Annotated in this window: 102 protein-coding genes and 1 pseudogene (2 of these 103 cut by a window edge); 53 read left to right on the top strand and 50 right to left on the bottom strand. The window is 71.0% G+C overall.

Translation table 11 applies throughout. The features are described from left to right. Window positions 1–290, bottom strand: partial view of a histidine kinase gene (locus tag AB0C16_RS03505; RefSeq protein ID WP_357678427.1) — the 5' portion only. Its footprint begins 853 nt before the window's first position; only the first 290 of its 1143 coding nucleotides appear in the window; the start codon lies at window positions 288–290; the stop codon falls past the left edge of the window. 152 nt (window positions 291–442) lie between these two features. Here AB0C16_RS03505 and AB0C16_RS03510 point away from each other — a divergent pair, with 152 nt between their 5' ends. Further along, window positions 443–640: a hypothetical protein gene (locus AB0C16_RS03510; RefSeq protein WP_357678429.1), complete on the top strand. Its 198-nt coding sequence runs from the start codon at window positions 443–445 to the stop codon at window positions 638–640. A gap of 160 nt (window positions 641–800) precedes the next feature. Next, window positions 801–1940, top strand: a complete 1140-nt coding sequence (locus tag AB0C16_RS03515; protein WP_357678431.1) for a cystathionine gamma-synthase — start codon at window positions 801–803, stop codon at window positions 1938–1940. On the opposite strand, the gene AB0C16_RS03520 is transcribed toward AB0C16_RS03515, so the two are convergent. Together AB0C16_RS03520 and AB0C16_RS03525 are read right to left on the bottom strand one after the other, a co-directional pair. Continuing rightward, entirely contained in the window at window positions 1937–2365 is a 429-nt protein-coding gene (locus AB0C16_RS03520; RefSeq protein WP_357678433.1) for a DUF2269 family protein, read from the bottom strand. The genes AB0C16_RS03515 and AB0C16_RS03520 overlap by 4 nt on opposite strands. A gap of 10 nt (window positions 2366–2375) precedes the next feature. Continuing rightward, complete coding sequence (locus AB0C16_RS03525; RefSeq protein ID WP_357678435.1) at window positions 2376–2501, bottom strand: hypothetical protein; 126 nt, start codon at window positions 2499–2501, stop codon at window positions 2376–2378. Between the two features lie 139 nt (window positions 2502–2640). Between AB0C16_RS03525 and AB0C16_RS03530 the strand changes: the two genes are divergently transcribed. Further along, entirely contained in the window at window positions 2641–3063 is a 423-nt protein-coding gene (locus AB0C16_RS03530) for a DUF6292 family protein (protein ID WP_357678437.1), read from the top strand. Between the two features lie 3 nt (window positions 3064–3066). Here the strand turns inward: AB0C16_RS03530 and AB0C16_RS03535 are convergent, their stop codons facing one another. Then, a complete protein-coding gene (locus AB0C16_RS03535) occupies window positions 3067–5034 on the bottom strand; it encodes a hypothetical protein (protein ID WP_357678793.1) in 1968 nt (655 codons plus the stop codon). A 52-nt stretch (window positions 5035–5086) separates the two neighbouring features. Next, window positions 5087–6478, bottom strand: a complete 1392-nt coding sequence (locus AB0C16_RS03540) for a sigma 54-interacting transcriptional regulator (protein WP_357678438.1) — start codon at window positions 6476–6478, stop codon at window positions 5087–5089. Window positions 6479–6649: 171 nt separating this feature from the next. Between AB0C16_RS03540 and AB0C16_RS03545 the strand changes: the two genes are divergently transcribed. Then, on the top strand, window positions 6650–7828 hold the full coding sequence (locus AB0C16_RS03545; protein WP_357678440.1) for an FIST N-terminal domain-containing protein: 1179 nt from the start codon (window positions 6650–6652) through the stop codon (window positions 7826–7828). Then, window positions 7825–8829 carry an ROK family protein gene (locus AB0C16_RS03550; protein ID WP_357678442.1) on the top strand — a complete coding sequence of 335 codons (1005 nt, stop codon included), beginning with the start codon at window positions 7825–7827 and terminating at the stop codon, window positions 8827–8829. The genes AB0C16_RS03545 and AB0C16_RS03550 overlap by 4 nt, the downstream gene beginning before the upstream one ends. Here the strand turns inward: AB0C16_RS03550 and AB0C16_RS03555 are convergent. The 3 genes from AB0C16_RS03555 to hppD form a co-directional block, all read right to left on the bottom strand. Beyond that, window positions 8766–9524 (bottom strand): hypothetical protein, encoded by a 759-nt coding sequence (locus tag AB0C16_RS03555; RefSeq protein WP_357678444.1) that lies wholly within the window; start codon window positions 9522–9524, stop codon window positions 8766–8768. The genes AB0C16_RS03550 and AB0C16_RS03555 overlap by 64 nt on opposite strands. A gap of 27 nt (window positions 9525–9551) precedes the next feature. Continuing rightward, window positions 9552–10958, bottom strand: coding sequence for a M1 family metallopeptidase (locus AB0C16_RS03560; protein WP_357678446.1), 1407 nt, complete (start codon window positions 10956–10958; stop codon window positions 9552–9554). 73 nt (window positions 10959–11031) lie between these two features. Then, a complete protein-coding gene (gene hppD, locus AB0C16_RS03565) occupies window positions 11032–12141 on the bottom strand; it encodes a 4-hydroxyphenylpyruvate dioxygenase (RefSeq protein ID WP_357678448.1) in 1110 nt (369 codons plus the stop codon). Window positions 12142–12244: 103 nt separating this feature from the next. On the opposite strand from hppD, the gene AB0C16_RS03570 reads away from it, so the two are divergent. Then, entirely contained in the window at window positions 12245–12730 is a 486-nt protein-coding gene (locus tag AB0C16_RS03570) for an Lrp/AsnC family transcriptional regulator (RefSeq protein WP_357678795.1), read from the top strand. 153 nt (window positions 12731–12883) lie between these two features. Beyond that, window positions 12884–14923: a transglycosylase domain-containing protein gene (locus AB0C16_RS03575; protein ID WP_357678450.1), complete on the top strand. Its 2040-nt coding sequence runs from the start codon at window positions 12884–12886 to the stop codon at window positions 14921–14923. Between the two features lie 79 nt (window positions 14924–15002). Here the strand turns inward: AB0C16_RS03575 and AB0C16_RS03580 are convergent, their stop codons facing one another. Further along, window positions 15003–16964, bottom strand: coding sequence for a thioredoxin domain-containing protein (locus AB0C16_RS03580; RefSeq protein ID WP_357678452.1), 1962 nt, complete (start codon window positions 16962–16964; stop codon window positions 15003–15005). A gap of 114 nt (window positions 16965–17078) precedes the next feature. Here AB0C16_RS03580 and AB0C16_RS03585 point away from each other — a divergent pair, with 114 nt between their 5' ends. Next, entirely contained in the window at window positions 17079–18230 is a 1152-nt protein-coding gene (locus AB0C16_RS03585; RefSeq protein ID WP_357678454.1) for a hypothetical protein, read from the top strand. Here the strand turns inward: AB0C16_RS03585 and AB0C16_RS03590 are convergent. The 3 genes from AB0C16_RS03590 to mca form a co-directional block, all read right to left on the bottom strand. Next, window positions 18216–18509 (bottom strand): GNAT family N-acetyltransferase, encoded by a 294-nt coding sequence (locus tag AB0C16_RS03590; RefSeq protein ID WP_357678456.1) that lies wholly within the window; start codon window positions 18507–18509, stop codon window positions 18216–18218. The two genes, AB0C16_RS03585 and AB0C16_RS03590, sit on opposite strands and share 15 nt — an antisense overlap. Beyond that, window positions 18510–18674, bottom strand: coding sequence for a hypothetical protein (locus AB0C16_RS03595; RefSeq protein WP_357678458.1), 165 nt, complete (start codon window positions 18672–18674; stop codon window positions 18510–18512). A 122-nt stretch (window positions 18675–18796) separates the two neighbouring features. Next, window positions 18797–19681, bottom strand: a complete 885-nt coding sequence (mca, locus tag AB0C16_RS03600; RefSeq protein ID WP_357678460.1) for a mycothiol conjugate amidase Mca — start codon at window positions 19679–19681, stop codon at window positions 18797–18799. Between the two features lie 135 nt (window positions 19682–19816). Between mca and AB0C16_RS03605 the strand changes: the two genes are divergently transcribed. From AB0C16_RS03605 to AB0C16_RS03645, 9 genes are all read left to right on the top strand, one after another. After that, window positions 19817–20236 (top strand): DUF4307 domain-containing protein, encoded by a 420-nt coding sequence (locus AB0C16_RS03605; RefSeq protein ID WP_357678462.1) that lies wholly within the window; start codon window positions 19817–19819, stop codon window positions 20234–20236. A gap of 106 nt (window positions 20237–20342) precedes the next feature. Then, window positions 20343–20843 carry a transcription elongation factor GreA gene (greA, locus tag AB0C16_RS03610; protein ID WP_357678464.1) on the top strand — a complete coding sequence of 167 codons (501 nt, stop codon included), beginning with the start codon at window positions 20343–20345 and terminating at the stop codon, window positions 20841–20843. 122 nt (window positions 20844–20965) lie between these two features. Further along, a complete protein-coding gene (locus AB0C16_RS03615) occupies window positions 20966–22090 on the top strand; it encodes a C40 family peptidase (protein WP_357678465.1) in 1125 nt (374 codons plus the stop codon). 69 nt (window positions 22091–22159) lie between these two features. Continuing rightward, window positions 22160–22681 (top strand): hypothetical protein, encoded by a 522-nt coding sequence (locus tag AB0C16_RS03620; protein ID WP_357678467.1) that lies wholly within the window; start codon window positions 22160–22162, stop codon window positions 22679–22681. Window positions 22682–22930: 249 nt separating this feature from the next. Next, window positions 22931–24796 (top strand): phosphoenolpyruvate carboxykinase (GTP), encoded by a 1866-nt coding sequence (locus tag AB0C16_RS03625; RefSeq protein ID WP_357678468.1) that lies wholly within the window; start codon window positions 22931–22933, stop codon window positions 24794–24796. A 125-nt stretch (window positions 24797–24921) separates the two neighbouring features. Next, complete coding sequence (locus tag AB0C16_RS03630) at window positions 24922–25809, top strand: hypothetical protein (RefSeq protein ID WP_357678470.1); 888 nt, start codon at window positions 24922–24924, stop codon at window positions 25807–25809. A 214-nt stretch (window positions 25810–26023) separates the two neighbouring features. Beyond that, window positions 26024–26605, top strand: a complete 582-nt coding sequence (locus AB0C16_RS03635) for a hypothetical protein (RefSeq protein WP_357678472.1) — start codon at window positions 26024–26026, stop codon at window positions 26603–26605. Window positions 26606–26659: 54 nt separating this feature from the next. Then, window positions 26660–27421: an isoprenyl transferase gene (locus AB0C16_RS03640; RefSeq protein ID WP_357678474.1), complete on the top strand. Its 762-nt coding sequence runs from the start codon at window positions 26660–26662 to the stop codon at window positions 27419–27421. 210 nt (window positions 27422–27631) lie between these two features. Further along, window positions 27632–28951, top strand: a complete 1320-nt coding sequence (locus tag AB0C16_RS03645) for a PhoH family protein (protein ID WP_357678476.1) — start codon at window positions 27632–27634, stop codon at window positions 28949–28951. A gap of 1 nt (window position 28952) precedes the next feature. Here the strand turns inward: AB0C16_RS03645 and AB0C16_RS03650 are convergent, their stop codons facing one another. From AB0C16_RS03650 to AB0C16_RS03660, 3 genes are read right to left on the bottom strand one after another with little or no spacing between them, the layout of a single operon-like run. Then, entirely contained in the window at window positions 28953–29456 is a 504-nt protein-coding gene (locus AB0C16_RS03650) for a hypothetical protein (protein WP_357678478.1), read from the bottom strand. After that, window positions 29453–30865 (bottom strand): ATP-binding protein, encoded by a 1413-nt coding sequence (locus AB0C16_RS03655; protein WP_357678480.1) that lies wholly within the window; start codon window positions 30863–30865, stop codon window positions 29453–29455. The genes AB0C16_RS03650 and AB0C16_RS03655 overlap by 4 nt, the downstream gene beginning before the upstream one ends. Next, on the bottom strand, window positions 30862–31536 hold the full coding sequence (locus tag AB0C16_RS03660; RefSeq protein WP_357678482.1) for a response regulator transcription factor: 675 nt from the start codon (window positions 31534–31536) through the stop codon (window positions 30862–30864). The genes AB0C16_RS03655 and AB0C16_RS03660 overlap by 4 nt, the downstream gene beginning before the upstream one ends. A gap of 283 nt (window positions 31537–31819) precedes the next feature. On the opposite strand from AB0C16_RS03660, the gene AB0C16_RS03665 reads away from it, so the two are divergent. Next, window positions 31820–32515 (top strand): lytic transglycosylase domain-containing protein, encoded by a 696-nt coding sequence (locus AB0C16_RS03665; protein ID WP_357678484.1) that lies wholly within the window; start codon window positions 31820–31822, stop codon window positions 32513–32515. 71 nt (window positions 32516–32586) lie between these two features. After that, window positions 32587–34584, top strand: a complete 1998-nt coding sequence (locus tag AB0C16_RS03670; RefSeq protein ID WP_357678486.1) for a glycosyltransferase family 2 protein — start codon at window positions 32587–32589, stop codon at window positions 34582–34584. Here AB0C16_RS03670 and AB0C16_RS03675 read toward each other — a convergent pair. From AB0C16_RS03675 to AB0C16_RS03690, 4 genes are all read right to left on the bottom strand, one after another. After that, window positions 34574–35740, bottom strand: a complete 1167-nt coding sequence (locus AB0C16_RS03675; RefSeq protein WP_357678488.1) for a tannase/feruloyl esterase family alpha/beta hydrolase — start codon at window positions 35738–35740, stop codon at window positions 34574–34576. The two genes, AB0C16_RS03670 and AB0C16_RS03675, sit on opposite strands and share 11 nt — an antisense overlap. Then, window positions 35740–36735: an alpha/beta hydrolase gene (locus AB0C16_RS03680; RefSeq protein WP_357678490.1), complete on the bottom strand. Its 996-nt coding sequence runs from the start codon at window positions 36733–36735 to the stop codon at window positions 35740–35742. The genes AB0C16_RS03675 and AB0C16_RS03680 overlap by 1 nt, the downstream gene beginning before the upstream one ends. A gap of 114 nt (window positions 36736–36849) precedes the next feature. Beyond that, a complete protein-coding gene (locus tag AB0C16_RS03685) occupies window positions 36850–38709 on the bottom strand; it encodes a GAF domain-containing protein (RefSeq protein WP_357678492.1) in 1860 nt (619 codons plus the stop codon). Continuing rightward, window positions 38709–39473 (bottom strand): 3-hydroxybutyrate dehydrogenase, encoded by a 765-nt coding sequence (locus tag AB0C16_RS03690; RefSeq protein ID WP_357678494.1) that lies wholly within the window; start codon window positions 39471–39473, stop codon window positions 38709–38711. Before AB0C16_RS03690 ends, AB0C16_RS03685 begins: the two co-directional genes overlap by 1 nt. Window positions 39474–39717: 244 nt before the next feature. Here AB0C16_RS03690 and trpD point away from each other — a divergent pair, with 244 nt between their 5' ends. Then, window positions 39718–40752 carry an anthranilate phosphoribosyltransferase gene (gene trpD / locus AB0C16_RS03695; protein WP_357678496.1) on the top strand — a complete coding sequence of 345 codons (1035 nt, stop codon included), beginning with the start codon at window positions 39718–39720 and terminating at the stop codon, window positions 40750–40752. 27 nt (window positions 40753–40779) lie between these two features. On the opposite strand, the gene AB0C16_RS03700 is transcribed toward trpD, so the two are convergent. From AB0C16_RS03700 to AB0C16_RS03710, 3 genes are read right to left on the bottom strand one after another with little or no spacing between them, the layout of a single operon-like run. Then, window positions 40780–42171 (bottom strand): class II fumarate hydratase, encoded by a 1392-nt coding sequence (locus tag AB0C16_RS03700; protein ID WP_357678498.1) that lies wholly within the window; start codon window positions 42169–42171, stop codon window positions 40780–40782. Window positions 42172–42199: 28 nt separating this feature from the next. Then, window positions 42200–44152 carry a protein kinase gene (locus AB0C16_RS03705; protein WP_357678500.1) on the bottom strand — a complete coding sequence of 651 codons (1953 nt, stop codon included), beginning with the start codon at window positions 44150–44152 and terminating at the stop codon, window positions 42200–42202. A 35-nt stretch (window positions 44153–44187) separates the two neighbouring features. Then, window positions 44188–45291: a serine/threonine-protein kinase gene (locus AB0C16_RS03710; RefSeq protein WP_357678501.1), complete on the bottom strand. Its 1104-nt coding sequence runs from the start codon at window positions 45289–45291 to the stop codon at window positions 44188–44190. Window positions 45292–46135: 844 nt separating this feature from the next. Here AB0C16_RS03710 and AB0C16_RS03715 point away from each other — a divergent pair. Continuing rightward, the gene (locus tag AB0C16_RS03715; RefSeq protein WP_357678503.1) at window positions 46136–46324 is read left to right on the top strand and encodes a DUF5999 family protein; all 189 of its coding nucleotides are present in this window, start codon (window positions 46136–46138) and stop codon (window positions 46322–46324) included. Between the two features lie 100 nt (window positions 46325–46424). On the opposite strand, the gene AB0C16_RS03720 is transcribed toward AB0C16_RS03715, so the two are convergent. Next, on the bottom strand, window positions 46425–48077 hold the full coding sequence (locus AB0C16_RS03720; protein ID WP_357678504.1) for a fumarate hydratase: 1653 nt from the start codon (window positions 48075–48077) through the stop codon (window positions 46425–46427). An 80-nt stretch (window positions 48078–48157) separates the two neighbouring features. Next, entirely contained in the window at window positions 48158–49033 is an 876-nt protein-coding gene (locus AB0C16_RS03725) for a DMT family transporter (RefSeq protein WP_357678506.1), read from the bottom strand. 68 nt (window positions 49034–49101) lie between these two features. Between AB0C16_RS03725 and AB0C16_RS03730 the strand changes: the two genes are divergently transcribed. The 3 genes from AB0C16_RS03730 to AB0C16_RS03740 are packed head-to-tail and all read left to right on the top strand — an operon-like array spanning window position 49102 to window position 52456. Further along, window positions 49102–50571 (top strand): PLP-dependent aminotransferase family protein, encoded by a 1470-nt coding sequence (locus AB0C16_RS03730; protein ID WP_357678508.1) that lies wholly within the window; start codon window positions 49102–49104, stop codon window positions 50569–50571. A 48-nt stretch (window positions 50572–50619) separates the two neighbouring features. Further along, window positions 50620–51603 carry a Gfo/Idh/MocA family oxidoreductase gene (locus tag AB0C16_RS03735; RefSeq protein WP_357678510.1) on the top strand — a complete coding sequence of 328 codons (984 nt, stop codon included), beginning with the start codon at window positions 50620–50622 and terminating at the stop codon, window positions 51601–51603. Beyond that, on the top strand, window positions 51596–52456 hold the full coding sequence (locus tag AB0C16_RS03740; RefSeq protein ID WP_357678512.1) for a deoxyribose-phosphate aldolase: 861 nt from the start codon (window positions 51596–51598) through the stop codon (window positions 52454–52456). The genes AB0C16_RS03735 and AB0C16_RS03740 overlap by 8 nt, the downstream gene beginning before the upstream one ends. On the opposite strand, the gene AB0C16_RS03745 is transcribed toward AB0C16_RS03740, so the two are convergent. Both AB0C16_RS03745 and AB0C16_RS03750 read right to left on the bottom strand, forming a co-directional pair. Next, on the bottom strand, window positions 52440–53594 hold the full coding sequence (locus AB0C16_RS03745; RefSeq protein ID WP_357678514.1) for an MFS transporter: 1155 nt from the start codon (window positions 53592–53594) through the stop codon (window positions 52440–52442). The genes AB0C16_RS03740 and AB0C16_RS03745 overlap by 17 nt on opposite strands. 22 nt (window positions 53595–53616) lie before the next feature. Beyond that, window positions 53617–54288 carry a DUF998 domain-containing protein gene (locus tag AB0C16_RS03750; RefSeq protein ID WP_357678516.1) on the bottom strand — a complete coding sequence of 224 codons (672 nt, stop codon included), beginning with the start codon at window positions 54286–54288 and terminating at the stop codon, window positions 53617–53619. A gap of 175 nt (window positions 54289–54463) precedes the next feature. Between AB0C16_RS03750 and AB0C16_RS03755 the strand changes: the two genes are divergently transcribed. Further along, entirely contained in the window at window positions 54464–55114 is a 651-nt protein-coding gene (locus tag AB0C16_RS03755; RefSeq protein ID WP_357678518.1) for a DUF1707 domain-containing protein, read from the top strand. Between the two features lie 91 nt (window positions 55115–55205). On the opposite strand, the gene glpX is transcribed toward AB0C16_RS03755, so the two are convergent. After that, window positions 55206–56240 carry a class II fructose-bisphosphatase gene (glpX, locus tag AB0C16_RS03760; protein WP_357678519.1) on the bottom strand — a complete coding sequence of 345 codons (1035 nt, stop codon included), beginning with the start codon at window positions 56238–56240 and terminating at the stop codon, window positions 55206–55208. 82 nt (window positions 56241–56322) lie between these two features. On the opposite strand from glpX, the gene AB0C16_RS03765 reads away from it, so the two are divergent. The 3 genes from AB0C16_RS03765 to AB0C16_RS03775 are packed head-to-tail and all read left to right on the top strand — an operon-like array spanning window position 56323 to window position 57749. Continuing rightward, complete coding sequence (locus AB0C16_RS03765) at window positions 56323–56934, top strand: TetR/AcrR family transcriptional regulator (protein WP_357678521.1); 612 nt, start codon at window positions 56323–56325, stop codon at window positions 56932–56934. A gap of 11 nt (window positions 56935–56945) precedes the next feature. After that, the gene (locus AB0C16_RS03770; RefSeq protein WP_357678523.1) at window positions 56946–57476 is read left to right on the top strand and encodes a DUF4245 domain-containing protein; all 531 of its coding nucleotides are present in this window, start codon (window positions 56946–56948) and stop codon (window positions 57474–57476) included. 36 nt (window positions 57477–57512) lie between these two features. Beyond that, window positions 57513–57749, top strand: a complete 237-nt coding sequence (locus AB0C16_RS03775) for an exodeoxyribonuclease VII small subunit (RefSeq protein ID WP_357678525.1) — start codon at window positions 57513–57515, stop codon at window positions 57747–57749. A 27-nt stretch (window positions 57750–57776) separates the two neighbouring features. On the opposite strand, the gene AB0C16_RS03780 is transcribed toward AB0C16_RS03775, so the two are convergent. Further along, window positions 57777–58190 carry a nitroreductase family deazaflavin-dependent oxidoreductase gene (locus AB0C16_RS03780; protein ID WP_357678527.1) on the bottom strand — a complete coding sequence of 138 codons (414 nt, stop codon included), beginning with the start codon at window positions 58188–58190 and terminating at the stop codon, window positions 57777–57779. An 89-nt stretch (window positions 58191–58279) separates the two neighbouring features. On the opposite strand from AB0C16_RS03780, the gene AB0C16_RS03785 reads away from it, so the two are divergent. Continuing rightward, window positions 58280–58891, top strand: a complete 612-nt coding sequence (locus tag AB0C16_RS03785) for a TetR/AcrR family transcriptional regulator (RefSeq protein ID WP_357678528.1) — start codon at window positions 58280–58282, stop codon at window positions 58889–58891. A gap of 358 nt (window positions 58892–59249) precedes the next feature. Here AB0C16_RS03785 and xseA read toward each other — a convergent pair whose 3' ends face one another. Beyond that, window positions 59250–60521: an exodeoxyribonuclease VII large subunit gene (gene xseA / locus AB0C16_RS03790; protein WP_357678530.1), complete on the bottom strand. Its 1272-nt coding sequence runs from the start codon at window positions 60519–60521 to the stop codon at window positions 59250–59252. A 26-nt stretch (window positions 60522–60547) separates the two neighbouring features. After that, the gene (locus AB0C16_RS03795) at window positions 60548–61606 is read right to left on the bottom strand and encodes a hypothetical protein (protein WP_357678532.1); all 1059 of its coding nucleotides are present in this window, start codon (window positions 61604–61606) and stop codon (window positions 60548–60550) included. A gap of 100 nt (window positions 61607–61706) precedes the next feature. Here AB0C16_RS03795 and AB0C16_RS03800 point away from each other — a divergent pair, with 100 nt between their 5' ends. Further along, the gene (locus AB0C16_RS03800) at window positions 61707–62672 is read left to right on the top strand and encodes a 4-hydroxy-3-methylbut-2-enyl diphosphate reductase (protein WP_357678534.1); all 966 of its coding nucleotides are present in this window, start codon (window positions 61707–61709) and stop codon (window positions 62670–62672) included. Here the strand turns inward: AB0C16_RS03800 and AB0C16_RS03805 are convergent. Both AB0C16_RS03805 and rmuC read right to left on the bottom strand, forming a co-directional pair. Next, complete coding sequence (locus AB0C16_RS03805) at window positions 62669–63151, bottom strand: DUF6542 domain-containing protein (RefSeq protein WP_357678536.1); 483 nt, start codon at window positions 63149–63151, stop codon at window positions 62669–62671. The two genes, AB0C16_RS03800 and AB0C16_RS03805, sit on opposite strands and share 4 nt — an antisense overlap. 41 nt (window positions 63152–63192) lie before the next feature. Continuing rightward, window positions 63193–64458, bottom strand: coding sequence for a DNA recombination protein RmuC (rmuC, locus tag AB0C16_RS03810; protein WP_357678797.1), 1266 nt, complete (start codon window positions 64456–64458; stop codon window positions 63193–63195). A 72-nt stretch (window positions 64459–64530) separates the two neighbouring features. On the opposite strand from rmuC, the gene AB0C16_RS03815 reads away from it, so the two are divergent. Together AB0C16_RS03815 and ychF are read left to right on the top strand one after the other, a co-directional pair. Beyond that, complete coding sequence (locus AB0C16_RS03815; protein WP_357678537.1) at window positions 64531–65277, top strand: hypothetical protein; 747 nt, start codon at window positions 64531–64533, stop codon at window positions 65275–65277. An 82-nt stretch (window positions 65278–65359) separates the two neighbouring features. Then, the gene (gene ychF, locus AB0C16_RS03820) at window positions 65360–66436 is read left to right on the top strand and encodes a redox-regulated ATPase YchF (protein ID WP_357678539.1); all 1077 of its coding nucleotides are present in this window, start codon (window positions 65360–65362) and stop codon (window positions 66434–66436) included. A 6-nt stretch (window positions 66437–66442) separates the two neighbouring features. On the opposite strand, the gene AB0C16_RS03825 is transcribed toward ychF, so the two are convergent. Both AB0C16_RS03825 and AB0C16_RS03830 read right to left on the bottom strand, forming a co-directional pair. Further along, a complete protein-coding gene (locus AB0C16_RS03825) occupies window positions 66443–66604 on the bottom strand; it encodes a hypothetical protein (protein ID WP_357678541.1) in 162 nt (53 codons plus the stop codon). Beyond that, window positions 66598–67341, bottom strand: a complete 744-nt coding sequence (locus AB0C16_RS03830) for a hypothetical protein (RefSeq protein ID WP_357678543.1) — start codon at window positions 67339–67341, stop codon at window positions 66598–66600. The genes AB0C16_RS03825 and AB0C16_RS03830 overlap by 7 nt, the downstream gene beginning before the upstream one ends. 62 nt (window positions 67342–67403) lie before the next feature. Here AB0C16_RS03830 and AB0C16_RS03835 point away from each other — a divergent pair, with 62 nt between their 5' ends. From AB0C16_RS03835 to AB0C16_RS03870, 8 genes are all read left to right on the top strand, one after another. Further along, window positions 67404–67718, top strand: coding sequence for a hypothetical protein (locus AB0C16_RS03835; protein WP_357678545.1), 315 nt, complete (start codon window positions 67404–67406; stop codon window positions 67716–67718). A 623-nt stretch (window positions 67719–68341) separates the two neighbouring features. Continuing rightward, window positions 68342–69103, top strand: coding sequence for a conjugal transfer protein (locus AB0C16_RS03840; RefSeq protein WP_357678546.1), 762 nt, complete (start codon window positions 68342–68344; stop codon window positions 69101–69103). An 81-nt stretch (window positions 69104–69184) separates the two neighbouring features. Then, window positions 69185–69430: a hypothetical protein gene (locus AB0C16_RS03845; protein WP_357678799.1), complete on the top strand. Its 246-nt coding sequence runs from the start codon at window positions 69185–69187 to the stop codon at window positions 69428–69430. Between the two features lie 55 nt (window positions 69431–69485). Then, complete coding sequence (locus tag AB0C16_RS03850; protein WP_357678548.1) at window positions 69486–73166, top strand: TcpE family conjugal transfer membrane protein; 3681 nt, start codon at window positions 69486–69488, stop codon at window positions 73164–73166. A gap of 47 nt (window positions 73167–73213) precedes the next feature. Further along, a complete protein-coding gene (locus AB0C16_RS03855; protein WP_357678550.1) occupies window positions 73214–75694 on the top strand; it encodes an ATP-binding protein in 2481 nt (826 codons plus the stop codon). Further along, complete coding sequence (locus AB0C16_RS03860; protein WP_357678552.1) at window positions 75691–78081, top strand: type IV secretion system protein; 2391 nt, start codon at window positions 75691–75693, stop codon at window positions 78079–78081. Before AB0C16_RS03855 ends, AB0C16_RS03860 begins: the two co-directional genes overlap by 4 nt. Window position 78082: 1 nt before the next feature. Beyond that, window positions 78083–78712, top strand: a complete 630-nt coding sequence (locus AB0C16_RS03865; protein ID WP_357678554.1) for a hypothetical protein — start codon at window positions 78083–78085, stop codon at window positions 78710–78712. Then, complete coding sequence (locus AB0C16_RS03870; RefSeq protein ID WP_357678556.1) at window positions 78709–79803, top strand: bifunctional lytic transglycosylase/C40 family peptidase; 1095 nt, start codon at window positions 78709–78711, stop codon at window positions 79801–79803. Before AB0C16_RS03865 ends, AB0C16_RS03870 begins: the two co-directional genes overlap by 4 nt. Window positions 79804–79810: 7 nt before the next feature. Here AB0C16_RS03870 and AB0C16_RS03875 read toward each other — a convergent pair. Next, window positions 79811–79933: pseudogene (locus tag AB0C16_RS03875) on the bottom strand (RNA-guided endonuclease TnpB family protein); the annotation flags it as partial. Window positions 79934–79985: 52 nt separating this feature from the next. Here AB0C16_RS03875 and AB0C16_RS03880 point away from each other — a divergent pair. The 3 genes from AB0C16_RS03880 (at window position 79986) to AB0C16_RS03890 (ending at window position 83511) form a co-directional block, all read left to right on the top strand. Beyond that, complete coding sequence (locus AB0C16_RS03880) at window positions 79986–80378, top strand: (deoxy)nucleoside triphosphate pyrophosphohydrolase (protein WP_357678558.1); 393 nt, start codon at window positions 79986–79988, stop codon at window positions 80376–80378. Between the two features lie 63 nt (window positions 80379–80441). Beyond that, a complete protein-coding gene (locus AB0C16_RS03885; protein WP_357678560.1) occupies window positions 80442–82100 on the top strand; it encodes a hypothetical protein in 1659 nt (552 codons plus the stop codon). Window positions 82101–82173: 73 nt separating this feature from the next. Next, complete coding sequence (locus AB0C16_RS03890) at window positions 82174–83511, top strand: hypothetical protein (protein WP_357678562.1); 1338 nt, start codon at window positions 82174–82176, stop codon at window positions 83509–83511. Between the two features lie 46 nt (window positions 83512–83557). Here AB0C16_RS03890 and AB0C16_RS03895 read toward each other — a convergent pair whose 3' ends face one another. From AB0C16_RS03895 to AB0C16_RS03925, 7 genes are all read right to left on the bottom strand, one after another. Beyond that, window positions 83558–84310 carry a succinate dehydrogenase/fumarate reductase iron-sulfur subunit gene (locus tag AB0C16_RS03895; RefSeq protein WP_357678563.1) on the bottom strand — a complete coding sequence of 251 codons (753 nt, stop codon included), beginning with the start codon at window positions 84308–84310 and terminating at the stop codon, window positions 83558–83560. Next, entirely contained in the window at window positions 84307–86208 is a 1902-nt protein-coding gene (locus AB0C16_RS03900; protein ID WP_357678565.1) for a fumarate reductase/succinate dehydrogenase flavoprotein subunit, read from the bottom strand. The genes AB0C16_RS03895 and AB0C16_RS03900 overlap by 4 nt, the downstream gene beginning before the upstream one ends. 12 nt (window positions 86209–86220) lie before the next feature. Further along, window positions 86221–87012: a hypothetical protein gene (locus AB0C16_RS03905; RefSeq protein ID WP_357678567.1), complete on the bottom strand. Its 792-nt coding sequence runs from the start codon at window positions 87010–87012 to the stop codon at window positions 86221–86223. A 193-nt stretch (window positions 87013–87205) separates the two neighbouring features. Then, window positions 87206–87655, bottom strand: coding sequence for a response regulator (locus AB0C16_RS03910; protein ID WP_357678569.1), 450 nt, complete (start codon window positions 87653–87655; stop codon window positions 87206–87208). Further along, entirely contained in the window at window positions 87652–88794 is a 1143-nt protein-coding gene (locus tag AB0C16_RS03915) for an ATP-binding protein (RefSeq protein WP_357678571.1), read from the bottom strand. Before AB0C16_RS03915 ends, AB0C16_RS03910 begins: the two co-directional genes overlap by 4 nt. Continuing rightward, window positions 88791–89927: a fused response regulator/phosphatase gene (locus tag AB0C16_RS03920; RefSeq protein ID WP_357678573.1), complete on the bottom strand. Its 1137-nt coding sequence runs from the start codon at window positions 89925–89927 to the stop codon at window positions 88791–88793. The genes AB0C16_RS03915 and AB0C16_RS03920 overlap by 4 nt, the downstream gene beginning before the upstream one ends. Window positions 89928–89961: 34 nt before the next feature. After that, the gene (locus AB0C16_RS03925) at window positions 89962–90891 is read right to left on the bottom strand and encodes a LysR substrate-binding domain-containing protein (RefSeq protein ID WP_357678575.1); all 930 of its coding nucleotides are present in this window, start codon (window positions 90889–90891) and stop codon (window positions 89962–89964) included. 135 nt (window positions 90892–91026) lie between these two features. On the opposite strand from AB0C16_RS03925, the gene AB0C16_RS03930 reads away from it, so the two are divergent. The 3 genes from AB0C16_RS03930 to AB0C16_RS03940 are packed head-to-tail and all read left to right on the top strand — an operon-like array spanning window position 91027 to window position 94453. Next, window positions 91027–91794, top strand: a complete 768-nt coding sequence (locus AB0C16_RS03930) for a succinate dehydrogenase cytochrome b subunit (RefSeq protein ID WP_357678577.1) — start codon at window positions 91027–91029, stop codon at window positions 91792–91794. Then, complete coding sequence (locus tag AB0C16_RS03935; RefSeq protein WP_357678579.1) at window positions 91791–93716, top strand: fumarate reductase/succinate dehydrogenase flavoprotein subunit; 1926 nt, start codon at window positions 91791–91793, stop codon at window positions 93714–93716. Before AB0C16_RS03930 ends, AB0C16_RS03935 begins: the two co-directional genes overlap by 4 nt. After that, window positions 93713–94453 (top strand): succinate dehydrogenase/fumarate reductase iron-sulfur subunit, encoded by a 741-nt coding sequence (locus AB0C16_RS03940; protein WP_357678581.1) that lies wholly within the window; start codon window positions 93713–93715, stop codon window positions 94451–94453. The genes AB0C16_RS03935 and AB0C16_RS03940 overlap by 4 nt, the downstream gene beginning before the upstream one ends. 57 nt (window positions 94454–94510) lie before the next feature. Here AB0C16_RS03940 and AB0C16_RS03945 read toward each other — a convergent pair whose 3' ends face one another. From AB0C16_RS03945 to AB0C16_RS03955, 3 genes are all read right to left on the bottom strand, one after another. Then, window positions 94511–95350, bottom strand: coding sequence for an alpha/beta hydrolase (locus AB0C16_RS03945; protein WP_357678800.1), 840 nt, complete (start codon window positions 95348–95350; stop codon window positions 94511–94513). A gap of 200 nt (window positions 95351–95550) precedes the next feature. Continuing rightward, on the bottom strand, window positions 95551–98268 hold the full coding sequence (locus AB0C16_RS03950; protein WP_357678582.1) for a LuxR C-terminal-related transcriptional regulator: 2718 nt from the start codon (window positions 98266–98268) through the stop codon (window positions 95551–95553). A 303-nt stretch (window positions 98269–98571) separates the two neighbouring features. After that, a complete protein-coding gene (locus AB0C16_RS03955; protein ID WP_357678584.1) occupies window positions 98572–99198 on the bottom strand; it encodes a phosphotransferase in 627 nt (208 codons plus the stop codon). Window positions 99199–99305: 107 nt separating this feature from the next. On the opposite strand from AB0C16_RS03955, the gene AB0C16_RS03960 reads away from it, so the two are divergent. From AB0C16_RS03960 to AB0C16_RS03970, 3 genes are read left to right on the top strand one after another with little or no spacing between them, the layout of a single operon-like run. Continuing rightward, on the top strand, window positions 99306–100478 hold the full coding sequence (locus tag AB0C16_RS03960) for an MFS transporter (RefSeq protein ID WP_357678586.1): 1173 nt from the start codon (window positions 99306–99308) through the stop codon (window positions 100476–100478). A 51-nt stretch (window positions 100479–100529) separates the two neighbouring features. Next, window positions 100530–102218, top strand: a complete 1689-nt coding sequence (locus AB0C16_RS03965; RefSeq protein ID WP_357678588.1) for an ABC transporter ATP-binding protein — start codon at window positions 100530–100532, stop codon at window positions 102216–102218. A 2-nt stretch (window positions 102219–102220) separates the two neighbouring features. Then, window positions 102221–103978, top strand: coding sequence for an ABC transporter ATP-binding protein (locus AB0C16_RS03970; RefSeq protein WP_357678590.1), 1758 nt, complete (start codon window positions 102221–102223; stop codon window positions 103976–103978). A gap of 39 nt (window positions 103979–104017) precedes the next feature. Here AB0C16_RS03970 and AB0C16_RS03975 read toward each other — a convergent pair whose 3' ends face one another. Beyond that, window positions 104018–106081, bottom strand: a complete 2064-nt coding sequence (locus AB0C16_RS03975; RefSeq protein ID WP_357678592.1) for a prolyl oligopeptidase family serine peptidase — start codon at window positions 106079–106081, stop codon at window positions 104018–104020. 43 nt (window positions 106082–106124) lie between these two features. Between AB0C16_RS03975 and mshB the strand changes: the two genes are divergently transcribed. Genes mshB through AB0C16_RS03990 form a run of 3 tightly spaced genes read left to right on the top strand, consistent with a single transcriptional unit; the run spans window position 106125 to window position 108023 of the window. Next, a complete protein-coding gene (gene mshB, locus AB0C16_RS03980; RefSeq protein ID WP_357678594.1) occupies window positions 106125–107081 on the top strand; it encodes an N-acetyl-1-D-myo-inositol-2-amino-2-deoxy-alpha-D-glucopyranoside deacetylase in 957 nt (318 codons plus the stop codon). Between the two features lie 11 nt (window positions 107082–107092). Further along, window positions 107093–107512 carry a DUF6113 family protein gene (locus AB0C16_RS03985; RefSeq protein ID WP_357678596.1) on the top strand — a complete coding sequence of 140 codons (420 nt, stop codon included), beginning with the start codon at window positions 107093–107095 and terminating at the stop codon, window positions 107510–107512. 10 nt (window positions 107513–107522) lie between these two features. Then, window positions 107523–108023 carry a flavin reductase family protein gene (locus AB0C16_RS03990; protein ID WP_357678598.1) on the top strand — a complete coding sequence of 167 codons (501 nt, stop codon included), beginning with the start codon at window positions 107523–107525 and terminating at the stop codon, window positions 108021–108023. 255 nt (window positions 108024–108278) lie between these two features. Here the strand turns inward: AB0C16_RS03990 and AB0C16_RS03995 are convergent, their stop codons facing one another. Next, entirely contained in the window at window positions 108279–109136 is an 858-nt protein-coding gene (locus AB0C16_RS03995) for a hypothetical protein (RefSeq protein WP_357678600.1), read from the bottom strand. A 76-nt stretch (window positions 109137–109212) separates the two neighbouring features. On the opposite strand from AB0C16_RS03995, the gene AB0C16_RS04000 reads away from it, so the two are divergent. Then, window positions 109213–109644: a hypothetical protein gene (locus AB0C16_RS04000; RefSeq protein ID WP_357678602.1), complete on the top strand. Its 432-nt coding sequence runs from the start codon at window positions 109213–109215 to the stop codon at window positions 109642–109644. A gap of 2 nt (window positions 109645–109646) precedes the next feature. Here the strand turns inward: AB0C16_RS04000 and AB0C16_RS04005 are convergent, their stop codons facing one another. From AB0C16_RS04005 to AB0C16_RS04015, 3 genes are all read right to left on the bottom strand, one after another. After that, complete coding sequence (locus AB0C16_RS04005; RefSeq protein ID WP_357678604.1) at window positions 109647–112178, bottom strand: penicillin acylase family protein; 2532 nt, start codon at window positions 112176–112178, stop codon at window positions 109647–109649. A 78-nt stretch (window positions 112179–112256) separates the two neighbouring features. Further along, window positions 112257–113627, bottom strand: a complete 1371-nt coding sequence (locus AB0C16_RS04010; RefSeq protein WP_357678606.1) for a cysteine--tRNA ligase — start codon at window positions 113625–113627, stop codon at window positions 112257–112259. Window positions 113628–113660: 33 nt separating this feature from the next. Then, a protein-coding gene (locus AB0C16_RS04015) for a sigma factor-like helix-turn-helix DNA-binding protein (protein WP_357678608.1) crosses the window boundary here: on the bottom strand, window positions 113661–114623 show its 3' portion. 876 nt of this gene lie beyond the right edge of the window; 963 of the gene's 1839 nt are visible here — the last part of the coding sequence; its start codon lies off the right edge, out of view — the gene reads right to left on this strand; it ends in the stop codon at window positions 113661–113663.

Genomic DNA, 114623 nt, shown 5'->3' on the forward strand with positions numbered 1-114623 from the left:
AGCGCGCCGCTCTCCGCGGAGCCGGGCACGCCGCCGAAGCCGATGACGCCCATGGTCAGGGAGACGCCGGAGGATAGGGCCAGCAGGACGGCGAGACTCGCCACGCGATGCCGTCGCCGCAGCGTCACGGCCGCGATGCCGGCCGCCCCGGTGATCGGGACGAGCCACTGGAGCCCGCCGACGCTGAACGCCAAGGCCAGGTCGATCAGCAGCATCAAGCCCAGCCAGCCGAGCATGGCGAGCTCGCTCAGCCGGCGGATCCAGTAGACGATGCGTTTGGAGTCCCCCACCCCACGCAGCCTAGGCCGGAGGTCGCAGAGGCCGTATCGGCCGTTCGGCCGAGCCGGGCGCGCGGGAACCGGCCCTTCAACGGAGGCACGGCCAGGCTGCCAGTGGCGATGCTGAATTCTGATGCTGGATTCCGACGAAGGGGGACGGAGACATGATGGTCATCGGATTCGCGTTACTGGGTGCCGGGCTGGTCATCGGGGTGCTGCTCGCTCTGGCCGATCCCGTGCTGCTCTCGCGCGTCAACGGGGAGCACGCGGAGGGCGGCAGCGGCCGCCACCTCGACCGGGCCACGGTGGTGCGGCTGGCCGAGCGCGGCGGCGACGACAGGCGCGAGCCTGCCGCCGCCTGAGTGCCCGCTCACGCGAGCCTGCTCCGCCTGCGGCCCGGCCTGCCCGGATCGTCCGCTCGCGCGGGCCTGGCGCGGGCCTCCGGCGCCGTGGGGGACGGCGTCTCCCGGCCCGCGATCCGGCGGGGGACGGACCGCGGGCCGCTTCCGTTACGGTGGCCATATGACCAACGGTTTCGAAACTCTGGCGATCCACGCAGGTCAGGAGCCCGACCCGCTGACCGGCGCGGTCGTGCCTCCGATCTATGCGACGTCCACCTACAAGCAGGACGGTGTGGGCGGCCTGCGTTCCGGATACGAATACAGCCGCTCGGCCAACCCCACCAGGACGGCGCTCGAAGAGGCGCTGGCCGCGGTGGAGGGTGGAGCGCGAGGGCTGGCGTTCGCCTCCGGCCTGGCGGCCGAGGACACCCTGCTGCGTGCGCTGTGCAAACCGCAGGACCACGTGATCATCCCGAATGACGCCTACGGCGGCACCTACCGCCTGTTCGCCAAGGTGCACTCGCGCTGGGACCTGCACTTCGACCCGGTGCCGCTCGGCGACCTCGACGCCGTGGCCGGCGCCATGACGCAGAAGACCAAGATCGTGTGGGTGGAGACGCCGACCAACCCGCTGCTCGGCATCGCCGACCTCGCGGCCCTGGCCCACCTGGCGCACGAGAACGGAGCGCTGCTGGTCGTCGACAACACCTTCGCCTCGCCGTATCTTCAGCAGCCGCTGGCGCTGGGCGCCGACGTCGTCGTGCACTCCACGACCAAGTACATCGGCGGCCACTCCGACGTGGTCGGCGGCGCGCTGGTGGCCGCGGACCAGGGGATCGGCGACGAGCTGGCCTACCACCAGAACGCGATGGGCGCCGTGGCCGGGCCGTTCGACGCGTGGCTCACGCTGCGCGGGCTCAAGACGCTCGGCGTGCGCATGGACCGCCACTGCGACAACGCCGAGCGGGTCGTCGACCTGCTGCTCGCCCACCCGCGCGTGACACAGGTGCTCTACCCGGGGCTCGGCGAGCACGCCGGGCACGAGGTGGCCGCCAAGCAGATGAAGAGGTTCGGCGGCATGGTGTCGTTCCGCGTGGCGGGCGGCGAGGTCGAGGCCGTCGAGGTGTGCGACAGGGCCAAGCTCTTCACGCTCGGCGAGTCGCTCGGCGGGGTCGAGTCGCTCATCGAGCACCCGGGCCGGATGACGCACGCCTCCGCGGCCGGCTCGCCGCTCGAGGTGCCCGCCGACCTCGTGCGGCTGTCGGTCGGCATCGAGACCGTTGACGACCTGCTCGCCGATCTCTCCCAGGCGCTGGGTTAGGTCGGCACCACCATCAGGAACAGGATGACCAGCCAGATCACCGCCAGCAGGCCGCTGATGGCGGCGATCCGGCCGTTCTGCACCTTGGCGTCGTCGTCCGGGCTCTCGCTGGAGAGCGCCCGGACGGCGGTGCGCAGGTCACGGTCGATGATCACGACCAGCACGATGGCCACGATGAACAGCGTCATCGACGCCGTCATGTACCACTTGCCGAGCACACCGCCGCCCATGACCACGCCGAGCGCGATCCCGAACACCAGCACGCCGAGCGAGCCGATGCTGTAGACGCGCGTGGTGCGCTGGATGTTCTGCAGGACGGGCACGTTCTTGGTGCGGATGGCACGCGGCGCGGCCATCGTCACCGCGGTGAGCGGACCGATCGCGAAGATGGCGAAGCCGATGTGCAGCCACAGAAGCAGGGACATGCCGGAGAGACTAGTCCCCGACGATCTCGACCGGGGACTCGACACACTCTTTGCGCTCAGAGGAGCGGCGCATGATGACTTCGGTGGCGGCGACGGCGATGATCATCAACGCGATCAGAAGAATCGTGGCAATCATGAGGCCCCCTCCTTCCCTGTGTCGGACGGAAATATCGTCCGTAATGACTAGAGGCCCGCGCAACGGAATAAGTTCAGCGCGGGTAGGGTTGAGAACCGTCGCTTTTCTCTTACCCTTCGGATACAAAGGAGTTCCCTCCGTGGCCATCAGGCATGTCGAGCCCTATACCGATGAGTGGCTGCAGCAGCCCGTCTGCTACGTGCAGCGCGTCGTCGGCCGGCTCGGAGCCGAGGTGGCCGACTGGTGGGAGGGTCCCTGCGATCCGCGTGACGCCACCGTCCGGCTGGTCGACGGCAGCGCGCTGGTGTGGGACGAGGAGAGCGGCTGGCGGCTCGGCCGCTTCGTCTCCGGCGGGCGCGACCGGCACACCGAGCTGTCCGGAGTCCGTTACCTGGGCGGCGGCCTGCTGCCCCGGCCGGAGCGGGTGCCCGCGGCCCTGGCCGACGCCCGCGCGGGCGTGGGCGCCAGCAGCGCCTGGCGTCCCTGTTATCGCTCACACCGCAACTGCCGCGACGGGTTCGACGTCGCCCTCGACTTCTACGTCCGGCTCGTCGACGCCTGAGCCTCAGCGGGCGCGGCGCAGCCGCAGGAAGTCGCTGACCACGTATTCGCCCAGGCGGTCGGCGCTGGGGGAGAAGACCCGGCCGCCGTTGCGGCGCGCCACCTCGTCCACGAACTCCTGCAGCCGCTCGTCGCCCGCCAGCATGAAGACGTTGATGGTCGCCCGCCGGCGTGTCATCTTGTCCACCTCCGCCAGCGTGAGCTCCAGCGTCTCGCTCGACGGCGGCCATTCGAACGCCGAGCGGCCGTTGCGCATCAGGTGGGCCGTGGGCTCGCCGTCGGTGACCACCAGCACCACCGGCTCGAAGTCGGGATGGCGGTCCAGGTGGCGCCCGGCGATGAGTAGGGCGTGGTGCAGGTTGGTGCCCTGGACCATGTCCCAGTCGAGCCCGGCCAGCTCATCGGGCTGCAGCACCCGCGCGTAGTTGGAGAAGCCGATGATCTGTACGGCGTCCTGCGGGAACTTGGCGGCCACCAGCGCCTGCAGGGCCAGCGCCGTCTGCTTGGCGGCGGCCCAGGTGCCGCGCAGGGCCATCGAGTAGGACAGGTCGACCAGCAGGCAGACGGCGGCCGCGCTGCGCCGCTCGGTCTCGGCCACCTCGAAGTCGTCCACCGACAGCCGCACCGCGCCCGGCGCGCGGCCGGGCTCCCGCCGGAGGCCGCCGTTGCGGACCCCGTTGACCAGCGTGCGCACCACGTCGATGGGCTGCTCGTCGCCGAAACGCCACGGCCGGGAGGATCCGGTCAGCTCGCCGGCCGAGCCCGCGTCGTGCTGGTCGTGATCGCCGCGGCGCCCCGCGTCGAGCGAGGAGAACACCCGGCGCAGCGCCGTCTCGCCGAGCCGCCGCACGGCCTTGGGGGTGAGCTCCAGCTTGCCGCGGCGGCGCAGGAGGTAGCCCTGCTCCTCCAGCTCCCGCTCGATCCGGCGCAGGGCCTCCAGGTCGTCGACGGCCGAGCGGCCGAGAGCGCGGCGGACCGCGGCCTCGTCGACGTCGTCGAGCCGGGCGCCCGGGTAGTCCTGGCGCAGCGCCGACTCCAGCTGCGTGAGGTCGGCCAGCTCCTCCAGCGCGGTGACGGAGTCGCCCATGCCCAGCGGCTCCTCGCCGGCCAGCCGCTCGGGGGTGTTCCAGGCCAGGTCGGGGCGGCGGGCGAGGAGGGCGTCACCGAGCCTGCGCATCTGCTCGGACAGGCCCTCCTGGTCGAGGGTCTGGTTGATCAGGTTGGCCAGCTCCTCGCGCTGGCGCGGGGTCAGGGAGGCCAGCATGCGCTGGGTGGCCGCGGCGCGCCGGGCCAGGAGGTCGACGAGCTCTTCGAGGTTTCGCGGCCGCTCGGAGAACAGGTCGCCATATTTCCCCATGAAGGACTCGAAATCGGCCTGGGTGTGCTCGCCTCGGGCGTCCTTGTCCAGCATGTCGTTCAAATCCGACATCATCTGCCGGATCCGCTCCATCGCCGCCGGATCCGGATGGGCCAGCGCGTCACGCAGGCCCTTGAACTGGCTGTCGAGCACCTCGCGCCGCAGCAGGTCGCGCAGCTCCTCGAAGGTCTGCCGGGCGGCGCCCGAACGCCACTCGTAGGAGCTCAGCTGCTGGATCGCGCTCGCCGTGTCGTCCGGCAGCCCGTCGAGCTCCGACTCGCGCAGCCGGGCGTCGTCGGACGGGTCGGGGAAGAGCTCGGCGCGCTCCTGGCCGATGGCCTTGTCGAGCAGGGCCCGCGCCTTCTCCAGGGTGCCGTCGAGCCGGCCGCGCTCGCGCAGCTCCCGGCGGCGGCGGCGTACCTCTCTGAGCATGTCGTCGAGGCCCTTGCGGTCGCTCGCGCCCGGCAGCCCGCGCTTGAGCAGGTCGCGCAGGGCGTGCACGGGCGTAGAGCCGGACAGGATGGCGTCGCCCATCTCGTCGAGCGCCGCACGAACGTCGTACGGCGCCGCAAGGGGGTCAGGGCCGTCGAAATACTCGCCATAGCGGTAGGCCATCACGAACCCACGCTAACCCGAGAACCCCGGCCCCGCGCCCCCTGGGCGACGCTCACGTGCGGTAGACGGTGACGCCGTCGAGATCGTCCTTGGACAGGCGGCGCATGAGGTAGAGGCCCTCCAGCGCGAACTCCAGGGCGGACGCGGCGTGACCGGGAGACTCCTCGCCCTCGCCCATGCCCAGCTTGGACATGATCTTGGCGAGGCCCTCGACGGGACCGATGCGGTGCAGCAGCTCGCCGGCCGCGACCAGCTCGCCCGACTCCACCTGGTTGCCCTCGGAGAACTTGTCGGTCAGCGGCGACAGCTCGACACCGCCCAGCCGGCTCCGGAACGTCTCGGCCGTGGCCCGGCGCAGCAGGTGGGCCAGGATCTCGGTCTCCCTGCCCTCCTCGCTGACCTCGAACTCCACCTTGCCGCGCAGGCTGTGGACGATGTTGGCCAGGTCGCACACGCGCGTGACCGCCCGCTCCTCGCCGGTGAGCGCCGCCCTGCGCACGGCCGAGGCCGAGGCGGTCTCGGCGGCCGCGATCGAGAACCGCGCCGAGACGCCCGAGCGCGCGTCGACGGAGGTGGACTCGCGGACCAGCCGGGTGAACCGGGCGATCACCTCGACCAGGTGCTCGGGGACGTCCGCCCCGATGTCCGGCACGGACTCCTGGCGGATCAGCTTGAGCTCGTCCTCGACCGTCAGCGGGTAGTGGGTGCGGACCTCCGCGCCGAAGCGGTCCTTCAGCGGCGTGATGATCCGGCCGCGGTTGGTGTAGTCCTCGGGGTTGGCGCTGGCGATGAGCAGGATGTCGAGCGGCAGGCGCAGGTTGTAGCCGCGTACCTGGATGTCGCGCTCCTCCAGCACGTTGAGCAGCGACACCTGGATGCGCTCGGCCAGGTCGGGCAGCTCGTTGACGGAGAACACGCCGCGGTTGGTGCGCGGGACGAGCCCGTAGTGGACGGTCTCCGGGTCGCCGAGCCGGCGGCCTTCGGCGATCTTGATCGGGTCGACGTCGCCGATCAGGTCGCCGACGGAGGTGTCGGGCGTGGCGAGTTTCTCGCCGTAGCGCTCGTCACGGTGCTTCCACGCCACGGGCAGCTCGTCGCCCAGCTCGCTCGCCAGCGTGACGCAGCGCGTGCAGACGGGTGAATAGGGGTGGTCGTTGATCTCACACCCCTCGACCACCGGTGTCCACTCGTCGAGGAGACCGGTGACGGTGCGGATGAGCCGGGTCTTGCCCTGGCCCCGCTCACCGAGCAGGACCAGATCGTGCCCGGCCAGTAGGGCCCGCTCCAGATGGGGCAGGACGGTGTCGTCGAAGCCCACGATGCCTGGAAAACGGGGCTCACCTGCTCGCAGCTTGGCCAGCAGGTTTTCGCGGACCTCTGCTTTCACGGTGCGATGAGCGTGACCGCTCTCTCGCAACTCGCGGAGGTTTAGAGGCTGATGCACGGGATCGAGACTACGTCGCCCGGGACGAAAGCGGCAGGGAGTTTCGCATCTGGAAGAGAGCTCGGATCTTGACAATTGCGTGACGGATTGTGCGCGTGCTTGTTCCTTTTGTGGGGAGAATCGGGCGGAGGGAACTTAGACGTGTCGAGGGAGGCGGGAAGCGTGGCCCTGATGACGAGCCGCTTCGCAGACGGCCTCGCCGTGGGTTCCGACCTGGTCGAGGTGGCTGAGCGCGCCGTCGGCCAGGCCCTGTCGAGGCTCGGTGACCGAGCGGACCTGGTCTGCTTCTTCATCTGCGGCGACGACCCCGACGACGTGGCCAGGGCGGGTGAGCGGGCGATGAGACTCGCACCCGATGCGCACGTGATCGGCTGCAGCGCCACAGGAGTGATCGGCGACGGGCAGGGAGTGGAGCTGGCGCCCTCCGTGAGCGCCTGGGCGGCCACGCTCGGCGAGGCCCGGCTGACCACGTTCGCACTGGAGACGCTGACCACCGAGGACAAGTTCGTGGTGGTCGGCCTGCCGCAGCGCGGCCCCGACGACCATGTCGCGATCCTGCTGGCGGACCCCTATTCGTTCCCGACCGACGCGTTCGTCGAGCGCTCGGTCGACGTGCTGGGCGACCTGCCGCTGATCGGCGGCCTGGCCAACGGCCTGCAGGGCCGCGGCTCGGTGCGCCTCTTCGCCGACGGCGAGGTCTACACCGAGGGCGCCATCGGCGTGCTGCTCAGCGGGCCCATCCAGGTCAGCACGGTGGTCAGCCAGGGCTGCCGGCCGATCGGCCCCACCATGGTCGTCACCGGCGCCGACGACAACCTGCTGCTGGAGCTGGCCGGGCAGCCCGCCCTGGCCCGGCTGGAGGACATCGTCAGCGACCTGGACGAAGACGATCGCGAGCTGGTCGCCTCCGGTCTGCAGATCGGCCTGGCGATCAACGAGTACGCCGATCGCCACGAACGTGGCGACTTCCTGATCAGGGGAGTCATCGGCATCGACCCCGAGCGGGAGGCGGTGGCCATCGGCGACGTCGTCGAGATCGGCAGGACCGTCCGCTTCCAGGTACGCGACGCGGCCACCGCCGACGAGGACCTCTACGACATGCTCGACGCCCACCGCGAGGAGCTCGGCCGGGTCGACGGCGCGCTGCTGTTCTCGTGCAACGGCCGGGGCTCGGCGATGTTCGGCACCGCCGACCACGACCCGGTGGCGCTGCGCGACACGCTCGGCCCGATCGGCATGGCCGGATTCTTCGCGGCCGGCGAGGTGGGGCCGGTCGGCGGCCACAACCACGTCCACGGGTTCACGGCGTCGGTGCTGGTCTTCTCCTCGGGCCGGGCGGGCGGCGAGTGATCCTCGCGATCGACGTCGGCGGCACCAAGCTGGCCGCCGGCCTGGTCGGGCCCGACGGCGCGGTGGCCGCCTCGGCGCGTGTGGCGACCCCGCAGGACACCGGCGCCGAGACGCTGTGGAAGACCCTGACCGACCTCGTCGAGCCCTTCTCCGGGCCGGTCGAGGGCGTGGGCGTGGGCTGCGGCGGGCCGATGGCCTGGCCGCGGGGCGAGGTGTCGCCGCTCAACATCCCGGGCTGGCGTGCCTTCCCGCTGCGGGCCCGGCTGGCCGAGCGCTTCCCCGGCCTGCCCGTACGCGTCCACAACGACGCCGTCTGCCTGGCCGTGGCCGAGCACTGGCTGGGCGCCGGCCGGGGGAGCCGCGACATGCTGGGCATGGTCGTGTCCACCGGCGTGGGCGGCGGGCTGATCCTGGGCGGCCGGTTGATCGACGGCGGCACCGGCAACGCCGGGCACATCGGCCACGTGGTGGTGGAGCCGGAGGGCGGGCCGCCCTGTGGCTGCGGCGGCCGTGGCTGCCTGGAGGCGGTGGCCCGGGGGCCCGGCCTGACCGCGTGGGCGGTGGCGCAGGGCTGGCGGCCGGGCGGGGGTGTCCGGGACGAGGCAGGGGAGGCGTACCAGGAGGACCGGGTGGTGACCGGGCGGGCGCTGGCGGCCGACGCGCTGGCGGGCGACGAGGTGGCCGTGGCGGCGATGCGCAGGGCCGGACGCGCGCTGGGCGTCGCGATCGCGTCGGCCACCCACCTGTGCGACCTGGAGCTGGTCACCATCGGCGGCGGCCTGTCACAGGCGGGGGAGCCGTTGTTCGGGCCGCTGGAGGAGGCTCTGCGCGAGCACGCCCGGATGGAGTTCGCCCGGAGGGTCCGGGTGGTGCCCGCCGCGCTCGGTCAGGAGGCCGGCCTGGTCGGGGCGGCGGCGCTGATCCTGGCCGGGGACACCTACTGGGCCATGCCCCACTCGGCGGCCACCCTCTCCGACACCGCCGCCGCCCGCGGGTTGTAGACGCGGAAGAAGTCTCCGCCGCACTCCAGGTCGTCGAGCGCCGCGGCGATCTCCTCGTGAAAGTAGGGCTCCGCCTGCTCGGGGGTGAGAGCCGGGTTGTCGCGCAGCAGCGCGGCGAAGCGGTCACGTTCGGCCGTCGCGATCGTGCTGGGCGGCGCCGGGGCGACCGGGTAGCCCCGGCCGGCCATGCAGGCGGCGTAGTCGCGGGCCAGCTCGACCAGCCGGGGATCGGTGTCGAGCTCGCGCTGCCGGGCGCGGGCCACCGCCCGCTCGTACTGCCGGCGGAAGTGGGGGACGTCGGTGACGTCGCGGCCCAGGACCTGCTTGACGGCCTGGACGTAGCACGCCGAGTGAGGCTCGGACAGCGCCGAGACGAAGCCGTCGTCGAGCCAGGTGCCGGAGCCGTCGGCGCTCGGGACCTCGGGATGGACCAGCCTCGCGAAGACGCCGTGGCCGTAGCGGTCGCGGTAGGCGCGCATCGCGGTGTGGTCGCCCTGCCTGTGCCTGAGCTGCTCGGCCGTCGGTGTGGGCAGGTCGGGCGCCCAGGGGACGTGCTCGATGCCCCGGGCCTTCAGGCAGGCGGCCGCGACGTGCTCCTGCTGCCAACGCTTGCTCTTGCCGCTGGGCAGCGCCCGGGAGGAGGCGCAGCCCGTCAGGAGCACGGCGACCGCCAGCACCACGAGGATCTTGGGCATGGGGTCACAGTAGAGGTTTCGGCGAGGTCAGGCGGGACGGTGGGGCTGGAACAGCCAGGCGTCGAACAGCGCCTGCAGATCCTTGCCGGAGAGCCGCTGGGCCAGGGCGATGAACTCCGGGGTGGTCGCGTTGCCGTACTTGTGCTGCTCGGTCCAGGTCTTCAGCAGCTTGAAGAACGTCTCGTCGCCGATCTCCTTACGCAGGGCGTGGAGCGTCATGCCGCCCCGGGTGTAGACCGACTCGTTGAACAGGTCGCGGGGGCGTGCCTCGCCAGGAGGGTATTTCCAGATGCGGTCGTTGGCCGGGCGGGCGTGGTTTCGCCGGAAGGTGGCCTCGGTGGTGCTCCTGCCCGTGTGCTCCCACCAGAGCCACTCGGCGTAGGTGGCGAAGCCCTCGTTGAGCCAGAGGTCCCTCCAGCGCCGGATGCTGACGCTGTCGCCGAACCACTGGTGGGCCAGCTCATGGGCGATGATGCTCTCGTCGGGGTGGAAGCCGCCGTAGAGCGGCTTGGTCTGGTTTTCGAGCGCGTAGCCGGCCGCGAAGTTGTCGATCACGCCGCCGGTCGAGGAGAACGGGTAGGGGCCGAAGATCTTGCTCCAGTAGTCGGTGATCCGGCCGGAGGTCTTGTAGAGGCTGTCGAGCGAGCTGTGGTAGGCCGGGTCGACCGCCGCCACGTTGGGGATGCCGCCGGGGGTCGTGCCCTCGCGCAGCTCGAAGTCGCCGAGCGTCGCCGTGGCGAGGTAGGTGGCCATGGGATGGCTCTCGCGCCACCGGAACGTCGTGCGGCCGCCGGACGTCGTCGGCTTGCCGGCCATCTCGCCGTTGGCGAGCGCGGTCAGCCCCTTGGGCACGGTGATGCGGAAGTCGAAGGTGGCCTTGTCGGCCGGGTGGTCGTTGGCCGGGAACCAGGTCTTGGCGCCGTTGGGCTCACAGGCCACGAACGCGCCGTCGGCCGTCGGGATGAAGCCGAACGTGCCCAGGTTGGAGGAGTCCTTGAGTGGTTGCGGCCTGCCGGAGTAGGCGACCTTCACCTTGAAGCCCGCGCCCTGGGCCAGCGGCCGGGCGGGCACCACGGTGAGCTCGTCGCCGCGGCGCGAGAACGTCGCCGCGGCGCCGTCGATGGAGACCGCGCGCACCTTCAGGCCCGCCAGGTCGAGGTTGAACCGCGACAGCCGCTCGGCCGCCTTGGCGTCGATCGTCGCCACCCCGTCGAGGTGCTTGGTGGCGGGCGTGTAGCCGATCGCGAGGTCGTAGTGGGCCACGTCGTAGCCGCCGTTGCCGTCGAGCGGGAAGTCGGTGTCGCCGATGCCCGGCGCTCCCACCCCGGACGGCGGGGCCGAGGTGGGAGGCGCGACGGCCCCGTTGGTGGACGAGCAGGCCAGCACGCTCAGCAGCGCGATCGCCGGCACGCCCGCATACCGCTTGAACCCCATGGACCCGACTCCCCCTTCGTAGCGTGGTCAGTAGTTTACGCTGCGTGAGAGGGGGGTGGAGGCCGCCGGAGGGTCAGAGATTGCCCCTGCGTTCCTGCTCGCGCTCGATCGCCTCGAACAACGCCTTGAAGTTGCCCTTGCCGAATCCGAGCGAACCATGCCGCTCGATGAGCTCGAAGAACACCGTGGGCCTGTCCTGCACCGGCGTGGTGAAGATCTGCAGCAGGTAGCCGTCCTCGTCGCGGTCGACCAGGATGCCGCGCTTCTTCAGCTCCTCGATCGGCGCGCGCACCTTGCCGATGCGGGCCCGCAGCTCGGGATCGTCGTAGTACGAGTCGGGCGTCTCCAGGAACCGCACCCCCGCCTCGCGCATGAGGTCGACCGTGGTCAGGATGTCGTTGGTGGCCAGCGCGATGTGCTGCACGCCGGGGCCGCCGTAGAACTCGAGATACTCGTCGATCTGCGACTTCTTGCGGCTGACGGCCGGCTCGTTCAGCGGGAACTTGACCTTGCGGCTGCCGTCGGCCACGACCTTGGACATCAGCGCCGAATAGTCGGTGGCGATGTCGTCGCCGACGAACTCGGCCATGTTCGTGAAGCCCATGACCTTCTGGTAGAACTCCACCCACTCGTCCATCTTGCCGAGCTCGACGTTGCCCACGCAGTGGTCGACGGCCTGGAACAACCGGCCGGTCCTGGTGGCCGGCGGGGCGACGAGCGGCTCGGCCGGCTGGTAGCCCGGCAGGTAGGGGCCGCTGTAGTTGGACCTGTCGACGAGCGTGTGCCGCGTCTCGCCGTAGGTGGCGATCGCCGCCAGCACCACCTTGCCGTGTTCGTCCTCCAGCGTGTACGGCTCCGCGAGCCCGCGAGCCCCCTGCTCCACGGCGTGCCGGTAGGCGCCCTCCACGTCGGGCACCTCGATGGCCAGGTCGATCACGCCGTCGCCGTGCTCGGCCACGTGCCGGGCCAGCTCGGTGCCGGGCCGGACCGAGGCCCTGAACTCGAACCTGGCGCCGCCCGAGGTGAGCACGTAGCCGACCTCGTCGCGGCTGCCGTTCTCCGGCCCGCGGTAGGCCACGAGCCGCATGCCGAAAGCGGTCGAGTAGTAGTGCGCCGCCTGCTTGGCGTTGCCCACGGCGAAGACCACGGCGTCCATGCCGTTAACCGGAAAGACATCACTCATACCGCTAACTCTCGTAATACATGGACGAGTTGTGCAAGGGTTGCTCTAACTGGTGCACAATCTGCCCAGTTCCATCCCGCTGAACGTGGAGAATCTGTACACCATGACGATCGACGAGCTGGACGCCCGGCTGATCGCGTTGCTGGCCGCCGAGCCCCGGCTCGGCGTGCTCGAGTGCTCGCGCAGGCTCGGCGTGGCCCGCGGCACCGTCCAGGCCAGGCTCGACCGGCTGGTCGCCAGGGAGGTGATCACCGGGTTCGGCCCCGACGTGTCGCCCGTCGCGCTCGGCTACGACGTGACCGCGTTCATCACGCTGGAGATCAGGCAGGTGGCCGGGCACGAGCCGGTGTCCGAAGGGCTGGCGCGCATTCCCGAGGTGCTGGAGGCCCACACCATCACGGGAGGCGGCGACCTGCTCTGCCGGGTGGTCGCGCGCACCAACGCCGACCTGCAGCGGGTCATCGACCGGATCGTGGACGTCAAGGGCGTGCTCAGGACGTCGTCGGTCATCGCCCTCGACACGCCGGTTCCCTACCGAGTGCTGCCGTTGGTCGCCGATGTCCCCCGGCACGGCCCCCGATCGACGTAGCATCGTCGCAGGAGGCCAAGGCACCGTTATCGATCGTTTACCCTTGACATTCGCCCAGCTGACGGGGGTCTGGCGGTGCGGAGTGGTGGTGGTGAAGGCATGCGAAAGCGGCGCTTCCTTCGGCGTCTGCTGATTGCTTGTGGGCTGGCGATCGTGGGAGCGATCGCCCTGTTCGGCATCGCGTGGGCGATGACCCCGATCCCCGACACCACCCAGAAGCAGGCCACGGCCCAGGGTTCGGTCATCTACTACCGCGACGGCAAGACGGTGCTCGCCAGGCAGGGCGTGGACCGCAGGAACGTCGAGCTGGCCAAGGTCCCCGAGCACGTGCGCGAGGCGGTGATCGCCGCCGAGAACCGCTCCTTCTACCAGGACAGCGGCGTCTCGGTGAAGGGCACCAGCCGGGCCCTGTGGTCCACCCTCACCGGCCAGCAGCTCCAGGGCGGCTCGACGATCACCCAGCAGCTGGTCCGCAACTACTACAGCGGCCTCAGCCAGGAGCGCACCGTCACCCGCAAGTTCAAAGAGATCATGATCTCGATCAAGGTCGACCAGTCCAAGTCCAAGGACTGGGTGCTGGAGCAATACCTCAACACGATCTACTTCGGCCGCGGCGCCAACGGCATCCAGGCGGCCGCCCAGGCCTACTTCGGCAAGGACGTCGACAAGCTGACCGTGGCCGAGGGCGCCTACCTGGCCGCGGTGATCCAGCAGCCGAGCCGCTTCGCCGACCCCAAGGGCGACGACCTGACCGCGGCGCAGGAGCGCTGGCGGGCCGTGGTCGCCGCCATGGGCGAGACCGGCGCGCTCGACGCCGGGCAAGTCGCGGCGCAGCGGTTTCCCAAGCTGAAGACGCCGAAGAAGCCGTTCGTGCTCAAGGGCCAGGCCCAGTACATGCTCGACCAGGTGACCGCCGAGCTCAACCGGCGCGGCTACTCCGACGAGGACATCAACGGCGGCGGCCTCAGGATCGTCACCACCTTCGACAAGAAGCTGATGGACGCGGCCGAGCGCGCCGTCAAGGAGGCGGTGCCCGAGGCCACCCCCAAGAAGGTGCGCACCGGGCTCGCCGCCGTCGATCCGGCCACCGGTGAGGTCGTCGCCTTCTACGGCGGCGACCCTCGGCGCTCCGACTACGACAACGCCTTCTCCGCCAAGGTGCCGGCCGGGTCCACGTTCAAGCCCTACACGCTGGCCGCCGCGCTCGACAACGGGTTCGACCTGTCCACCCGCGTCAACGGCAACTCCCCGATGCGCGTCGCCTCCGACCCCGACCACCCGATCCCCAACGACAGCGGGCGCTCCTACGGCCAGATCGACCTCGTGAGCGCCACCCAGAACTCCGTCAACACCGCGTTCGTCGATCTCGGGCAGAAGGTCGGCCTGGACAAGGTGGCCGCCACCGTCGAGGCGGCCGGCATCCCCGGGGAGCAGCTTCAGAAGCACGAGGCGGCCGCCGCGTTCCCGCTCGGCGTGGCCTCGGTGAGCGCGGTGCAGAACGCCTCCGGCTTCTCCACCTTCGCCAACGGCGGCACCCACATGGAGGCGCACGTCGTCAAGTCGGTGAAGGACGCCGACGGCACCAAGAACGTCATCAAGCCGGTCGCCACCAAGGTGGTCAGCGAGCAGGCCGCCGCCGACACCACGTACGCGATGCAGCAGGTGGTGAGATACGGCACCGGCACCGCGGCCCGGCTCTACGACCGGCCGGTGGCGGGCAAGACGGGCACCACGGACGACTCCGTGTCGGTTTGGTTCAACGGCTTCACCCCGCAGCTGGCCGTCGCGGTCGACATGTTCCGCGACGACAACGCGACCGTCACGATCCCCGGCTACGGCGTGCAGTTCGGCGGCCAGTTGCCGGCCCAGATCTGGCGGGCGTTCATGACCGAGGCCATGGCCGGCAAGCCCGTCGTGGACTTCCCCGAGCCCTCCGGCTTCGGCTACGGCAGCGACTACTCCACGCCCGACCAGGAGCAGAGCGTCCCTGACGAGCAGCCGACCCGGGAGCCGGACGACTGGGGCAGCCCCGAACCCGAGTTCACCGAGCCGCCCTCCACCGACCCGACCGTCACGCAGGCGCCCGAGGTGAACCAGGTGCCGGACGAATCCGGGCCGCCCACGGAGGGACCGGGCGGCCCGCCCACGCTCGGCCCCGACGACCAGAGCTCCGGCAGATCACTGGACGACTAGCCACACCGACCACCACCAGACCACCGCCCGCCGCGAGCAGCGCCCCCGGGCGCCGTCCGTGCGGGGGCGCCGCGCGGCGTCAGCGTGACGCGAGCTGCTCGCGGAGCTCCTCCGGCGTGGTGACGGGCAGCCGGCAGGCGAAGCCCCTGCACACGTAGGCCGCAGGGGCGCCGCCGACCAGGCCGCGCCCCTCCAGCAGGGCGGGTCGCCCCGCGTCGCCGGTGCCGTCTCCGGGCGCCACGACCAGCCCGGGGACGTCGGCCAGCAGCGCCTCGCGGTGCAACACCCGGGTGCGCGGGTCGTCCGGCGGCCCCACCACCGCCACCTCGACCGGCCCGTCGAGTGCCGCCCGGGCCACGGCCAGCCCCCAGCCGGCGAACCTCGCGTGACCGCCGGCCAGCACCGGCACCGTGCCGAGCGCCGCGTGGGCCGCCTCACGGTGCCGCGTGGAGCCGCTCAGCGCCGCGTAGGACAGCAGTGCCCCGGCCGCGGCGTACTGGCCCGACGGCGTGGCGTTGTCGGTGGAATCCTGCGGCCGCTGGAACAGCCGTTCGGCGTCGTCCGCGGTGTCGTAGAACCCGCCCCTGCCGTCGGCGAACCGGTCGAGCACGAGGTCGAGCAGCGAGCCGGCCAGCCGGAACCACCGCGTCTCCCCGGTCACGCCGTAGAGCGCGATCAGCCCCTCGGCCACGTTGGCGTGGTCGTCGAGGACTCCGGCGTTGGCGCCCGCCCGGCCGTCGCGCGAGGTGCGCAGCAGCCGGCCGCCGGCCATGTGCACGTCCTCGACCAGCGCGGCGGCCGTCCTGGCCGCCTCCACCAGGTCAGGCCGGTCGAACACCGTCCCGGTCTCGGCCAGGGCGGCGATGGCCAGGCCGTTCCAGGAGGCGACCACCTTGTCGTCGCGCCCCGGGCGTACGCGCCGGGCCCTGGCGGCGAGCAGCCGGGCGCGGACGGAGCCGAGCCGGGCGATGTCGGCCGGGTCCTCCGGCAGCTGCAGCACCGGCGTGCCGTGCTCGAACGTGCCCGTGACCTCGAACACCTCCGCCGCCCAGGCTCCGTCGTCGGCGCCGAGCACCTCGCGTAGCTGCTCGGGGCTCCAGACGTAGAACCTGCCCTCCTCGCCCTCGCTGTCGGCGTCGAGCGCCGAGGCGAAGCCGCCCTCGGCGGTGCGCAGCTCGCGCAGCATCCATTCGGCGGTCTCCAGCGCGACCCTGCGGGCCAGCGGCTCGCCGGCCGCCTTCCACCAGTGGGTGTAGACGCGCAGCAGCAGCGCGTTGTCGTAGAGCATCTTCTCGAAGTGGGGCACCACCCACGCGGCGTCGACGCTGTAGCGCGCGAAGCCGCCGCCGAGCTGGTCGTACAGCCCGCCGCGGGCCATCGCCTCCAGGGTCGTGCCGCTCATCTCCCGCTCGCCGGAGCGCAGCAGGAACTCCAGCGCCATCGACGGCGGGAATTTGGGCGCCCCGCCGAACCCACCGCGCTCCGCATCGAACGACTCACGCAGATTTCGTACGGCCTGCTCCAGCGTCTCCTCGGTGGGCAGCGGCCCCATCGGCAGCGCGGCGGACCCGTTGAGCGCCTCGACCACCTTCGAGCCCTGCGACAGCACCGCCTCCCGCTCGCCGGCCCACGCGTCGTGCACCCCGGCGAGCAGCCGCTGGAACTGGGGACGCGGGAAGTAGGTGCCGCAGTAGAACGGGTGTCCCTCGGGCGTGGCGAACACCGTCATCGGCCAGCCGCCCTGGCCGGTCATGGCCTGGGTGGCGTTCATGTAGACGGCGTCGACGTCGGGCCGCTCCTCGCGGTCGACCTTGACGTTGACGAAGTGCTCGTTCATCAGCCGCGCGGTGTCGGGGTCCTCGAAGCTCTCGTGCGCCATCACGTGACACCAGTGACACGCCGAGTAGCCGACGCTGATCAGCAACGGCACGTCGCGTAGCCGTGCCTCGGCGAACGCCTCCTCGCCCCACGGGTGCCAGTCGACGGGGTTGTCCGCGTGCTGCTGCAGGTAGGGGCTCGTCGCGTCCTTCAACCGGTTCATCAGGACCTCCTGTGTTCAGCCTAGACCGCCGCTTCGGCGCCTTCCGGGATGGGCGGAGCCGCGTTCTCCGCCCGGCGGGTGTGGGGACGGGCACGGAGGCGTAGGTTACGGAGAGTGGACCTGGACTACGTCTGCACGCGAGCAGGCCGGGTCGCCTCCGCCCTCACCAGGAGAGACGTGGCCCGAGCCCTGCTCGACGTGCCATCCGGGGTGGCGCTGGTGGCGCTGCCCGAGCTGCGGCGCGCGATGCTGGCCGCGGGCAACCCGCTCTCGCTGACCTTCTGGGAGTCGGCCAGGACGATCCTCAGCTCGATCGAGTCGGGCGCGGCGACGGTCGGCTACGTGCAGCGCTGGATCGAGTCGACCGGCAGCGAGCCCATCCTCATGACGCCCAGCTACTTCGTCTGGCCGGAGGAGGACGAACGAGGCCCGGTGGCCACCGAGATGTTCGCCAAACTCGTCCATTACCTGGAGGCGCGCGTCGAGGCCGGCGAGGTCGATCCCGACGCGCTGGCCCTCGGCGACCAGGCGGCCCGCCGAGCCTACGAGGAGCTGCAGGAGGAGTGGCTGAACAGGCCGCTGCCCGACGGGCGGGTGCCGGGGTTGGCGGTCAACGACGAGCAGGACGAAGAGCTGTTCGCCGCCTGGGACGAAGAGGAGGCGTTCGCCCTGTCCGAGCTGCGGCGGATCATCGGCGAGCTGCCCAACCCGCCCGAGCTGCCCGCCTGGGAGCTGGAGCGCGCGAGTGCGCGCCTGCGCGAGCTGCTGAGCCTGCCCGGCTATCCGGCCAACGTGCTGCGGGCCTGCGCGGGGTTCGAGAGCAGCCCGATGCCCGACGACGACCGCGCCCTCTGGCTGGCCGTGGCCGCCGGCATCGCCGGGCCCGTCTCCGACCTGTCGGAGGCGGACGACACGCTGGAGGAAGGGGACGATCTCGAAAGCGAGCTGAGGCACGAGGACTCGGTGCTGGCCAACCTCTGCGCCATCCAGCACGCCGACTGGCTGGCCGCGGTGGCCGCCCTGACCAGGCTCGGGCCGGGAGTGCTCGCCTCGCCGGAGCGGATCGCCCAGCTCATCGCCGAGTCGGAGGACATCGACGTCGACGAGCAGGGCGTCGACGACCTGGCCGTGACCGAGAGCCTCTTCACGCCGGTGGTGACCCTCTGGGGCTATCTCGGCATCGTCGACCACGACGACGTGCTGACCCCGCTCGGCTGGTGGGGGCTGCCGAAGGCGCTGGAGCGCGCCTGGTCATCCGGCGACTGAGGCGTCGAGCAGGTCCTGGTATCGCGGATTGCGCTCGATCAGGCGCGCGACGTAGGGGCAGCGCGGCACGACGGTGAGGCCGGTGTCGCGGCTCGCGTCGAGCGCGTGCTTGATCAGCTTGCTCCCCAGGCCCTGCCCTTCGAACTCGGGCTGCACCTCGGTGTGCGAAAAAATGATCTTGGTAGGCAGGAGGACATAGTCGGCGAACCCTGCGACCTTGCCGTCCACGAGAACCTCGAACCGGCTCTCCGCTGAGTTGTCGACTACTTCGATCGGCATCTATTCGGCTTTCGTGTCGTCTTTGTCGGCCGCGTGCGGAACCTTGATCTTCGACATCTGCTTGTTCATCGACTTGATCAGGAGATAGAGGGCCACCCCGATGAGGGCGACGACGGTGAAGCCGAGCAGGCCCGGACTGACATCACCAGCTGCTAGAACTGTCACCCCTTCAGTCTGCCATCAGGGGGTCGTGCTCCGGTCAGTGGCGGGGGACCCAGTCGGGGCCTGCTCGTTCTCGGCTACTCGGTCTCAGGCCCGGTCTCGGGCGGCCCGGTCGCGGGGCGGGCTCAGTGGCAGGCGGCCGAGACCTCGTCGGCGTGGATGCCGGCGAACAGGTCGTCCTCGGGCAGCCCGGTGTCGACCAGGGAGCGCGCCAGATGGTAGTCCTCGGTCGGCCAGATCTCCTGCTGCAGCTCACGCGGGCAGACGAACCAGAAACCGTCGGGGTCGACCTGGGTGGCGTGGGCCAGCAGCGCCTGGTCGCGGATCTCGAAGTAGTCGCCGCACGGCACCCGGGTGGTGACCGGCCACTTGGCCGGGCGGTCCTCCCAGCGGGAGATCCAGTCGGAGTAGGGGGATCCCATGCCGCGCGTGGTCATCGCCTCGTGCAGCGCCTCGAACCGCTCCTTGGTGAAGCCCATCTGGTAGTAGAGCTTCAGCGGCTGCCACGGGTCGCCGGTGCCCGGGTAGCGGTCGGGGTCGCCGGCGGCCTCGAACGCCTCCACCGAAACCCTGTTGGTCATGATGTGGTCGGGGTGCGGATAGCCGCCGTCGTCGTCGTACGTCATGACGACATGGGGCCTGAACTCACGCACCGCGGCCACGAGCGGCGCCGAGGCGACCTCCAGCTCCTGCAACGCGAAGCAGCCCTCCGGCAACGCCTCGTGTTCGTTCTCCGGCAGCCCGGAGTCCATGAAACCCATGAACCTCTGCCGCACGCCTAGGATCTCGCGCGCGCGCGCCATCTCGGCCCGGCGGACCTCGCCGATGTTGGCCACGATCTCGGGCCGGTCCATCTTCGGGTTGAGCACGGACCCGCGCTCACCGCCTGTCAGCGTGCAGACCAGCACCTCCACGCCCTCGCGTACGTAACGCGCCATCGTGGCGGCGCCCTTGCTCGACTCGTCGTCGGGATGCGCGTGGACGGCCATCAGCCTCAGCGGTGCGCTCACGGGCTCGATGTCTCCTCTGTCAGGACCGATCACTAGCTTGGACAGGCTAGTTTCTGCTGGGCGGTCGCGAGGGCGTGACCCTCGCGGGCGACAATTGTCTCGGATAACGCTGAAGGAGTGCAGGGAGATTCCGCCATGGCCACCAGAGATGTCGAGAACGGTCCGGTTCTCGGCACACCCGACGACTTCCCGGACCGTCCCAAGCGAGGCGGTCGTCTCGTCGTGCACGTCGTGATCGGCGTGCTGGTGGCCATCATCGCAGGTGGATGGGGCTACGTGATGTGGTCGATGACCGGCAGCAGCACCGGCGCGGCCTCACAGGTCGTGTCGTTCACCGTCGAGGGGCCCAATCAGGCGGAGATCACCTTCGACGTGGACAAACCGGCCGATCGCGCCGCTGTGTGCCGGATCAGGGCACTGGACGTCAACCACGCGGAAGTGGGCAGCAAGGAAGTAAAGATTCCGGCTGGAGAGGGTAGTAAACGCCTGAAGGAACGTCTGGGCACGAGCGTGCAGGCGACTTCCGTCCACATCCAGTACTGCAATCTCGTATGATGAGACGTTTGGGGAAGCGTTCATGCGGTTGACTTGTTAGCCTTTCGCAATTAAACCGCACGCAACCTCAAATGATCCAGGGCCCCCTAGGCAGCAAGGAGAACCCGTGGCCGACTCTCGCGATGAGAACGTCACATGGCTGACGCAAGAGGCGTATGACCGCCTGAAGGCGGAGTACGAATATCTTTCGGGCCCCGGGCGCGTCGACATCGCCAAGAAGATCGAGGCCGCCCGCGAGGAAGGTGACCTGAAGGAGAACGGCGGCTATCACGCGGCCAAGGACGAGCAGGGCAAGATGGAGGCCCGCATCTTCCATCTCCGGCAGATCATCGACAACGCCCAGGTGGGAGAGGCGCCCAGGACCGAAGGTATTGTCGGACCCGGCATGACCGTGACGATCCGGTTCGTCGGTGACGACGACGAGGTGACCTTCCTGCTCGCCTCCCGAGAGGAGAGCGGAGCACCGATCGACGTATACTCGCCCAAGTCCCCCCTTGGGGCGGCGATCAACGGCAAGAAGATCGGCGAGAAGGCGACCTACAGCATGCCCAACGGCCGTCAGAACACAGTCGAGATCCTCGAGGCTGTGCCGTACATCGGCAACTGACACCCGAAGACGTCAACCGCCGGGCCCGCGCTGGCCCGGCGGATTTTTCGCGTGGCTCGGGCATCGGCCACGATCTGAGTTTCCTCGTCCGCTCCCGCAAGCGGCGTGACCACCGGCGGCTGGTGCCGTTCATCGTGGTCGCGCTGGTCGCGGTGCTGACCGCCGACGTCCTGTTACTCATGCAGCCCGGCAGGGAGATCGCGACCGAGGCCGCGCGCGCACTGCCGGAGCCCAAGCACACGCTGATGGCCGGGGCCAAGAAGTCCACGCAACCGGTGAAGCCGCTGGGCACCCTGCGCAAGCCTCACCTGTTCGTGGTGACCCGCAAGCCGTTCACGACGCCGATGCTGAAGAGGGTGGCGCGGCTGCGCGGAGTCACGGCGCTGGAGCTGGCCGACGCCGCGTCCATCATGCTCGACGGCAAGCGGGTCCAGACGCTCGCCGTCGACCCCTCGACCTTCCGGGCCTACACCCCCAAGATGACCGCCTCCTCCGACCCGCTGTGGAACAACGTGGCGGCGGGCGACGTCGCGGTCTCGTTCGTGCTCGGCAACGACGGCGGCCTCGCGCTGCACAGCCGGGTGTCCGGTCCCGCCGGGCCGCTGCGCATCGGCGCCTACGCCACGACCGGCTTCGGCGCGGTCGACGCGGTGGTCTCCCGTGACACGGGCCGCTCGCTCGGCCTGCCGAGGGACAACGCCCTGATCGTCAGCGCCCCGAAGACCGACTCGGCCAAGCTGCGCAGGAGCCTGCTCAAGCTGCTGCCCAAGGGTTCCCAGGTGGCCATGGTCAACCCGGTGCTGCCTCCCGCCCAGACCACGACGCGCGCCTGGGCCGCTGGCTCGTTCATGTCGGGCGGGCAGCTGACGGCGGCGCTGCGGGCGGCGGTCTCCAAGCTGGGCCGGCCCTACGTGTGGGGCGCCGAGGGGCCCGACACGTTCGACTGCTCGGGCCTGGTGCAGTGGGCCTACGCCCAGGCGGGCGTGCGGATGCCCCGGGTGACTCACCAGCAGTGGGTGACGGGGCCGCAGGTGCCGCTCTCCCAGGCGCAGCCCGGCGACCTGCTCTTCTGGCGCAACGACCCGACCAACCCCGCCTACATCTCGCACGTGGCGATCTTCTGGGGCGACGGCAAGATGCTGCACGCGCCGCGCACCGGTGACGTGGTCAAGCTCGTCCCGGTCAACACGCGCAACCTGGCCGGAGTGGTCCGGGTGAGCCCTGCCGTGGCGGCCAGAGTCAGGTAACCGTAAGACTCTCGTATCTGTCCGGATGCTGTGCGTGCTTTTCCCGAGCAATCGTGTAATTCTTATTACATGGGAAGCGATGAGATCACGGCGCAGGTGCGGGGCTGGTTCACCGGGCGGCTGCCGGAGGGCTGGTTCACCGGGGCGCCCGAGATCGTCAGGGACCGCGAGGAGATCGCGGTGCTCGGCACCCTGCCCGAGCCGGCCGGCGACCTGCCCGAGGCCGAGCGGGCCGCCCTCGTCGAAGGGCTGATCAGGCGGTTCAGGGAAGAGACGCGCGAGCGCCGGATCGAGATCGCCAAGGAGGCCGAGCGGAGGTTCCGGCAGAAGGTGTCGTGGGGCGTCGTCTGCGGCGGCGAGACTGTGATGTTCACCACTCTGTCGGTGCCCGTGATGACGCGGCTGCGCCAGACCGAACGACAGGTCCTCGACACGCTCGTGGCCGCCGGGGTGGCCCGCAGCCGCAGCGACGCGCTGGCCTGGTGCGTCCGCCTGGTGGGCAAGAACACCGACACCTGGCTGGCCGAACTTCGCGACGCCCTGCAGCACGTCGACCGTGTTCGCTCCGCCGGGCCCGACATCCAATCCTGAGGGCATGCGGCGCGAAGCGTCCGGCGAATGGTTTATACCTCTTGGGGAATTGGTTTAGACCAGCCTGATTGGCCTAAACCACTGCCGGGTTGATTTCTTTTAAAACGCTTCCGGATGGGTAGGCTGCCCCAATCGTCAAGGCCGCTGCCTGCGGCGGAGCTCGTGTGAACAGGTCTACGCCAATTCGCCTTCACCCGGGTTCGTCGTTAATGATGGCGGGGCCCTGAGAAGTGTGGAGGAGCCGGAGCCGTGTCCCTTTCCGTGGAAGTACCAGCCCCGACTAGCAATAGCGAATTGGTCGCGTGGGTGAGTGAGATCGCCGCCCTGACCCAGCCCGACCGGATCGAATGGTGCGACGGCTCGGAGGAGGAGTGGACGCGCCTGACCAACCTGCTCGTCGAGCAGGGCACCATGACCCGTCTGGCCAAGCGCCCCAACAGCTTCTACGCCAAGTCCGATCCGAGCGACGTGGCCAGAGTCGAGGACCGTACCTTCATCTGCTCCGAGCGGGAGGAGGACGCGGGCCCGACCAACAACTGGATCCCGCCCGCGGAGATGCGCGACACGTTCGGCAAGCTGTTCAAGGGCTGCATGCGCGGTCGCACGATGTACGTCGTCCCGTTCTCCATGGGCCCGCTGGGCGGTGAGATCTCCCAGCTCGGGGTGGAGATCACCGACTCCGCCTACGTCGTGGTGTCCATGCGGATCATGACCCGGATGGGCGACCGCGCGCTGCGTCTCATCGAGGAGCGCGGAGCGGCGCGTAAGGCCCGGCAGGGCGAGGGAGGGGCCGGCGAAGGCCGCGGCAAGCGCGACCATGAGCAGGGCGACTTCGTGCGCTGCGTCCACAGCGTCGGCGCCCCGCTGGCGCCCGGCCAGGGCGACGTGGCGTGGCCGTGCAGCTCCACCAAGTACATCAGCCACTTCCCCGAGACCCGCGAGATCTGGTCCTACGGGTCCGGCTACGGTGGCAACGCGCTGCTCGGCAAGAAGTGCTACGCGCTGCGCATCGCCAGCACCATGGCCCGTGACGAGGGCTGGCTGGCCGAGCACATGCTCATCCTCAAGCTCACGCCGCCGACCGGTGAGACGCGCTACATCGCCGCCGCCTTCCCGAGCGCGTGCGGCAAGACGAACCTCGCCATGCTCCAGCCGACCATCCCCGGCTGGAAGGTCGAGACCGTCGGAGACGACATCGCGTGGATGCGGTTCGGCGACGACGGCCGGCTCTACGCCATCAACCCCGAGGCGGGGTTCTTCGGCGTCGCGCCGGGCACCGGCGAGACCACCAACGCCAACGCGGTCAAGACGCTCTGGGGCAACAGCATCTTCACCAACGTCGCACTCACCGACGACGGCGACGTGTGGTGGGAGGGCCTCACCGACGAGGTCCCCGCGCATCTCACCGACTGGAAGGGCCGCTCCTGGACGCCCGGCGGCGACGAGCCCGCGGCCCATCCGAACGCCCGCTTCACCACCCCGGCGGCGCAGTGTCCGACCATCGCACCCGAATGGCAGGACCCCAAGGGCGTGCCCATCTCGGCGATCCTGTTCGGTGGCCGCCGCGCGACCGCGGTGCCGCTCGTGACCGAGTCGCTGAGCTGGGAGCACGGCGTCTTTCTCGGAGCCAACGTCGCCTCCGAGAAGACCGCCGCCGCCGAGGGCAAGGTGGGCGAGCTGCGCCACGACCCGTTCGCGATGCTGCCGTTCTGTGGCTACAACATGGGCGACTACTTCGCCCACTGGCTGAAGATCGGCCGTCGTGAGGGCGCCCGGCTGCCGCGCGTCTACTACGTCAACTGGTTCCGCAAGAGCGCCGACGGCCGCTACATCTGGCCGGGCTTCGGCGAGAACAGCCGTGTGCTCAAGTGGATCGTGGAGCGCCTCAACGGCGAGGCCAAGGCCGTGCCGACGCCCATCGGGCTGGTGCCCGACGCGCTCGACACCGAGGGCCTCGACCTGCCCGAGGAGGACCTGCGCACGCTGCTCTCCGTCGACCGCGAGGTGTGGCGTGAGGAGGCGGAGCTGATCCCGGCCCACTTCGAGAAGTTCGGCTCCCACCTGCCCAAGGAGCTGTGGAGCGAGTACAACGCACTGCTCGACCGGCTGTCCTGACCCGGCCCGGTACGGCTCGCCCCGGCGAGCCGTACCGGGGGCCCGAACTCCCCGAGCGACTCCGCGACCTCTCGGCCGTCCGGATGTACGGTGTGCTTGAAGCAAGCGCTTGGACGGGAGGCGGGATGCGGATCGTCGACATGGGGGACGGCACGCTCGCACCACGGGACGAGAGACCCCACGAGCCGGGGCCCGAGCTCCTGTGGAACGAGTCCTACTACCTAGACTTCGTCTCCGAGGACGGCGGGCTGGGCGGTTACGTGCGGTTCGGCCTCTACCCCAACTGGGGCCGGGCCTGGTTCTGGGCCTGCCTGGTCGGCGGTGACCGCCGGCCGGTGCTGATCGCCGACCACGACGCGAGGCTCCCGTCCGGCGGCGACCCGGCCGTCACCGGCGACGGCTACACCGCCGCCCAGCGGACCCTCGAACCCATGCGGACGGCCAGGCTCACGCTCGCCTCCGACGACCTCCACCTCGACCTGGAGTGGCGGACCGCGGGCGGCGTGTACGGCTACGCGCTGACGCCGCGCTACGAGATCCCGTGCCAGGTGACCGGCACGATCGACGGCGAGCCCTTCGCCGGCCACGGCGAGCGGGACCACAGCTGGGGAGTGCGCGACTGGTGGTCGGTCTCCTGGCTGTGGAGCAGCGGCCGGCTGGCGGACGGGACGTTCCTGCACGGCATGCAGGCCAACGTCGGCGTCGCTCTGCCCTGGCCCGCCTTCACGGTGCCGCCGGGCGGGGAGGTGGAGCACGTGGAGAACTTCTCCGCGGCCGGCGAGTTCGCGGACGACCGGCCCAGCGGGGCCCGGCTGGGCTTCCCCGGGCTCGGGACGACCGTCGAGCCGCTGGCCGGCGCGTCCCTGGAGCTGATCTCGCCCGATGGGGCGCCGGCCCGCTTCTCCAGGTCGATGTGCCGGTTCGTGGCCGACGACGGGCGGGTGGGCCACGGATGGACCGAGTGGCACCAGCCGCCGGGCTGGCGGGAGCACGGCTGGGGGCACTTGGTCTGAGACGGCGAGACCTCCTAGGTTCCCGCGTGATTGTGGACGCGCACCAGCACGCGTCCCGAGGACCGCGAGTGGGAGCCGTGGGCCTCCGGGCCGGCCCGGGCCGCCGCCTGCCCCAACGTGACGCCAAGGTGCCCGGGCTCGCGACCTCGTCCTCGGGGGCACAGCAGCACGTTTCTACGGGTTTAGCTGACTTTCGGGGGGAAACCCTTGTGACGTGGGCGGACTACGTTGCGTCGATGGATCTTTCCTGACCGTCACGCCCGTCGCGTGCACGGACAGCGTCGGCGCCCCGTACGAGATCACTCTGGAGCTTCGCCGCGACGGCACGCCGTACGGAACGGTGGGTGAGAGGTGCGGCTGGGTGCTCGCACGGCTGGCGCGCGGCGTCGACGAGGCGCGGCAGGGGCGGGGAGCGGCGCGGCGCTGGTCAGACCCCGACGACAGGTTTCCCGACGAGGAGCCCGACAGCGAGCTGTTCTCGTTCCGCTATCGCACGCGGTCGGGCGTGGTCGGCGGCGGTGAGCTGCGCTGCCAGCTGAGGACGATCCCGATGTGGGTGCCCGGGCGGGAGCGTCCCGGCGCGTGGCGGCTGACGCGCCGGGCCTTCGTGGAGGCGTGGGGGGCCGGCGGCGTGGGCATGCGGGCCGTCCTCACCTCGGCGGAGCTGTCGTCGTTCGTACGGGGACTGGTCGACGAGGCCGAGGGCTGCCTGGGCGGCCGGGACCTGTCCCGCAATCCGGTCGAAGATCTCGGCAGGAATTCCGTTGAGGGGGCGGGCACGGGCGAAACACGGTGATAATTGCCTGTTAGGTCATTCGACCCGAGGCACAGCACCGCTGGGGAGGACTCCGTGGGCCTGCGCGACCTGGTCTACCGGGTATATGAGCGCCGCTTGGAGACCAAGCTGTCCAAGGACAGCGTGCCCCGGCATGTCGGGGTCATCATCGACGGCAACCGCCGCTGGGCGCGCGCCATGGGCATGAGCGACGTGGCCACCGGCCATCGCAGGGGCGCCGACAAGATCTCCGAGCTGCTCACCTGGTGCCACGAGACCGGTGTCGAGGTCGTCACGGTCTGGATGCTGTCCAACGACAACCTCAACCGGCCCCGCGAGGAGCTGGAGCCGCTGCTGCGCATCATCGAGGACGTGACGCAGGAGCTGGTGGACGAGGGCTGGCGGATAAGTCCCGTAGGGGCACTTGACCTGCTGCCCGACAGAACAGCCAATGTCCTGAAAAATGCAAAAGAAGTTACATCACACCGTCCGGGCCTGATTGTGAACGTTGCAGTTGGGTATGGAGGAAGACGTGAGATTGCCGATGCGGTGCGCTCACTCCTCCAGGAGCATGCCAGCAAGGGTGCGAGCATCGAGGACCTCGTCGAGGTACTCGATGTCGAGCACATCGCGGAGCATCTTTACACTCGCGGCCAACCCGACCCGGACCTCCTCATCCGGACCTCGGGCGAGCAGCGCCTGTCGGGCTTCATGCTCTGGCAGAGCGCTCATTCCGAGTTCTACTTCCACGAGGCCTACTGGCCCGACTTCCGCAGGGTGGACTTCCTGCGGGCGCTGCGCGACTACGCTGCGAGACATCGACGTTACGGTTCATAATCGGACATCTGGGTATGATGCACGTAACGTTGTAAGTGTTCGACCGCAGGTCGGACGCTACGGAGAGGGCCCGCCTTTGCACCGTGACACTGCCGAGGGGGGCCGGACTCCCGGCACCATCGGCCGGTCGCGGCCGGGGATCCCGGGTCCGGTCCGATTCCCACCTCGTCTGCAGGGCGCCCGTCCTCATGGGCGCCCGGGGGAGAACGTGTGGCAGTGTCCTCGAGCAACCCTTCGACCGATCCCGCCAAGCGCACCTACGTGCTGGACACCTCTGTCCTGCTCGCCGACCCGGCGGCGATGACCCGCTTCGCGGAGCACGAGGTGGTGCTCCCGATCGTGGTGATCACGGAGTTGGAGGGAAAGCGGCACCATCCCGAACTCGGCTACTTCGCGCGGAAGGCCCTGCGCTACCTCGACGACCTGCGCGTGCAGTACGGCAGGCTGGACGAGCCGATGCCGACGGGGGATGGCACGATCAGGGTCGAGCTCAACCACAGCGACCCATCCATCCTGCCCGTCGGGTTCCGCCTGGGCGACAACGACACCCGCATCCTGACCGTGGCCCGCTCGCTGGCCGCCGAGGGCTGCGACGTCGTCCTGGTCTCCAAGGATCTGCCCATGCGGGTCAAAGCGGCCTCGATCGGCCTGGCGGCGGAGGAATACCGCGCCGAGCTGGTCGTCGAGTCCGGATGGACCGGCATGGCCGAGGTCCAGGTGACCGCGGAGGACGTCGAGACGCTCTTCGACAAGGGCACGGCCGAGATGGAGGACGCCCGGGAGCTGCCTACGCACACAGGGCTGCGGCTGCTGTCGTCCAAGGGGTCCGCCCTCGGCCGGGTGCTGCCCGACAAGTCGGTGCGGCTGGTGCGCGGCGACCGCGAGGTGTTCGGCCTGCACGGCCGTTCCGCCGAGCAGCGCATTGCGCTCGACCTGCTGATGGACCCGGAGATCGGCATCGTGTCGCTCGGCGGCCGGGCCGGCACGGGCAAGTCGGCGCTGGCGCTCTGCGCGGGCCTGGAGGCCGTGCTGGAGCGCCGCCAGCACCGCAAGGTGATCGTCTTCCGGCCGATCTACGCCGTGGGCGGCCAGGAGCTCGGCTACCTGCCGGGCACCGAGGGCGAGAAGATGGGCCCGTGGGGGCAGGCGGTCTACGACACGCTGGGCGCGATCACCTCGCCCGAGGTGATCGAGGAGGTGCTCGACCGGGGCATGCTGGAGGTGCTGCCGCTCACGCACATCCGCGGCCGGTCGCTGCACGACGCGTTCGTGATCGTGGACGAGGCCCAGTCGCTGGAGCGCGGCGTGCTGCTCACCGTGCTCAGCCGGATCGGCGCCAACTCGCGGGTGGTGCTCACCCACGACATCGCCCAGCGCGACAACCTGCGGGTCGGCCGGCACGACGGCGTGGTCGCGGTGGTGGAGAAGCTCAAGGGCCACCCGCTGTTCGCCCACGTCACGCTGACCAGGTCCGAGCGGTCGCCGATCGCGGCACTGGTGACCGAGATGCTGGAGGACATCACGCTCTAGATCATCTGAGATCTCCGCAGATGAACCGCCCCTCCGTCTTGGGGGGGCGGTTCTCGTACGTGTGGACGATCTTGACCTGTTCGAAGGCCGCGTCCTGCTGGGCCGTGCAGACGATCTGGGCCTTGGCCGGCCTGCTCAGCGTGCCGGCGCCCTTGACGAAGACGGTCAGCGTGGAGGTCCTGGGCAGCTGGATCTCGTCGCGCTGTATGGGATTGAGAGAGTCCTCGATGCGTTCCAGCGTGAACCCGCGCAGCGCGGTCTCCCGGTCGCCGAGCGGCTGCGAGGAGGCCGCGAACAGGGCCGTGAGCAGGCTCTCCACCGTGTCGGAGTCGACGTCGGCCGGCTCTCGCGTCAGCTTGCCGTCCTTCAGCAGGTAGATGGTCTTGGACGGGGGCGGCACCTGGATGACCGGCGGCCCGGTCCGCTCCTGGACGGCGTTGGGCGAGATGCCGCAGCCCGCCGCGGCGAGCGAGGCGGCCAGCAGGAGTGCCAGGCCGCTCCTCATGGCCGCGGCAGCCAGACCGTGAACAGCGTGCCCGGGTCCTGGGACCGTACGGAGATCGTGCCACCGTGCAGGTGGACGTTGGCCCGCGCGATGGACAGGCCGAGGCCGCTGCCCTGGCTGCGCGCCCGCCCCGCGCCCGCCTTGTAGAAGCGGTCGAAGACGTGGGGCAGCGCCTCCCGCGGGATGCCCTTGCCGTGGTCGCGCACCTTCACCTCCAGGCCGTTCTCCGTGCCCCTGGCGTTGACCAGCACCGGGGTCTGGCCGTGCTTGAGGGCGTTGCCGACGAGGTTGGCCACGATGACGTCGAACCTCCTCGAGTCCAGGTTGACCGTCAGGCTCCGCGAGGCGTTGACCCGCACCTGCTCGCCCCAGCCGCGCATCTCCAGGCAGTCTTGGATCGCGTCGGCCACGTTGACCGGCTCCAGGTTGAGCGTCGCGGTGCCCGCGTCGAAGCGGCTGATCTCGATCAGGTGCTCGATCAGCTCGCGCAGCCGCTCGATCTCACCCAGCACCAGTCGCACCGCCTCGGCCGACTCCTCGGGCAGCCGGTCGGCCTCGTCGTAGAGTACGTCGGTCACGGCGGTCATCGCGGTGAGCGGGGTGCGCAGCTCGTGTGACACGTCGGCGACGAACCTGCGGGACATGGCCTCCAGCGAGCGCAGCTCGGCCACGCTCAGCTCCAGCGCCGCCGCCGCGTCGTTGAACCTGGCGGTGAGCTCGGCCAGCTCGTCCTGGCCGTGGACCGGCAGCCGGGTGTCCAGCCTGCCCTCGCCGAGCGCCTGGGCGGCCGCGCTGAGCCGCCTGACGGGCAGCAGCACCTGCCTGGCCGACAGCCAGGCCACGACCAGGGCGATCAGCACGATGACGGCGCCGCCCTGGGTGAGCGTGGCCCTCAGCGTGGCCAGCTGGCTCTCCTCGTCGCGCAGCGGGAAGAAGACGAAGGCCCGCAGCCCGGTGGGCTCGGCCGTGGGCCCGCTCTGGCGGTAGACCTCGGAGCCGACGATGAGCCAGAGCTCGTTGTGGATCACCTTGCGCTGGCTGACCATGTTCTGCTTGGCCCTGCCGTACAGCTCGTTCGGCACGTCGGCCATGGTCAGCGGGCCGTCGGCGTACGACAGGTTGCGATACTCCACCACGACGCTCCGGCCGGGACCGTCGAGCGCCTGCGCCAGGTCGCCGAGGTTCTGGCTGGTGGGCGGCGCCTCGCCCTGCCTGAGCCGGCCGACGGGGAAGGTGACGCGGTTCAGCTCCCTGACCACCACGTCGATGGCGGTGTCCTCGGCCCGCTTGACCAGGGCGGCCTTGGCCAGCTCGAAGCCGATGGCGGCGACCAGGACCGAGGCGGTCACGGCGACCAGGGTGAAGGTGATGACCAGGCGCGCCCGCAGACCGGTGGGCAGCGGGATCACGGCGGGCTGAACCGGTATCCGAACCCGCGGACGGTGTGGATGAACACCGGCTCGGCCGGGCGCGGCTCGATCTTCGCCCGGACCCGCTGCACGCAGGCGTCGACCAGGCGCGAGTCGGCCACGTGCGTGTGGTCCCAGACGGCCCGCAGCAGGTAGCGCCGGTTGAGCACCTGGCCGGGATGCCGGACCAGCTCCAGCAGCAGCCGCAGCTCGGTCGGCGTCAGATGGATCTCCTTGTCGGCCAGGGTGACCTTGAGGGCGCCCCGGTCGATCATCAGGTCGCCGAACGAGATGCGGTCGGAGGTCGCCGACTCGGCCCTGCGCAGGATGGCCCGGATGCGGGCGTCCAGCACCCTGGGCTCCACCGGCTTGACCACGTAGTCGTCGGCGCCCGCCTCCAGGCCCACGACCACGTCGAGGTCGTCGCCGCGGGCGGTGAGCAGGATGACGGGGAGCTGGTCGAGCCGGCGGATCCGGCGGCACACCTCGACCCCGTCGATGCCGGGCAGCATGACGTCGAGGATGGCGATCTCGGGGCGGCGCGACCTGATGTGGTCGAGGGCCTCCTCGCCCGTGGCATAGGACGTGACGGAATGCCCCTGCCTGGTCAGCGCGAGCTCGAGAGCCGTACGGACAGAGGGGTCGTCTTCGACGAGGAGAATTCCGGCCACGGGCACATTATTCTTCCAGGCTGCCGATATGCACGTTGTGTCATAGAACTGTGACACGCCACGCACGGGACTACAAAGAACGCGCGAGACCCTGAAAGACGGCCCTCCCTTCGGTTACGGGTGCCCGAAGGGCGGGCCGGACATGTGATGAAAATCACACTTTTTACGAAATGGCACGCTAGCGCACTGGTTACCCAGGGAAGGTAAACCGAATATCCCGTTTCGGTTGCGGACCACCCCCCCACACAGGGCAAGCTCATAGGTCGTGAGCCCAGGTCCGCAGTTGAGAGAGCGCCGTGCGCCCCAAAGCTCCCGCTCGCGCCGTTCGTCCTCGCGGCTGACCCCGAAGCGGGTGCTGGCCGTCGGCCTTGGCGTCGTGATCGTCTTCGGCGGCGGCGGCTTCGTCGCCTACCGCGCGGTGCAGAACGCCAACTCCACCCCCACCCCGTTCTCGGCCGAGGAGTTCGGCAAGATCGCCAGCGGCGATCTCACCGCCCCCGACCCCGAGGCCGACACCCTCAAGGAGGCGGCGGTCCAGGCCTACAAGGCCGACCAGCTCAAGAAGGGCCGCGCGGGCGGCAGCAGCAAGGACTTCGACTGGGTCGAGGTCAAGGAGAGGGGGCCCGGCGGCGACGGGTTCCCGCCCGCCAACTTCCCGCCCGGCAGCAACCCGTCCCCCGGCAGCAACAAGGCCGCCGCCAAGGGCCTGCTGGCCTCGTACGGCTTCGGAGCCGACCAGTGGGGCTGCCTGGAGAGCCTCTGGCAGAAGGAGAGCGGCTGGAACGAGCGGGCGATGAACCGCTACTCCGGCGCCTACGGCATCCCCCAGTCGCTGCCCGGCAGCAAGATGGCCAGCGCGGGCGGCGACTGGCAGACCAACGCCGTCACCCAGATCAAGTGGGGCCTCGGTTACATCAAGGGCCGCTACGGCACCCCGTGCGGCGCCTGGGGACACTCACAGGCCAGGGGTTGGTACTGACAGGTCATCGTTTCCCTCTGTAATCGGCAAGCCGTCGCGCCCGGCCAGGTAGGGGAGCGCACGCTGACCTCATGGGTGTGAAGGTCAGTGTGATCGTCAATGTCCACAACCCGGGTGTTACGGCCGATGCGTGCCTGCACTCCGTGCTGGAGCAGACTCTGCCCGCGGACGAGTATGAAGTGATCTTCGTCGACGACGGGTCCACGGACGGGATCGCGGAACGGCTCGACACCGTCGCCGCCGTCCGCCGGAACGTCCGGGTGCTGCACCTGCCCCAGACGGGCTCGCCGATGCGCGGCCGCAACGTCGGCATCGCGGCCGCCCGGGGCGACTACGTCTACCTGATGGAACAGTGCGACCGGCTGGAACGCGACGCCCTCGCGCGGATGTACGACAGGGCAGTGGAGACCGACGCCGACGTCCTCGTCGGCCGGCTCGTGCGCGACTGGGGCCCGCCGGTGGCCGCCTTCGAGCAGAGCAGGGCCCGCGCCGACATCCTGCGCGACCGGCTGTTTAGCCTGCTCACCCCGCACAAGCTCTACCGGCGCGCGTTCCTCGAAGAGCACGATCTGGGCTTCGCCGTGCCCGGCGGACGCGTCGCCGAGCAGGCGTTCGTGGTCCGCGCCTACCTCCAGGCCAAGATCATCGCGGTGCTGGCCGAGCACGTCTGCTGCCACCTCGGCGAACGGGCCGAGCCGGAGGAGGACCCGCGGACGCTCGTGGCCGAGCTCCGGTCACTGCTGGACGACATCGACGCCTTCATCGGCGAGGGCCGCCACCGTGACCGCATGTACGGCCACTGGTTCCGCTCCACCGTGCTCAGGCCGTTCGTGGGGGCCAGGTTCGCCGCCTCGTCCGTCGACCGCGGCCTGTACTTCACCCTGCTCAGGGATCTGGTCCTGGAACGCTTCCCCGAGCGGCTCGACCGCTACCTGCCCGTCCAACTGCGCGCCGTGGCCACGCTGCTGCGCCTCGGGCGGCTCGACCAGATCGTGGTCCTGGCCAACTCCACGGGGCGGACCGGGCTGCGCGCCGACCTGACCGAGGTCCGGTGGGACGCGCACGTGCTGGTGCTCGAACTCGCCGTCGAGCTCCTGGGCGCCGACGCCCAGCCGGCCAGATACCGCGCGGAGGACGACCGGCTGTACTGGATCCCGCCGCGCTCCGTCGACGCCAGGCTCCTGCCGGACGACGTCACGGAGATCACCTCCGCCGTCGAGCGCGCCCGCATCGAGGTCTACGTACGACACTCCGAGACGGGCGTGGTGCACTTCCTGCCCGTGGCCTACCAGGTGGAACGGGTCAAGGACGGGCGCCGGCACGCCAGGGTGCGGATCCGGGGCGAGGCCAGGGTCGACGTGACCTCGGCCGCCCTCGGGGAGCCGCTCCGGCCCGGCCAGTGGGAGGTGCACGTCCGCATGTACGGCGGAGCCCACCAGGCCAGGAGCCGGGTCGGGCGCCCCGAGGGCCCGCTCAACTGCATGGGCGTGCTGTCCCAGCGGCCCAGGACGCGCCTGGTGGTGCCCTGCTGGAGCGACATCGGGGAGCTGGGCCTGGCCATCGAGCCGCGCTCGTTCTCCGAGTCGATCGCGCTGGTGTCGCCCGGCGTGTCCATCCGGCGGCTGAACGGGCACGTGTACGTCGTGCTGCCCGTGCCGTACGTGCCGCCGAGCGGCGGGCCGCCGCTGGAGCTGGTGCTGCGCAACGCCACCAGGCGGGCGCGCGAGGTGTGCGCGCCCGCCCTGGTCGAGCCGGGGCTGCCGGGGAAACTGGCCGGCCAGCTGGTGGCCAAGGTGCCGGTCAAGCGGATGCTGCCGAGCCGGGACCAGCTCGGCCCCGGCGCCTGGCTGTCGTCGCTGCGCACCGCGGACGACGAGATCGGGTTGCGGTTCGGGCTGGAGATGCGCCGGGGGAAGATCGTGGTGCGCCCGGCGGCCGCCGTGGACCCCGAACGCCGCTCCCCGATGGGCAGGGACACGGTGTGGCACCGGCTCGGCCGGCGCCTGCCCGGCGCGCGGCACCTGGTGCGCCTGGCGCGCGCGGGCCAGAGCCGCTACCTCAAGGACTGACCCACTCCTCCAGCTCGGCGAAGGAGTCCCTGAAGACCGGAAGCATCGGCTTCAGCTTGTCGGGATAGACGTCGACCAGGCTGTCGAGGTGGTTGCCGCCCTCCACCCGGTGATAGCGGAAGGGCCGGTGCGGACCGACCATCTCGGCGTACACGTCGGAGTCGCGGGTGATCGGCAGCAGCGTGTCGAGCGTGCCGTGCAGGGTGATCAGCGGCTTGGTGATCCTGCCGGTCAGCGCGATCTTGGCCACCGCGGCGTACGGCTTGCGCGCGTCGTAGTCGTAGTCGGCCGCCGCGCCCTGGTAGCCGGGGTCGAGCTCCTTCTGGTAGATCTCCTGGGTGAGCTCCCAGTAGTACTGCCGGTGGAACGGCCACAGAAACTCCGAGCCCGGCGCGAAGCCCGCCTTCAGCACCCCCGCCTGGTCGGGATACGCCTTCAACGCCTTCGGCAGGTAGTTGAGCACGTTGTCGCCCTTGACCCGCCAGAGCGTGCCCTCCCAGTCGATGCCGCCGTCGTAGAGCTCGCCGCGGTTCTCCAGCTGCCACCTGACCAGGTAGCCGCCGTTGGAGATGCCGGCCATGAACGTCCGCGTGGGCCGCTTGCCGTACTTCTGGCTGACGACGGACTTGGCCGCGATCGTGAGCTGGGTGACACGCTCGTTCCACTCCGCGATCGCGTCGCCAGGACGGCGGCCGTCGGTGTGGAAGGCGAGGCCGGTGTTGCCCTTGTCGGTGGAGGCGAACGCGTAGCCCTTGGCCAGGACCCAGTCGCCGATGGTGAAGTCGTTGGCGTACTGCTCCCTGTTGCCCGGGGTGCCGGTGATGACCAGGCCGCCGTTCCAGTTCTCGGGGAGCCTGATGACGAACTGGGAGTCGTGGTTCCAGCCGTGCGTGGTGTTGGTGGTCGAGGTGTCGGGGAAGTAGCCGTCGATCTGGACGCCGGGCACGCCGGTGGGGTTGACCGTGGCGGCCGAGTGGAGCCCGGCCCAGTCGGCGGGGTCGGTGTGGCCGCTCGCCACCGTGCCCGCGGTGGTCAGGTCGTCGAGCCTGGCGGTGACGGTATGCTCGGCGCCGGGCACCTTGAGCCGCTGCTCGGGCGGGGCGACCTGCTGCGCGGGCGTGAGCAGGCTCGCGACCAGGGTGAGAGCGAGGAACATCAGGCCTCCTTGATGTGGCCGGCCAGCAGACGCTGGAAGTCGGCGGGGTGCTCCAGATGCGGGCTGTGGCCGCAGTCGTCGAGGACGACCTCCCGGTAGCGGCCGTAACGGTCGAGCACGTTCCTGGTCTGGGTCACCATGGGCTGCGCGGGGGTGCCGGGCGAGCCGGGCACCACGCCGAGGGCGCCCAGATGGGCCAGGTCGAACAGCGAGGTGTCGGAGACGATCACGTCGTCGGCGCCCCTGATCCACAGGATGGGCGGCTTGGGCTCGACGTCGGGCAGGTCGTCCAGCCGGAACCTGGTGGGGGCGGCCGCGTTCAGCACGCCGTGCGCGCCGGGGGCCACGCCGGGCCACTCGGCCGTGGTGACCGCGTCGCCGGGATAGTTGGCCTCACCCACCCGGGTGGTGAGCATCGACCGGACGTAGAAGTCCTCGTCGGGCACGGGGTGCTTGACGTAGGAGGCGCGGAAGACCGACAGCGGGGACGTGGGCGACTCGTCCGAGGTGTCGCCCGCGCGCAGGCGCTCCAGGAAGTCGGGGTTCACGGCGCCCGCTCCGGAGCCCGTCCCGTCGGCGTGGGTGAGCTTGCCGTCGGGGCCCTCGGTGCCGCCGAACCCGTACGGCGAGATCGGGTTGACCAGCGTGACCGACCTGATCGCCGCGGGGCGGTCGCGCAGCATCTGCATGACGACCCCGCCGCCCAGGCTCCAGCCGACCAGGTGCGCGCCGTCCAGGCGCAGCTCGTCGACGAGCTCCAGGAGGTCGTCGGAGAAGTCGCGCAGCCCGCGTGAGGCGTCGACCGGCTCGGGGTCGGTTTCGCCGAATCCGCGCAGGTCCGCCGCGAGCGGGCGGAAGCCGTCGGGGAGCGCGGCCATGCTGTCGCGCCAGAAGGACGCCGACGACACGTTGCCGTGGACGAACAGCACCGGCTCGCCCGTCCTGCCCTCGACGGTCAGCACGTGCTGGGTGAGTCGGGGCGTGGTGATCTTCATGCCCGCCACGACGGCCGAAGTCGTGCCACTCGACGGTGGTGCCGATGAGACTCGTGCCGACGATTTTCTGATGGAGGTCGCCATGCCGTCACGCTAAGGAGTGACGGTCGTCACTCATATGGGGGCGGGGCCCACAGTATGAGGGTCAGAGGTGTGGCCAAGGCGATGCAGGCGGAGCGCCAGCTGGATCTCCAGGGCCCGCTCCGGCTCCAGCCAGCCGTCGCCCAGCAGCTTGCCGACGCGGTCGAGGCGCTGGGTGACGGTGTTGACGTGGATGTGCATGGCGTCGGCCGTACGGGAGGGCGAGCCGCCCGAGGCGAAGTAGGCGGCCAGTGTGCCGGCCAGCGCGGTGCCCCTGCGGGCGTCGTAGCCGATGACCGGGCCCAGCACGGAGTCGACGAAGCCGCGCACGTCGCGGCCCTCGCCGATCAGCAGGCCGACGAAGCCCAGCTCGGCGGCGCTCGCGCCGTCTCCCGCGCGGCCGAGCGCGATGAGCGCCTCCGCGCAGCGCCGCGCCTCCAGGTAGGCCGTGCCGACGTCCGCGGCGCGGGCGGCGCCCGCCGTGGCGGGGGAGTGGATCGACGCGCTCAGCTCGGCCGCCACGCGCCGCGCGAGAGCCCCCGCGTCCTGGCCGGGCAGCAGCAGCACGACCTCGTCGGCGCGTCCGGCGGCCAGCCCGTGGCTCATCGTGGCCTGCGACGAGGCCCAGAACGCGGCCCGCTCCCGCTGCCCGTCGTGCCTGACGACCACCACGACGTGCGGCGCTCCGAGGTCGATGCCCAGCCGCAGGGCCCGGTCGGTCAGGCCGGGGGAGCCGGGCCTGGAGATCAGGTCGTCGAGCAGCTCGCCCCGCACCCGCCCCTCCGCCTCGGCCACGCTCCTGCGGAACAACAGCAGCAGCGCGCAGACCAGCGCGGCCCGCTCCAGGATGCGCTCGTCGGCGTCGTCACTGCGCAGGATGAGCGTGCACAGCGGCTCCGCGCCGACGTCCACCGACGCGATCAGCAGATCTGCCCTGCGGACGGTACGGCCCAGCGCACGCGACGCCTGCGCGGCCTCGAACACGCCCGCGTCGAGCTCGCCCACGTCACCCGTGATCGGCCTGCCCAGGTCGTCGAGGACGGCCAGCGAGCCGCCGAGCACGTCGGTCACCACGGCGGCCACGTCCTCGATGCCGCCGCCGCGCAGCACCAGTGAGGTCATCCGGTCGTGGGCCTTGGCCGCCCGCTCGACCGCCTCGGCGTGCTCCCTGGCGGTGCGGTGGGCGCCGGACAGCTCCTCCAGCGCGTCGCGGGTCTCCTGGAGCAGCCTGGCGTTGTCGATCGCGATCGCCGCGTGCGCCGCCAGGCTCGCCAGCAGCGAGACCTCCTCCTGGTGGAACGGCCGGGCGCTGCGGTTGGCCGCGAACAACACGCCGATCACCCGCCGGCCCAGCCGCAGCGGCACGCCGAGGATCGCGACCAGGCCCTCGTCCGCGACGGCCTCGTCGATGTTGCCCTTGTGGTTGAACCGGGCGTCGGCGAAGTAGTCGGCGGTCGCGTACGGCGTGGCGGTCTGCGCGACCAGTCCGCCGAGCCCGGCGCCCATGGCCAGCCGCACGGCCCGGAACTTGGCCGAGATCGACCCGTCGGTGACCCGCATGTAGGTGTCGCCCCGCTCGGGGTCGTGCAGGGTGAGGTAGGCCGTGTCGGTGGCGAGCAGCTGCCTGGCCCGGTGCACGATCGCCTCCAGCACCGCGTCGAGGTCACGCAGCGCGGACAGGTCGCCGGCGGTCTCGTAGAGCGCCGACAGCTCGGCCTCACGCCTGGCCCTGCGCTTCAGCAGCGCGCGCACCTTGAGCGCCTCGATCTTGGCGCGTTCGAGCTCCTCGATCGTGGCGGGGTCGGCCCCGGCGGCCCGGGCCTGGATGATCGGCCCCTCGAACTCGACGGCGGACGCCTCCCTGCTCAGGAGCTCGAGGAAGCGCAGGACCACTAGCGCGCCGTCCAGCCGCCGTCGACAGGCAGCGACACTCCGGTGATGAACGACCCGCCGGGCCCGCACAGGTAGGCGACCAGCTCGGCCACCTCCGCGGGCTCGATCAGCCGCTTGATCGCCGTGGGCCTGAGCATGACGTCCTCGACGACCTCCTCGGGCGGGATGCCGTGGGTTCTCGCCTGGTCGGCGATCTGCCCCTCGACCAGCTCCGTGCGCACGTACGCGGGGCACACGCAGGTGGAGGTCACGCCGTGCGACGCCCCTTCGAGCGCGACCACCTTGGAGAACCCCTCCAGCGCGTGCTTGGCCGTGACGTACGCCGACTTGTAGGGCGAGGCGCGCAGCCCGTGCACCGACGAGATGTTGACGATCCGTCCCCAGCCCTTGGAGTACATCGCGGGCAGGACGTGTCGCGTGATCAGAAACGGGGCCTCCACCATGACCCTGAGTATGGTGCCGAACACCTCGGGCGGGAAATCCTCTACGGGCGCCACGTGTTGGAATCCGGCATTGTTCACCACGATGTCGATCTCATGGGGAATGTCGTGGATGAAGGCTGGATCTCCCAGATCGGCCACCACGGCGGTCCCGCCGATCTCGGCCGCCACCCGCTCCGCCGGCTCCGCCCTCCGGTCGACGACCAGCACCCGCGCGCCGGCCTCGGCCAGCCGCCGGGCGCAGGCGGCTCCGATGCCTCCTCCGGCGCCCGTGACGAGTGCCGTCCTCCCCGTCAGCTCGTTCGCCATCAGCTCCTTCGCCATGTTCCGACATTAGGCGCTCCACGGCGAAGGCAGCATGGGGCCGACCGACATAGATCACTGAGTGATTGTGTGGCCGTGAGCGGCTGATATGCTGCACATCATGACCGCGTACCTGTCCAGCTGGTGGCCCGCCTCCTAGGCGACCCCGCAGCGACACTACGCGTACCGGCCGCCTCGACGAGGCGGCCGTCGGCATTTCCAGGGACGTCCCGTCGAGCATCTCAACAGACGAAAGGGCGCACCCGTGACCACCACCTGGGCCGCACTGCTCGGCACGCTCCTCGACGGCACCTCGCTCACCACCCGGCAGGCCGCCTGGGCCATGGAGCAGATCATGTCGGACGCCGCGACCGACGCGCAGATCGCCGCGCTGGCGGTGGCCCTGCGTGCCAAGGGCGAGACCATCGCCGAGGTCGCCGGGCTCGCCGACGGCATGCTGTCGAGATCGTCCGCCATCAGGATCGCGGGTGACACCGTCGACCTGGTCGGCACCGGCGGCGACCGGGCCAACACGGTCAACGTCTCGACCATGGCCGCCATCGTGACCGCGGCCGCCGGAGCGCGGGTCGTCAAGCACGGCGGCCGGGCCGCCTCGTCCTCCACGGGAGCCGCCGACGTGCTGGAGGAGCTCGGTGTCCGGATCGACCTGCCGCCCGCCGCGGTCGTCCGGGTCGCGGAGGAGGTCGGCATCACCTTCTGCTTCGCGCCCACCTTCCACCCGGCGCTGAAGCGGGCCTCCGGGCCCCGGCGCGAACTCGGCGTCCCCACGGTGTTCAACTTCCTGGCGCCGCTCACCAACCCCGCCCTGCCCGCGGCCCAGGCCGTGGGTGTGTTCGACCCGGCCATGGCGCCGGTGATCGCGGGCGTACTGGCCGAACGCGGCGGCTCCTCGCTCGTCTTCCGCGGCGACGACGGCCTCGACGAGCTCACCACCTCCGGCCCGTCCACCGTCTACGTCGTCCGGCGAGGCAGGGTGACCCGCACCGCCCTCGACCCGGCCGACCTCGGCATCCCCCGGGCCCGCCCCTCCGACCTGCGCGGCGGCGACCCCGCGCACAACGCCCGGGTGGTCCACGCCGTCCTCGACGGCGAACCCGGCCCCGTCCGGGACATCGTCCTGCTGAACGCGGCCGCCGCCCTGGTCGCCGCCGAGGGCGCCCCGCCACCGGCCGACCTCATCTCCGCCCTGTCCGCCGCCCACAAACGCGTCACCGAGGCGATCGACTCCGGCGCGGCCACGCTCCTCCTCTCCCGCTGGATCGCGGCGACCTCCCGGTGAGTCCGTGGCGGGCGCCGTTCCAGGCTCTCAGGACGGAGGCCGCGTCATGGCCAGCACATCGAGGGCCGCGTCGAGCTGGGCCTCGGTGATGCGGCCCTCGGCCACGTGGCCGTGCTCGATGACGACCTCGCGGATGGTCCTGCGCTCGGCCAGGGCCTGCTTGGCGATCTTGGCGGCCTCCTCGTAGCCCAGATACCGGTTGAGCGGGGTGACGATCGACGGCGACGACTCCGCGTACTCGCGTAGCCGCTCCACGTTGGCCGTGATCCCCGACACGCACCGGTCCGCCAGCAGCCGCGACACGTTGGCCAGCAGCCGGATCGACTCCAGGACGTTACGGGCGATGACCGGAAGCTGCACGTTGAGCTCGAAGGAGCCCGAGGCGCCCGCGAACGTGATGGCGGCGTCGTTGCCGATGACCTGCGCCGCCACCATGGCCGTGGCCTCGGGGATCACCGGGTTGACCTTGCCGGGCATGATGGACGAGCCCGGCTGCAGGTCGGGCAGGTTGATCTCGCCGAGGCCGGCCCGCGGGCCGGAGCCCATCCAGCGGAGATCGTTGGCGATCTTGTTCAGGGAGACGGCCACCACCTTGAGCTGGCCGGAGAGCTCGACCATCGAGTCCTGCGCGCTCTGGGCCTCGAAATGGTCCATCGCCTCACGGAACGGGATGCCGGTCGCCTCGCGCAGCTTGGCGATGGCCAGCTCGGCGAACCCCGCCGGGGTGTTGATGCCGGTGCCCACGGCGGTGCCGCCCAGCGGCAGCTCCAGCACGTGACCCAGGGCCGACTTGACCCGCACCACCCCGTGCTCGATCTGCGAGGCGTAGCCGCCGAACTCCTGCCCGAGCGTCACCGGCGTCGCGTCCATCAGGTGTGTCCGCCCCGACTTCACCACCTGGTCGAACTGGATCGCCTTGGCACGCAGCGCCGTCGCCAGATGTTCGAGGGAGGGCAGCAGATGGTAGGTCACCTCGGTCGCCGCGGCCACGTGGATCGAGGTCGGGAACACGTCGTTGGACGACTGCGAGGCGTTGACGTGGTCGTTCGGGTGCACCGGGCGGCCCAGGCGCTCCTGTGCGAGCGTCGCGACGACCTCGTTGGCGTTCATGTTGGACGAGGTGCCCGAGCCCGTCTGGAAGACGTCGATCGGGAAGTGGGCGTCGTGCTCGTTCTCCGCGACGTCGGCCGCGGCCTGCGCGATCGCCTCCGCCAGGTCCTTGTCGATGACGCCCAGCTCGGCGTTGACCTCGGCGGCGACCGCCTTGATCAGGCCGAGCGCGGCGATGTGGGACGGCTCCAGCTGCCGCCCGGAAACCGGGAAGTTCTCGACCGCCCGCTGGGTCTGCGCACGCCACCTGGCCCCGGCCGGGACACGCACCTCGCCCATCGAGTCATGTTCAATGCGGAACTCGCTCATGCCCCCAGTCTGACCCACGCCCGCGGGCTCAGCCGGACAGCACCGCCACGATCAGGATGGCGATCACCACGGCCGCCGCGGCGGCGACGGCCATCAGGATCAGCATCCCGGTGCGGTTGCCGCTGGACGGCTGCTCAGGGCCGACGATCGAGAACAGGTCGGTGCCGAGCCCCTGGGCCTCGGGAACATCGGGCGGCATCATGTGCGGCGCCTGCTGTGGGCCCGGAGGCGACATCGGCGGCGCGGGGAGCGGATAGACCTGCTGTCCGGGGGAGTTGTTCATGGGTTTTGGCTGCTGCACGCGCCTGGTGCTGACCGTGCCCTCGTCGCCCGGCCAGCCAGGAGCCTGGCCCTGTGGCAGCGGCGTCTTGGGCCGCATCATGCTGACGGTCCGCTCGGGATCGTAGCCGCCCTCGGGCTGAGCTCCCGTGGTGGCTCCGGTGCCGGCCTGCTTGTGCTGCGGGACGGCGCCGGGCCCGTGCGGGCCACCCGCAGGCCCCTGCGAGCCGGGACCGTGTGGACCGGCCGCCGGGCCGCGGCCGTAACCGGGGTCGACACCGGCCCCGGCTCCCTGCGGTCCGGAGCCGTGTGGGCCGGAACCCTGTGGGCCCTGTCGGTTGGGTCCGTGCGGTCCGGATCCGTGCGGTCCGGATCCGTGCGGTCCGGATCCGTGCGGCCCGGAACCCTGTGGGCCGGGGCTCTGTTGGTCGGGTCCAATCGGGCCGGGGCCGTGAAGGCCCGGCTCGTGAGACGGGGAAGACACCGGCGGGCCGGAGCCTTGAGGGTCGACGCCGTGGGATCCCGAAGGCCGCTGCGGCCCGGGGCCGTGAGGGTCGGCTCCAGGGGAGCCGGGGCCGTGGGATCCCGAGGGCCGCTGGGAGCCGGGCGCCGGGCCACGGCCGTGGGCGGGCTCACCGGGCCGGGCTTCCCGCGGGTGAGCACCGGGAGGCCCTTGCGGGTCGCGGTCGCGCGGGCCCGGGAAGGCGGACGCCGGGCCACGGCCGTAGGCGGGCTCGGCACCGACCCCGGGGCCGAAGGCGCTGGGCGGCGCCCCATGGTCGAACGCGGAGCGCGCTCCCTGGTAGGGCGGCTGGGCATGGGGCACGGCGGCCTCCCGATCGGTCAAGGCCTCTGCCGTGATAGCCGGCATCTCGTTGGTGGGTGTGTCGGCGACCATCCTGAGCAGGGTCTCCGCCTTCGACGCGGACAGCCGCTGCTGGTAGTCCTTGTTCAGCAAGCCGATGAGCACCGGCCGGAGCTGCCCGGCCTGAGTGGGCGGATCGGCCTTCTCGCTCAGCAACGCCGCCAGCGTCTCGGCGATCGTGGCCCGCTCGTAGGCGGGACGCCCTTCGACCGCGAAGTAGAGCGTGGCTCCCAGCGACCAGATGTCGGACTCGGGGCCGGTGTATTCGCCCCGGGCACGTTCCGGCGCCGTGTAGCCGGGCGACCCGATCACCATGCCGGTCTTCGTGAGCTTGGAGTCGCCCTCGGCCTTGGCGATGCCGAAGTCGGTCAGCACCACGCGTCCGTTCTGGGTGATCAGCACGTTGCCCGGTTTGACATCGCGGTGCGTGATGCCCTGGGCGTGCGCGGCACGCAGCGCGCCGAGCAGGTCGACGCCGATCTCGGCGACCAGCCGGGGCGGTAGCGGACCCTCCTCGTCGATCACCTGCTCCAGCGAACGGCCCTCGACCAACTCCATGATGATCCACGGGCTGTTGCCGTGGATGAGCACGTCGTGGATCGAGGCCACGGCCGGATGGTTGATCCGGGAGGCGATGCGCCCCTCACGGACCATGCGTTCGCGCAGCTCGGCGCGTTGTTCTTCGGTGAGCCCGGAGTCCTGGCGGATCTCCTTGACAGCCACCTCGCGTCCCAGGGCGCGGTCTCGGGCACGCCACACCGTGCCCATGGTGCCTCGGCCGAGCGGGGAGATCAGCTCGTAGCGCTCTGCGAGCAGGCGTGTCTGCTGTTCCGGCATGAGAAGAAGATATCGATTCTCGCTTGGGAAGTGCTTTAGCCTCGCTTGCGAAGTTCTCTTGGCCAGAACCGTCGAGGAAGGCACAACTTTATCACCGTCGTCTTGAAGCGGGCATAAGCAGAAGGAGCCGGCCGTGCTTCGACCCGCTTCCTGTGCACTCCTTCGCCGGCTTTGCGCTCCTGACGGGGCGCGGGCACCGTGACCGCCACCGCCTCCGCCCGGTGCAGCCCGCGATGCGTCGACCTGCGGGCGAAGGAGGGTGCCAGGGGAGCGGCGGCCGGGCGTACGGGCCGCCGGGCGGCCAGCGGCTCCTCGGCCGAGCCGCCCGCCGCCACCCGCGCCAGCATCAGCGAGGCTCGTACGGAGTCGAGCCTGGTCTGGGGGTCGATGCGGAGGAGCGCGTCGAGCACCGGCGCCAGCGGGCCCGCCTTGGTCATCGGGATCGGCTCGCCACTGGTCAGCGCGGCCAGCGCGGCGGCGGCGGTGCGGCGGCCGTGCAGACCTCTGCCTTCGACGGCCGTGTAGAGCGTCGCGCCGAGCGACCACAGGTCACCGGCCGGGCTCGCCTTCGAGCCGAGCACCCGCTCTGGAGCGATGTAGCCGGCGGAGCCGAGCACGATGCCCGCCTGGGTGATGGAAACGTCACCCTCAAGGGCGGCCAGGCCGAAGTCGGTGAGCACCGCGCGGTCCTCGGTCACCAGCACGTTGCTGGGCTTCACGTCGCGGTGCAGGATCCCCTTGGCGTGGACGGCGCGCAGCGCTCCGAGGATCTGCCGGCCGATCTCCGCGGCCTGGCGCGGGTGGAGCGGTCCGTTCTGCTGCACGAGCTGCTCGAGGGACCTGGCCCGGAGCAGCTCCATCACGATCCACGGCCGGTCGTCCTCGGTGACCACGTCGAACACGGTGATGACCGAGGGATGCGCGACCATCGCGGTCGCCCTGCCCTCACGCTCGGTGCGCGCGCACAACTCGGCCCGCAGCTCTTCGTCGAGCACGGCCGGCAGGCGCACCTCCTTGACCGCCACGTGACGGTCGAGCAACTCGTCGTGCGCCCGCCAGACGGTGCCCATGCCGCCGCGTCCGACCGGTTCCAAAAGCCGGTAGCGCGCGGCGAGGAGGTAACCAGGGGGCGCACGCATGCCAGGCAGCTTACCTATTTGTGTAAACCGACCAGTAGAGGCCGGGCCGATAAAATGTTGCGAATCTGAGTCAACCCACCTGACTCGTCGCGTCAGTAAACCGGCGGCCGCATCACGTCAGCTGACCCGCAACCATGCACTGACGTCGTGACTGTCGTCAACTGTTTTACCGACCAGTTCGAGGACACCGAACCGCCGGTCGGCCGTGTGTCCGGGCGGCCCGGCCGGCCGATCACGGCCGCGCTCCCGGGAGGCCGGTCATCGTGTCCGGGCAGACCCGCGCGGTCCGATGACACGCGCCGGATCCGCCCGCCGCAACGGGCTTACGCGGGCGGTGCGGGCGTCCGTGGGGCGCCTCGCGCGGCTTCCGGGCGCGGGGTCCGGATCCTCCCGCACGACCCCCGCCACGGACGCGGGTACGTTTCCGCAGCTCACCGCATTGTGTCGGCTGCCCACCAGCCCCGTACGGAAATGTGCGTGATGCCCAGTAAGCGCTTCGCATGCATAAGGCATGGTTGCTACAAGAAGTCTCCGCAAGGCGTCAGCAAGTTGTAAGGGTGCCGTAAGGGGACGGGGGCAGAGTGAAGCCACGAGTAAGAAAGCCCCATGAAGAGGCCCGGAAACCGTCGGTGCCGGTTGGCACAATGGGGGCCGCGTGTCAGAGGTTCTGCCAAGTCAACGACCGTGACGACATCGCTGAAGGACGTGATGAGGATGCGCCAGACCCAGGTTCGCCGCCGGCCCAGGAAGCCGGCCGGATCCTCGCTGGACCTTCGCACGCCATCGGGGCGACAGTTGCCCTTTTGAAGCCCGCGCAACAGGAGCGTCATCTGAGAGGTGCACCATGTGCAGTCACTTCCCCGCTTGCCCCAGTGCCGACTCGCCCGACCGTGAGGCGTCACACGTGATCTCGGCTCACCCCGACCAAGGGTGGAGCCTGCTCTGCAACGGTGTCGTGCTGTTCGAGGACACCGGTCTGCTGCTGCCCGACGGCAGGGTCGTGGCCCCTCATCGGGCCCCCGTCGCCGCGTGAGCCGCCTCCGCCTTCACCGCCGTCCTGCCTAAGCGGCTGGTTCCGACCGGCGCGGTGCCGAGCGGTGTGATCGCCCACCCGGCACCTTCCGGCCGTCCGCCTAGCGGCGGCCGATGCTCAGCACCGGCCCCGTGGTGTCGGTGAAGAAGTCTTCTCCCTTGTCGTCCACGACGATGAACGCGGGGAAGTTCTCGACCTCGATCTTCCAGACCGCCTCCATACCCAGCTCGGGATACTCCAGGACCTCGACCTTCTTGATGCAGTCCTGGGCCAGCCGGGCCGCCGGGCCGCCGATGGAGCCCAGGTAGAAGCCGCCATACTTCTGGCACGCCTCCGTGACCTGCTTCGACCTGTTGCCCTTGGCCAGCATGACCATCGAGCCGCCCGCCGACTGGAAGCGTTCGACGTAGGAGTCCATGCGTCCGGCGGTCGTGGGGCCGAACGAGCCGGAGGCGTAGCCCTCGGGCGTCTTGGCCGGGCCGGCGTAGTAGACCGCGTGGTCCTTCAGATACCGCGGCATCTCGCCGCCGTCGTCGAGCAGCTCGGCGATCTTCGCGTGGGCGATGTCGCGGGCGACCACCAGGGGACCGGTCAAGGAAAGCCGCGTCTTCACGGGATATTTCGTCAACTCGGCCAAGATTTCCGGCATGGGGCGGTTGAGGTCCACCGAGACGACGTCGTCGGAGAGGTGCTCGTCGGTGGTGTCGGGCAGGAAGTGGGCCGGGTCGGTCTCCAACTGCTCCAGGAAGACGCCCTCGGGGGTGATCTTGGCCAGGGCCTGCCGGTCGGCCGAACAGGAGACGGCGATGGCCACCGGGCAGGAGGCGCCGTGCCGGGGGAGCCGGATGACGCGGACGTCGTGGCAGAAGTACTTGCCGCCGAACTGGGCGCCGATGCCGAGCTTCTGGGTCAGCTCGAAGACCTTCGCCTCCAGCTCCAGGTCGCGGAAGCCGTGCCCGGCGGGCGACCCCTCGGTGGGGATCGAGTCGAGGTAGCGGGCACTCGCGTACTTGGCCGTCTTCAGGGCGTATTCGGCCGAGGTGCCGCCCACGACGATCGCCAGATGGTATGGCGGGCAGGCGGCGGTGCCGAGCGAGCGGATCTTCTCCTCCAGGAAGGCCAGCATGCGCTTCTCGTTGAGCACCGCCTTGGTCTCCTGGTAGAGGAACGACTTGTTGGCCGACCCGCCGCCCTTGGCCATGAACAGCAGTTTGTACTCGTCGGCGTGGCCGAACGGGTCTTCGGCGTAGAGCTCGATCTGGGCGGGCAGGTTGTCGCCCGTGTTCTTCTCCTCCCACATGGTCAGCGGGGCCATCTGCGAATAGCGGAGGTTGAGCCTGGTGTAGGCGTCGTAGACGCCGCGCGAGATGTGCTCGGCGTCGCGCCCGTCGGTCAGCACGTGGCGGCCGCGCTTGCCCATGACGATCGCGGTGCCGGTGTCCTGGCACATGGGCAGCACGCCGCCGGCCGAGATGGACGCGTTCTTGAGCAGGTCGAGCGCGACGAACCGGTCGTTGCCGCTGGACTCGGGGTCGTCGACGATCTTGCGGAGCTGTGCCAGGTGGGACGGCCGCAGGTAGTGCGAGATGTCGTGCACGGCCGTCTCGGTGAGCAGCCGCAACGCCTCCGGGTCGACCTCCAGGAACGTACGGCCCGCTGCCTCGACTCTCCGCACCCCCTCCGATGTGATCAGCCGGTATGTGGTGTCGTCGGCGCCCAGCGGAAGCAGGTCGGTGTAGTCGAACTCGGCCATGACCATCCTTTCGATCCCCCAAAGGGTACGCCCCCGGCCGGTCGTGTTCGTGCCGTGGGGGCGTACCGTATGCGGGTCTGTCAGGTGGCGTCGGCGGCGAGCCGGACCGGCTCGGGGGAGCGGCTGTCGGTGAGACCCACCACGATGCCCGCGATCACCAGGCCCGCGCCGAGCAGGTCGTAGCCGGACGGCGTGGCGATGCCCAGCACCAGCCCGGTGATGATCGCGCCGACCGGGATGAGCCCGGCGAACAGTCCCGCGCGGCCGGGGCCCAGCTTGGGCAGCGAGGTGTACCAGAGGAAGAACGCCAGCACGGTCACCACCGTCGCCAGGTAGCCGAACCCGAGCAGTTCGGCCGCCGTCGGCACCCGCAGCATGCCGGCGCCTTCCCTGGCCAGCCCGATCAGCGCCAGCATGGGCACGGCCAGCATCGTCGAGTAGGCGCTCACCCGGATCGCCCCCAGTTTGGGCAGCAGCGGGATGGCCAGCAGCGAGAAGCTGATCTCCCCGACCAGCGCGCCCAGCGCCCACAGCAGCCCGGGCAGGTTGCCGCTGCCGAGTCCCGTGGCGAGCGTCGCGCCCGCCACCACCACGGTCGCGCCCACGAGCAGCCGTGGCGCGGGCCGGCCGCCGGCCAGCGCGAGGGCCAGCGGCACGGTGCCGAGCACGGTGCCGACCAGCGCAGGCCCCGAGGCGCGGGTGGACTCGATCACGCACACGTTGAAGATGACCAGCCCGAGCAGCGCCAGCCCGCCCAGGAGAGCCCACTCCTTGAGCGTGAGCCGGACGAACCGCAGACCCATCGCCCGCGTCACGACGAGCAGGATGACCGCCGCCGCCAGGTAGCGCACCGCCTGTCCGCCGTAGAGGGGGTAGTCCTGGACCAGTCCCGACACTCCGGCCAGTGTCCCCACGAGGAACATCGCGCTCGCCGCGCCGGTCACACCGTTTCTCATGGAAGGGATGCTAGGGAGACAATGGTTCTCCGAAACAGTCCAATGAACTGACATGTAAGGGGACCAATGTGGCGGACCTTCATGTGCCGATCAATCATGCCGAGGGGGGCATAGCCGCGCAGATCGCCGCCCAGCTGCGCGAAGCCATCCGCCGCGGGCGCCTCACTCCCGGCACCCGCCTTCCCGCCAGCCGCGACCTGGCCACGGACCTGGCGGTCTCGCGCGGGGTCGTGGTGGAGGCGTATGAGCAGCTGGTGGCCGAGGGTTTCCTGATCTCCCGGGTGGGCTCCGGCACCCGCGTCGCCCCCGCCGCCGCCCGTCCCCCGGCTCCACCCGCGCCTGCGGGCTCCGAGGGCCCCGGGCCCTACTACGGCCACCGCCCCACCTCTCCCGACCTGGGCCACTTCCCGCGCGAACGCTGGCTGGCCTCCGTCAGACACGTCCTCACCACGGCACCCTCCGACGCGCTCGACTACGGCGACCCGGGTGGTGTCCCGGAGCTGCGCGAGGAGCTGGCCGGCTACCTCAGGCGGGTGCGGGCCGCCGACGTGGCCCCGGAGAACCTGGTGATCGTGGGCGGCGTGGCGCAGGGCCTCAGCCTGGTCCTGCACGTCCTCACCCAACGGACCCGAACCGGGCGGACCCGAACCGGGCGGGCCGGCGCACGCCGGACGGGCACCGGACGGGCCGGAACAGGGCAGATCGGGCGGGGCGGGCGGCTCCCGCTGGCCATCGAGGATCCGACCAGCCACCGGCAGGTCCCGCTCCTGCGGCGGGCTGGCGCCCGCCTGCTGCCCGTGCCGGTCGACGACCAGGGGCTCGACGTGGCGGCCCTGCGCGACCAGCCGGCCGAAGCGGTGCTGGTCACGCCCGCCCACCAGTACCCGACGGGCGTGGTCCTCTCCCCGGAGCGGCGGGCCGCGCTCATGGAATGGGCCCACACCGCCGGCGCCACCGTGCTGGAGGACGACTACGACGCGGAGTTCCGCTTCGACCGCGACCCGGTGGGCTGCCTCCAGGGGCTGGCCCCCGACCGGGTGATCCTGTCGGGCAGCGTGAGCAAGGCCCTTGCGCCCGGTCTGCGGCTGGGCTGGGTGGTGGCCCCGGCCGAGCTGGCCGAGGCCGTCCGCCGGGCGCGCGGTGAGCTGGATCTCGGCTCCCCGGTCGTCGAGCAGTACGCGCTGGCCCACTTCCTGCGCACCGGCGGCTACGACAAGCACCTGCGCCGGATGCGCCGCGAATACCACCGCCGCAGGGACTCCCTGGTCGGCGCGCTGGCCGAGCACCTGCCAGAGGTCCGGGTGCACGGCATCGAGGCGGGCCTGCACATCTACCTCCGGCTGCCGGACGGCTGGGACGAGGGCAGGGTGTCGGAGCTGGCCCAGGAGCAGGGACTGGCCGCCGAGCCGGTCGCGCCGATGCGCTTCACGAAGGGCGGACCGGCCGTGGTCGTCGGCTTCGCCAGGCTTCCGGCCCACAGAGCCGTGGAGGCCGTTCGAGGCTTAAAGGTCAGAATGTCAGGACAAAGTATTGACTGAAGGAGAAGATCTCGCTTACAAAGAAAGACCACTCCCCTTGGAGGCGTCATGCGTGTGGGACTGCTGGGTCTGGGCCGGATCGGCGCGTTCCACGCGGCCACCCTGGCCGCGCATCCGCTGGTGGACGAGCTGATCGTGGCCGATCCCGTCCGCACGTCCCCGTACGGCCGGCCGGGTGATCCGTTCGACGCCGACGCCGTGGTCATCGCCACCCCGACCGGCACACACGCCGAGCTGCTGATCGAAGCCTGCCGGAGGGGCATCCCGGCCTTCTGCGAGAAACCGGTGGCCGGTGACGTCGAGGAGACCCTGGAGGTGCTGGAGGCCGCCCGGGGCAACCGGGTGCAGATCGGCTTCCAGCGCAGGTTCGACGCCGGCTACACCGCCGCGGCCCGCGCGCTCCGCGACGGCGAGCTGGGGGAGCTGCAGCGGGTGCACCTGATCACCGCCGATCCGGCGCCCCCGCCCGCCGAGTACATCCGGCTCTCCGGCGGCATCTACCGTGACTGCCACATCCACGACTTCGACATCCTGCGCTGGGTGACCGGCCGCGAGGTCGTCTCGGTTTACGCCACCGGCTCCAACCGCGGCGCCGCCTTCTTCGCCGAGGCCGGCGACGTGGACAACAGCGCCGCGGTGCTCACCCTCGACGACGGCACGCTGGTCACCCTGCAGGGCTCCCGCTACAACGGCGCCGGCTACGACGTGCGCATGGAGGTGGCGGGCACGAAGGGCACCCAGGTCGTCGGCCTCGACCCGCACGTCCCGCTGCGCTCGGCCGAAGGGCTCCAGCCGCCCGGGGCGCCCTGGCCCGACTTCGTCAGCCGTTTCCGGCAGGCCTACACCGACGAGATCGACGGCTTCCTGCGCAGCGACCGCAGCCTGTGCTCGATCGAGGACGCCCTGGCGGCCCTCTACATCGCCGAGGCCGCCGAACTGTCGCGCCGCGAGGGCCGTTCCGTCCGGCTTCACGAGGTCCGTACGACGCGGAGTCACCCGTACGACGAGAACGGGGTGCCGAGGGTTGGCTGACTACCGGGAGCTGCGCGAGACCAGGGCGAGGTTTCCGGAGCGCGTCGCCGAGGCGGCGGCGGCACGGCGGCGCAGGCCGCTCCTGGGTGAGCGCGACCAGTTGCTGATCATCGCCGCCGACCATCCGGCCCGGGGCGCCCTCGGCGTGGGCGGGCGCCCGCTGGCCATGGGCAGCCGCGTCGAGCTGCTCGAACGCCTCACCATCGCGCTGTCGCGGCCCGGCGTCGACGGGCTGCTGGCCACTCCAGACGTCGTCGAGGACCTGCTGCTGCTCGGCGCGCTCGACGACCGGATCGTCATCGGCTCGATGAACCGGGGCGGCCTCCAGGGAGCGGTCTTCGAGTTCGACGACCGGTTCACCGCGTACGACACCGGCACGATCACGCGGATGCGGCTCGACGGCGGCAAGATGCTCTGCCGCATCGCCCTCGACGAGCCCGGCACCGCCTCGACCCTGCAGGCGTGCGGCCGGGCGATCACCGAGCTGGCCGAGCACGGGCTGGTGGCGATGGTCGAGCCGTTCTGGTCGGGCCGGGCGGGCCACGACCTGTCGCCGGAAGGCGTGATCCGGGCGATCAACGTGGCGCAGGGGCTCGGCGCGACCTCGGCCCACACCTGGCTGAAGATCCCCGTCGTCGACGGCATGCAACAGATCATGCAGGCCACCACGTTGCCCACCCTGCTGCTCGGCGGCGACCCCGGCGACGCCCCTGACCTGGCCTACGCGTCCTGGCGCAAGGCGCTGCGGCTGCCGGGCGTACGCGGGCTCGTGGTCGGACGGGCGCTGCTCTACCCGCCCGACAACGACGTGGCCGCGGCCGTGGACACCGCCGTGGCTATGCTCGGGCCTTGACCGCCGGCTCGAAGCCCCTGGCCAGCACGATGATCGCGGCGGCCAGCACGAGCGGCGCGGCGAACGCCACCCGCATGTCCGCGGCGTCCGCGATGCCGCCGACCAGCGCCGCGCCGACGATGAAACCGACGTAGTTGAACAGGTTGACCCTGGCGATCGCCACCCCGGTGCCCGCCGGGTCCAGCCTGCCCGCCGCCGAGAACGACTGCGGAGCCACCACCGACAGGCCGACCCCGGTCAGCCCGAACGCCACGATGGCCAGCGGCTGGCTGGGCGCGAAGACGATGCCCAGGAAACCGAGGGTCGCGATGGCCCCGCCGATCCTGACGATGGCGGCCGGGCCGTACCTCCGCACCGCGAGGTCGCCGCCGAGCCGTACGGCCAGCGTGGTGGCCTGGTAGGCGGCGTAGCCGAGCGGCACCACGCCCGCGCCCGCGCGCAGGATGTCCTGCATGAAGACGGTGCTGAAGTTGGAGACCGCCGCGTCCCCGACGTACAGGAAGCCCATCGCCAGGCAGAGCGGGATGATCGGCTTCCACGGGAACCGGCCGGCCAGGACCTGCATGGACTCGACCTTCTCCTCCTGGACCGTGCAGAGCCTCGGCCCGGCGTAGACCGAGCCCGCCACGGCCAGCAGCATCGGGAGCCCCATGACGACGGGCAGGGCGAGCGAGGCCGCGGCCGACGCCCAGAGCGCTCCGGCCAGGCTGAAGACGCTCCACACGCAGTGGAAGCCGTTCAGCACCGCCCGGCCGTACCTCCGTTCGACCGTCACGCCCTGCATGTTGATGCCCGCGTCGACCGCGCCGACCGCCACCCCGAACAGGAGCAGCGCGAGCACCAGCATCGGCACGTTCGGCGCGAGCCCGGCGAGCACCACGGCGATCGCCACCGCCGGTTGGGCGACGCGCAGCAGTGGTTTGCTGCCCCTGCGGGCGGCGAACATGCCCGCGCCCACGCTGCCGATCCCGGCGAAGACGGGGACGATGAGCAGCAACAGCGTCAGGGATCCCTCGCTGAGGTGGTGCTTGTTCTGCAGGTTCGCGACCTGGGTGAGCAGTGTCGCGAACGACAGGCCCTGTACGGCGTAGGCGGCGAACGTGGCGATGCGGGCCTGGCGATCACGCGGAGACGGCACGGAGGCCTCCAGATGGGGGGAATCAAACGTGAGGCGTGGTCAGGTTATTCGCTTCGCCAGTGCCTCCGCCAGCAGGCGCGGGCCGGTGCCGGGCGCCCCACACGCCGAGGGCGACCACGGCGGCGACCTCGGTCGCCGCGAGACCACGTTCGACCAGGCCGAGCGGCATGACCTGCCACCACGACAGGCCGGTGCGCGCCCCCACCAGCACCATCGCGCCGATGCCCACCACCCAGAGCACCGAGCCCAGACCGAGGCCGAAGGCGAACACCGCGTGCCTGCGTCCCTCGGCGTGCCGCCAGGGCCGGGCGATGATCAGCGCCGCCAGCGGGAGGCTGAGGAACGCCACCAGGCTGCCCGCCCGGTGGATGCTGCCGCTCAGGCTCGGGCCCACCGACCAGTCGTGCTTGGGGAACGACGCCGTCACCAGCAACCCGGCGCTCCACGCCATCAGCGCGAGCGTGCCGAAGGTCCCGGCCAGCCGGATGCGGGCCAGCGAGACGCCGATGGCCGCGGATCCGCCCGCCAGCAGTGCGACCCCCAGGCCGAAGATCCAGCCCTGCGCGCCGAGGCCGTGCTCGCTGATGGTCCGCCTCAACGGGTTGATCTCCCCAAGATTGAGCAGGTCGAGACCGGCGATCAACGCCACGCCGGCGCCCACCGCGCCGAGTCCCCATCGAGCCGCCTGCCGCACGCCCACCCCTCTCCGTACGGGGGCCGGGAGAGTCGCCCGGAACCACCGGTCCTGTCCGGGTCAACGGGCGAAAAGCCCGGCGGATTCCGGGGTTTGACCGCTTGTGCGGGCGAATCGGCTGACACGGTCCAACAGACCCGAGCGAACATCCCGCCTGCCGGATATCGTCGGAAGTGTGAATGAACGCCCGGGGTCTTGGCTCCCACGCCTGCAGGAAGTCGGAGAGCGGCTGGCCGAGGAGTGGGCCACCGCGCGTCGATCCACTCCCAAACAGGCGGGGCCGCAGCCACACGAGCTGCGCGCCTCCGACGACGACCGCGAGCGCATCGCACAGGTGCTGCAGGACGCCCACGCCGACGGCCGCATCACCCTCGAGGAGCTGGAGGACCGGCTCGGCATCGTCTACGCCGCCCGCACCCTCGGGGAGCTCGCCGAGGTCACCGTGGACCTGCTCCCCGCCGAGCAACAGCCGCTCAACCTCGACGGCCGGCCGGTGTCGGCCTTCTTCAAGCAGGAGCAGCGGGGCGGCCGGTGGGTGGTGCCCGCCGAACTCGACGTGACGGCCATGTTCGGCACCACCAAGCTCGACCTGCGTGACGCGATCCTGCAGAACCGCCGCATCGTGATCAACGCCACGCTGGTCTTCGGCGGCCTGGAGATCCAGGTGCCGGCCGACCTCGAGGTCATCCGCGTCGCCAAGGGCAAGACCGTGCGGCTGACCAAGCAGCCCACCGAGCCCGGGGCGCCCGTGGTCGAGGTGCGCACCACCAACTTCGCGGGCGACGTCAAGGTCAAGGAGCCGCCCCGCCGCAAGCGCCGCCGCTGACCGGCCCGCTCATGGCCGCTCGTGGCCTGTTCGTGGCCTCTTGTGACCGCTCGTGACTTCTTGTGACCTTTTGTGGCCGCTCCGCCGTCGCTCAGCCGGCGGAGTCGAAGTTGATCGCGCTGTAGGCCCGCAGCTTCCACAGCTGGTGCTCGCTGTCGACCTTGCGGATCGTGCCCGAGCGCCCGCGCATCACCAGCGAGTGGGTCCTCGCGACGCCGCCGCTGAACCGTACGCCCTGCATGAGCTCGCCCTGTGTGATGCCCGTCGCCGCGAAGAACACGTCGTCGGACCTGACCAGGTCGTTGGTCGTGAGCACCCGGTTGAGGTCGTGTCCGGCGTCGAGCGCCCTGCGGCGTTCGGCCTCGTCACGCGGCCACAGCTTGCCCTGGATGACGCCGCCCAGGCACTTGAGCGCGCACGCGGCCACGATGCCCTCGGGGGTGCCGCCGATGCCCAGCATCAGGTCGATGCCCGTGCCATCGCGGGCCGCCGCGATCGCGCCCGCCACGTCGCCGTCGACGATGAACTTGATCCGGGCTCCGGTCGCCCTGATCTCCTTGACCAGCTGCTCGTGCCGGGGACGGTCGAGCACGATCACGGTGACGTCGGAGGCCGAGCAGCCCTTGGCCCTGGCGACCGCGTTGATGTTGGCGGAGACGGGAGCCTCGATGTCGACCACGTCCGCCGCCTGCGGGCCGGTGACCAGCTTCTCCATGTAGAACACGGCCGACGGGTCGTACATCGACCCGCGCTCGCTCACCGCGATCACCGACACCGCGTCGGGCATGCCCAGGGCGGTCAGCCGGGTGCCGTCGATCGGGTCGACCGCCACGTCGCAGTCGGGACCGCTGCCGTCGCCGACCTGCTCGCCGTTGAACAGCATCGGGGCATGGTCCTTCTCACCCTCGCCGATGACCACCACCCCGTTCATTGAGACGGTGTTGATCAACTGTCGCATGGCGTTGACCGCGGCTCCGTCGGCGCCGTTCTTGTCGCCTCTGCCCACCCACCGGGCGGCGGCCATCGCGGCGGCCTCCGTAACGCGAACGAGTTCAAGAGCGAGGTTTCGATCAGGGGCGTGCTCGCCCGTGGCCAATGCAGGGGGGACGGACGTCTGATCGGACATGATGAAAGGACCTCCTTGTGGACAACTGTCTCGATGGTAGTTGTCCCTGTATCCCCGGTCAGCGGAGGATAATGTGCCTGCCATGAGCAGCGATGTCGAACAGCCGGTCACACCCCGCACCTCCGAGCGCGGTGCGGCCACTCGCGGCGCGCTACTCAGGGCCGCCCGGGAGGTCTTCATCTCCAAGGGGTTCGCCGAGGCCGGGGTGACCGATGTGGTGGGTCGGGCCGAGGCCAGCGTCGGCAGCCTCTACCACCACTTCTCCGGCAAGGCCGACCTCTACCGCACGCTGTTCGAGGAGTTCCAGGCCAGGCAGGCCCAGCGCACGAAGAAGGCCGCCCGCGAGGCCAGGGCCGCGGGCGAGACCGACCCGATGCGGGTCTTCGTCGGCGCCGCGCGCGCCTATCTCGACGGCTGCCTCGAAGAGCGCGAGCTCGCCGCGCTGTTCCTGCGCGGTGACGGCCCGCCGGGCTTCGAGGTCGTCATGCGCGACCGGCTGCGCACCTGGGCGCAGCGCAACGCCGCCCTCTTCGAGGACGACGAGGCCGCGCTGGTCGTGGTCATCACCGGCGCGCTGGCCGCCGCCGTCTCCGAGGTCGTGCTCTCGGGTGACAGAGTGCTCGCCGAGGACGTGCTCACCATCATCGGCCAGATCCGTCCGGCCACTTCGGCGGGCGGGTCCACCAGCGGGTAACCTCACCAGATGTGCGACGGTTCACCGAAGGTTTCTACGGCTACGTGGTAGCCGTGTTCGTCTGTCTCGCGGCGGCGGGGTTGTTCCTGCTGATCGCGCCGCAGAGCCGTGACGAGCACATCCCCAGGCGCGAATACTCGATCACCGTCGCCAACTTCGGCCACTCCGTCCCCTACGGGGTCTGGGCTCCTGTCAAGGACCCGGCCGGCTGGGTGCCCAACAGCAACCGCATCGCCGAGGGCGAAAACGGCGCGCAGGTCCTCTCCCTCGGCTACGCCACGGCCAAGCGCGAGCACGCCATGCTGATGGAGAGCGACGAGAAGCCCGCGGCCGGCTTCGCCAGCCGGATGGCCAACACCGAGCGAGCGGTGGGCACCCAGCAGATCGACGGCCAGCCGTGGGAGCGGCGTTTCCGCGAGGACAAGAACCAACGCTCGCTGGTCCGCATGCTGCCCGAGGCCACTCTGGTGGTCACGGGCACGGCCGACTGGCCGGAGCTGGCCGAGTTGGCGGCCTCCCTCCAGCAACGTCCCCAGGGCTGACGCGCATTGTCGGCCGCCGACCCTAAGGTGGTGCCTGTGGCAGAAGAGAAGGCACCCTCATACGAGCAGGCCCGCGAGGAGCTGACCGAGGTGGTGCGCCGCCTGGAGACGGGCGGGCTCACCCTGGAGCAGTCGATCGAGCTCTGGGAGCGCGGCGAGAAGCTGGCCGCCATCTGCGAGGAATGGCTCCAGGGGGCCAGGGTCAAGCTCGCCGCCGCCATGGCCCGCCGTTCCGACCCCACCGCCGCCCGAGACGACGACGCACCGTTCTGAGCGGTCCGGGCTGTTCCCGCGCCGGGCTCAGGCGGTCGAGCGCTCCAGGGCGACCACCGGGATGCGCCGGTCGGTCTTGGCCTCGTACTCCGCGAAGCCGGGCGCGATCTCGACCATCCGGGCGTAGAGGCGGTCGCGCTCCTCGCCCTCGATCACGACCGCCTCGGCCTCGAACGTCTCGGTGCCGATCTCGGCCGTGACCTCCGGGTTGGCGCGCAGGTTGTGATACCACGCCGGGTTGTTGTCGGCCCCGGCGTTGGAGGCGATGACGACGACCCTGTCGTCGTCGCGCAGATACATGACCGGTGTGGTGGTCGGCCGGCCGCTCCTGGCTCCCTTGGTCGTGAGCAGGACCAGGGGCGAGCCCTCGAACATCCCGCCGACCCGGCCCTCGTTGGCGCGGAACTCGTCGATGATCTGCTGGTTGAAGTCGTTCGGCATGTCAGGCTCCCTTGAATCGGAGAACTCTCCGGTTACGTCCGGAAGCCTATACGGAGGATTTTCCGGTTACAACCGATAGGCTCACACGTGTGTGCGGACGCCAATCGCTGCCGGTGATCGGGCAGCCCCAGCCCGAACGGGCCGATGCCGCACGCAACCGGCAGAAGATCATCGAAGTCGCCTCCCGCATGATCGCCGAGCGCGGCGCCGACCAACTGTCCCTCGACGAGGTGGCGAAAGAGGCGTCCGTCGGCGTCGGCACCGTCTACCGCCGCTTCGGCGACCGGGCCGGGCTCGTGTGGGCGCTCATCGACGAGCGGGAGCGCCGCTTCCAGCGGGCCTTCCTGAGCGGGCCCCCGCCTGTCGGCCCCGGCGCGCCACCCGCCGAACGCGTCCGTGCCTTCCTGAGCGCCACCGTCGACCGGGTGGTGGACCAGCAGGAGTTGTTCCTGCTGGTCGAGCTCGGGTCGCCCAAGGCGCGCTTCGGCGGTCCCTACCAGGTGCACCACACCCACCTGGCCGCCCTGCTCGCCCAGGCCCGCCCCGGCGCCGACGCCCGCTTCCTGGCCGACGCGCTGCTCGCCTCGGTCAACGCCCACCTGATCCGCTACCAGCGTGACGAACGCGGCATGTCCGTCGAGGCCATCAAATCGGCCCTCGACGACCTGGCCCACTGCGTGACCAGCGACCCACGCGCCTGACGCCCACATCCGGCAACCCATCTCGCTCTCGGACGGCTGTGAGCAAACCCGTCTCGCAGGGGGAGAGTTGACCGCCTCGTACGGGTGCGACCAAACCGTCTCGCGCGGGGATGGCCAAACCGTCTCGCGCGGGGCGAGTTGACCGCCTCGAACGGGTGCGACCAAATCATCTCGGACCGGAAAACCGTCTTGTGCGGGTACAACCAAGTCGTTTCGTACGGGGACGGTCGGTGGTCGGCCGGAGGCGGATCTGGCACGTACGGGAGTTGCCCGGGTGGCGGATGCCGCCGACGTGATCGAGTGACGTGATCGAGTGACGTGGCCGGGTTACGTGGCCGGGTGACGTGGTCGAGGGCGGTCAGGCCGGGTCGGCGGGTTTCTTACGAGGCTTGCGCGGCTTGGCCGGAGCGGCGGCGGCGCCGTCGTCAGGAGCCTCCGCACGGACCGTCAGGCGGTCATCGGTGAGCCGGATCGTCAGGAGGGCGCCCGGCGAGACGTCCTTGGCCAGGCGGACGACCTCACCGGACGGGTGCTGGACGATGGCGTAGCCGCGCTCGAGCGTCGCCGCCGGCGACAGAGCCACCAGGCGGGCGCGCAGATGGGACAGGGAGTCTTCGGCGCGGTCGAGGGAACTGGAGAGCGAGCGCCGCGCCCGGTCGCGGAGGGCGTCGGCCTGCTCGGCCCGGCGTTCGAGCTCGCGCACCGGATCGGCGAGGGAGGGGCGGGAACGGACCGACGTGAGCCACGAGGTCTCCCGGTCGAGCCAGCCGCCGACGACCCTGCGGCCCCGGTCGCGGAGCTGGCGCACCAGGGTCAACTGCTCGCCCACGTCGGGCACGACCTTCTTGGCGGCGTCGGTGGGGGTGGACGCCCTCACGTCGGCCACGAGGTCGAGCAGCGGGCTGTCCTGCTCGTGACCGATCGCGCTCACCACCGGGGTGCGGCACGCGGCCACCGAGCGCACCAGCGTCTCGTCCGAGAACGGCAGCAGATCCTCCAGCGAGCCGCCGCCACGGGCGATGACGATCACGTCGACCGACGAGTCGGCGTCGAGTTTGCGCAGCGCCTCGGTGACCTCGCCCACGGCGTAGGGGCCCTGGACGGCCACCTGCTCCACCTTGAAGCGGACCGCGGGCCAGCGGCGCCGGGAATTCTCCAGCACGTCGCGCTCCGCCGCCGAGTCACGCCCGCAGATCAGCCCCACCGTGCCCGGCAGGAACGGCAGCCGCCGCTTCCGGTCGGTGTTGAACAACCCCTCGGCGGCCAGCAGGCGGCGCAACCGCTCCAGCCGGGCGAGCAGCTCTCCTACGCCGACAGGACGGATCTCCAGCGCGGTGAACGCGAACGAGCCCTTGTTGATCCAGAAGTCGGGCTTGACGTGCATCACGACCCGGGCGCCGTCGGCGGGACGCGGCATGGCCGCCTCGTAGACGCCGCGCGGTGCGGTGACCCGGGCCGACACGTTGGCCACCGGGTCGCGCAGCGTCAGGAACACCGTGCCGCCGCGCGCCGTCAGCTCGGTGATCTGGCCCTCGACCCAGACCGTGCCCAGCTTGCCGATCCAGCCACCCACCATTTGCAGGACGGTGCGGATCGGCAGCGGAGACTCGGGCGAGGTCTTCGAGGTCATGCCGGAAGACTACGGTGCCGGACCGACTATTCCCCGGCTCGCAGCTTGGCCAGCCGGTTCTCGAACATCCGGATGACCTCAGGCCGCGCGGCCGTGGCCTGCTCGTACGCCAGCAGCTCGGTCATCTGCTCGGTCGACTTGCCGCGCATCCTGGCCCGCAGCGACGCCACGGTCAGCCCGGAGTAGCCCGGCAGCGGCTCGGCCAGGCCGGCGGCGGCCCCGGTCGCGGCCTTCACCGCGGGCTCCGCGACCGTCTTGACCTCTGCTTCGGCCTTTGCGGCGGCTTCCGGCTTGGCGCCGGCTCCGGTCTTAGCGGTGCCTGCCGGCTTGGCGGCCGCCTTGGGCTTGGTGGCCTTCGGCTTCGCAGCCGTCCTGGACTTCGGAGCCGCCTTCGGCTTGGCGGTGGCGGCTTCCGCGGTGGTGGATCCCGTGGCGGCCTCGGCCGAAGACTCGACGGCGGGCACCGTGGCGGCTTCCGCAGCGGTGGGGCCCGTGGTGGTCCCGGCCGAAGGCTCGATGGGCTCGACGACAGGCTCGGCGGCGGGGGTGATGACCGTCGCCTTGGGCTTGACGGGCTCGGCGCCGGCCGGCGGCTCGGTCGCGACGGTGGGCTCCGCCGAGGCGGCGGGCGGCTCGGCGCCGACCGGAGGCTCGGTGGCCGCGGCGGGCTCGGCGACAGGCTCGGCGGTCTTGGCGGTCTCGCCCTTGGCCGGCTCGGTCTTGGCGGGCGCGAAGATGACCGGGTCAGGCGTGGCCTTGGCGGCCCCGTTGGCCTCGGCGGGCTCCGGCGACGGGCGCGGCGCGAAGATGATCGGCTCCTTGCGCGCGGGCTTCTCCTCGGCCTTCTCCTCGGCGGACGCGGGTGCCGCCACCTGGTCGGCGGCGGAGGGGCGGGAGTCGTACGACTCCTCCTTCTCGCCCTTCCCGGCCAGGCCCTTGATCGAGTTCTTCATCCGGTCGACGAGGAGCAGCGCCTGTCCGGCGGCGCTCAGCGTGGACTGGACGACGAAGAGCGGAAGGTCCTTGGCCTTCTCCTTGTCGGTGACGGTCTTGGCGATGTTGCGTATCACGTCGCTGAGGGACATGACGGCTCCCTGGGAGGTCAGTATTGGACGGCCAGTCTGGCAAACGGCGGGCAACCATGCACGCGTGGGCCTGTCGGCCGCTCCACGTAGCATAAGAAGTATGGAGCCCCAGTCCCGCACTTCCCGCCGTGTCCTTGTAGCCAAGCCCCGCGGCTACTGCGCCGGAGTCGATCGAGCCGTGGTAGCGGTCGAGAAGGCTCTGGAGCAGTACGGTGCGCCGATCTACGTGCGCAAGCAGATCGTGCACAACACCCACGTGGTCAAGACGCTCGAGGCCAAGGGCGCCATCTTCGTCGAGGAGACCGAGGAAGTGCCGGAGGGCGAGATCGTCGTCTTCTCGGCCCACGGAGTCTCACCCGTCGTGCACGACGAGGCGAAGCAGCGCGGGTTGCGCACCATCGACGCGACCTGTCCGCTGGTGACCAAGGTGCACAACGAGGCGAAGAGGTTCGCCGGCCAAGACTACGACATCCTGCTGATCGGTCACGAGGGCCACGAGGAGGTCGAGGGCACCTCGGGCGAGGCGCCCGACCACATCCAGCTGGTCGACGGCCTCGACTCGGTCGGCAGCGTGACGGTGAAGGACCCGTCCAAGCTGGTCTGGCTGTCGCAGACCACGCTGTCGGTCGACGAGACGATCGAGACGGTCGCCCGGCTCAAGGAACGCTTCCCCACGCTGATCGACCCGCCCAGCGACGACATCTGCTACGCCACCCAGAACCGCCAGGTGGCGGTGAAGGAGATCGCGGCGCGGTCGGAGCTGGTCATCGTGGTCGGCTCGGAAAACTCCTCCAACTCCAAGAGGCTGGTCGAGGTCGCCAAGGAGTACGGCGCCGACGCCTCCTACCTGGTCGACAACGCCACGTTCATCAAGGACGAGTGGCTCGACGGCGTCACCACGGTCGGCGTGACCAGCGGCGCCTCGGTGCCCGAGGAGCTGGTCGACGAGGTGCTCGCCAGGCTGGCCGGGCACGGCTTCGACGACGTGGAGCAGGTCGAGTCGGTCAAGGAGAGCATGAGGTTCGCGCTGCCCCACGAGCTGCGCAAGGACCTGCGGGCCTCCTAGTCGTCGCCGCGCGGCGTCCCATAGACCTTGGGCTCGAAGTAACCCTCGGGCTCGGGCACGAACGGCTGGCGCGGGCGCGGCACCTCAGCGCCCGCGCGGAGCTCTTCGCGTAGTTCCCGTACGTTGTCGCGCAGGCCGCGCCGCCAGGCCACGCCGAGCACGACGGCCGAGCCCGCGAAGAGCCAGGGCGCGCCGCTCGACAGCGAGCCGTACAGGCCGAGCGCGAGTGACTGCATGATCGAGACCGAGCCGAACGCCCGGCCGAGCTCGACGAAGAAGGTCGCCGTGAAGAACACCAGCGGCGGCGTGACGACCAGCGACAGCAGCTCACGCGGGTTGACCAGCAGCACCCCGAGCAGGCTCGCGACCACGAACACCACCCCGGTGACGATCGGCAGATCGACCAGCGCGGCCACGACGTAACCCGCCAGGGTGGCGATCAGGGCGAGCGCGATGGCGCCGCGGGCGGTCAGCTTCACCGCTGAACGCCGGCCTTTCTCACTCACTGGCCCCGCCCCCCTCACTGCGACCCGTTGGCCAACTTACCGTTCGCGTGCGAAAGGAGAGACGAGGTTTCGAGCAGTTCGGGCGAGGCCAGCGGCCTGGGAAGGTCCTCGAGCATCTCCGGGGAGTCGAGGTCACCGTCGACAACTCCCAGATCATGAAGTTTGCGCGCACTGACCAGGACGCGGCTTTCGAGTGATCCCACGGTCTTGTTGTACGCCTCGACCGCCCGGGTGAGCGACTTGCCCAGGGACTCTACATTCCTACCCAGCGAAGACAGCCGTTCGTACAGCTCCTTGCCCAGCTCGAACACCGCGCGGGCGTTCTCGCTGAGCGCGGCCTGCTGCCAGGCGTAGTGAGCGGTGCGCAGCATCGTGATCAGCGTGGTGGGGGTGGCGATGTGCACCCGTCTGGTCATCGCGTACTCGAGCAGCGCGGGATCGCGCTCCAGCGCCGGAGCCAGGAACGCCTCGCCGGGGATGAACAGCACCACGAACTCGGGCGACGGGTTGAACGCCTGCCAGTAGGCCTTGGCGGCCAGCCGGTCGACGTGCTCGCGTACGTGCCGGGCGTGCGCGTCGAGGCGGACGGTGGCCAGCGACTCGTCGGACGCCTCGGCGGCCTCCAGGTAGGCGGCCAGCGAGACCTTGGAGTCGACCACGATGTTCTTGCCGCCGGCCAGCCGCACCACCATGTCGGGCCGCATGGCGCCCTCGGTGACCTGCTCGTCGAAGTCGCAGTGGCGCTGCATCCCGGCGATCTCGGCCACCCTGCGCAGCTGCAGCTCGCCCCACCGGCCGCGTGCCTCGGGCCGTTGCAGCGCGCGCACCAGTGCCGTGGTCTGGGAGCGCAGCTCCACATTGCTCTGCCGGACGAACTCCATCTGCTTGGCCAGCTCGGCGCGGGCGGCCCGCTGGCCCGACTCGGTGTCGCGCAGCTGCGTCTCGACCCGGGCGAGCGCCTCCTTCAGTGGCTCGACCAGGTGCTCGACGGCCTGCCTGCGCTGGTCGAGGTCGCCGGTCGCCTCCACGCGGCTGGCGGCGAACCTGGTCTCGGCCAGCTCCAGGAAACGGATGTTGTTGACGTCGAGAGCCCGCGTGGACAGGGCCTGGAAGCGCTCGGCCAGCTGCTCCTCGACGTAGACCAGCTTGTCGGCCGACGCCTTGGCCTGCGCGTCGGCCTCGGCCACCCGGACCGCCGCGCGAGTGCGGGCCACCAGGAACCCGATGGCGAACCCGGCGACGAGCCCGATGAGAAGCGAGACGGCGTCCACTCCATCGATGATTGCAGGACATCGTGCTCGGATCCGCCAGACACGCTTGCGCGCGCACCCGTTGTCACGCACAGTACCCCTATGATTACGGGGATTCGCATGGTGGTGGCACTCCTCGCGACCATCGCCATCGTGTCCGGGGTGGTCGCGGGGGCGTTGGCGCTGACCGGAGCGGGCGCCCGCACCGGCTCGCCCGAGCCGTCGGTGTCGGCGCAGCTGTTGCGCTGGTCGCCGGGCGCCTGTGTGCGCAGGACCGGCGCGAGATACGACCTGACGGCGTGCAACGGCGGCCACTCCGAGGTGCTGGCCGTCGCCGCCGACCCGCCGGGCCTCGGCGGCTGCCCCGACGACACCGACGACGTCGTCCGCATCGGCCAGGCCCGTACGGCCTGCGTACGTGATTTCCTCGACCCGCATCCCGGCGCGCCCGGCGGCGGTGGCGGCGTGCTCAGGGCGGGCGACTGCGTCGCGCTCGACGGCCGCGAGCGGGCGTGTTCGCGGCCCGGCTGGTACGGCAGGGCGGTCGCGATCGTGAATGACGCGTCCGGCTGCCCCGCGGGCACCCTCGACACGTTGACCGCCGACGGCGTGATCTGCCTCGGCAGGGGCGGCCGGGTGCTGGAGCGGGGGATGTGCGTGGCCCGCCCCGCCCGCGACGTGGTGACCAGGTCGGCGATCGCCCGCGTGGCCTGCTCGTCCGGGCAGGCGTGGGCCCGGGTCAGGTCCTTCGAGCCCTCGGCCGCGCGCTGCCCGGAGGGGTCGGACCACTACCTGGAGAGCCGGGGGGCCTATCGGCCCGTGACCTGCCTGCGTCTTCGCAGCAAGTAAACTCGCTGCACGTGAGCGAGCGTAGCGAGGCAACCATCCAATACTGCAGCCCAGGGCGCGTGCGGCCGGTCAAGGAGGAGGCATGAGCCTCTCGATCGGCATCGTCGGCCTGCCCAACGTCGGCAAGTCGACGCTCTTCAACGCGTTGACCAAGTCCGCCAACGCGCTCGCCGCGAACTACCCGTTCGCCACCATCGAGCCCAACGTGGGCGTCGTGGGCGTGCCCGACGACCGGCTGCCGGTGCTGGCCGGGATCTTCGGCTCGGCCCGGATCCTGCCCGCCAAGGTGGAGTTCGTCGACATCGCGGGCCTGGTCAAGGGCGCCTCCGAGGGCCAGGGGCGGGGCAACCAGTTCCTCGCCAACATTCGCGACACCGACGCGATCTGCCAGGTGATCCGGGTCTTCGGCGACCCCGACGTGACCCACGTCGACGGCGAGATCTCCCCCAAGCGCGACATCGAGACCATCAACACCGAGTTGATCATGGCCGACCTGCAGACGGTCGAGAAGGCCGTGCCGCGCCTGCAGAAGGAGGCGCGCAACAACAAGGACAAGAAGGCCGCGCTGGAGGCCGCCGAGGAGGCGCTGAAGGTCCTGGAGACCGGCAAGACCATCTTCGAGAGCGGTCTCAACCGTGAGGAGCTGCGCGAGCTCCACCTGCTGACGGCCAAGCCGTTCCTCTACGTCTTCAACCTCGACGCCGACGAGCTGATCGACACCTCCCTCCGGGAGCAGCTGTCGGCCCTGGTGGCCCCGGCCGAGGCGGTCTTCCTCGACGCCAAGATCGAGTCCGAGCTGGTGGAGCTCGACGACGAGGAGGCGCTGGAGCTCCTGCAGTCGGTCGGCCAGGACGAGTCGGGGCTGTCGCAGCTGGCCAGGGTCGGCTTCGAGACGCTCGGCCTGCAGACCTACCTGACGGCCGGCCCCAAGGAGACCAGGGCCTGGACGATCCGCAGGGGCGCCACCGCGCCCGAGGCGGCCGGCGTGATCCACACCGACTTCCAGCGCGGTTTCATCAAGGCCGAGGTCGTCTCGTTCGACGACCTGGTCGAGGCCGGCTCGATCGCCGCCGCCCGCTCGGCGGGCAAGGCCCGCATCGAGGGCAAGGACTACATCATGCGCGACGGCGACGTGGTCGAGTTCCGTTTCAACGTGTAGGGCTGGTCAGCGGATGAGTGCGCGGCGCAGGCGCCAGATGCCGAGCGTGAGGAGCACTGCCGCGTAGGCGGCCAGGACGCCGAGCTGGGACAGGATGTCGGGAAGGCCCGCGCCGTGCCGCACCAGCTCGGCGAAGCCGTCGTAGCCCCAGGCGAACCGGATCACCATCGCGGCGGCGCCGAGCGGGTCACCCGGTCGACGCCGAACAGCACGGCCCAGCCCAGCATGATCAGCAGGCTCTGGACGAGGGCGATGGCCAGCCGCCCGGCCGCCTCCCCGGCGACGATGGCTCTGGCGTCCCGGGTGCCGGCGCGGAGCGTGGCGTCGTACCCGGCGGGGATCACCAGGCCCACGAGAATCCCGCTGAGCGCCTTGCCGCCCAGGAGCGCGGCCCGCGAGATCGCAGCGGCGAGGAGCCTGGCCGGCACCTGTGAGCGCCGCTCCTCGAAGACGCTGGCCACGCCGAACAGGAAGAAGATCGCCATTCCGGCGGCGTGGCAGGTGGCCGTGTCGAGCTGGCGGCGGGGCGCGGGCGTGTCGGAGACCAGCGACAGGGGTGCGGCGACCTCCTGCGCGCGCTGGGCGAGGCGCCTGTCCCGCTCCTCGTCCATCGGCAGGCCTCGCGAGGCGGCGAGCATCACCGGCCGGATCGACTGCCGTTCCATCGCGAAGGCCTGACCCATCTCCCGGGCGACCTGCACGGCGATCGGGGCGTGCGCGCCGCCGATCACCTCCAGCCCGGCGGCCGAGGAGAAACCGGGCGGGATCACGAACACCGCGTCGGCCTCCTTCCGCTCCACCAGGCGGGCGCCGTCCTGGACGGAGGAGACCCGCTGGAGGCGGACGGTGCCGCGCCGCTCATGGCCAGAGGACGTTATCTGATTCTGGGACAGATGAGACGTCAACCACCTTGAGCCCTTGCGCGTCGAATCGTCACGGCGTTCACGCTGACTCGGGAGGCCCCCTCATGATTCGTCGCATCATCCAGAAACGACGTCCCGCCCCGTCACTGGCGGGCATCAGCCTCGAAGAGGAGCTCGCCCTGCTCAGGGTCGAGCTCATGTACGGACTTCGCGTCAACCGCGAGGCCTACCTGCGCAGGAAGGTGGACGAGCGGGAGGAGCTCACGTCGCGGATGCGTGACCGCGACGCCACCATGATGCTCGCCGACCTGCGTGGCTCGCTCGAGCGGGCGCTGCCGCGCAACAGGCCGGCGGCTCCCGTGGTGGACCTGCGCAGCAGGCGGCAGTCGACCCCCACCCAGGATCCCGAACCCGCCTGACGACGCCGTACGCAGCCGGCCGCATGCCCTCGGTGGGTATGCGGCCGGTCGCGTCTTATACCAAATGTGCAGTTCGGGACAGTCTCTACGCCATTCGGACAGGAATGTCTGGCCGTCAGGTAATCCGGCATAGGACATCTGGCCTGGCCAAATGCCCATTCCCCCCGTTTGTGGAGTGACTCGACCCTCCGGTGTGTCATGCGTACTCGGTTTGCCCCTGGGCGGCGATGCCTGCAGCATGGGCGTGGCTTTCCTGGAACAATGGCGGAGACCGGATAGGGTGACTGCTTCACCACGGATGATGGGGATCGGCAACGGACGACACCGCGCCAGCCGGGGGGACGGGCGCGAGCGGAGGCGTGATGGCTCGTAGGTCAACCGTCCAGCACGGTCCTCGGATCGCTGGCGACCCCGAGCTTTCAGCGCGCCCTGACATGGCCGACTTCGACGTGTCTCCGCCGCGCAGGCCGCGGCGTGGTGGCTGGTCGGGCGGCGGCGGGCGATGGCTGGTCTGGGCTGGGCGCATCATTCTCTGGGCGCTAATCATAGTTATCGTCGTCAATGGGGTCCGTGCCCCATTTGAGCGGTTTACCCAGCAGGAAGCCGCGGTTCCGAATGGCGTCGTGGACGTCAACCATGGATTCCCGGTCGATCGGGGCATGGCGTTCGCCGCCCAGTTCGCCGGTGTTTATCTGAATTTCAATCCGGCCGACGCCGCGAGCAGGGCGGGCAAGCTGGAGGCGTTCCTGGCCGAAGGCATGTCGCCCCAGCTGGGCTGGGACGGCAACGGCAAACTGGCGGCCGTCGCCATCCAGCCCTACGACATCCGGGCCGACGACGCCAGCAACGCCGTCGTCACGGTGGCCTTCCAGTCGGGAGCGCGCAGACTCATGCTGTCCGTCCCGATCTACTACTCGGGCGACGGCGATGACGGCGGCAGGCTCGTGGTGTCCGGCAGGCCCGCGATCCTGCCCGCGCCCGCGCCGGCCGACCTGCCCCAGACCGCCGAGCCTGAGGGCGACGACATCGCCGTCGCGGAGCTCAAGCCCCAACTGGAGGGCTTCTTCAAGGCGTACGCCTCGGGTGACACCGCCGGGCTGCAGCGCTATCTCGCCGTCGGCAAGAGCCTGCCCAGCTTCGGCGGCGCGTTCACCTTCGGCGGACTCCAGGAACTGGTGGTGCCTGTGGGGGGTGCCACGCGAGAGATCAAGGCGGTGGTGGTGTGGGTCGTGCCGACCGGCGCGGCGCCACCGGCCGATCCCAACGCCACCGACCCGAGCGAGGTAGCCGGCCGCCTCGAGCAGGCCTACCACCTCACCGTCGAGAAGCAGGGCGACAAGTGGTACGTCAACGACATCCGCGGCGCCGGTCGGGCTGTTGGGTAGACGTACGACCGCGCTGCTGATCGGCACCCCCCGGGAGGACAAGAAGTGATCTTGAAGACCATAGTGCTCAACCTGATCGAAATGACGCCGTCACCCACCCCGACCGGCGTCAACACCGAAGGGCTCGCCAGCTTCCTGCGCGCCTTCTTCGCCCCGCTCTTCCTCGTCGTCGTCTCGGTGGTCGCGCTCTTCTTCCTCTTCACACGTGAGATCACCCGATTCGTACAGTTCCTCATTCTGGCCGTGGCCATCGGCGTGATCTTCTACGTTCCCAACATTATCGAGGTGACGGCGAAGGCAATCGCGGGCGCATTGGGCATCAAGTAAGGGGTTGGGACCGCTCCGGGGCGGTCATGAACGAGCGGGTGGAGAGGAGGACCGCGTGGACCTGCCCACGTACACCAACATCTGGCGAATCGAGAAGCGGCTCTACAAGCTGTACGACCTACGGCTGCCGATGCCGCTCCCCATCGTCTGGATCGGCGTGTTCGTCGGCGTGTTCGTGCCGTGGTCGCTCCTGCTCTTCGTCGTCGGCGTGCCCGTGGCGATGCCGTGGCACGTCCTCTACCTCGTGCCGCCGGGGATCGTGACCTGGCTGTCCACCCGGCCCGTCATCGAGGGCAAGCGGCTCACCGAGCTCCTGGAGTCGCAGCTCCGCTACCTGGGGCAGCCGCGCGCCTGGTACCGCCTCGCGCCCGCCTCCGAGCCCGAGACGATCACCTTCTCCGGCCGCGTCTGGCACACCATGCCGGCCCGGGTGCGCGTGAAGAAGCCGCGCAAGGCGCGCCACCCCAAGCGCTCGACCCAGCGGGCAGCCGGGCCGCGCCAGGTGCGTCCCGCCGTGGCCGCCGCCGCCGCTGCAGCCGCCCAGGCCCCGCTCACCGAGGCGACCTCGGGCCGCACGGGCTGGCGTTCCGGCTCCCGCCGCGGCACCGCCCCCGCCCTCTCACAGGACCTGCGCACCGTACGGGCCGACGCCACGTCCAAGGACGCCTCCCCCATGCGGTGGGGCGAGCTGGCCGTCTCCAACGACTCCTCGACCGCCATCCGGGCCCTCGATGCGGGCCCAGGTGCGCCGCCCGCTACGGAACTGTCACCTGCCGGCACCCCCCCGGTCCGGGAGGCCGTCCCGGGGGGTGCCCAGCCCGCGAAGGGCCGCCCGGCCGACGGCCCACAGGGCCCTCCCGCCCGGGGGGCCGAAGGCCCTTCTGCCCGGGGTGGTGAGGGGCGTGCCGCCCGGGGTGGTGAAGGCCTGTCCGTGCGTGGTGTCGTACGGGATGGCGAAGGTCCGTCTGTGCGTGGTGCCCTCCGCGATGGCGAGGTTGAGGGCGTACGCGAGAGGCAGGGTGGGCCGGCCGCCGCGAGCGTGACGGAAGGCCGCAAGCTCGTGGAGCCGCGTGACCGGTCCGGCCCTGCGGTCGGGAAGCCCATCGACACCGAGGCTCTGCGGCGGCTGCGCCGTCTCGCGGCTACCGCCGACGCCCAGCCGTCCACCCCGTCCACCTCTGCGGCGTCCGCACCAGGTGAGTCTTCGTCCACCGGCCGCGGGAACTCGGCGCCCACCGAGTCCACGACGGCCGGGTCCGCATCCGGTGGGTCCGCGTTGGCCGAGTCCGCGCCCACCGAGTCCACGACGGCCGGGTCCGCATCCGGTGGGTCCGCGTCGGTCGAGTCCGCGTCTGGCGAGTCCACGACGGCCGGGTCCGCATCCGGTGGGTCCGCGTCGGTCGAGTCCGCGCCCACCGAGTCCACGACGGCCGGGTCCGCATCCGGTGGGTCCGCGTTGGCCGAGTCCGCGCCCACCGAGTCCACGACGGCCGGGTCCGCATCCGGTGGGTCCGCGTCGGTCGAGTCCGCGCCCACCGAGTCCACGACGGCCGGGTCCGCATCCGGTGGGTCCGCGTTGGCCGAGTCCGCGTCTGGCGAGTCCACATTGGCCGAGTCCGCGTCGGTCGGGTCCGCGTCTGGTGGGTCTATGTCGGTTGGGCCCGCTTCTGGCGAGTCCGCGTCCGGTGGGCTTGTGTCGGTCGGATCTGGGTCTGCCGAGTCCGGGGCCGCCGAGTCCGGGTCCGGTGGGTCCGCGTCGGTCGAGTCCGCGTCGGTCGAGTCCGCGTCCGGGGAGGCCGGGGCGGAGTCTCGCGAGTCTGGGCCCGGTGGGGCCGTGTCGGCTGGGTCTGTGGCCGGTGGGCGAGCCTCTGGTGGGACTGTGCGTGGCGAGGGTGCGGATGGCGGGTCGGGATCTGAGGTGTCCGGCGAGGCTGTCGCGTCGGTGGCTGCCGAAGCCGCGTCCGGTGAGGCTGGGCCGGTGGCCGAGGAGGGCACGGCTTCTGTGCGGGAGGCGTCTCGATCCGGGGCTGCCGAGGTGGTGGTGTCCGAGGGGCCGGGGGTTTCCGGTCAGGCGGAGGCTGGGGCCGGGGTCGGTGCTTCAGGGGCGCCTGGGCTTGCCGATGTCGGGGCCGTCACGCCGGCCGTGGATGCCGGAGAGGCGTCCGAGTCCGGGAACGACCGGCCCGCCGTCACCGCTGGCGCCGCCGACCGGCCCACGACCGAGGACCGGGTGGCGGCCGAGGACCGGCGCGCGACTGAGGACCGGGTGGCGGCCGAGGACCGGCACGCGACCGGGGACCGGCGCGCGACTGAGGACCGGGTGGCGGCCGAGGACCGGCACGCGACCGGGGACCGGCGCGCGGCCGAGGACCAGGCGGCGGCCGTTGACCGGTTCGCGGCCGAGGGCCGGGTGGCGACCGGGGACGTAGGTGGGCGGAAGGGTGAAAGGGAGTGGCCTCGGGAGGATGAGGTCGCCCGGATGCAGCACCGCAAGGGGCAGCCGCCCAGGCAGGTGCTGCCGCTGGCGGACGCGCAGCGGAACCGGCCGCCGGCCGCCCCGGCGGCCCGTCGCGGTCAGGGAGCGGGCGTCGGGCCGGCCGGCCGTGCCGGTGAGGACGCCACCCCGAACGTCACCGCTCCGGCCCACGAGGCCACGGGCGCGCGTCACAACGAAGGCGTCACCGCTCCGGCGGCCCGGCGGGGAGAGGGTGCGGCCGGTCCCGTGACTCGGGAAGGGGGGGCCGCGACGCGGCCCGTCGTGACCGGGCCGAGGGAGACGCGGGTGCGGCGGGTGGAGTCCGTCGTGGGGCGCGACTCCGGTGGGTGGCGGCGGATCGCTCAGGTGGTCGTCGGCGGCGGCGGAGTGCGGAGCGATGGTTCGGAGATCGACGAGGCCAGGGCGAGAGGGGTGTTCAGCGGCAGCCGCAGGGTCGTGGTGCTCGGTTGTACGGGCGGCGCCGGTCAGAGCACGACCGCGTTGATGCTCGGCCACACGCTGGCCACGTACCGAGACGACAAGGTGATCGGCGTCGACGCCAACACCGGCGGCAACACCCTGACCAGCAGGATCACGCCGGAGACACCGGAGACGCTCACGTCGCTGCTGGCGGGGCTGCACCACGTCAGCGGCTATCTGACGATGCGCGGCTACACGACCCGCACGGCGTCGGGCCTGGAGGTGATCGGGGCCGACTCCGACGCGGAGGCGGAGCAGCGGCTGACCGACCGCACGCTGTTCTCCGACCACCGGCTGGGTCAGGTCATGCACCTGCTCGACCGGCACTACAAGCTGGCCGTCATCGACCCGGCCGCCGCGCTGGCCGCGCGCGTCCTGCCGTACGCGGACCAGCTCGTGCTCGTGGTGCCCGCGAGTGAGGAGGCGCCGGAGGCGGTCGGCATGACGTACGAGTGGCTCGACGGGCACGGGTGCGCGGACCTGCGGCGGCGGGCGGTCATGGTGGTCAACGGCGTGAGCAGGCGTTCGATGGCCGACGTGGAGCAGGCGGAATCGGTGGCCAGCGGCAGGTGCCGGGCCATCGTCAGGGTCCCCTGGGAGGACGACCTGGCGCCGGGTGGTGCCGACGTCGTCGAGCCGGGGCAGTTGCGCGCGGCCGGGCGGCGGGCCTATCTCGCCCTCGCCGGTGTCGTGGTCGCGGGCTTTACGGCACAGACGGTGCGACCGAGCGAGGAGGAGTTGGCGAGTGACCCCCCGGGCACGAGAATCGGTGAGCGATAAGTGAACAATCGAGCAGGTCTGGCCCGTTCATGCGCCGAGGGGGCGGCATGAGCAGGGCGTCCCGAACGCATCAGCGTCTGGCGGTTCGTTATTTCGACAACCGCATCCTGCTCACCGACACCTGCGCATGGGCGTACTTCCGCCTGCCGACGGTCAGCTACGAGTTCGTCACGCCCGAGGAGCGTGAGGCGCTGGCCACCAACATCACGATCGCGCTGGCCGCGATCAGGATGCCCGACGCCGAAGTCCACCTGAGGGTCGCGCACCGCACCTATCCGGCGGCCGAGTGGGCGATGGCCCTCAACGGCACCTCCGACGAGGGCCCGGGATGGCGCGACTACCTGGAGGAGATGTACCGCCACGTCTGGGCGAAGGACTTCTGGTCCAAGGAGGTCTATCTCGGGGTGCGCCTCGGGATGCGCGGCAAGCAGCTCGGCAGCGGTGTGCTGTCGCAGTTGTTCGGCTTCTACCAGCGGACCGAGAAGGCGCTCGGCCTGGAGGACGACAGCGTGCCCGCCGCCGAGATCGGCAGATGGACCGAGCAGGCCGAACGCCTCGGCCGGGCGCTCTCCTCCAGCGCCCTCTACGCCCGGCACGCCACCTCCGTGGAGGTGGCGTGGTTGTTCCAGCACGCGGCCATGGGCGCGCTCGGCGACCCGCCGCCGTCGGCCAGCTCGAAGCGGCGCTGGGGCAAGGGAGAGATCGAGTCGCTGGTCGAGGGTGAGATCCACAACGGCAGGTCGCTGCTGCGCATCGTGCAGCCGCAGGGCGACTCCTACGTGGCCCACCTGTCCTTCGCCCGCTTTCCCGACCTGATGCCGTTCCCCGACGGCGAGCCGTGGATGCACTTCGCCGACCAGTTGCCGTTCCCGGTCGAGATCTCGTCCCGGATGCGGCTGATCCCGCCCGTCAAGGCGTCGAAGGACGTCGCCCGGAAGCTGGCGCACGCCCGCGACATGGACATCCACATCCGCGAGGCCGGTGCCGAGGCGCCGATCGCGCTGGCCGAGCAGATCGACGCGGCCCGCATGCTGGAGCACGGCATCACCAAGGAGCGCCTGCCCTTCGTGTACGGCTGGCACCGCCTGAGCGTGTCGGCCCCGACCGAGGACATCTGCGTGCAGCGGGTCGAGGCGGTGGTCGAGCACTACCGGGACATGGGCATCGACGTGGTCAACTCGACGGGCGACCAGTTCTCGCTGTTCCGTGAGGCGTTGCCGGGCGAGAAGGTGGGGGTCAACGCCTATGCCCAGCGCCAGCCGCTGCGCACGATCGCGGGCGGCATGGCCACCGCGACCGTGGATCTCGGCGATCGGCTCGACGACGGCAGCGAGGGCTGGCTGGGCCCGTACATCGGTGAGACCGTCGGCCGGGCCCGCAGCATCGTGCACTTCGACCCGCTGCTGGCGGCGTCGCGCAACCGGCCGACGGCCATCGCGATCACCGGCGAGCCGGGCGGCGGCAAGACCACTCTGGCGCTGCTGATGATCTACCAGATGTCGCTGCGCGGGGTCACGGTCGCCGTGATCGACCCCAAGGGCGACGCGGAGTCGCTGGTGCAGCTTCTGCAGAAGCGCGGGCGCAGGGCACGGATCATACCGCTGGGCTCGGCCTCGCCGGGTCTGCTCGATCCGTTCTCGTTCGGAGACGACCTCGCGGCCAAGAAGACCATGGCCACCGAGACGCTGCGGTTGCTGCTGCCGCGCATGTCGGAGGAGCGCGAGTCGGCGATGATCCAGGCCGTCGCGGCCGTCTCCAACGGCACCGACCCGTCGCTGGGCAAGGTCGTGGAGTTCCTGGAGCGGTCGCCCGACGCGGCGTCCAAGAACCTCGGCGCGGTGCTCGGCTCGATGTCGGAGATGCACCTGGCCAGGCTCTGTTTCGACCCGTCCGGTGGGGAGCAGGTCGACAGCGAGGGCTGGACGACCGTGTTCACGCTGGGCGGGCTGACGCTGCCCGACGTGGCGACCGGCCGCGACGACTACTCCTACGAGCAGCGCCTGTCGGTGGCCCTGCTCTACCTGGTCTCCCAGTTCGCGCGCAGGCTGATGAACGGGCTCGACCGGCGCGCGCCCAAGGCGATCTTCCTGGACGAGGCGTGGGCGATCACGTCCACGCCCGAGGGCGCCAAGCTGGTGCCCGAGGTCAGCCGCATGGGCCGGTCCCGCAACACCGCCCTGGTGCTCGTCTCCCAGAACGCCGGTGACCTGCTGAACGAGCAGGTGACCAACTGTCTGTCGTCCGTGTTCGCGTTCCGGTCCACCGAACGGGTGGAGGTGGACCACGTGATGTCGCTGCTCGGGGTGGAGCCGTCCGAGGAACACAAGGCGGCGCTGCGCTCGCTCGGCAACGGCGAATGCATTTTCCGCGATCTGGACGGCAGGGCGGGGCGCATCGGAGTAGACCTGATCTCCGAAGAGTTGCTCCGCTGGCTCGACACGAATCCAACGCACGACAAACCCGACGACAGCGGGCATGATGATCTTCAAGGGGGAGTGGGCGGCAGAGCGCAGGAGGTGCGGTCATGAAGATCCGGCTACCCAGGCGGCTCGCGCTCGTCCTGGCTCTCATCGCGGGGCTCTTCGTGGTCCCGCTCGTGGTGGGCGGCCTGTCACCGGCCGCCGCGGCCCCGTGTGACCTGTCGCCCGAGCTGACGCCCGAGGTGATCGACAGCGGCCTCGGCGGCATGATCCAGCCGCCGAAGCCCGAAGGCGCCGCCCCGGCGCCCACCACCAACTACGCCCAGTTCGGCATGAGCGGCCAGTTCTGGCACACCTACGACCTGGGCTGCTCCGACATCGCCGCCGTCATGGGCAACGGCTGGGCCAACACCATCTTCCTGTGGGCCAAGGCGATCGACCAGGTGACCATCACGACCTATCAGGCCGCGGCCACCGAGGGACCACTCCAGTCGATCAAGGATGTGGTCGACGACATCGTGATCAACCTGTCCAACGCGATGTACTGGCCCTACCTGCGGCCGATCGTGATCCTCGGCGCCATCTGGCTGGCCTGGTACGGCCTGATCCGCAAGCGGGCCACCACCACGGCCGAGGGCGTCATCTGGATGGTGCTCGCCGTCACGGTGGCGACCTGGTTCTTCAGCCGGCCGGGCGACTTCACCGGGCTCGGCAAGGTCGTCACGGACAAGACGGGCGAGGTCGTCAACTCCGCCTTCTCCGGGCTGCCCGGCGCGGGCGGCGCCTCCTGCCTGCCCGGCCCCGGCCAGACCAACCCCGAGGTCAAGGCGGGCGGCTACGGCCAGACCGGTACGCCGGGCGTCGACCAGAACGCCGACGCCCTCTGGTCCACCCTGGTCTGCAAGCCGTGGCTGGTGGGCCTGTTCGGCACGTCCGACCCCAACGCGCCCGTGGTGCGCGATTTCGGACGGCTCATGCTCGAGACCCAGTCGATCCCCATGCCACAGGCCGGTCAGGCGGCCGCCGACCCGGCCGCCCATCAGGCGAAGTACGCCGAGATCGCGGAGAAGCTCAAGGGCGATCCGCGCTTCGCCATCTTCCAGGGCAAGGACTGGACCAGCCGGCTCGGCGTGGCCATCGGCGCGCTCATCGCCGCCCTGGTCGCCGGGGTGCTCATCTTCCTGGTGGCGGTCTCGCTGCTGGTGCTGAAGGTGGGCTTCCTGCTGTTGCTGATACTCGGGCCGGTGTTCCTGCTGATCGGCGTCCATCCCGGCAGCGGGCGGATCATCGCGATGCGCTGGGTGGAGATGCTGGTCGGAACGCTGCTCCGGCAGGCCGTGCTCGCGCTCGTGCTCGGCGTCCTCGTGTACGGCTACGCGTTGATCATCTCCACCGCGATGCCGTGGGGGTTGCAGATCCTGTTCATGGCGCTGCTGACGATCGCGGTGTTCTTCTACCGCAGGCCGTTCCAGCACCTGTTCGCCTCGATGAACGGCCACACGCTGGCCACCCGCATGCTGGGCGACGCCGCCAGTTCGCGCACGCTGGAGCGGTCGTCGGTGGCGCTGCCGCCGGTGGCGGCGGCCCGGATCGGGCGCTGGGGCGTGAGCAAGGCCGAGCCGCTCGTCCAGGCGGCGGCGACGGGCAGTGCGGCCGGTGCGGCCGCGGCGGCGAGCGTCGCGCAGGGCAGGGCCCGCGGCGAGGAGACCGCCGGCGCCGGGGCGCAGTCGGGCACCCGCGTGCCGGCCACGGCCGCGCCGCTCAACACCGACCAGCAGGGCGGCAAGGCGGCGGGCAGGCAGGTGCCCGCCCCGCGCAAGGGCGCGGCCCCGCCGCTCAACCTCGGTGGCACGCCTACGCGCACGCGGGGCGCCGCCGCCTCGGGCGTCCCGCATGTGTCCGGCGGGGGCGCCTCGGCCGGCTCGGAAGCGGCCGGTGCCGGCTCCCGGGGCGGCTGGTTCGGCGGGCGTTCGGGCGGTGGGTGGGCTCCACGCGCCGGTTCCCGGTCCGGCGGCTCGGGCGGCTCCGGTGCCGGTGGCGGGCTGCTCGGCGGCGGATCTCGGTCCGGTGGCTCGGGTGGCTCGCGGTCCGGCGGCGGTTTGTTCGGTGGTGGATCCCGTTCGGGCGGCTCCGGCGGTGGCGGGCTGTTCGGTGGTGGATCCCGGTCGGGTGGCTCCAGTGGCTCCGGTGGTGGCGGGTCCCGTTCGGGCGGCTCCGGCGGTGGCGGGTTGTTCGGCGGTGGGTCGCGGTCCGGTGGCGGGTCCGGTTCGGGTGGTTCCCGGTCGGGTGGCTCGGGCTGGGGCGGGGGCGACTCCGGCAGCCGCCGCTCCTCGGGCGGCGGGCCGTTCGGCGGCTCCCCGCGCTCCGCGGACGTGCCATCGCCTCGCTCCGAGCCGCCGCCACTCTGGCTGCCCAGCCGCCGGAGCAACGGCTCGGGCGGTGACGACCCGCCGGTGCCCTTCTGGCTCAAGCCCAGCAGCCCGGACAAGGACTGACATGGCTCAGCAGGGTGACAGGCGGGGGCTGGCCTTCGCCGCCATCGTGGTGGTGATCGCCGCAGTCGGCCTCTACCTCACGATGTGGCCCGATTCCGGGGATCCGGCCGGTGAGCCCGCCGCCGACAGCGCCACGACCAGCGCCCCGGCGGCGCCGCGAAACACACCGCCGGTCGGCGCCAGCGACGCGCCGTTCGACATCTACTCCTTCCTGCCGATGTCCAAGGAGCAACTCGCCGCGGCCGCCGACCTGGCCGAGCGGTTCACGGTCGCGTACGGCACCTTCCGCTACGACGAGGACCCCGTGGCGTACGCCGACCGGGTGAAGGTGTTCACCACGGCCGACCTCGGCAACGTGCTGGCCAGAACCCTCACCTCACCGGGCACGGTCGACCGCAACCGCGCCGACGAGGTGGTCTCCACGGCCACGGCCAGGACGAAGGAGATCAGGTCGGTCGAGAAGACGTCCGTCGTCTTCGTCGTCACCGGCACGCAGCAGATCACCGCCAAGAGCGGTGCCAGGCAGCTCACCGAGGACTACGCCGTCACCGTGAGCCAAATGGGCACCGACTGGCGGGTCTTCGACCTACAGCCGGCCGGTGACGGCCAGGAGGGAGACACCCAGGGGTGAACCTCTCTCGCACCCGCGTGGCCGTGGCGTTAGGCGTCGCCGGGGCTCTGCTGCTGGCCCTGGTCATCATCTCGCCGATGCTCATGACCTCGATCCCCTCGTTCATCGGCAACAGCGGGGAGCAGCCCGACTGCACCGACGGGTCGCAGACGGAGGAGGTCTCCGACTCGGCGGCCTCGGACATTCCGGCCGACTACCTGGAGCTCTACAAGGAACACGGCAAGAAGGTCGGCGTGCAGTGGAACATCCTGGCCGCCGTCGGCAAGCGCGAGACCGACCACGGCCGATCCAACCTGCCCGGCGTCAAGAGCGGCACCAACTCGGCGGGGGCGGCCGGGCCCATGCAGTTCCTGATCAGCACCTGGGGTGGCAAGGCCAGGATCGAGATGTCCTCCCGGTTCAACGGCTACGCCTCCGACGGCGACGGTGACGGTGTCGGCGACGTCTACAACCCGGCCGACGCGATCCTGGGCGCCGCCAGGATGCTCAAGCGCAACGGGGCGCCGGAGGAGGTGCGGCGGGCGCTGTTCGTCTACAACCGGGCCTGGTGGTACGTCGACCAGGTCGAGGAGATCGCCCGGCGTTACGCCAAGTCCGGCGAGGTCAAGGTGCCGCCGCAGGCCGACGACACGTGTGATGAGCCGCTGGTCGAGGCCGCGCCCAACGAGGTGGTGGCCAAGATCCTGTCCTTCGCGCTCAACCAGCGCGGCAAGCCGTACCTGTGGGGCGGCACCGGACCCGACGCGTTCGACTGCTCGGGCATCATCTACGCGGCCTACCGGACGGCGGGGCTGTCGATCCCGCGCACCACGTTCGGGCAGTGGCCGTTCGGAGTGAAGATCTCGCAGGGCAGTGAGCAGCCGGGCGACCTGGTCTTCTTCAACGCGGGGCCGGGCACGGCGCCCGACCGGCCCGGGCACGTCGGGATGGTCGTGTCGAAGGGGCAGATGATCGAGGCGCGTTGCCGCCTGTGCGGGCCGATCAAGGTCACGGGCTACGAGTCCCGCGGCAACATCGTGGGCTTCACCCGGCCGTTGCAGAATCCCGACGTCGTCGAGCAGCTCGAGAGGCTGCAGAAAGCATCCCTTTGACCTCCTCCCCCTCGTGAAGGGGCCGCGACCACACGATGTCCAGCGACGCGGACATCTTCGCCAGCGTCAACGAGCCGTCGCGCCAGCGGAACGCCGAACGGGTGTACTCCGCCGACAGGCGCGACTTCTCCGGCTTTCCTCCCCGCCCTGAAAGGCGGGGTCTCCAGCCTTAAGGTAATTCGATGACAGTGATCGTGGTCGCCGCGGTGATCGTCTCCTCCGGTGGGCGGGTGCTCGCCGCGCAACGGGCCGAGCCGCCCGCGCTCGCCGGGGGCTGGGAGTTCCCCGGCGGGAAGGTGGATCCGGGGGAGAGCGAGTTCGAGGCGCTGGTGCGGGAGTGCCACGAGGAGCTCGGCGTGCGGATCGCCGTGGGCGAACGGGTGGGCGGCGACTGGCCGCTGTCCGGCGGGTACGTGCTGCGGGTCTGGCTCGCGTCCGTGGCCGAGGGGACACCTGAGGCCAAGGAGCATCTCGCGTTGCGCTGGCTGGAGCCCCACGAGTACTTCGACGTGGAGTGGTTGGGGGCGGACCACGAGATCATGAAGGCCGTGGAAAGAGTTCTCCAGCAGGGTTAGGCCATCGCTCTCTGCTACATAACGATTACTAGGAGTAATTTGTCGCACCGGGGGGAAAGCGGCGTGATCAATCGAGGCTGGGTCGTGACGGGGGCGTTGATGCTGGTGGCAGCGCCGGTCGTGCCCGCTGCGGCGGCCGGGATGGCGTTGGTGCTGGAACGCGTGGACGTGCCCGCCGACATCGGGAAGTGGGTCAGGACCGGCGACGTGCTCCGGTTCAGGGTGCGGCTCGAAGGGGCGGCGGGCGATGCCCGCCTCGCGGTCGCCACCAGCCCGGTCCGCGCCCTGTCCTCCGTCACCTGCCCTGCGGGCCAGGATCCCGTACCTCCCCTGGACGTCACCCGTGAGATCCCGCCGGGGGAGGCGGTGCCTTCGCCGCCCACGCCGGCGCCGGCCGTGTCCGTGCCTGAGGCGTCCGCGGCGCCGGCCGCCACGCGCGTGACCGTTGCGGACAGGCGGCGCGCGTCGGTCGTGGACCGGGCGTTGGCCGCGGTGGGCGCGCCGGAGCAGCGGCCCGCGGCCAAGGCGGCTCGGGTGTGCGAGCTGGGAGAGGCCTCTGGGGAGCGGGCTGTGGACGTGCTGCTCACGGTTCCGGAAGGGGCGGACGAGGTCGTGCTCGCGAGCGTCGCCCGGATGCCCGAGGTGTCCGGCGGGGCCACCACCTTGAGCGGGACCGCCTCGACGCCCGTCAACGGGGGCATGGTCGCGCCCGACGACGCCCCGATCGCGGCCCCTCTCGCCGTCTTCACCATGAGCGGCCGCGCGACACGCCTCACACCCCGATCGGGCGGCACGACCCACACCGGTGGCCGTATCGAGGTGTCGGGGGTTCCGGGTCGTTCTGACACTCGTTCCGAGGTGTCGGACGGTACGAGTCGTTTCGAGATGTCGGGTGTCCCGGATCGTTCCGGGGTGTCGGGCGGTACGAGTCGTGCCGAGGGCCGTACGGGGGTGTCGGGTGTCCGGAGCGGTGCTGACGGCCGGACCGGGGTGTCGGGTGTCCGGAGCGGTGCTGACGGTCGGACCGGGGTGTCGGGGGTTCCGGGTCGTTCCGGGGTTTCGGGGGTCCGCGCTGAGGGGCGTACCGGGACGTCGGGCGTACCGGGGCGTGTTGACGGTCGTGCTGGGACGTCGGGTGTGGCGGGTCGCGCGGTGGAGGAAGGACGTACCGCAGCGGGCGTTCCCGGTCGCGTTGTGGGGGACAGCGGCCCCACTGGGAGTGTTCCGAGCCGCGCCGGCGGCCGGATCGAGATGTCGGGTGGTTCGAGGCGTGGCGGGGTGGAGGGCGGTCGTGTGGGGAAGGGCGGCACCGGACGTGGGACGTCCGCCGGTCCCGCCGTGGTCGTGCCTCCGCAGCCGGAGGTGACCGGCGTGACGCCCCCGCTGCCTGTCACGCCGCTGGCGACGGGCGGGCAGCCCCTCGTGATGCCGCAGGCCCAGCCGCCGTTCGGAGAGGCGGGGGCCCAAGCGCCCGGCGATCTGGAGTCGGCCCGGCAGCCTCTTGTCGCCACTCTGGAAAGCAGCGGTTCGTCCGAGCTGGGGGCGCCGTTGCCGCGCCAGATCGCCGTGTCGAGCAGGCGCTCGCAGAGCCCGGAACCGGCGAATCCGCTGGCAGGACCGCAAGGGGCGCCCGCCGCCGCGGGAGGCATCGCGGCCCTGCTGGGCGGACTGTGGGTGGTCGCCTGGAAACAGCGAGCACGTATCCGAAAAAAGGAACGGTAGATCAGTCTTTACTGTTACTTTGACCCGACTAGTATTCCCTTGACCCTTATTCGGGACTACGCGGAGGGCACTGGTGGCACGCACGCGAGCGACGGCCGTCTCCGCCATGGTCTTGGCCCTGGGCCTGACCGGTGTGGGTGCGGCGCCTTTCATCATGCAGAGCGCGAGTGCCTCGGTGGTGGTGTACGACCCGGGAGTCGAGCCGTGTGAGGCCGGCCAGGTGTGTGAGAACACGCCGGAGGTCACGGTCACGGTCACCACGACGCTGGGCACGCCCACACCCGACGAGCCCGAGACCACGATCACCCGGACCGTCACCAAGTCGCCCTCGAAGGCGCCGACGCCGAAGAAGACCACGTCGAGCCCGGCGCAGAACCTTCCGGAGACCACGCAGGCCCAGAACCCGCAGCCTTTCCCGACGACCAGCGTCGAGGTGCCGCCCGCCACCGGCGAGCCGACCGAGGAGGCGACCGTCGAGATGCCGGCGGTCGCGGGCACCGAGACCCCCACGACGCCGCTGTCCAGCGCGGCGCCGGAGATCACGACCAGCGAGCCGGTCCAACTGGAGGTGCGTAACGCGGCGCCCGAGTTCGACCAGCGTGACGTGACGCAGAAGCTCAGCATCCCCGCGCTGATCCTGGTGCTGCTCGCGCTGTTCGCGGTGCTGATCTTCGAGGGCAGGCTGCGCCGGTTGGCCCACGCGGCGGCCGTGCGCAGGGCGGGCCCCTACGGCGGTGTTCCCGGCGCTCCCGGCGTGCCCGACCCGGCCGCCGGCTACCCGGGTGGCCCCGGGTATCCAGGTGGCCCCGGCTATCCCGGTGGACCCGGGTATCCGGTCGGTCCGGGCTATCCCGTCGCGGCCTACCCGGCGGGTCCCGGTTACGCGACCGCGAGTTACCCGCCGCCGCCCGGCTACCCGCCGTACGCGCCGATCATCAGTTTCGTCCCGGTGCAGACCCCCGGCGGCCCGGCCCAGTACGGCGCCGTCTACCAGGACCCCACGATGTACGCTCCCGAGCAGCACCAGGCCGAGCCGGTGGTGTTGCACCCGGACGAGTTCGGCTCCTACGGCCAGGAGCCTTCCGCAGGCGGCCCGGAGACGCCCTCGGAGGAGGCCTACCGGGCGCCGTTCGAGCCGCTGATCCCGGCGGAGGAGCCGCCGTCCGACATCCCGGCGGGGGGCGCCGCTCCCTACGAGGACTCGCCCGAACGTCCTCTGGGGGCCGCGTCGGCGGCGGAGCCGGGCGACGCCGAGCCCTGGCAGCAGACCGTCCAGGAGCCTTTCCCCGCGGCTTCGCCGCCTGCCGCCGAACCGCACGCGCCGCAGCCGGTCGCGGACGATGCGACCGCCGTCCAGCCGCTGCCCTCCAAGGAGGAGCGCAAGCGCGGTTTCCGGCGCCGCTCCAAGTGAATCTCCTCCGGCCGGTGAGGCGTGCGCCCCACCGGCCCGGGAGTGGTCACTTCGCGCGCTTGAAGATCTTGTTGCCCAGCCACACGATCGGGTCGTACTTGCGGTCGACGACGCGCTCCTTCATGGGGATGAGCGCGTTGTCGGTGATCTTGATGTGCTCGGGGCAGACCTCGGTGCAGCACTTGGTGATGTTGCAGTAGCCGAGCCCGTGGTCCTGCTGGGCGGACTCCTGCCGGTCGGCCACGTCGTAGGGGTGCATGTCGAGCTCGGCGATCCGCATGAGGAAGCGGGGCCCGGAGAAGTTGGGCTTGTTCTCCTCGTGGTCACGGATCACGTGGCAGACGTTGTTGCACATGAAGCACTCGATGCACTTGCGGAACTCCTGGGACCGCTCGACGTCGACCTGCTGCATGCGGTACTCGCCGGGGCGTACTCCGTCCGGAGGCGTGAAGGACGGGATTTCTCGCGCCTTCTCGTAGTTGAACGAGACGTCGGTAACGAGGTCCTTGATAACGGGAAAAGTCCGCATCGGCGTGACCGTGATCGTCTCGTCCTCCTCGAAGGTGGACATCCGGGTCATACAGCCCAGCCGTGGCTTCCCGTTGATCTCCATCGAGCAGGAGCCGCACTTGCCGGCCTTGCAGTTCCAGCGGACCGCGAGGTCGGGCGCCTGCGTGGCCTGCAACCGATGGATGATGTCGAGGACGACCTCGCCCTCGTTGACCTCGACGGTGAAGTCCTCGAGCTTGCCCTCGCCGCCCTCACCACGCCAGACCTTGAATTTTGCCTTGTAGCTCATGACTTCGCTATCCCGTCGAACTCGGCCATCTCTTCGTCGGTGAGGTACTTGGACAGCTCGTCCCGGTCGAACAGGGAGATCAGGTCGTCCCGCATCGAGGGCTGGGCCTGCTCCTCGACCTTGATCGACGAGCCGTTGGTGGTGGAGCAGACGAGCAGTTTGCGACGCCACTGCGGGTTCATGCCGGGGAAGTCGTCGCGGGTGTGCCCGCCGCGGCTCTCCTCACGCAGCAGCGCGGCGCGGGCCACGCACTCCGAGACCAGCACCATGTTGCGCAGGTCGAGCGCCAGGTGCCAGCCCGGGTTGTAGATGCGCGAGCCGGCCGCGCCGACCATCCGCACCCGCTCCTTGAGCTTCTCCACGACTTCGAGGGCCTCGGACACCTCTTCGGCCTTGCGGATGATGCCGACCAACTCGTTCATCGTGCGCTGGAGCTCGTGGTGCACCTCGTAGGGGTTTTCGCCGGAGCGCTCAAGAGGCGCCAGCGCCTCGACCCGCGCCTCCTCGACCAGCTCCGGGAGCACCTTGGGCCGGGTGGGCAGCTTGTCCACGTATTCGGCCGCGCCCGCCCCGGCCCGGCGTCCGAAGACCAGCAGGTCGGACAGCGAGTTGCCGCCCAGGCGGTTGGAGCCGTGCATGCCGCCGGAGACCTCGCCCGCGGCGAACAGCCCGGGCACGGCCGCCGCGCCGGTGTCGGCGTCGACCTCGACCCCGCCCATGATGTAGTGGCAGGTCGGGCCCACCTGCATGGGCTCGGCGGTGATGTCGACGTCGGCCAGCTCCTTGAACTGGTGGTGCATCGACGGCAGCCGCTTCTTGATCTCCTCGGCGGGCAGCCGGGTCGAGACGTCGAGGTAGACGCCGCCCTGGGGTGAGCCGCGGCCCGCCTTCACCTCGGCGTTGATCGCGCGGGCCACCTCGTCACGCGGCAGCAGCTCCGGAGGCCGTCGGTTGTTGGCCTGGTCGGTGTACCAGCGGTCGCCCTCCTCCTCGGTGGTGGCGTACTTGTCCTTGAACACCTCGGGGATGTACTTGAACATGAAGCGCTCGCCCTCGGAGTTGCGCAGCACCCCGCCGTCACCGCGGACCGACTCGGTGACCAGGATGCCGCGCACCGACGGCGGCCAGACCATCCCCGTGGGGTGGAACTGGATGAACTCCATGTTGATCAGGTTGGCCCCGGCCAGCAGGGCCAGGGCGTGGCCGTCACCGGTGTATTCCCAGGAGTTGGACGTCACCACGTAGGACTTGCCGATGCCGCCGGTGGCCAGCACGACGGCCGGGGCGTCGAAGAGGATCAGGTTGCCGGTCTCGCGCCAGTAGCCGAACGCGCCCGAGATGCGGTCGCCGTCTTTGAGCAGCCGGGTGATCGTGCACTCGGCGAAGACCTTGATGTAGGCCTCGTAGTCGCCGTGCGTCTCGTAGTCCTCCTGCTGGAGGGCGACCACGCGCTGCTGCAGGGTGCGGATCAGCTCCAGGCCGGTGCGGTCGCCGACGTGGGCGAGACGGGGATACTCGTGCCCGCCGAAGTTGCGCTGGCTGATCTTGCCGTCCTTGGTGCGGTCGAACAGCGCGCCCCAGGCCTCCAGCTCCCAGACCCGGTCGGCGGCCTCCTTGGCGTGGAGCTCGGCCATGCGCCAGTTGTTGAGGAACTTGCCACCCCGCATGGTGTCACGGAAGTGCACCATCCAGTTGTCGTCGGGGTTGACGTTGCCCATGGCCGCCGCGGCGCCGCCCTCGGCCATGACCGTGTGGGCCTTGCCGAACAACGACTTGCAGACGATGGCCGTGCGCTTGCCCTGCTGGCGGGCCTCGATCGCGGCACGTAGCCCGGCGCCACCCGCGCCGATGACGACGACGTCGTATTCGTGACGCTCTGTGTTAAGCGAGTTTTCCACTGAAGCTGGTCCTTACGCGTACGGGAAGGCGATGATGCCCTTGGCGACCAGGCGGACGTAGAAGTCGGCGGCCATGACGGAGAACATCGAGGCCCACGCGAGCTGCTGGTGCTTGGCGTTGAGCTTGGAGACGAACGTCCAGGCCCGGTAGCGCAGCGGGTGGCGGGAGAAGTGGTTGAGCCGGCCCGCGGTGATGTGCCTGCAGGAGTGGCAACCGAACGTGTAGCCGAGGATGAGGACCGCGTTGACGATCAGGATCCAGGTGCCGAGGCCGAGTGGCTTGTGCACGAGGGCCAGGATCGCGTCGTAGGTGAGCACGAGGCCGATCAGCACCGCGAAGTAGAAGAAGTAGCGGTGGATGTTCTGGATGATCAGCGGGAAACGGGTCTCACCGGTGTACTTGCCGTGCGGCTCGGCCACCGAGCAGGCCGGGGGCGAGAGCCAGAACGAGCGGTAGTAGGACTTGCGGTAGTAGTAGCAGGTCAGCCGGAACCCGCCGGGCAGTCCGAGGATCAGCAGCCCCGGCGGCAGGGTGTACCAGTCGCCGAAGGGGGCGAACCCCAGGAACCGTGCCCCCTCTGGACACACGGTCGCCAGACACGGCGACGAGAACGGGGCGATGTACTCGGCCACCGGCACGTAGTAGCTGCTATCGAAGATCGCCCACACACCGTAGACGAGGAACGAGCTGAGCCCGAGGAATGTCAGCAGTGGGGCCAGCCACCATCTGTCGGTGCGCAGCGTGCGCACCTTGATCTGCGCACGCTGCCTTCTGACCGGCGCATCGGGCGTCGTCTGGGTCATCGCGGACCTCTCCACCTCCCGCGGACCCTGCACGCCTGGGGTCCGGGTTGTTCGCTGGGCGCGCGTACCGGCGGGGCGTCGTCTCCGCCCGGGCGCGCATTGGTGGGCCATACGTTACGACGACAGCGCGGACATTTGTGAGAGGGTCACTCACTTTTTGGCTGACCTGCTGTGATTCCCGTCACGTCGCCCGTCAGAGGCGCTGCCCGTGTGTCGGCAACTTAACCACCGAGACGAAAAAATCATCGATTTGGCGGACAACTCGGATGAATTGGTCGAAATCCACCGGCTTGGAGACGTACGCGTTGGCATGCAGGTGGTAGCCCTGGAGGATGTCCTCCTCGGCCTCGGAGGTCGTCAGGATCACCACCGGGATCGTCCGGAGGTCGGCGTCGGCCTTCACCTCGCGCAGCACCTCCATGCCGTCCATCCGCGGCAGGTTGAGGTCGAGCAGCATCAGGTCGGGCCTCGGCATGTCGTGGTAGGTGTCCTCGCGGCGCAGGAAGGCCATCGCCTGCTCGCCGTCGTTGACCACGTGCAGGCGGTTCTTGACCTTGTTGAGCTCGAAGGCCTCCCGCGTGAGCAGGATGTCGCCCTGGTCGTCCTCTACCAGGAGCACCTCGATCGGACGCCAGTCGTTCATTCGGCCTCTCCAGTCGCGGGCAGAGTCCAGCGGAACGTCGTCCCCAGCCCGTCGGCGTCGCCGTCGAGCCAGAGCTGACCGCCGTGAAAATCGACGATCTTGCGGCAAAGGGCCAGCCCGATGCCGGTTCCCGGATACACGTCCCGCGGATGCAGCCGCTGGAAGATCAGGAAGATGCGGTCGGCGTACTTGGCTTCGACCCCGATCCCGTTGTCCGAGCAGCTGAACTCCCACATCTCGCCCGCCCGCCTGACCCCGAGGTGAACGCGGGGCGGCAGGTCGGAGCGGAACTTCACGGCGTTCTCGACGAGGTTCTGGAAGAGCTGGGTGAGCTGGAGGCGGTTGCCGATGACCTTGGGCAGCTCGTCCGAGGTGACGCTCGCCCCGGTGTCCTCGATGGCGGCCGACAGGTTGTCCAGGGCGAGCCGCAGCGCCTCACCCGTGTCGGTGACCACCCGCTCGCCGGTCACCCGGCCGACCCTGGAGAAGTCGAGCAGGTCGTTGATGAGCGACTGCATCCGCTTGGCGCCGTCGACCGAGTAGTGGATGTACTGCTTGGCCCGGTCGTCGAGCTGGTCGCCGTAGCGTTGTTCGAGCATCTGGGTGAAGCTGGCGATCTTGCGGAGCGGCTCCTGCAGGTCGTGGCTGGCGACGTAGGCGAACTGCTCCAGCTCGCCGTTGGATCTGCGGAGCTCGTCGGCCTGGTCCTCGGCGGTGCGCCAGGCCGCCACGACGCGTCGGCGCATGGCGTCGATGTGGCTCGATAGCTCGGCCAGCTCGGCTGGCCGGTCGACCTGCAGCCGGTGGTCGAAGTCGCCGGCCGCGACCTTGCGCACCTGCTCGGTGAGCTGCGCGATGGGTCTGAGCACGGCGAACTGGATGATGAACGTCAGCCCGAGGGCGCCGGCCACGGCCACCACGAACAGCACCACCAGCGCCACGTTCAGCCGGTCGAGCTGCACCTCGACGGCGGGCCGCGGGTTGGCCTCGCGGACGGCGTCGATCATCACGATCGTGAGCACGATCCCGCCCACCAGGGCGAGCGTGGCGGCCACGCCCGTCGCGATGAACCAGCGGGCCACGGGCAGCCTGCCCAGACCGGTCGGCTTCTTGGGCGGCGGCAGCGGGTGGAGGCTCACGCGCCCCTCCTCCGGACGAGCACCACGGCGAGGTCGTCGCTCAGGGTGCCCACGTGCGTGATGATCCGGTCGAGGTCGATCGCGCCGTGGTGGCGGATCAGGTCGACGAGCCCGTCGACGCCGAGGAGCTCCTTGCTCTCGCCCACGGCCGCCTCGATCAGGCCGTCGGTGTAGAGCATCATCGCCCACTCGTCACCCAGTGGGACGTCGATGAGCGTCCACTCGGCGTCGGGGAAGATGCCGAGCGGCGGGCCGGACGGCGTGTTCGCGACCACCTCCACCCTGCCGTCGCGCATCAGCACCGGCGGCGGGTGGCCGACCACCCGCATCCGGGCGCGGCACAGGTCGGGGCTGATCGTGGCCATGCAGAGCGTGGTGAAGATCTCCGGAGCCTGGCGCTCGGCCCGCAGCACCGCGTCGAGGGTGCGCAGCATCCGGTCGCCGGTCTGCCCGGCCAGGACGAGCGTGCGCCAGGCGATGCGCAGCGCGACGCCGAGCGCCGCCTCGGCCGGACCGTGTCCGCAGACGTCGCCGACCACGATGTGCACCGAGCCGTCGGGCGTCTGCACGGCGTCGAGGAAGTCGCCGGCGAGCAGCGACCCCTCGCTGCCGGGCAGGTAGCGGGTGGTGTGCTCCAGCGCGTCGGTGTGCAGCAGCGGCACGGGGAGCAGGCCGCTCTCCAGCCGGGAGTTCTCCTTGGCGATCAGCTCGGCCTCGACGAGCGCGATCTGCGCCAGGTCGGCCCGCTTGCGCTCCATCGAATAGCGCACGGCCCTGGCCAGCAGCCGCGCGTCGACGTCCTGCTTGACCAGGTAGTCCTGGGCCCCCGCCTTGACCGCGGCCACGCCCACGTGCACGTCGCGCAGGCCGGTCAGCACGAGCACGGCCGCGTGCGGGGCCATGGCCAGCACCTGCTCCAGAGCCTCCAGCCCGGTGGCGTCGGGGAGTGTCAGGTCGACGAGCACGCACTGGATCTGCGAGGTGAGTTTGGCCTTGGTCTCCTGCAGGCTGCGTACCCAGGTGATCTTGGGTGGGGCCTCGGCCTGCCTGAGAAGCTCTTCGACCAGGAAGGCGTCACCGTCGTCGTCCTCGATGAGGAGCAGCGTCAGCGTTTCGGAGAGAGTTGCCGTCACATACGCCTCTTCGTGAGAGTCGGACCGTTGCCGCTCATTGTGTTATGAGTTCGACCCCCGGCGGAAGCGTTCCTTCGTGACCCGCCTCGACGACGAACGCCAGAAGTGTCGCCCGGAATGCCCGGGCGGCTCTGGTGGGCTCCACGTCCCTGCGGTGGGCCAGCGCGATCGTACGGCTCAGCCCGGGGGGCGCCAGCGGGGTCCCCGTCAGTCCGGGCCGCCCGTCGAGCACCATCGACGGCACCACGGCCACGCCCAGCCCGGCCTCCACGAACCTGAGCACCGCGTCCATCTCGCCCCCCTGCACGGCCATCCTCGGCTCGAACCCGGCCTGGCGGCACGCGGCCAGGGTCGCCTCGCGCAGGTCGTAGCCGCGCCTGAACATCACCATCGGCTTGCCGCGCAGATCCGCGATGCGCACGTACGGTCTGCGCGCCCGCTCGTGGGAGGGGGCGACGACGACGAGGTTCTCGCGCAGGATGTCCTCGGTCACCAGGGAGGGGTCGTCGCTCTGCAGCGGCATGATGATCAGTGACAGGTCGAGCTGGCCCCGGGCCAGCGCCCTGACCAGGTCGCGCGAGCCGCCCTCCTCGACCAGCAGCTCGATGCCGGGATAGTCGTGGTGGAAGCGGGCCAGGGCGTCGGCCAGCAGCCCGGCGCAGAGCGACGGCGTCGCGCCCAGCCGCACCCGGCCCCTGCGCAGCCCGGCCAGCTCGGCCACCTCCTGCCTGGCGGTGTCGGCGTCGGCCAGCATCCGGCGGGCCAGGGGGAGCAGCGCCTCGCCGGCCGGGGTCAACGCGACGTTGCCGCGCGCCCGGGAGAACAGCGGCGCGCCCAGCTCGGTCTCGAGAGCCTTGATCTGCTTGCTGAGCGACGGCTGGGCGACCCGCATCCGCTCGGCCGCCTGGGTGAAATGCCTGGTCTCCGCTACGGCGACGAAGTAGGCGAGCTGCTGCAACTGCATGTGATATTCCTCGCACCGACGGTGGCGATTTGGGACCGCGCCGCCGTACAAACCAGACATCATAGCCGAAGGCTATGGAAACGAGGCCCGCGATGACTTGGACGGGCCATCCGCGGATACCTAGCGTCGGAAGACGTGACTGCCACGATAGAGCGCGGCGCCGCCACCGCGCCTGTTAGCTCCCACACGTCCGACCCGCCCGCGAAGAGGCCAACGTCTCGGAAGCCCGGCGGGTTCCTGAGCTCCTCGAACGGCAAGAAAGTCGTCATGGCCGTCACGGGCGCCGTGATGGTGAGCTTCCTCGTCCTCCATATGCTCGGCAACCTCAAGATCTTCTTCGGCAGGGACTCGTTCAACGACTACGCGCACGCGCTGCGCACCCTGCTGGAGCCCCTGGCGCCGTACCGGTCGGTGCTGACGGTCCTGGAGATCGTGCTCGGCGTCTCGGTGGTGCTGCACACATGGGCCGCGATCTCGCTGGCGCGGCGCGCCCGGCGGGCTCGCCCGGTGAAGTACGTGGCGAAGAAGTCGCAGACCGGCGGCGGTTACACCACGCACGTCATGAGGTTCGGCGGCGTCACGATCGTGCTGTACGTCGTGTGGCACCTGCTCGACCTGACCTTCGGCGTGGTCAACCCCAAGGGCCCCGACTCCACTCCCGCCGACCGCATGATCGCCGGGTTCGACCCGTCGCGCTGGTGGATGACGCTGGTCTACCTGGTGGCCGTCGTCATGGTCGGGCTGCACCTGCGGCACGGCATCTGGAGCGCCTTCCAGACGCTCGGCTGGGCGAACCGCACCCGCTACCGGGCGCTGAAGGCGACCGCCGCGCTGGTGTCGGCCGTCCTGGTCATCGGGTTCCTCGCCCCGCCCCTCGCCATCACGTTCGGAGTGGTCAAGTGAATTACGTCGAAGGGGAGCCGATCCGCGACACGAAGGCTCCCGCCGGGCCCATCGAGGAGCGGTGGGAGAAGCGGAAGTTCGCTGCGAAGCTGGTCAACCCGGCCAACAAGCGCAAGCTCAACGTGATCGTGGTCGGCACCGGCCTGGCCGGCGGTTCGGCCGCCGCGACCCTGGGGGAGCTGGGCTACAACGTCAAGTCGTTCTGCTACCAGGACTCGCCCCGCCGCGCGCACTCCATCGCCGCGCAGGGCGGCATCAACGCCGCGAAGAACTACCGCGGCGACGGCGACTCCATCTACCGGCTGTTCTACGACACCGTGAAGGGCGGCGACTTCCGCGCCCGCGAGTCGAACGTCTACCGGCTGGCCCAGGTCTCGGTGAACATCATCGACCAGGCCGTGGCCCAGGGCGTGCCGTTCGCCCGCGAGTACGGCGGGCTGCTCGACACGCGGTCGTTCGGCGGCGCGCAGGTGTCGCGCACCTTCTACGCCCGCGGCCAGACGGGCCAGCAGCTGCTGCTCGGCGCCTACCAGGCGCTGGAGCGGCAGGTCGCGGCCGGGACCGTGGAGATGTTCACCCGGCACGAGATGCTCGACCTGATCGTCGCCGACGGCCGGGCGCGGGGCGTCATCGTCCGCGACATGGTGACCGGCGAGATCGAGCGGCACGTGGCCGACGCGGTCGTGCTGGCCACCGGCGGCTACGGCAACGTGTTCTTCCTGTCCACGAACGCCAAGGGCTGCAACACCACGGCCATCTGGCGGGCCCACGAGCGCGGCGCCTACTTCGCCAACCCGTGCTACACGCAGATCCACCCGACCTGCATCCCGGTGTCGGGCGAGTACCAGTCGAAGCTGACGCTGATGTCGGAGTCGCTGCGCAACGACGGCCGGGTGTGGGTGCCGCTGCGCAAGGGCGACACGCGGGCGCCCGGGGACATCCCGGAGGACGAGCGCGACTACTACCTGGAGCGGATCTACCCGGCGTTCGGCAACCTCGTCCCCCGGGACATCGCCTCGCGCGCCGCGAAGAACGTCTGCGACGAGGGCCGCGGCGTCGGCCCCGGCGGGCTGGGCGTCTACCTCGACTTCCGCGACGCGATCGGCCGGCTCGGCCGGGACGCCGTGGAGAAGAAGTACGGCAACCTCTTCGAGATGTACGAGCGCATCACCGGCGAGAACCCCTACGACGTGCCGATGCGCATCTACCCGGCGGTCCACTACACGATGGGCGGCCTGTGGGTGGACTACGACCTGCAGTCCACGATCCCCGGGCTGTTCGTGATCGGCGAGGCCAACTTCTCCGACCACGGCGCCAACCGCCTCGGCGCGTCGGCCCTGATGCAGGGCCTGGCCGACGGCTACTTCGTGCTGCCGACCACCATCGGCGACTACCTGGCGGCCGGGCCGTTCGGCGAGGTCGACGAGGAGGCCGTCGCAGAGGCCGAGATCAAGGTGCGGTCCAAGATCGACCGGCTGCTCGCGGTCAACGGCACCCGCACGCCCGACTCCTTCCATCGCGAGCTGGGCAGGCTCATGTGGGACTACTGCGGCATGGAGCGCACCGAGGAGTCGCTGCGCAAGGCCCTGGAGCGCATTCCCGAGCTGCGCGAGGAGTTCTGGCGGAACGTCAAGGTCTCCGGCACCGCCGAGGAGCTGAACCAGGTGCTGGAGAAGGCCGGCCGCGTCGCCGACTTCTTCGACCTGGCCGAGCTCATGTGCCTGGACGCCCTCGTCCGCGCCGAGTCGTGCGGCGGGCACTTCCGGGCCGAGTCGCAGGACGCCGACGGTGAGGCGCTGCGCGACGACGAGAACTACGCCCACGTGTCGGCCTGGGAGCACTCGCCCGAGGGTGAGCCGGTGCTGCACAAGGAACCGCTCGAGTACGAGTACGTCACGATGAGCCAGCGGAGCTACAAGTGAACCTGACCCTGAAGGTCTGGCGGCAGAGCGGCCCCTCCGACGCCGGACGGATGGTGACCTACCGGGTCGAGGATGTCTCGCCGGACATGTCCTTCCTGGAGATGCTGGACGTGCTCAACGAGCGGCTGATCCTCGAGGGCGACGACCCGGTGGCCTTCGACCACGACTGCCGCGAAGGCATCTGCGGCATGTGCGGCATGGTCATCAACGGTGTCGCGCACGGCGAGCAGCGGGCCACCACCACCTGCCAGCTGCACATGCGCCACTTCGAGGACGGCGCCACCGTCACCATCGAGCCCTGGCGCGCCGCGCCGTTCCCGGTGGTGAAGGACCTGGTCGTCGACCGCTCGGCGTTCGACCGCATCATCCAGGCGGGCGGCTTCGTGTCGGTCCCGGCCGGCTCCGCCCCCGACGCGCACAGCATCCCGGTGCGCAAGGAGGACGCCGACGACGCCTTCGACGCCGCCACCTGCATCGGCTGCGGCGCCTGCGTGGCGGCCTGTCCGAACGGCTCGGCCTCCCTCTTCACCGCCGCCAAGATCACCCACCTCGGCCTGCTGCCCCAGGGCCAGCCGGAGCGCCTCTCGCGCGCCAAGGCCATGGTGGACCAGATGGACACCGAGGGCTTCGGCGGCTGCACCAACACCGGCGAGTGCACCGCGGTCTGCCCCAAGGGCATCCCGCTGGACGCGATCGCCCAGATGAACAGCGACTACCTCAAGGCCAACGCCAAGTAGCGCACCGAGCGGGCACGGCCTCCCGCCCAGAGGACGGGAGGCCGAGGGATCACCGGGTCACGAGTGCGGGCAGGTGTCGCGGTACTCCTCGATGTCGCTGCGCAGGGGCGCCGGGCAGAGGAAGCGCTCGTAGCGGGTGTCGTCGTCGACGAACCTCTTCAGCCACGCGACCATGTACTTGCCCGTCGGGGTGTTGGTGGTCTGCGGGAAGAAGTGGCTGGCGCCGTTGAGCTCCATGTACGCCTTCTCCGACGAGGCCGGGATGCTCTCGTAGAACGGCTCGGCGTGGGTGGCCACGGGGGCGACGCTGTCGGACTCGCCGCCGATGATCATGGTCGGGACCCGGATGCCCGACCAGTTCTTGGTCAGGTTCCACGGGGCCAGCGGGACGGCCGCCTGCAGACTGGGCCGGTCGTCGGCCGCCTCCAGGCTGCCGCCGCCGCCCATGGAGTGGCCCGCGACGGCGAGCCGGGAGGCGTCGATGCGGCTCCGGACCGCTGTCGAGCTGTCCTCGACCAGGTAGTCCAGGGCCGCGAGGAGCTGGCGGCCGCGGCTGGCGGGCTGGTCGTAGCGGCTGTTGGTCTCGATGCCGATCACCACGAAGCCGTGCGAGGCGATGCGCGGGCCGAGCCAGGACAGGCTGGACCACGAGGCGGTGTAGCCGGGGGAGATGGCGATCGCGCCGAACGTGCCCTGGCTGGTGTCGTTCGGGTAGTAGATCACGCCTCCGCCGAACCCGCTCACGCTGAGCGAGGAGACGGACTGCTGGGAGGTGGAGAACGGGCCGCGGCTCGCCTCCAGGATGGAGTCGGTGGGGTCGGGGCCGCGCTCGTACGGGCCGGCGGCGTGGGCGGCGGGGGAGAGGGCGAGGGTGCCGCACGCCAGGGTCACGACCATGGCGAGCTTGGTGAGGGTTCTCGCGGTGGGGAGAGACACGTCGGGAACTCCATGTTCGCTGGGGGGTCGGTGGGGGAATCCGGTGGGGGAAACCGGTGTCCGCCGACATTGTTGAGCCCACCTGGCAGCACCCGCATCGCGTGAATCGCCGGTCTCAGGAGACGTGGCTCGCCGGTGTCGGGGGGCGTGGCTCGCCGGTCTCAGGAGAGCAGCCGCGCCAGCTCGACGCGCGAGCGCACGCCCAGCTTGACGAAGACGTTCCTGAGGTGGTGGTCGATCGTGCGCGGGCTCAGGAAGAGCCGCTCGGCGACCTCCCTGTTGGTCGCGCCCTCCGCGACCAGGCGGGCGATCCGCAACTGCTGGGCGGTGAGCAGCCGCTCCGGGTCTCCGGCCGGGGAGACGTGGACGACGGCCTCGCCCGAGGCGCGCAGCTCCGCCCGGGCCCGCTCTCTCCACAGCACCGCGCCCAGCCGCTGGAACGTCTCCAGGGCGCCGTGCAGATGCTCCCTCGCGGCGCCGGGCCGCCGCTCCCTGCGCAGGGCGCCGCCGTACAGCAGCTGGGTGCGGGCGGTCTCGAACTGGCACGCGCCCTGGCGGTGCAGCTCCAGGGCCTCGCGGAACAGCTCGCCGGTCTCGCCCGGCGCGGCGAGCAACGCGCGGCAGCGCGCCACGAGCGCGAGCCGGTCCGGGCTGCCGGTGCTGGCGGCCCAGCGCTCCAGCACCCGCAGAGCCGCCGCGGCCCGCCTCGTGTCACCGGTACGGATCGCCGCCTCGATGAAGTGCGGGCTGGCCATGACCCGGATGACGACGTGGTCGTTGCCGTGCCGGCCACGCAGCCTGGCCGCCGCCTCCGCCGGGCGCCCGGTGGAAAGGTCGAGGTGGGCCAGCGCCCAGTTGCCGAGGGTGGTGGCGATGCCCAGACCGTGGGATTCGGCCAGCTCGATGGCGGCGTGGGCCTGGTCGCGGCAGCTCTCCGCGTCGCCCTGCACGGCGGCGGCGTGCGCCAGCCAGGCCAGGTGCTGGGCCGCGGCGTTGAGCTGGCCCGACTCTTGGGCCAGCCGCAGCCCCTCGGTGGCGTGGGCCGCGACGGAGGAGTAGCGGCCCAGCCAGAACTGCGCCTGGATCATCGACTCCAGCAGCTGCGGCACGACGCTGATCGCGCCGCGCCGCCTCGCCGTGTCGACGGCCCGAGCCGACAGCTCGATCGCCGTGGCGTCCTCGCCGAGCAGCAGGCTAGCCACGCACGCCCAGACCAGCGTCACCGGACTGCTCACCCCCGAGGCCAGCTCCACGACCCTGCGCAGCGGCCCGGCGGCCGCCCGGTGCCGGCCGCCGAACGTGGCCGCTATCCCTTCCAGGTACTCGAACATGAGCTGCGCGGCCACGCAGTCGTCGCCGCGGCGCAGCATCGCGGCCTGCCGGGCGATGGCCTGGCAGGCGCGGATGTCGCCGGCCAGGTAGCTGGCCTCCGCCGCCTGCAGCAGCGCCTTGACCCCGACCAGGCGGTCGTGTTCCACCAGCCAGGTGGCCGCGGCCAGCAGCTTGTCGCGGGCGCTGTCGGCGTTGCCGCTCAGCAGCTCCAGCCGGCCGTACATCAGCTCGGCCTGACCGCGCGAGGAGTCGGACGCCACCGGGCGGCGCAGCCAGGTCAGCAGCGACCTGGCGCGCGGGTAGTCGCCGGACACCCACGCGTGGCGGGCGGCCGCGGCCAGCCATTCGGCCCGGTTCGCGTCGTGGCCGGTCAGCCGGGCGGCGCGCTCGTAGGCCAGGGAGGGGCCGGGATGGCCGTGACGCGAGGCGGTCGAGGCGGCGGCGGCCAGCTCGGCGGCGAGTCGTTCGGGCGGGCCGTCCAGCGCCACCGCCCGGTGCCAGGCCCTGGCCAGCCGCCGGCTCTCCCCGTCGAGGAGGTCGCCGAGCAGTCGGTGCGCGGCCCGCCGCCGGGCCAGCGACGCCTCGGCGTAGGCGACGGCGCGGACCGTCTCGTCGGTGTAGACGTACCGCTCGCCCTCGGCGCGGATCACCCCGGCCCGCTCGGCGGGCGCCAGCACGGACAGCGGGTCGGCCGGTTCGGCGGCCAGGATCAGCGTCGCCGTGTCGAGACCCGGATCGGCCGCCAGGAGCAGCAACAGGAACCGGGTGTCCTCGGGCAGGCCCGCCAGCCGGTCGGCGTGGGCGCGGTGCAGCCGGCCATGGGCCGGCAGGCTGTCGGGGGCCGGCGCGAGCCCGGCAAGTTGCTCGGCGCCGAGCGACTCCACCAGCTCGCGCAGGGCGAGCGGGTTGCCCCGCGAGATTCGCTCCAGGCCGCCGCGCAGGTCGTCGAAGAGCCTGCCCGGCAGCAGTTCGGCCGCCAGCGCCCGGGTCGCGGCCTGGTCCAGTGGCTTCAGCGTCCGCACCGGGACGTCGCCCGGCAGCTCGGCCGGGTCCCACGCCGCGAACAGCAGCGCGATCCGCTCCCCGGCCACCCTCCTGGCCGCGAACGACAGCGCTTCCCGGCTGGCCGCGTCGAGCAGGTGCAGGTCGTCGACGCACACCAGCACCGGCTCCGCCTCGGCCAGCTCGCGCAGGAACTCCAGCAACGCGGCGGGCAGCGCGAGCCCGCCGTCGGCGCGGCCCAGCCGCAGCGCCCAGGTCAGCACGTGTGACCGGATCAGGTTCGCCACCGGATGCAGCAGCGCGTGCAGGCCGGACAGCGGCAGGTGCGCCTCCTGGCGGATCCCCCGGGCGCGCAGCACGGTGAAATCGCCCGCCAGTGTGACCGCGAGGTCGAGCACGGCGGTCTTGCCGATACCCGGCGAACCCAGCAGGGCCAGCGCGCCGCCGTCTCCCTGGCGCGCCCGGTCGAGCAGCAGCCGGACGGCGGCCTCCTCGGCGGCACGCCCGTGCAGGACGCTCTGGCGCGTGACAGCGGCTGACGACATGACCAGAGTGTTACTCGCGGGTGTCAGCCGATAAAGGGGTGCGGTGTAAAGACACCGGGGACTGGCGAAATCACCGATACATCACTCCCCAGCTCATCGGCACTGCCCGGCCTGCTCCAGTCGCTCTGCGACGCCTTCCACAACCTGATCACCGTCCCGCGACGTGACCCGGTCGAGATCGGGCAGTCCGCGGAAGCGTGGCGGCGCGAGCGGCCGACGTTCCTGATCCCGCATCCTGGGACCGCGCTTCGAGGACCGCGCCAGAGACCGGCCCCGCACCCAGGCCGACCCCGCTCTCCGGCGTCAGGGGGCGTCGGTCCAGGTGGCGGTGGTCTCCAGGCGGTGGCGCCAGAGTTTCTCGCCCTCACCGCCCGGCTCCCAGCGCGCGGTGAAGTCGAGCAGGTCGCGGCAGCGGTCGAGCATGGCCGCGTGCCGCTGCTCCCAGGCCGGCACCGTGCCCTCGTACGCGTCGAAGAAGCACGGCAGGAGGGACGCCTGCGCGGGGTGGTGCGTGCGCACGATCCACTCGCACCACGAGAGGTCCTCGATCGGCACGCCGGGATGCGCCCACTCCCAGTCGAGGATCGCGACCGTCTCGAACGTCTCGGGGTCGAACAGCAGGTTCTGCGGGCCGAAGTCGCCGTGCACGATCCCCAGCCGGTGGATGCGGCTGAGCGTGCGCCCGCAGCCGGCCAGCACCTCGGCGGCCCGGCCCTCGTCGAGCAGGTCCTGGCCGTGGACGCCGGCGACGAAACGGGTGGTCAGGCTCGTCGAGGTGACCTGGTGGACGGCGGGCACCGGCAGCCGCCCCCTCAACCTGCGCAGGAACCTGCTCTCGGTGCGCAGCCGGGCGACCGCGCCGGGGCCCTGATAGCACTTGACCACCAGGGCGCCGTCGCCGACCGTGCTGTTGGTATAGCCGTGCCTCACAGGGATCGATTCTGGCCTACCGGAGGCCCGGACATCACCCGCCGCGCCAGGCGCGTTCGGCATACCCTGCACCATTACGCTTTGTGACGACATGTTACACATGGTGTATGGCAGAACTACGCAGGGGTCAGGTGCGCAACCTGGTCCTCGCCACCCTGGCGTTCGCCCTGACGTTCTGGGCGTGGAACCTGATCGGGCCGCTGGCCAGCAGCTACACCAGGCACCTGCGGTTGGCGCCGACCCAGACCTCCCTGCTGGTCGCGATCCCGGTGCTGGTGGGCTCGCTGGGGCGGATCCCGGTCGGCGTGCTGGCCGACCGGCTGGGCGGGCGGCGGATGTTCGCGATCATCTGCTTCGTGTCGATCCTGCCGGTGCTGTTCGTCGGCTGGTCCGGCTCGTACGGATGGCTGCTGTTCTGGGGGTTCCTGCTGGGGATCCCGGGCACCTCCTTCGCGGTCGGCATCCCCTTCGTGAACGCCTGGTACGAGCCCGCGCGGCGCGGCTTCGCGACCGGGGTGTTCGGGGCCGGAATGGGCGGCACGGCGCTGTCGGCGTTCTGCACGCCCCGGCTGGTCGAGGCGTTCGGGCGCGAGGCCACGCACGTGCTGATGGCGGCCGCGCTGGCGGCGATGGGCCTGATCATGCTGGTGTTCAGCCGCGACTCGCCCGCCTGGCGCCCCGCCACCGAGCCGGCCCTGCCCCGGATCCGCGAGGCGCTGGAGGTCAAGGCGACCTGGCAGTGCTCGTTCCTGTACGCGGTGGCGTTCGGCGGTTTCGTCGCCTTCTCCACCTACCTGCCCACCCTGCTGGAGAACGTGTACGCGTTCGCCCAGACCGACGCCGGGCTGCGCACGGCCGGATTCTCCATCGCGGCCGTGATCGCCAGGCCCTTGGGCGGCACGCTCTCCGACCGCATCGGGCCGGTCCGGGTGCTGCTCATCTCGCTCGCGGGGACCGTGGTCATGGCGATCGTGCTGAGCCTGCGGCCGCCGCCCGAACTACCCGCCGGGACCAGTTTCGTGTTGATGGCGTTCCTGCTCGGCCTCGGCACCGGTGGTGTGTTCGCGCTGGTCGCCAAGCTGGTCGAGGCGTCGCGGGTGGGCACCGTCACCGGCCTGGTGGGAGCCGCCGGAGGGCTCGGCGGCTATTTCCCCCCGCTGGTCATGGGCGCCGTCTACGGCGCCACAGGGGCGTACACGATCGGCTATCTGTTGCTGGCCCTGACCGCGCTGGTGGCGCTGGTCTTCACGTTCAGGGCGTTCAGGGAGGTGCCCGGCTGACCCGAAAATGGTTTGCCCGGCCAACCCGGAGCTTGCCAACCTTGACAGGCTATGCGCTCCCTTCCTCAAGCCGATCCCGGCGTGCCCGACATCCGTGGTCCACTGCGCTACCTGTGGTGGAACGCGCGGTCCCAGCTGCCCTCGCTCCTGGCCGGCATCGCGTTCGCGACCGTCTGGTGGCTGGTGCAGGCGCTGGTGCCGGCCGTGCTCGGCAAGGGCATCGACGCCGTCACGGCCAAGGACGGCCGGGCGCTGCTGACCTGGTCGGCGATCATGCTCGGGCTCGGCCTGGTGCAGGCGGCCACCGGGGTCATGCGGCACCGGATGGCCGTCTACAACTGGCTGGCGGCCTCCTACCGCACCGTCCAGGTGACCGCCAGACAGGCCGCCCGGCTCGGGGCCACGCTGCCCAAGCGGCTGTCGACCGGCGAGGTGGTCAGCGTCGGCAACTCCGACATCGCCCACATCGGCAGCTCGATGGACATCCTGCTGCGCGGCACCGGCGCGGTCGTGGCGATCGTCACCGTGACCGTGATCCTGCTCTCCACCTCGCTGCCGCTGGGCCTGATGGTCCTCGTCGGCGTGCCGGTCATGGCGGTCGCCGTGGGTCCGCTGCTCAAGCCGCTGCACAGGCGGCAGAATCTCCAGCGCGACCTGACCGGCGACCTGTCCACCCGGTCGGCCGACATCGTGGCCGGGCTGCGGGTGCTGCGCGGCATCGGCGGCGAGCAGGTGTTCGCCGAGCGCTACCGCGAGGAGTCGCAGCGGGTCCGCCACGCGGGTGTCGGCGTCGCCAGGGTCGAGTCGCTGCTCGAGGGCGCGCAGATCCTGCTGCCCGGCATCCTCATCGCCGCCGTCACCGGCATCGGCGCCTCGTTCGCGGTCGGCGGCCAGATCACGGTCGGCCAGCTGGTCGCCTTCTACGGCTACGCGGTGTTCCTGATCGGCCCGATGCGCACCCTCACCGAGGCCGCCGACAAGCTGACCAAGGGCCACGTGGCCGCCCGCCGGGTGGTGCGGATCCTGTCCATCGAGCCCGAGGTGTCGGGCGGCACCGGCACGAGCAAGGGCGGCGTGCTGCGCGACGCCTACAGCGGCGTGACCGTCCGGCCGGGCGTGCTGACCGCCGTCGCGGCCGCCGCGCCCGAGGACGCGATCGCGATCGCCGAGCGGCTGGGCCGCTACGCCGACGGCGACGTCACCTTCGGCGAGGCCGACCTGGCCACGCTGCCGATCGCCGAGGTCCGCTCGCGCATCCTGGTCGCCGACAACGGCGCCCGGCTGTTCACCGGCAGGCTTCGCGACGAGCTCGACGTCCGCGGCGGCGCCTCCGACGAGCAGGTGGGGCAGGCGCTGCACACCGCCTGCGCCGAGGACATCGTCGAGGCCCTGCCCGAAGGGCTCGACGCCGAGGTGGCCGAGGCCGGGCGGGAGTTCTCCGGTGGCCAGCAGCAGCGGCTCCGGCTGGCCAGGGCGCTGCTCTTCGACCCGGAGGTGCTCGTCCTGGTCGAGCCCACCAGCGCGGTCGACGCCCACAGCGAGGCCCGCATCGCCGAACGGCTGGCCAAGGCCCGCGCCGGCCTGACCACGCTGGTCTGCACGACCAGCCCGCTGGTGCTCGACCGCACCGACCACGTGATCTACGTCGAGGACGGCAGGGTGCTCGCCGAGGGCGCGCACCGCGACCTGCTGGCCTCCTCGCCGAGATACGCCGCGACCGTGACCAGAGGGGAGGACTGACGATGGCCCGCGAGATCCTGCCCGTCGCCGACGAGAAACAGGTGCGCGCCTACGCCAGGCGGCTGACGCTGAGATATCCGCGTCAGCTCACCGTCGCCCTGGTCCTGCACGGGCTCGCGGCGGTCGCCGGGCTGGCCGTGCCCTGGCAGCTCGGCACGCTGGTGCAGACCGTACGCGACGGCGGCGAGGTGCGCGTCGGCCTCGTGGCCCTCGGCATCGGCGGGTTCCTGCTGCTGCAGAGCGTCCTCATCCGCTACGCGGTGCTGGCCTCGGCCCGGCTCGGCGAGAAGGTGCTCGCCGAGCTGCGTGAGGAGTTCGTCGACCGGGTGCTCGGCCTGCCGCTGTCGACGGTGGAGCGGGCCGGGGCGGGCGACCTGATCACCAGGACGTCGCGCGACGTCGACTCGCTGTCCAGGACCGTGCGGCACGCCGTGCCCGAGACGCTGATCGCGGTGGTCACCTTCGCGATCACCGTCGGGGCGGTGGTGCTGGTCAGCCCGCTGCTCATGCTGCCGATGCTGATCGCGGGCCCGATCCTGTGGTGCGCGACGCGGTGGTATCTCAACCGGGCCCGCGACGGCTACCTGCGCGAGAACGCGGCCTACGCCGACATGACCGAGGGGCTGGCCGAGACCGTCGAGGGCGCGCGGGCGATCGAGGCGCTCGGCCTGCACCGGCGGCGCGAGCAGCGCACCGACGACGACATCCGCAGGTCGTTCGGCGCCGAGCGCTACACCCTGCGCCTGCGCGTGATCTGGTTTCCGGCGGTGGAGCTGGGCTATGTCCTCCCGGTCTGCGCCACGCTGCTCGTCGGCGGGCTCTTCTACACCAACGGCTGGGTGTCGCTGGCCCAGGTCACCGCGGCCACGCTCTACGCCCAGCAGCTGATCGACCCGCTCGACCGGTTCCTCATGTGGATCGACGAGCTGCAGGTGGGCGGCGCGGCCATGGCGCGGCTGCTCGGCGTGGCCAACGTGCCCGACGACCGGGTGCCCTCCGCCACCCGCCCCACCGGCGAGCTGCTGGAGGCCGACGACGTCCGCTACGCCTACCGCGAGGGCCGCGACGTGCTCCACGGCGTCTCCCTGACCATCAGGCCGGGGGAGCGGCTGGCCATGGTCGGTCCCTCGGGGGCGGGCAAGTCGACGCTCGGCAGGCTGCTGGCCGGCATCCACGGCCCCCGCACCGGCGCCGTGTCGGTCGGCGGGGTGCCCCTCGTCGACCTGCCGCTCGACGACCTGCGCGGCCACGTCGCGCTGGTCACCCAGGAGCACCACGTGTTCAAGGGCACGCTGCGCGACAACCTGCTGATCGCCCGGCCGGGGGCCGACGACTCGGCCGTGCGCGAGGCGCTCGACGCGGTCGACTCGCTCGACTGGGTGCTCGGCCTGCCCGACGGCCTCGACACGGTCGTCGGCTCGGGCGGGCTGGCCGTCTCACCCGCGCAGGCCCAGCAACTGGCGCTGGCCCGCCTGGTGCTGGCCGACCCGCACACACTGGTGCTGGACGAGGCGACCTCGCTGATCGACCCGCGCGCCGCCCGGCACCTCGAGCGGTCGCTGGCCGCGGTGCTGGACGGCCGGACGGTCATCGCCATCGCGCACCGCCTCTACACGGCCCACGACGCCGACCGGGTCGCGGTCGTGGAGGATGGCCGGATCAGCGAGCTCGGCTCGCACGACGAGCTGGTCGCCGAGGGCGGCTCCTACGCCGCCCTCTGGGCCAGCTGGCACGGCACCCCCACGCCCACCCGCTCCTGAGCGGGCGGGCGGACGCCACGGGGGCCGGTGAAGGGGACGTCACCCGCCCAGCGACTTCTTCAGGAAGTCGACCTGGAGCAACAGCAGGTTCTCCGCCACGACCTCCTGCGGCGTCATGTGGGTGACGCCGGACAACGGGAGGACACTGTGCGCGCGGCCGGCCGCGAGGAGAGCGGACGACAGGCGGAGCGTGTGGGCCGCCACGACGTTGTCGTCGGCCAGGCCGTGGATCAGCAACAAGGGCCGGTCCAGCTTGGCGGCGTCCCCGAAAAGGGAGGAATTGTCGTAGACATCGGGGTGCTCGTCCGGGTGACCCAGGTAGCGCTCGGTGTAGCAGGTGTCGTACAACCGCCAGTCGGTCACCGGAGCGCCGGCCACGGCGGCGTGGAACACGTCCGGCCTGCGCAGGACCGCCAGCGCCGCCAGGAATCCGCCGAACGACCAGCCGCGGATGGCCACCCTCGACAGGTCGAGATCGTCGGGATACTGCTCGGCCACCCCCTGCAGGGCGTCGATCTGGTCCTCCAGCGCGGGGGTCGCCAGGTCGCCCAGCACCGCGCGCTCGAACGCCGGGCCCCGGCCGGGGGTGCCGCGCCCGTCGGCCACGATGACGGCGAAGCCCTGCTCGGCGAACCACTGGCTCTCCAGGTAGCCGCCGCGCCGGTTGAGCACCCGCTGCGCGTGCGGCCCGCCGTACGGGTCCATGAGGACCGGCAGCCTGCGTGAGCCCTGCTCGTGCCAGGACGGCAGCACCACGGCGGTGGCCAGCTCGCGACGGCCGGAACGGCCGAGCGAGACCCGCAGGTCGAGGCCGGGACGCTCGGCCGTCGACGGGATCGGGATCGCCACGCCGTCGCGGCGCACGACCGTGGTCGAGACGCCCTCGGCGTCGAGGCTCTGCTCACTGAGCACGCCGACGCCGCCGGCCATCCGCCCGGAGAACACGCCGGAGCGGGTCGAGACCGGCAGCAGCGAGTGGCCGTCCCAGGTCCACAGCTGGATTTCGGTGGGGTCGCCGCTCGCGGTGAACAGCACGCTGTCGTGATCGACGTCGAGCACCGCGCGCACCTGCAGGGTGGGCGGGGTGACCGCGCGGTCGCCGACGAACAGGCGGTGACCGCCGTCGGCCGGGGCCATCCAGACCAGCGACCCGTCGTCGAGGTGGGCGGGCACGCCGGCGACCACGTCGACCCAGGCCGGGTCGGTGTCCTCGCGGACCAGCGTGGACCGGCCGGTCGCCGGGTCGACCGCGAACAGGCGCAGCGCCTTCTGGTCGCGGGGCATCGTCACGATCGACAGGGCGTGGGAGTCCCAGGCGGCCGTCGTGAGGTATTCGTCGTCGTACGGCACCGCCACCCGCGACCCGTCGAGGCCCAGCACGAACAGCTCGGTGACCGCGTTGGGCGTGCCGGCGGCAGGGTAGCGCTGGACCGTCGCCGGCCGGTCGGGGTTGGCCGGGTCGGCGATGTGCCACGTGTGGACCGGCGCCTCGTCGACCCGCTCGACCAGGAGCGCGTCGCCGGACGGCGACCACCAGTGACCGCGCATCCGGTCCATCTCCTCGGCGGCGATGAACTCGGCCAGGCCGTAGGTGACCGTCGGCGACTCGGGCGTGGCCAGCGCGCGGTCATCGCCGGAGGCCAGGTCCTGGACCCGCAGGGCGCCTCCGGTGACGTAGGCGACCTGGCGCCCGTCGGGGGAGACGCGCGGGTCGATGGCCGGGCCCGGGATCTCCAGCCGGCGCGTCCGGCCGCTCGGCAGGTCGGTGACGTGGAGGGCGCCCGACAGGGCGAAGACGGCCGTGGTGACCGCGGTGTCGGTGGTGTAGGCGACCACCCCGCCCGCCTGCTCGCGGCTGCGCTCGCGCCTGGCCCGCTCCTCGGGCGGCAGGTCGTCGTCGGCGTCGAGTGTGCGCGGGTCGACGACCAGCCGCTCGACGTGTGTCTCGGTGTCGAGCTCCCACAGGCAGGTCACCGGGTCGGTGCCGGATCTGGTGCGGAGGAAGACGACCCGGTCGCCGTCGGGGGAGATCGTGAAGCCTCTGGGCACTCCGAGGGTGAATCGGCGGGTTCTGGCCGAAAGACGCGGGAAGCTCTCACTCATGGTGCCAATCCTGCCAGCAAGCGGGTTCGTTAGGCTCGGGCGCATGACGGAGAGCGAGGCGCCGTCCGGCGAGGAGATCGGCGGGCGTGACCACGGGCGTGATCGGCGGTTGCTGCTCGTGCACGCCCACCCTGACGACGAATCGATCGGCACCGGCGCGACCATGGCCCGCTACGCCGCCGCGGGCGCTCACGTCACACTCGTGACCTGCACGCTCGGCGAGGAGGGGGAGATCATCCCGGCCGACCTCGCCCACCTGGCCGCCGACCGCGACGACGCGCTCGGCCCCTACCGGGCCGGCGAGCTCGCCGCCGCGTGCCGGGCGCTCGGGGTGGAGGACCACCGCTTCCTCGGCGGGGCCGGGCGCTGGCGCGACTCGGGGATGATGGGCGCCGCCTCCAACGAGCGGCCCGAGGCGTTCTGGCAGGCCGACCTGGACGAGGCGGCGGGCGAGCTGGTCAAGGTCATCCGCGAGGTGCGGCCCCAGGTCCTCGTCACCTACGACGCCAACGGCTTCTACGGCCATCCCGACCACATCCAGGCGCACCGCGTCTCCCGGCGGGCCTTCGAGCTCGCGGCCGACCCGGCCTTCGGCGAGGGCGAGCCGTGGCGCGTCGCGAAGCTCTACCACACGGCCGTGGCCAGGTCGGTCATGCGGCGCTCGGCCGAGGCGCTGCGCGAGGCCGACGTGTCGTTCCTCACCGAGGACGTCGACGACGTGCCGTTCGGCTGTCCCGACGAGGCGATCACCACCGAGATCGACGCGCGGCCATGGGTGGGCCGGAAGCTCGACGCCATGCGCGCGCACGCCACGCAGATCAGCGTGCGCGACCCGTGGTTCGCCCTGTCCAACGGCATCGGTCAGGAGGCCGTCGGCGTGGAGCACTTCATCCTGGCCATAGGGGTGCCCGGCCCTCCGGTGCCCGGGCCGCCGGTCGAGGCGGGCGGGCTCGGCGAGCCGGGCGACCGCGAGAACGATCTGTTCTCCGGCATCCACTAATCTCGGTCGGCATGGAGCATCGCGGGCAGGCCGAGTCGGCGCTGGGTGGGGCGGCCTACGGCATGCTGTTCGTGCTGGGGCTCGTCATGGGGGTGGTGGGAGGGTTCACTCAGGCGGCCTGGCATCTGGGCCCCGTGCCCGCGGCGGCGATCGCGTGGCTGCTCGGGATCTTCGGCGTCTGCCTGGGAGCGGGCAGGCTGATGCGCGCCCGGATGGGGGTCGGCGTGACGGCCGCCGGATGGTTGCTGGTGTCGATGCCGTTCTCGCTGAAACTGTCCCAGGGGGACCTGGTCATCGCGGGTGGCCCCGCCGGATATATCTACCTTTATGGGGGCATCGTGGCCTTGATCGTGGCCTTCTTCCTGTCGCCCTCGGCCTCACCGAGCGGCTCCTGGCTGCTCCACGGTCAGACTCCGGGAAACCCGACGTAAAGTAATTTTCGTGCACCATGGTTCCCTCGGACAGCACATTGACCGGCAGAAGTACCGCAAAGTCGTCGGGCGATTCGCCACCGGAGTAGCGATCGTCACGACCAGGGTCGGCGACGTCGACCACGCGATGACCGTCAACTCGTTCACGTCCGTGTCGCTGGAGCCACTGCTGGTGCTGTTCTGCGCCGAGAAGGTGTCCCGCTTCCACGCCGCAGTGCTGCAGGCGGGAGTCTGGGGCGTGTCGGTGCTGCCGGCCGGCATGGAGGACGCGTCACGCTTCTTCGCCCACCGCGGCCGGCCCCTCGACGGGCAGCTCACCCCCTGGCCGCACCGGCGGGGCGAGTCGGGCGTCGCGCTGTTCGAAGGAGCCATCGCCACCCTCGAGGCCGCGACCTCGGCGGTCCACGACGGCGGCGACCACTCGATCATCGTGGGCGGCGTCCGCTCCCTCCACACCCCCTCCAACGCCCCACCCCTCCTCTACCACAACGGCCGCTACGGGTCTCTATAGCCATTTTTTACGGCCAAGCACGGGAAGGCCCACCCGCCGACCGGTGCCGGTTCCCTCCAGGGGAACGCTCCTCCGGTTCCCCGGCGGGCCGCCGTGACGTGCGCCCTGTGGGCCCCGGCCGTGGTGCCGTCTGGGCCGGGGCCTGATCCTCGGGAGTTCGTGGGCCCGGCCAGTGGCCTTCCACTGAACAACCCCCTGCGGTTCGCCCCTGGTCCCCGGGAGTCAAGCCCCCAGGGAGCCGGGGCGAACCGAGTGCTACTGGGGTGGGGGTTGTGGGGAGGGGGTTTCCGATGGGTCGGTGGGGAGGTCGGTTGGTGTGTTTGTTGGGGGAGCTGTGGGGGTTGGGCAGGTTGGGATCGGGTCCACCGGAGGTGGCGTGTCCGTCGGGACGTCGGTCGGGGCGCTCGTCGGAGCCGGGGTCTCGGTGCCCGGGAGGCTGACCGAGGGCGTCGGGGTCACTGCCGGCGAGGTCAGGAGGAACGGGGTCGCCGAAGGAGCAGGCGTCTCCGTGGGCGGGATCACCGGGCTCTCGGTGGACGGCCGGCAGGTGTAGGTGACCGTCGCCGTGATGGTCTCGGGAGGCGCCGTGACCGTCTCCGTGACCGTGGTGGTGACCTCCTGGGTCACGGCCTCCGTCACGGTCGCCGTGACCGTCTCGGCGGGCCCGGTCTCCGTGACCGTGGCCGTCGGCGTCGCCGTCACCGTGCGGGTCGGCCAGGGCAGCACCTTGACCTTGATCTTCGGCTTGCCGCGCAGCTTGTACGTGCCCTTGCCGAGCTTCTTGGTGGCCTGCCCCGCGCCCGTGGTCACGGGGAGCGCGGTGGCGGCCGTCTTGCAGGACTTGCCCTTGCAGACGCGCTGGCGGATCGTGAACCTGGCGGCGCCGTCGTACTTGACGGCCACGTCCAGATAGGAGGTGCCTTTCTTCTTGACGACCTTCGTCGTGGCGGTGTACTTACCGATCTTGGGGGTGGGCGTCGGCGCGATCACGACGCGGAGAGGGGCCTCGGATAAATCCAGAGGGTCGCTCGCCGAGGTCTGAGTGATCGCGATTCCGCCGGCACCGGCCAGAGCTAGGGCACCGACCAGCGCGCCCAGAATGGAAAATCTCATGATCCTGCTCTTTTAGGGAGATTTCAGGACGCCGATCATTATTCCGAGTTGTCAAGATTGGTCAAGACTGAGAGGCATGAACAGGCGACACAGGTTCCGCCGGGCGGTGAACTATCTGAATCTGGCCACTCCGCTAGGTTTGCTGATCTCCGTCGTCGGCGGCGCCACCCGGCAGGCCGGGCCCGACGGCCTCGTCCTCGCCTTCGGCTACCGCTACCGTTTCCCCATCGCGGGGGCGTTCACCGTGGGCAACGTCGTGCTGACCAGGCGAGACTCGCTCGACGATCGGCTCATCCTGCACGAGGGCAGGCACGCCACCCAGTGGGCCTGCTGCGCCGGGCTGCCGATGCTCCCGCTCTACCTGCTGGCCATGCTGCTCTCGGTGCTGCTCTGCGGGCACCAGGCCTCGTACAACGTGTTCGAGCGGCTGGCCGGCCTCGACGACGGCGGCTACCCGCGCGCCGCCCTGTGGTGGCGACGGCGCGCGGAGGAGCGGCAGGACGGGTGAGGTCAGGGCATGAGCCGCAGGGTGTGCACGGCGGCGTTGCGCACCGACTCCCACCGCGAGTACATCGGCAGCAACTCGCCCTTCGCCCAGAGCGTCGCCTGGTCCCAGTAGTTGTCGTGGAAGGCGTGGCCGGACGCGCCGGTCAGGTTGATCCAGCGTGACTTGTCCAGGTCGCCCAGGTCGACGACCATCCGCATCGACGGCACCGCCGTGACGGCGTAGCCCTTCTGGACGTTCCAGCCGGTCGCGTTGACCGCGTCCTTGTTGCCGGGCACCGGCAGCGGGCCGCGGTTGAACAGGGCCTCCACGGGCCCGATGCCCGAGGTGCCGAGCGAGCCGTGGGTCAGCGTCAGCTGGTGAAGGTCGCCCCAGCGCCAGGTCCCGATGTCGTCGCCGAGCAGCCCGGCGACCTCCTGGTAGGCGTCGGCCAGCGCCTGGCGGAGGATGTCGTCGCGGGTCTCGGTGCTCTGCCCGGTCGTGGTGTCGTCCCAGAACGGGTCGTCGGGGGCGTCGAGCAGCCGCCTGACGACCTCGTACCATCGGTCGCCGCCGCTCGGCCGGGCGCTCTCGGGCAGGTCGTCGTCGAACGTCAGCTTGAGCAGGTGGCGCCAGACCGCGTTGAAGTAGGCGGCGGGGGCCGAGTCGAGGCCCTGCGAGCCGTCCCAGCCCCTCAGCAGATCTCTGGCGCGCGCGCTCGGGCCGGCCAGCTCCACCTCCATGAGCGAGGGGACCAGCGTCGCGGCCAGGCCGTTGTGGGTGTCCTGCTGGATCCTGGACATGGTCGCCGCGTCGACCTGGCCCTTCTCGAGCTCCTGCTTGAGCCGGTCGATGATGCGCTGCGAGCGGTAGCCGTAGGACCAGTCCCTGGTCAGCAGCGGCTGGTAGCGCCGGGGGTCGATGACCGCGTTGTTGGCGGTGACGATGTAGCCCTCGGCGGGGTTCTCGACCGAGGGGAGCTGGTCGTAGGGGATCGGCGCGGTCTTCCAGTCGTACTCGCCGGTCCAGCCGGGCACCGGCCAGGTGCCGTCGCCCTTCTCGCGCACCGGGATCCAGCCGGGCGCCTGATAGCCGATGCCGCCCTCGGTGTCGGCGTAGACCAGGTTCTGGGCGGGCACGTCGAACAGCGCGGCCGCGGCTCGGAACTCGTGCCAGTCGGCGGCCTCGTTGAGCGCGAAGATGGCGTCGGCGGTCCGGCCGGGCATCAGCGCGGTCCACTGCAGGGCCACCGCGTTGGCCCCCTCGCCGGGCTTGACGTCGCCCATCACCTCGTTGATCAGCGGGCCGTGCCGGGTGCTCCTGACGTCGATCGTGACGGTGGCGCCGCCCGCCACCTTGATCTGCTCCCGCCTGGTCTCCAGCTTGACCTGCTCGCCCTGGTAGAGGTAGGTGCCGCCCGTGACCTGCTCCATGAACAGGTCGGCCACATCGGGCCCCAGGTTGGTGAAGCCCCAGGCGATCTTGTCGGTGTGCCCGATGACGACGCCGGGGACACCCGAGAAGGTGAACCCGGTGACGTCGTAGGCGCACCGCTCCGTGATCTCCCTGCAGTGCAGCCCCGCCTGATACCAGACCGACGGGAGCTGGGCCGACAGGTGGGGGTCGTTGGCGAGCAGCGGCTTGCCGCTGGCCGTGTGCCGGCCGGAGACCACCCACGAGTTGGAGCCGATGCCCTCATGATCGGCGCCGCTCATCGTGCCGGGCATGGCGTCGAGCGTCCTCTTCGCCTGGGCGAGCGCCGCCGCGCCCCGGGCGGCGGTCTCCGGCTCCTGCCGCCGCGGGCTGGCCTGCTGGTCGAAGCGTTCCTGGACGATCGCGCCCTGCGTGACGATCGGCTCGTGCTCGTCGAACGGGTAGCCGGGGTAGAGCTGCTCGACCCGCTCCCTGGGGAGCTTGGTGAGGGCGAGCGCGCGGTCGATCTCGTCCTCCAGGTTGGAGCGCAGGTCCCAGGCCATGGCCTTGAGCCAGGCGATCGAGTCGAGCGCGGTCCACGGCTCGGGGGTGTAGCCGCCGTTCTGCGCCTTGAGCACGGAGTATTCGAGGCTGCGGTCGGAGGCGTTCGGGTTCGCCTCAAGCCAGGTGTTGACGCCCTTGGAGTAGGAGTCGAGGTAGCGCCGGGTGCGCTCGCTCAGCTCGGGCAGCTCCTGCTCGGCCACCTGACGCCAGCCCATGGTCCTGATCGCCTTGTCGGTGTCGAGGGTGGCCGCGCCGAACAGCTCGGACAGCCGCCCGGCGGTCATGTGCCGCCGGAAGTCCATCTCCCAGAACCGGTCCTGCGCGTGCACGAACCCCTGTGCCATGAACAGGTCCTCGGACGTGTCCGCGTAGATGTGCGGGATTCCTGATTTATCGCGATAAATCTCCACGCTCCCGCTCAAGCCCGGTAACCTCACCGTTCCCTCCACCTGTGGGAACGACTTCCGTACGGTGTACACGAGCACACCCGAGAGCGCCACGGCCAGTGCGAGGAGGACGGTCAACACCCGGGCGAGCCAGCGCAACGGCCACGGCAGCCAGGCATAGGGCCTCAACCTCACGAATACCTCCAACCTCCCGCGGTGCCCCTAAGTCTGGCAGTCCGCGATCACTGCTCTCACCGCGACGGCGGCCGGCCGTCAACGCCCAGCGAGGACCCAGACCTGCCCGTCGGCCGTGTCGGACACCAGAACGCCGACGTCGGCGAGGGCGGCGCTCAGGCGGTCGGCGGCGGGCCAGTCGTGGGAGTCGCGGGCGCGGGCGCGCTGGGCGAGGAGCTCGGCCGCGCCCGGAGGCAGCACCGGAGTCCTGCCGATCTCGGTCGAGAGGTCGAGCGCCAGCACGCGGTCGAGGTGCAGGAACGACTCGAACTTGGAGCCGGGCGGCACCGACTCGTCGCGTTCGAGGTCGCCCAGGACGCGCAGCGCCGCGGGCGTGTCGAGGTCGTCGTCGAAGGCGGCCTCGGCGCGCTCGACGTAGTCGGCGGCCATCGGCGCGCTCGGCGACTCCGACCACTCGGCCACCCGGCCCCGCCAGCGCCGCAGGGTGCGGTCGGCGGCCCGCAGGGTGTCCCAGTCGAGGCGGGCCTGCCGGCGGTAGCGCTGCTCCATGAACGCCAGCCGCACGGCGAGCGGGTCGAGCCCGGCCTCGGCCACGTCGGACAGCAGCACCACGTCGCCGGCCGGCCCGGCCATCTCGCGGCCGTCGAACAGCAGGTGCTCGCCGTGCACCCAGTGCTTGACGACCTCGTGCCCGGCGGCCGAGTCGGACTGGGCGCGCTGGTCCTCGTGGTGAGGGAAGCGCAGGTCGACGGTGCCGGTGTGGATGTCGACGCGCTCGCCGAGGAAGCGCAGCGACATGGCCGAGCACCCGATGTGGCGGCCGGGGACGCCGCGGCCCCACGGGGTGTCCCAGGCCGGCTCGCCGTCGGCGGGCTTCCACAGGGCCCAGTCGGCGTGGCGGCGCTTGCGCGGATCGGCGTCGCCGTGCCGGTGACCGGGCTCGAGGGTGTCGAGCCGGTTGCCGGAGATCTCGCCGTAGGTCGGGAAGGTCGCGGCGTCGAAGAAGACCGAGCCGTCGGGGACCGTGTAGGCGTTGCCCTGCTCGACGAGCTTGGCGATCAGCTCGACCATGGGCTCGATCGTCTCGCTGGCCCGCGGGGCGTGCTCCGGCGGGCGGATGTTCAGCGCGGCCGTGTCACGCTCGAAGGAGTCCTCGTAGTGGCGGGCGATCTCCGTCATCGAGCGGCCCTCGGGCCGCCCGGGGATCCCGCCCCCGGGGGCCTTCGCGTCACCGGCGAGGTGGCCCACGTCGGTGATGTCGCGACAGACGACCATGCGCACGCGACGGCGTTCCAGGACCCGGCGGATCAGATCGGACAGCAGGTAGGACCGCAGGTCGCCGAGGTGCGCGCGCCGGTGGACGGTCGGCCCGCAGGTGTGCATCCGCAGGGCCCGCGCCGGAGCGATCTCCTCGGTCTGCCTGGTCCTCGTGTCGTAGATCCGCAACATCCTCCGAGCCTAGCCCTCAGCCCGCCCAGGGGGTCATCCGCCCAGGAAGCCGACGATGTCGCGGTCGCCGCGCTCGCGCAGCCGGGCCAGCACCTCGTCGCGGGAGGCCGTGTCGGGCAGCCCGACCCGGGCGCCGATCAGCCGCAGCCCTTCCAGCTCGGAGGTCACCGGCGCGGTGTAGCCGATGAGGTAGAGGGCCCGGTTCAGCGGCGGCATCCCCGCCGGGGCGGCGGGCAGGTAGCGGGTCAGCAGCTCGCCGCCGTCGGAGACGGTGAGGAAGACGTGGTCGCCCTCGCCGGCCTTGAAGTCGGCCAGCACGTTGCGGATCGAGCCCATCGTCGGCTGGTTGTGCCAGCTGATCACCACGTCACCGGACGGCGTCGAGGCGGTGAGCTGGCCGCCGGGCGCCATCCCCAGGTAGGCGGCGAACCCCGTGGGCAGCGGCGAGCCCGAGCCGCGCAGGTGCTCGGCGTTGACGTCCACCCGGTGCCACCAGCGCCCGTCACGGCTGCGGAAGCTGCGCCGGGTCTCCGACACGTCCTTACGCGGCTGGTACGGCTCCGCCTCGCCGGTGGGGGAGGTGCCCGCCACCCGGATCCACCCGCGCTGGGTCCGCTCGAACCCCGGCCCGCCCGAGTAGGCCCGGACCGAGCTCTCGCTCACGTCGTAGCGGGAGGTGAGGTTGGTGACGATGGTGCTGACCGAGGCCTCGCCGCCCGCTCGTTCGATCTCCCGGGCGATCATCTCCCTGATGCCCAGGTACTCGTCGCCGCCCCACCTGGTCAGGCCGTACTTGTTGCGGTCGACCCGGTGGAAGCGCCCGTCGGCGGTGAGCTGGTTGCGGATGCCGACCAGGCTGTAGTCCTCGCCGATGCGCTCCTGGATCTCCTCGGGCGACAGCGGGCGCCCGGCCACCAGCAGCACCGCCTCGGCCTTCTCGTTGATGCTGCGCGGCCACGGCACCACGTGCTGTTCGAGCACCCGCAGCTGCGGCAC

Origin of the sequence: Nonomuraea sp. NPDC048916, from assembly GCF_040649575.1 — a bacterium.
Lineage (GTDB): Bacteria > Actinomycetota > Actinomycetes > Streptosporangiales > Streptosporangiaceae > Nonomuraea.

Coding starts and splice junctions, on each gene's coding strand:
- AB0C16_RS03510 (WP_357678429.1), top strand. CDS start 443: ATGATGGTCATCGGATTCGCGTTACTGGGTGCCGGGCTGGTCATCGGG.
- AB0C16_RS03515 (WP_357678431.1), top strand. CDS start 801: ATGACCAACGGTTTCGAAACTCTGGCGATCCACGCAGGTCAGGAGCCC.
- AB0C16_RS03520 (WP_357678433.1), bottom strand. CDS start 2,365: ATGTCCCTGCTTCTGTGGCTGCACATCGGCTTCGCCATCTTCGCGATC.
- AB0C16_RS03525 (WP_357678435.1), bottom strand. CDS start 2,501: ATGATTGCCACGATTCTTCTGATCGCGTTGATGATCATCGCCGTCGCC.
- AB0C16_RS03535 (WP_357678793.1), bottom strand. CDS start 5,034: ATGGCCTACCGCTATGGCGAGTATTTCGACGGCCCTGACCCCCTTGCG.
- AB0C16_RS03545 (WP_357678440.1), top strand. CDS start 6,650: ATGACGAGCCGCTTCGCAGACGGCCTCGCCGTGGGTTCCGACCTGGTC.
- AB0C16_RS03555 (WP_357678444.1), bottom strand. CDS start 9,524: ATGCCCAAGATCCTCGTGGTGCTGGCGGTCGCCGTGCTCCTGACGGGC.
- AB0C16_RS03560 (WP_357678446.1), bottom strand. CDS start 10,958: ATGGGGTTCAAGCGGTATGCGGGCGTGCCGGCGATCGCGCTGCTGAGC.
- hppD (WP_357678448.1), bottom strand. CDS start 12,141: ATGAGTGATGTCTTTCCGGTTAACGGCATGGACGCCGTGGTCTTCGCC.
- AB0C16_RS03570 (WP_357678795.1), top strand. CDS start 12,245: ATGACGATCGACGAGCTGGACGCCCGGCTGATCGCGTTGCTGGCCGCC.
- AB0C16_RS03580 (WP_357678452.1), bottom strand. CDS start 16,964: ATGAACCGGTTGAAGGACGCGACGAGCCCCTACCTGCAGCAGCACGCG.
- AB0C16_RS03590 (WP_357678456.1), bottom strand. CDS start 18,509: ATGCCGATCGAAGTAGTCGACAACTCAGCGGAGAGCCGGTTCGAGGTT.
- AB0C16_RS03605 (WP_357678462.1), top strand. CDS start 19,817: ATGGCCACCAGAGATGTCGAGAACGGTCCGGTTCTCGGCACACCCGAC.
- AB0C16_RS03620 (WP_357678467.1), top strand. CDS start 22,160: ATGGGAAGCGATGAGATCACGGCGCAGGTGCGGGGCTGGTTCACCGGG.
- AB0C16_RS03630 (WP_357678470.1), top strand. CDS start 24,922: ATGCGGATCGTCGACATGGGGGACGGCACGCTCGCACCACGGGACGAG.
- AB0C16_RS03650 (WP_357678478.1), bottom strand. CDS start 29,456: ATGAGGAGCGGCCTGGCACTCCTGCTGGCCGCCTCGCTCGCCGCGGCG.
- AB0C16_RS03670 (WP_357678486.1), top strand. CDS start 32,587: ATGGGTGTGAAGGTCAGTGTGATCGTCAATGTCCACAACCCGGGTGTT.
- AB0C16_RS03675 (WP_357678488.1), bottom strand. CDS start 35,740: ATGTTCCTCGCTCTCACCCTGGTCGCGAGCCTGCTCACGCCCGCGCAG.
- AB0C16_RS03680 (WP_357678490.1), bottom strand. CDS start 36,735: ATGAAGATCACCACGCCCCGACTCACCCAGCACGTGCTGACCGTCGAG.
- AB0C16_RS03690 (WP_357678494.1), bottom strand. CDS start 39,473: ATGGCGAAGGAGCTGATGGCGAACGAGCTGACGGGGAGGACGGCACTC.
- AB0C16_RS03700 (WP_357678498.1), bottom strand. CDS start 42,171: ATGAGCGAGTTCCGCATTGAACATGACTCGATGGGCGAGGTGCGTGTC.
- AB0C16_RS03705 (WP_357678500.1), bottom strand. CDS start 44,152: ATGCCGGAACAGCAGACACGCCTGCTCGCAGAGCGCTACGAGCTGATC.
- AB0C16_RS03710 (WP_357678501.1), bottom strand. CDS start 45,291: ATGCGTGCGCCCCCTGGTTACCTCCTCGCCGCGCGCTACCGGCTTTTG.
- AB0C16_RS03715 (WP_357678503.1), top strand. CDS start 46,136: ATGTGCAGTCACTTCCCCGCTTGCCCCAGTGCCGACTCGCCCGACCGT.
- AB0C16_RS03720 (WP_357678504.1), bottom strand. CDS start 48,077: ATGGCCGAGTTCGACTACACCGACCTGCTTCCGCTGGGCGCCGACGAC.
- AB0C16_RS03725 (WP_357678506.1), bottom strand. CDS start 49,033: ATGAGAAACGGTGTGACCGGCGCGGCGAGCGCGATGTTCCTCGTGGGG.
- AB0C16_RS03735 (WP_357678510.1), top strand. CDS start 50,620: ATGCGTGTGGGACTGCTGGGTCTGGGCCGGATCGGCGCGTTCCACGCG.
- glpX (WP_357678519.1), bottom strand. CDS start 56,240: ATGTCCGATCAGACGTCCGTCCCCCCTGCATTGGCCACGGGCGAGCAC.
- AB0C16_RS03765 (WP_357678521.1), top strand. CDS start 56,323: ATGAGCAGCGATGTCGAACAGCCGGTCACACCCCGCACCTCCGAGCGC.
- AB0C16_RS03780 (WP_357678527.1), bottom strand. CDS start 58,190: ATGCCGAACGACTTCAACCAGCAGATCATCGACGAGTTCCGCGCCAAC.
- xseA (WP_357678530.1), bottom strand. CDS start 60,521: ATGACCTCGAAGACCTCGCCCGAGTCTCCGCTGCCGATCCGCACCGTC.
- AB0C16_RS03795 (WP_357678532.1), bottom strand. CDS start 61,606: ATGTCCCTCAGCGACGTGATACGCAACATCGCCAAGACCGTCACCGAC.
- AB0C16_RS03800 (WP_357678534.1), top strand. CDS start 61,707: ATGGAGCCCCAGTCCCGCACTTCCCGCCGTGTCCTTGTAGCCAAGCCC.
- AB0C16_RS03815 (WP_357678537.1), top strand. CDS start 64,531: ATGATTACGGGGATTCGCATGGTGGTGGCACTCCTCGCGACCATCGCC.
- ychF (WP_357678539.1), top strand. CDS start 65,360: ATGAGCCTCTCGATCGGCATCGTCGGCCTGCCCAACGTCGGCAAGTCG.
- AB0C16_RS03825 (WP_357678541.1), bottom strand. CDS start 66,604: ATGGTGATCCGGTTCGCCTGGGGCTACGACGGCTTCGCCGAGCTGGTG.
- AB0C16_RS03835 (WP_357678545.1), top strand. CDS start 67,404: ATGATTCGTCGCATCATCCAGAAACGACGTCCCGCCCCGTCACTGGCG.
- AB0C16_RS03845 (WP_357678799.1), top strand. CDS start 69,185: ATGACGCCGTCACCCACCCCGACCGGCGTCAACACCGAAGGGCTCGCC.
- AB0C16_RS03855 (WP_357678550.1), top strand. CDS start 73,214: ATGAGCAGGGCGTCCCGAACGCATCAGCGTCTGGCGGTTCGTTATTTC.
- AB0C16_RS03860 (WP_357678552.1), top strand. CDS start 75,691: ATGAAGATCCGGCTACCCAGGCGGCTCGCGCTCGTCCTGGCTCTCATC.
- AB0C16_RS03865 (WP_357678554.1), top strand. CDS start 78,083: ATGGCTCAGCAGGGTGACAGGCGGGGGCTGGCCTTCGCCGCCATCGTG.
- AB0C16_RS03880 (WP_357678558.1), top strand. CDS start 79,986: ATGACAGTGATCGTGGTCGCCGCGGTGATCGTCTCCTCCGGTGGGCGG.
- AB0C16_RS03895 (WP_357678563.1), bottom strand. CDS start 84,310: ATGAGCTACAAGGCAAAATTCAAGGTCTGGCGTGGTGAGGGCGGCGAG.
- AB0C16_RS03905 (WP_357678567.1), bottom strand. CDS start 87,012: ATGACCCAGACGACGCCCGATGCGCCGGTCAGAAGGCAGCGTGCGCAG.
- AB0C16_RS03910 (WP_357678569.1), bottom strand. CDS start 87,655: ATGAACGACTGGCGTCCGATCGAGGTGCTCCTGGTAGAGGACGACCAG.
- AB0C16_RS03925 (WP_357678575.1), bottom strand. CDS start 90,891: ATGCAGTTGCAGCAGCTCGCCTACTTCGTCGCCGTAGCGGAGACCAGG.
- AB0C16_RS03945 (WP_357678800.1), bottom strand. CDS start 95,350: ATGGTCGTGACCCTGGCGTGCGGCACCCTCGCCCTCTCCCCCGCCGCC.
- AB0C16_RS03950 (WP_357678582.1), bottom strand. CDS start 98,268: ATGTCGTCAGCCGCTGTCACGCGCCAGAGCGTCCTGCACGGGCGTGCC.
- AB0C16_RS03960 (WP_357678586.1), top strand. CDS start 99,306: ATGGCAGAACTACGCAGGGGTCAGGTGCGCAACCTGGTCCTCGCCACC.
- AB0C16_RS03965 (WP_357678588.1), top strand. CDS start 100,530: ATGCGCTCCCTTCCTCAAGCCGATCCCGGCGTGCCCGACATCCGTGGT.
- AB0C16_RS03970 (WP_357678590.1), top strand. CDS start 102,221: ATGGCCCGCGAGATCCTGCCCGTCGCCGACGAGAAACAGGTGCGCGCC.
- AB0C16_RS03975 (WP_357678592.1), bottom strand. CDS start 106,081: ATGAGTGAGAGCTTCCCGCGTCTTTCGGCCAGAACCCGCCGATTCACC.
- mshB (WP_357678594.1), top strand. CDS start 106,125: ATGACGGAGAGCGAGGCGCCGTCCGGCGAGGAGATCGGCGGGCGTGAC.
- AB0C16_RS03985 (WP_357678596.1), top strand. CDS start 107,093: ATGGAGCATCGCGGGCAGGCCGAGTCGGCGCTGGGTGGGGCGGCCTAC.
- AB0C16_RS03995 (WP_357678600.1), bottom strand. CDS start 109,136: ATGAGATTTTCCATTCTGGGCGCGCTGGTCGGTGCCCTAGCTCTGGCC.
- AB0C16_RS04000 (WP_357678602.1), top strand. CDS start 109,213: ATGAACAGGCGACACAGGTTCCGCCGGGCGGTGAACTATCTGAATCTG.
- AB0C16_RS04010 (WP_357678606.1), bottom strand. CDS start 113,627: ATGTTGCGGATCTACGACACGAGGACCAGGCAGACCGAGGAGATCGCT.